Genomic DNA, 115,343 nt, shown 5'->3' with positions numbered 1-115,343 from the left:
CGTCCAGCTCGTAGCCCAGGTAATGGCGCAGCAACAGGATGCGCAGCACCAGCGAGGTGGACTTGCCGGCACCGGCACCGGCGATCACGCAGGTCGACGGCGTGTCGCTGAAGATCATCTTCCACTGCGCCGCGCTTGGCTGGGCATGGGCCGGCAGGCGCTGGGCGACGTCGGCCTTGAAACGCTTTTTGAGCTCGGCGCTCAGCGGCAGGCGCCAGTCGTCGAACAGGGCGTCGTCCAGCCCGGGAACGCCATGGCCGTCGGGGCGAGTGTCGCGGATCACCAGGACCTGGCGCCCGGCCTCGTAGCCGTCGATCCGTCCTTCTTCGTAGCCTTCGCGCAGGCCATCGGCGTGACCGGTGCGCTGACCGCTGGCATGGCCCTGGAACCAGGAATCGCGATGCTGCGCCTGCAAGCGGCTCAGGCTGCGCCCGAGCAGGCGCGCGGTGAGGCGACGCAGCCACGGCAACTGCGCAGGCGCAATCAACTCCAGGGGTAGCTTGGGACGCTCTTCAGACACACCGACTCCAACAGAATAAAAACCAGCGGCCATGTTCGCTCCATCGGGCAAAAATCACCAGCCGATTGCTTGCAGATCAGTGAATTAGGCGATGAAGCGCACAAATCACCGTAGCTCTATATATCGACAAATCTGATGATAATCAGCCGAAATTTACGCTTATTTTCGATCATTATTTGATGGATCATCTGCCCCATCCACTCCCTTTCGAGGACAGCCAACATGCTGCAACTGCGCCCGTTCAAGAGCCTTGGCCATGCCAACCATGGTTGGCTCGACGCCCATCACCACTTCTCGTTCGCCGAATACCACAACCCGGCGCGCATGCACTGGGGCAACCTGCGGGTCTGGAACGACGACCTGATCGCCGCCGGCAGTGGCTTCCCGCCGCACCCGCACCGCGACATGGAAATCATCACCTATGTGCGTGAAGGCGCCATCAGCCACCAGGACAACCTTGGCAACAAGGGCCGTACCGAGGCCGGTGACGTGCAAGTGATGAGTGCCGGTACCGGCATCACCCACAGCGAGTACAACCTGGAGAAGGTCGATACGCGGATTTTCCAGATCTGGATCATCCCTGAGCGCGTTGGCCAGCCGCCGTCCTGGGGTACCCGGCCGTTCCCCAAAGGCGAGCGCGGCGAAGGCTTCGTGACCCTGGCCAGTGGCCGTGAGGGCGATGAGCAGGCCTTGCAGATCCGCGCCGATGCTCGTCTGCTGGCGGCGACCTTGCAGGCTGGGGAGACCGCCGAATACCGCTTCGAGGCGGGGCGCCGTGGCTATCTGGTGCCGGCCAAGGGCCTGGTTGAAGTCAACGGTGTGCGCGCCGAAGCCCGTGACGGCGTGGCGATCGAGGATGAGCAGGTGCTCAGGGTGATGGCGGTGCAGGACAGTGAGATTGTGCTGGTCGATGTAGCCTAGGGCCGCTATGCGGCCCATCGCTGGCAAGACCAGCTCCCACAGGTCAGGTAATATCTCTCAGATATTTGCAACACCTGTGGGAGCTGGCTTGCCAGCGATGCTGTTAGCGGTCAGGCAATCGCCGCATCCACCAGTTCCTGGGCTTCAGCCACCAGGCGCTGCAAATGCGCTTCATCGATGAAGCTCTCGGCGTAGATCTTGTAGATATCCTCGGTACCCGACGGCCGCGCGGCGAACCAGCCGTTGGCAGTCATCACCTTGAGGCCGCCAATGGCCTGGTTGTTGCCCGGTGCATGGCTGAGAATCTGCTCGATCGGCTCGCCGGCCAGCATCGTCGACTTGACCTGCTCGGGCGCCAGCTTGCTCAGCAGGGCCTTTTGCTGCGGGTTGGCCTTGGCCTCGACGCGGGTGGCGAACGGCTCACCCAGCTTGGCGGTGAGCTCGGCGTAGGCCTGGCTCGGGTCGCGGCCGGTACGGGCGGTGATTTCTGCCGCCAGCAGCGCCGGGATCAGGCCGTCCTTGTCGGTGGTCCAGACACTGCCGTCCTTGCGCAGGAACGAGGCACCGGCACTCTCCTCGCCACCAAAGCCGAGGGAGCCATCGAACAGGCCGTCGGCGAAGAACTTGAAGCCCACCGGCACCTCAAACAGGCGACGCCCCAGACGCGCGGTGACGCGGTCAATCAGGCCGCTGCTGACCACAGTCTTGCCCACTGCGGCGTCGTTGCGCCACTGCGGACGGTGCTGGAACAGGTAGTCGATGGCCACCGCCAGGTAGTTGTTCGGGGCCAGCAGGCCGTTCTGGGTAACGATGCCGTGGCGGTCGTGGTCCGGGTCGCAGGCGAAGGCCACGTCGAAGCGCTCGCGCAGGCCGATCAGGCCCTGCATGGCATACGGCGAAGACGGGTCCATGCGGATCTGTCCGTCCCAGTCGACGCACATGAAGCGGAAGGTCGGATCGACCTCGGTGTTGACCACTTCCAGGTTCAGCTTGTAGTGCTCGGCAATCGCCGACCAGTAGCGCACCCCTGCCCCACCCAGCGGGTCGACGCCCAGGCGCAGGTTGGCGCTGCGGATCACGTCGAAATCGATGACGTTTTCCAGATCGGCGACATAGCTGGCGACATAGTCATGACGATGGGTGGTGCTGGCTGCCAGCGCCTGTTCATGGGAGATGCGCTTGACGCCTTCCAGCCCCGCGGCCAGAAGGTCGTTGGCCTTGGCCTCGATCCACTTGGTGATATCGCTGTCGGCCGGGCCGCCATTGGGCGGGTTGTACTTGAAGCCACCGCTTTGCGGCGGGTTGTGCGACGGGGTGATGACGATACCGTCGGCCAGGCCGCTGCTGCGGCCGCGGTTGTAACAGATGATGGCGTGGGACACCGCCGGGGTCGGGGTGTACTCGTCATCCTTGGACAGCATTACCTCGACGCCATTGGCGGCCAGCACCTGCAGGGCGCTGGCCGCTGCCGGGGTCGACAGCGCATGGGTGTCGGCGCCGATGAACAACGGGCCGTCGATACCCTTGGCCTGACGGTACAGGCAGATCGCCTGACTGATCGCCAGCACGTGGTTTTCGTTGAAGCTCAGGTCCAGGGAGCTGCCACGGTGCCCGGAGGTGCCGAACGCAACGCGCTGGGTTGCGACGCTGGCATCGGGCTGGCCGGTGTAATAGGCGGTCAACAGTTGCGGGATATCCACCAGCACGGAGGCTGGGGCCGGTTTGCCCGCCAAAGGACTGAGCTTCATGCAAAACCTCAAGAAAGGATGTTCAGGGTGATAAAAACACGCAGTTTACTGGCACTTTGACCAGCAAGCGACCGTGGCTATCCCCAAGGCCGCGATTATTTCTGCTGCGGCGCCCACCAGGCCGGAAACATGCGCTGTACCCGGGCTTCGGCGAAGCGGTCATCAATCAGCAGCACTGTGCCGCGGTCTTCGGTGCCACGGATCACCCGGCCCGCAGCCTGGATGACCTTCTGCACCCCGGGATACAGGTAGGTGTAGTCGAACCCGGCGCTGAACAGCCGGGCCATGCGCTGCTTGATCTGTTCATTGACCGGGTTGACCTGGGGCAGCCCGAGGGTGGCGACAAAGGCGCCGATCAGGCGCGTACCCGGCAAGTCGACGCCTTCGGCAAAGGCGCCGCCCAGCACAGCGAAACCGACGCCCTGGCCCTCGGGAGCAAAACGTTCGAGAAAGCCCTGGCGCTGCAACTCATCCATGCCCGGTGCCTGGCTCCATTGGCGGATGGCCGGATAACGCGCGGCCAACAGGGTCGAGACCTGCTGCAGGTATTCAAAACTGCTGAAAAACGCCAGGTAATTGCCCGGTGCGCGGCCATACTGCCCGGCAATCAGCTCGACGATCGGCGCCAGCGACGCTTCCCGGTGCTGGTAACGGGTCGAGACGCTGCTAATCACCTGCACCTGCAATTGCTCGGCGGCAAAGGGTGAGGCGACCTCGAGCCAGGCGCAGTCGGGCGGCATGCCGAGCAGGTCGGCGTAGTAGTGGCGCGGACTGAGGGTGGCGGAAAACAGCGTGGCACTGCGCGCCGCCGCCAGTCGCGGGCCGATCAGCGCTGCGGGCACCACATTGCGCAGGCACAGGGTCGACAAGGCGCGTTTGCCCGGGCCCGGGCGCTTGCTGATATCGAACAGAAAGTGTTCGTCGAACAACTCGCTGACGCGGGTGAACTGCAGCGCCTGAAAGAAGAACTGCAACACCGCCGGATCAATACCGCTCGGCGTCTGGTTGAGTTGCTCCTGGATCACCCCGACGCACTGCTGCAAGGCTTTGAGCAAGGCTTCAGGCAGGCCGTCGACCACTCGGTAAGGCGTCAGCTGTTCCTTGTGCAGGGCATTCCATTGACGGTTGAGGCGGTCCAGGGCGTTGCTCAGCCCCGCGGGTTTCAGTTTGCGCAGGGCCAGCAGCTGGCCTTGGTCGAGGCTGGCGCTGTACATCTGTCGGGCCCGTTCGACCAGGTTGTGCGCCTCGTCCACCAACAGCGCCAGGCGCCACTGGTTGACCTGCGCCAGGCCGAACAGCAAGGCGCTCTGGTCGAAGTAGTAGTTGTAGTCGGCCACCAGCACGTCGACCCAACGAGCCATCTCCTGGCCCAGGTAATACGGGCAGACCTGATGGGCCAGGGCCACCTCGCGCAGGGCCGCTTTGTCCAGCACCGCCACGGCGTGCGCCGCCTGGCGCGCCGCTGGCAGGCGGTCGTAAAAGCCCTTGGCCAGCGGACAGGCATCGCCATGACAGGCGGTACCGGGGTATTCACAGGCTTTGTCGCGCGCCACCAGTTCCAGGCTGCGCAGCGCGGGCTGGGTGCCGCTGGCCATCACCTGCTGCAGCGCCTCAAGTCCCAGGGCGCGGCCGGGGGTCTTGGCGGTGAGGAAGAGAATCTTGTCCAGTTGCTGCGGGACCATGGCCTTGAGCAGCGGGAACAAGGTGCCGAGGGTCTTGCCGATGCCGGTGGTGGCCTGGGCCATCAGGCAGCGGCCGGTGCTGACCGACTTGTACACGGTTTCGGCCAGTTCGCGCTGTCCGTGGCGAAACTGCCCGTGGGGGAATGCCAGGGCCTGCAAGCCCTCATTGCGCAAGGCCTGGCGCTGCAACTGCTGCTCGGCCCAGTGCAGGAAGATCGCGCATTGGGCATTGAAAAACTGCTCGAGCTCCTGGGCGCTGCGCTGCTCCTCGACCAGGGTCTGTTCATCGCTGTCGACATTCAGGTAGACCAGCGCCAGGCGCAGCGCCGGCAACTGGCGCTGCTGGCACAGCAACCAGCCGTAAACCCGGGCCTGGGCCCAGTGCAGCTGGCGGTGGTTGTCGGGCTGGCGCGCCAGGTCGCCACGGTAGGTCTTGATTTCTTCGAGACGGTTGAGCTGCGGGTCGTAACCGTCGGCGCGGCCGCGCACCTGCAATGCCGCATACTGGCCTTCGAGACTGACTTCGGCCTCATAGCCCTGGCCGCGCCCGGCCACCACCCGACGGTGCCCGCTGATGCCCTCCTGGGCCGTGGGCGACGGGGTGAAACGCAGGTCGAGATCGCCGACCTTGGCGCTGAATTCGCACAGCGCCCGCACCGCCACACTGTAGCTCATGGTGCCCATTGCACGTGGCAGACTTCCACCGGCAGGCCGTGCCCGGCGCAGAACTCGATCCAGCGCAGCTGGCTGTCCTGCAGGCGGTCGCCCGGGCCCTTGACCTCGATCATGCGGTAGCGCTGCTGCTCGGGCCAGAACTGGATCAGGTCGGGCATGCCCGAACGGTTGGCCTGGATGTCTTCGAGCAGGCGCTCGAAGCAGCTTTTCAGGTGCGCTGCTGGCAGGCAGGCCAGGGCTTGTTCAAGCAGCTCTTCGCTGAGCACCTGCCAATAAACGAAAGGCGACTGCAGCCCCTGCTTGCTGATGAAGTGGCGGCGGATGGTCTGCCGGTAGCTGCCGTCGTCCAGTTGCCCCAGGCACCGGGCGAACAGCGCGCTGCGCCGGCCATGAAACTCGGCGTCATGCAGATCCTGCGGTGCGCTCTGGAACGGGTGGAAAAACGCGCCGGGCAACGGCGCGAATATCGCCTCCCAGCACAACAGGCCGAACAAGCTGTTGAACAGGCTGTTCTCGACATAATGCACCTGCCCGCCGCCCTGCCCCAGGTGCAACTGCACGGCCTGCTCGACACCCAGGGCGGCCAGTTCGGCCGGCAACTGCAGCTCGACCAGGCAGACCTGCGGCTTGGCTCGCCGTGGCTGCGGCGGCCCGCCCAGCTTGCGCTGCAAACGCGGCAACATCCGCGCCAGGGCCTGGACCTCAAGGCCATTGGCCGGTTGCCGGGCAATCTGTGAGGCCAGCTCGAACGCCGCCGACCACTGCTCGCTACGCTCCAGCACCCGCACATGACGGATGCGCGCCTGCGGATGCTGGCTACGCGGGTAGATGCGCAAGGCCAGTTGCCAGTCGGCCAGGCGCTCGCTGTGCTGGCCGAGCTGATACAGCAGCCGTGAGCGTCGGCGCAGCAACCAGGGGTTGTCGCTGTCCAGGCACTCGATGTGTTCGACCACCTGCTCAAGGGCCACGCCCTGCTCCAGCAGCTCGGCGCACTGGTGCAAGGCCAGCGCCACATCGATATCGCTGCGCTTGCGCAAGGCCCGCGAGTCGTCGCTGAAGGCCACTTGTTCGTAGCGCAGCAAACCAAGGTCGGCCAGCACGAACTCCGACCAGTCCTGGTACAGGTTGCCGAAAAACAGCAGGCGCAGGCGGTCGCACAAGGCCTGCAGGCGCAGTTCGATGATCGGTTCGGCGAAGCCCGGCAGCCATTCCTGCAACGGCCGCGGTTGCAGCTCGCGCGACTGCAACTGGGCCAGCAGTTCACCCTTGGCCGCCCGTGGCCGCTCGAGCTGGTCGGCAAAGCCGCTGGCCAGCTCGTCCTTGCGCAACAGCTGGAACAGTTGCTCAAGGCTCAGCGGGCTGTCATCGACCACCCAGCCCTCGGCCAGCAATGGCGCCAGCGCTGCCGGCGTCGAGCCGATTTCGGCGTAGTCGAGCTTGCTTGGGCGAAACAGCAGGCCCTTGCGCATCACCATGCGCACCAGCAAGGCCCGGGCGGCCTGCGGCTGCTGACGGAACCGGCTGATGAAGGCCTGCTCCTGATCGTCGAGCAGGTCGGCATAGCGCAGCTCGATCCAGTCGAGCACTTGCTGGAAGTTGTGCAGGTAATAGAACGGGTCGTCGACGGAATGGGCGATCACAGCAGGCTACGGGCAGAGGGCTGAAACACTGGTTATACATACAGATCGCTTTACTTGGCAAGCCTGCTCGCGACCGCTGATCGTTTAGGAGGCGCTCTGCATGCGCTGCAGTTCGTCGCTGAGCACACTCAGGCCATATTGCAGGTCGCCCTGGGGCCCTGCCGGACAGCCCAGGCGCAGGTGCTGGCGGAAGTCGCCAGACAAGCTGAACAGTTCCCCCGGAGCGATCACTAGGCCTTGTTGCAACAAGCGGTGGAACAATGGCCGGGTATCCACCGGTGCCCGCACCCGCGCCCAGATACAGGCGCCCCCGGCCGGCATCCGGAAATCGAGCTGGCTGCCCAGGTGCAGTTGCATTTGCCGGTACAGGTGGCTCAAACGCTCGTGCAGACGCTGGCGCAGTTGCTCCAGGTGCAGATCGATGCGCCCCTTGTTGAACAAACGTGCCACCGCTTGCTGGCGCAATGGCGGCAGGCGAAAACCGCGCAGCAGGAAGTGCCGGTGCAGGGAGCCCTGCCATTGCCGGGACAGCAGATAGGCATACGGCGCCTCGGCACCGACACTGCGCTCCAGCGATGAAAACACCAGCAACCGCTGCGGGTCGACCAGCTCGCGCAGGTAGCCTGCAGCGGCTGGCCGATAGCACAGCTCGGCATCCAGGTCGTTCTCCAGCAGCCACACCCCATGCTGATCAAGCAGCCGTGCCACGGCCTGCCGATCGGCTTCGGGCATCAGGCTGCCGTGCGGCACGCTCAAGCGTGAAGCCAGCATGGCCAGACGCACCGGCTCGTCGCGCAACAGCCGGGCGAAACGCTCCAGGTCCAGCCCGCCCTCAGGCCCCAGGGGCAGCTCGATGACCCGTATGCGCGCGGCCTGGAACACTCGCAACAACCGCCAGGAACAGGGCGTGGTCACCAGTACCGCGCTGTTGTGCAGCTCCAGGGCCGCCAGGGTGGTTTCCAGCAGCGAGCGCACATCCAGCGCCAGGTAGACGTCCTCGGCACTCCAGTACAACTGCGCCGAACGGGTGTAACGTGCTGCCAGCGCGGTGCGCAGCTCCAGCTCGCCACAGGGCTGCGGCGCACCAGCCAGGCGCGGATACTGACGCAGCAATTGACGCTCGATGCCCAACAGAGCGGATTCAAGCGATTGCAAGGCTTGCGCCTGGCTGCCACTGAGCACCAGCATCCGCGGTGAGTTGCCATGCTGCTGCAGGTCCTGAAGCAAATCACCGCCACTGCGTGGCTGAATGTCCGAATTGGGCACTTTGGCGAAATAGCCCGACTTGGGCACCGGCTGCACCCGTCCCTCGTGCTCTAGCAACGAATAGGCGTACTGCACCGTGGAAATCGACACATCCAGGCGCTGGGCCAGGTCGCGCAACGACGGCAACCTGCTGTAGCTACCCGGTGCCATCTGCTCAATCAATTCGACCAGGTAGCGATACACCGCCCGATAGGCGAACTCGCCATTGTCCGAGGTTTTCATCAGCGCCAGCCAGGCTGCTCGGCCATGAGCCACGACCACGCCGTGGGCGGCAGGCGCAGGTGTCGCAGATCCGCCCCGCGGCCCTGGATTCGCGCCAGCAACGAGCGTGGCCGGGCACAGATTTGCGGCTCTCGCTGGTACAGCATCTGCAGCAGCGGCAGGCTCAGGCCGCTGATATCGACCATCCACTGCACCACAGGCTCGGGGGCCGGCAATTGCTGCAATGCCTTGTGCAGATAGGGCAAGGCCACCAGCATGCCCGGATGACAGCGGCGCAGAAAGATTTCCAGGCGCATGCCGCGGGAGACGAACGGCGCAAACAGCTGGCACACCAGCTGCGCTTCGCTCAGGCCATAGGCCTGCAAGGCAAATTCATCCGCCTGGGTGCGCCGCTGCTGCAACTGCTCGGCATTCTGCCAGCGCCCCAGCACGCGATTTTGCAGGGCCCGTGGCAGCCCCTTGCGCTGCATCTGCTGGCGCGCCTGACGCAGGTGGGCATCAACGCCCTCACGGTAGTCACTGTTTTCGATGAACTGCGCGTGCAGCCCGCGCAAATGTGCCAGCAACAGCGGGTTTGCCGTGCCCGAGCGGTCGCAGGCGAAGTACTGCTCGTCAAAGCGACAACCCAGAAAGCGGTTCAGGCGCTCGTCATGGGGGACCTCGGGGTCGTGTACCAGGTCATCGATGGTGATGAAACGCATCGCCGGCGCGCAGTAATCGCCGATCGGCGTTGAGCTGACGCCTTGCACCTGCCCGTACAACTGCTCAAGGTAGCGCCGGCGCAGTTCGCTCAGCCCGTCGCACAGCGAGGCGGCGCAGCTGTGAATTGGCCGGATGCTGAACAGGTCCTCCTCACGCAGGGCCCTGCGGCTCCAGGCCAGGTAACGCCTGCGCTCAGGCAGCGGCTGGGCACTGATGATCGCATCGACGCCGCCGCGCCAGCCCAGCGCCTGGCGGCACAGATCGGCCAGGCGCAGGTAGCCATGGCTGCCAAAGCCGGCGCGCGGCAATCCGGCCAGCAAGTGACCGAACAACAGCAGCTCGTGACGCTCGGCTTGTTGCTGGTTCGGCGAAGGGCTGTGACGGCTGTCGAAAGGCAGCAACTGCTGGTCATCGAGCATCAGCAGTTCAACGCGCGGATCATCATGCAGGAACAATGCGGAAAACCCGTATTCGAGGTTGCTCAGCGCCGTGGTGCTCATGCCGGGCTGGCGCACCACCGCGACACGCAGCTGAAAAGTGCCCGGCGTACGGGCGGCGATGCTCAGTTGTGCCGCCCGCAAGCAAGCCAGTGCATGGCTGGCGTTCTGGCTACCATCATGGGCGAACATCAACTTGAAACCGTTGATGCGTTCGATACCGCCGGCGGCGACTATCAAGCGCTGTATCAGCAACTGCAAGGACGCCTTTTGGGCTTGTGACAAGTGATCCAGCAAGCGTTGCAGGACTTGCTGATAAATGTATTGCATGGCTTGGTCGTGAATGCTGCTCATAACGCGTACCCGATATTCAGAAACGGCCACCTGAAAGAAAAATATTCCTTTGAAGAACTTTCAATCAGCAAAGTAAGGACAAACAGAGTTAATCCTAAGAAACTTCCTACAACTTCCTACGAAAAACCACTTCAGAAGCTTTTGCTGATCATCGTCCTTCCCTCCTCCAGCCTGGCAGCACGACACCTTTAACCCCTGGCTTACGACCCATCTTGCCTCGCTCCGTGAGACGACAGTTGACGAACTATTATCGGGCGTTGCCCAGCGAATAAAAGATACAGATCAGGGTAAAAAAACCATTCAGGTTCGACCAACATAAAGTCGCCAATCAGACAGGCAGTTCTTGTTTTTCCTATTGCACAAACATAGCGCAAGCATGCCGGACGCATCGGGAAAAGTTACCCCGGAAACATCCTAAACAGGCCTGGGAAATACCCACAAAAAAGCCCGAGTCAATGCTCGGGCTTGGCGGCTGTGGCTTATTTGACCGGGCGTTACGCCGGCAGCGACAGGTCCAGTACCAGCCTGCCGCCGCAAGGGCATTCGTCCATGTAGCGGTGCGCCTCGACCACCTTCTCGAACGGATAGGTCTTGATGATCAGCGGGGTCAGCAGCTTGTCGGCGGTGAACTGGTTGATATCACGCAAGGCACGCTGCAGCGCCACCTGGTCCTGGCTGATACCCAGCTCCGGCTTGCCGGTGAAGTTGCCGATGCAATGGACGAAGAACTGGATGTTCTTCTGGAACGCCGCGCAGGCCGGGAACGGCGTTTGGTTGCCGCCTTGCAGGCCATACAGCACCAGGCTGCCACGCGGCGCCAGGGCATCACCGAGCAGGGCCATTTGCGGGCCGCCGAGGCCGTCGAGGACCATGTCGACACCACGGTTGTCGGTGTACTTGTTGATCTGCATGAGCAGGTCCTGCTCTTCGGTGACGATCACCCGGTCGGCGCCGAGCTTGATCAGGTAGTCGCGCTGATCGGCCTCTTTGGTCGCGGCAATGACCTTCAGGCCCAGGGCTTTACCCAGCTGCACGAAGGCGGGGCCGGCGCAATGGCTGGCATCGGTGATCAGCGCCGTTTGCCCGGCCTTGGCCCGCGCCAGGTCGACGAAGGCGAAATAGGCGATCAGCAGCGGCGTGTAGTGCACGCTGGCCTCGACCGGCGAAAGAATCTCCGGGTAACGGGTCAGGGCGTTGCGCGGCATGACGATGACTTCACCGTAGACCGGGTGCTCATTGGCACTGCTGGCCGGGAAGCTGGCGACCTTGTCACCGACTGCAAGATCGTCGACACCCTCGCCCACGGCCGTGACCACGCCCGCCATCTCGTGTCCGATACCGGCAGGCAGGCGTGCCTGTGACGGTGCCAGGTTCTGCCGCCAGAGCACGTCGTACCAGCTGATGCCGATCGCTTCAACGCGAATCTGCACCTCGCCAGCCGCCGGTTGCGCCTGGGCCTGCTCTTCGATCTTGAGCACCTCGGCCGGGCCGAACTTGTGGAAACGGATCATGCGGGACATCGCAAACCTCGCCAATTGAACCTCTAATGCCCTGAACTCTATCCGGGCTTTGATGGTTAGACCATCAGTGGCCATTAATAGTCAACATGCCTGTCATTGATTGATGGTAATGAAGCCTCCATCAATTTATGCGGTGCAGGGTACCAGCCTTTACCCGTAAGATTCACCCCTGCCCCAACCGCCTTGTGAAGCCGAGCCGATGAACCGTAACGACTTGCGTCGCGTCGACCTGAACCTGCTGATCGTCTTCGAGACCCTGATGCACGAGCGTAGCGTGACCCGTGCGGCGGAGAAACTGTTTCTTGGCCAGCCGGCCATCAGCGCCGCCCTGTCGCGCCTGCGCAACCTGTTCGACGACCCGTTGTTCGTGCGTACCGGGCGCAGCATGGAACCGTCGGCGCGGGCGGTGGAGATCTTCGCCCTGCTCTCGCCAGCGCTGGATTCGATCTCCACCGCGGTCAGCCGCGCTGCCGACTTCGATCCAGCCACCAGCACCGCGGTGTTTCGCATCGGCCTGTCGGACGACGCCGAATTCGCCCTGCTGCCGCAATTGCTCAAGCGCGTGCGCGCCGAAGCCCCGGGCATCGTCCTGGTGGTGCGCCGGGTCAACTACCTGCTGATGCCGGCGCTGCTGGCCTCGGGGGAAATCTCCGTGGGCGTGAGCTGGACCAACGACCTGCCGGCCAACGCCAAGCGCAAGGTGCTGCGGCGCAGCAAACCCAAGGTGCTGCGGGCCGACAGCATGCCGGGGAGCCTGAGCCTGGACGACTTCTGCGCCCGCCCCCACGCGCTGGTATCGTTTGCCGGCGACCTGGGCGGGTTCATGGACGAGATCCTGGAAAAGGTCGGGCGCAAGCGCCATGTGGTCCTGGCCGTACCGCAATTCAACGGCCTGGGCAGCCTGCTGACCGGCACCGACATCATCGCCACCGTGCCCGACTACACCGCCGAAGTCCTGACCGCCGCCGGCGGCCTGCGCGCCGAGGATCCGCCGCTGGAGGTGCAGACCTTCGAGCTGCACATGGCCTGGCGCGGGTCGCAGGATAATGATCCCGGGGAGCGCTGGTTGCGGTCGCGGATTCAGATGTTCTTCGGCGATCCTGAAAGTCTCTAGGCGTCGTCGCGCAGGCTGTCCTTCGAGCGCTCTCCCTTCTTGCACGTTCCGCTGCTTGGGGCGCTCGGACAAAGGCAACCAGCTCCGACACATGAGTCGGGCAACCTAACGGCTAGCGCCAGCGTTCCTGAACGCGATGAGCGTTATTAAGCCTTTGACAACATTTGTCCGATGGATTGCGCAGAGTTCCCTGGAAAGCCAGCGATAGCTCAACAGTAAACCACTTGGATCAATCACCGAAGCTGCGCAAGCAAGGCCTGGCGAAGGCCTGCTGCTCTCTGTTGCATGGGGTGATCTTCCCACCCATCCCCAACGGATTCGTAAAAACGACATTCACAATGGCGTAACCGTCATCACCATGCTGTTTGGTCTGGTGGGCCTTTTTTTTCTTGATCCACCCGGAAAGGTGATGCTAATTTTTTTTCATTGAGCGACCAATGAAAAAAAAGGACCAGGCCATGCCAAAGGTAGGAATGCAGGAAATCCGAAAAAAGCAGCTGGTTGAAGCAACGCTGAGCTTGATCGGTGAACAGGGGCTCGCAGGAACGAGTATGGCTCAGGTCAGTGCCCGCTCCGGGATGTCGAACGGGATAGTGCACCACTACTTTTCTGACAAAAATGCACTACTTGAAGCCACCTTGCGCGAACTGAACAAGCGAATTAACGCCGAGATATTCAATCACTTACGCGAAGCTCGCACGCCCGATGAGCGCGTCCAGGCCTTTGTACTCGGTAACGTCAGTGCGCTGAATCTCACCCGCGAAAACGTCGCAGCCTGGCTGGCGTTCTGGGCTCAGGTGCCACAACACGCCCAATTTCAACGCATTCAAAATATCGTGGCTCGGCGAAGCCACTCGCTTTTGTTCCATGCCCTGGCCAAGACGATGGCCCCTGCTGCGGCTCGATCCAAGGCAAGGATGATCGCGGTTTTTATCGATGGCATCTGGCTACGGGCCGCTGTTGATCCAACCGAGGTAACCCTCAACGAATCTCGGCAGCTTTCATACGAGTTTCTCAACAATTTGCTTGGGTACAATCTGAAGGTGCAGTAATGACTCGCGATGAATACAAAAACAATGATGCGGTTAGCCTTGTTCAATTAATTGGCTCGGGCCAGGTCACCTCCTCAGAACTTGTGGATTTGGCGATCTCTGAAATTGAATCGCAGGATCCAGAACTCGGAGCGTTGGTTTCAGTCGATGCCGAGGGCGCTCGCAAATCGGCACAGCAGCGCAAAGTCGGTGCGTTGGCCGGTCTTCCTGTCTTGATTAAAGACACCAATATCGATGTCTGCGGTTTTCCCACCCAGCATGGGTCGCGTCTGTACAAAGACGCTCCTCCTGCAACAATCGATAGCGAATTTGTTAGACGCTTGCGCCAGGCCGGCGCCGTCATTCTTGGGAAAACGAAAACCCCCGAATTCGCTGGAGATTTCGTAACCGAACCGGAATATTTCGGCCCCTGCCGAAATCCGCGAAATCCACAGTACGCTTCAGGTGGGTCAAGTGGCGGGTCGGCCTGTGCGGTTGCCGCCGGGATGGTGCCGATTGCACATGGCACTGATTGTGGTGGATCGATCCGAGTACCGGCTTCAGTCTGCGGAGTGGTGGGATTGAAGCCCTCTCGTGGCCGCAACCCAGTAGGACCTCATGTCGGAGAATTTGTCGGGGGGTTGGATTGTGAGCATGTGCTCACCCGGACGGTTCGTGACACTGCGCTCATGTTAGACGTGCTGGCGGGCTATGAAGCCGGTGCCCCATATGCTGCCCCCTGCGGCCCAAACTCCTGGCTTGAGAGCCTTCAAGCGAAATCGGCGCCACTCAAGATCGCCTTCACTACCACAAGACCTGATGGATCGGAAATTGATGACTCCATCCACAGTGCTGTCTTGGCAGTGATCGATTTTCTGGGGGCGGATGGTCATCGACTCCAGGACTTCAAATGGCCAGATATCACCGGCGCTGGCGATGCAGCAGCTGTGTTCTGGCAGCTTGAGATTGAAGCGCTCATGACCCAGCGCTCTTTGGATCTCGGGCGACCCTTGGAGAAAAATGACGTTGAATGGGTTACCTACGCCATGTACGAGCAATCGAAGGCGCGCTCGGCACTGGATGTCCACAACGCGAGAGCTGTCCAAAACCGCATGTCCCGAAACATGGCGGGGTTGTTCCGCGACATTGATGTCCTCATCACGCCAACTGTTGCTCTAGCGCCCCCTCTTATCGGTGGTTTCACTGCGGCAAAAGAGCAGGAATTACAAGTTTGGTACGACAATGCGTACGCATTTTCGCCCTTCACCGAGATTTTCAACCTCACGGGACAACCGGCAATCAGCATTCCGGTTGGAGTGATGCGCAATGGCATTCCCATCGGGTTGCAAATCATTGGCCAGTACGGGGATGAGGAAACCATCTTGAGGCTTGCGGCCGAAATCGAAAAAAGCTTTGGATCAACGCTTTAGGGTGCGGTTTGCGAGAAGCCATTTCATAGGAGACCTTTAACGCTATAAATCAGATCTTTCCAAAGGTGATCCGCACAGATTCAGCCGGTAGATAGTCGTCGCTCTATCCGTGTGTAACTCTGCATACAAGTCAACTAGTGGGCGCTGGCAGCACAACGCATAGAATATTACTAATGGAATTCACAGTGTGGCAGTGAAGCTAATGCCTGCAGCCTGAGATGAGATCCACTAATTTACTTTTCTGCCTAACAACTGTACTACACAAAAAAAACAGGTACTGTAATCATGTTAGCCAAAGAAAACGCCCCATCAGCTGGACGACTCAGTTTTGAAGTACGCTCCATCGATCATGTTCCACTCTCGGAGCGACACGGTAAAGCATGGCATCTGTGGCCCATTTGGTTTTGTGGTGGCGCACAGCTGACTACGCTCGCTGTCGGGATCATTGGTATCGGGATGGGGGCAAACCTCATCTGGTCCGCCATCGCCATCGTGCTCGGATGCGCCTTCGGTACACTCTTCATGGCGGGCCATTCCACTCAAGGACCCCAGATGGGATTGCCGCAGCTCATTCAGTCCCGCCCCCAGTTCGGCTATCTGGGCGCTTTGTTAGTGTACTTGGTCGCGATCGTTACATACATTGGATATAACGCATTCAACCAGTTATTGGTGGGACAAACGCTGCATGAGTTAATAGGGGTATCTGAAACAGGTTCGGCAATGGTTTTTTCGTTGCTGGCAATTTTCATGGCTATCGTTGGCTACAACTCTTTCCATAAGATTCAGCGCGGGCTAGCTTTCGTAATGGTCGCGATGATGCTGGCATTGACGATCGGGCTTGTCGTTTTTATGGACGTGCCCGGCGGGCAACTGGCATTAAGTGACTTCAACTTGAATGCGTTCCTTGCCCAATTCTTCGTGGCCGCCGCTTATCAACTGAGCTGGGCAATCTACGTCTCTGATTATTCCCGTTATTTACCAGCGGATGTCAGTGTTCGCGCCTCGTTCTGGTGGACGTATCTCGGCGCGATGATCGGGGGTGTTTGGATGATGCTAATTGGTGCAGCCGCTGCGGCGCTGAGCCCTGGTCAAAACCTTGCAGCTGGCTTAATCATGGTTGGGGACATGGTGTTTTCTGGCTTCGGCAAAACGCTCGTGGTGATTTCCGTGCTCATTTTGATTACCAGTGCGGCTCAGAATTTCTACGGTGCTTCAATCACGCTTTTAAGCATCATCGATACGATCAAAACGCAAACCTCTACGCTGCTTAAAAGAATTCTGGCAATGGTTGTGGTCGGTAGCTCGGCTATGCTGCTGGCCTACGTGGCCGATGAAAATTTCGTTAAGGAGTTTGGCGACTTCCTTGCGGTACTGCTTTATCTCTTCACGCCCTGGACGGCGATTAACCTGGTTGATTTCTACGCTGTTCGGCACGGTAAATATTCGATCAGCGAAATATTCAACCCAAACGGTATTTATGGGCGATGGAACTGGAGAGGGATTGGCTCGTACATCGTTGGTTTCGCAGTGATGCTGCCATTCTCGAATACGGGGTTGTACACCGGTTATTTCGCAGAGCAGTTGGGAGGCGCTGATATCAGTATGCCAATAGGTCTTGCCGTCTCGGCCCTGGTGTATCTGTGGCTTTGTCGCTCACAGAATATCCAGTCTGAGCTTACTCAGGTGCGAGCCTTGGACATCAACCTGAAAAATGGCACTGCTCACTGATAATCGAATGTCCCTCGCAGGCCTTGTGCTTGGCTGACGAACTCGCTTTTGATGCGCTAGAGCGGTTGAGGTCGACTTCAGCCGCTCCTGATGCTTCGACGCCAGGTTGGCTGGAGCAATAGCCAAGCGCATCGGGCCGGCTGTGTTGCCAGGGATAACCGGCTTTTGCGTCAGGTAGGTCGGGTTATAGAGCCCCAAAGGCAAAATCCGAGGGATCGAACCGATCGGTCGTGTCCATCCGAACACTTCGCAGGCCCACTGTTTCCAGGTGTGACGCGTATAGAGACTCAGAAAAGTAGCTAATCAGAAGGGAGCGACGGCGTGCGCCGATTGAGTTCAGACTGCCCGCATGCACTAAATCGACATCAAACACCAAGATGTCGCCAGCGGAGCCCGAAAGCTGCACAGACCGGGACTCGTCACTGAAGTCGAATGGCGGCTGTCCCTGCTCAGGGCGATGGCTGCCGGGGACGATACGTGTCGCGCCGTTCTCGGGACCATAATCGTCGAAATAAGCCAGAGCGCTCACCATGTCGCCCGGCCGTTGGGCCGACAAGTCGCGGTGCAGCTGCTGATGACCGCCACCTGCAAGGGGTTCGCGCCCCTCCACCTGCGAGAGAAAGAACCGTTCTCCGATCAGCTCACCAACCGCCGCCAGCACCTCCGGCAGACGACACACAGCCTGAACCCTCGAATCAGAGTCCAACAGCGAATGGCGCCAGCCCATGCCACGCGGCACTGGCCATTGGCCCGATGGTTTCACCCCCGCATCGAACACGGCACGAAGGTCACCCAGCCACTCGGCCGGGATAGCTCGACGGAGCAGCACATAGCCCTCTCGATGGAGTTGTTCGCGGTCAGTCATAGCGTCCTCAATTCCCTTACCACCCATGCGTCTTGCAGAAGTGCGGCTGTCGCGACATTGTAGCGATCAACGGATCGGAGAATGTTGTGGAGCTGTTCAAGGGCGTCGCCACGCGCTGCGCAAATACTTTATTTCTGGGTCAGGCCATTGATACCCAATTGCAGGCCGAGCATTATGCGCGCCGAATTGCCTACACAAGGACCGTCCCGTGCATTCCTCCGCGCCCACCTACCCAACACCCTCCACGCCCACCGCTGCGCCCTACAATATCTTCAAGCGCGTCGGCATGCTGCTCCTGGCCCTGCTCATCGTCAGCCTGGGTATCATGGTCATCGTGCTCCAGTCCTTTCCCAACATGCCCACCAACCAACAGAACATCAACTCCCTGGGCCTGGCCGGTATAGGCCTGATCGCCCTACTGTACCTGCAACATCGCAAACAAGGCCTGCGCGAAGTGATCATGGGCCAACAGTTCCTGCGCCCGTACCTGTATGGCCTTGGCGCCATCGTGATCATCTACGGCCTTTGCGCCGCATGGATGTACCTGCTCAACGTCCCCCGCGAAAGCTTCTTGGTGCACTTCTTCGACGACCTCGCCCCCGGCCAGATCGCCCTGTTGTGCGCCACCTTGATCCTGTTCCCGCCGGTTGCCGAAGAACTGCTGTTCCGCCACTACCTGATGCGCCTGTTCCCACTCGACCGCGGGCCAGGCTGGCAATGGGCGGCGATCGTGGTCAGCACGCTGCTGTTCACGGCCTCGCATATCCAGTACGACAACTACGTGACGGGGTTTACCCTGCTGACCGCCAGCCTGGTGTTTGGTATCAGCCGCGTACTCAGTGGCGGGTTGATCGTGCCGGTACTACTGCACGCGTCGACCGAGGTTATCGCGTTGATCCTCAACTACATCCAGATTCCTGGTTGAAGCCCAACAACGCAATGAAAAGGCCGCCTTGCTTGGGCAAGGCGGCCTGGGCCGACCTCGCTTGGCAGACTCAAGACCGCGGATCAACCAACCGCAGCCCAGGCGCACTCTCCTCCCGCCTGACCTCATGCCCACAGGCAACAAAATCCTCCTTGCGCAACACCACCAACGCCAGCAGCGACGCAACCCCGGTCGCCACATAGAAATACCAGGGCGCAGTAATGTCCCCGGTCACCTTGATCAGCCAGGTGGAGATCAGCGGCGCGCTGCCGCCAAACACCGCCACCGGGATGTTGTAGGCCACGGCGATGCCGGTGGAGCGGATGCGGGTCGGCAGCAGCTCGCTCATCAGCGCGTAGGTCGAGGATGCGTACAGCCCGAACAGGATCGCCACGGCCATCAACGGCCAGAACAAGGTGGCCGGGGTGGCGCCGGGCGCGGTCTTGAAGAACCAGTACATGGCCAGGGTCGCCAGGGTGCCGATGACCATCAGGAACGGCTTGCGCCCGTAACGATCGGTGAAGGCGCCGCCCAGGGGCATGACCAGCGCCGCCGAGAGGCTGGCGACGAATACGTAGAGCAAGGTGGTGCCGCTGTCGAACTTGAGGGTGTTGGACATGTAGGTCGAGGCGAAGGTCAGCACCAGGTAGAAGATCGAGCTGTGCAGGGTAATGATGAAGAACACCAGGGCGATCGAGCGCTTCCACTGCCAGACCTCACGCAGCGGCGCCTTGGAGGTCTGCCCGGCCTCGACCAGGGCGAGGAACTCCGGGCTGTCTTCAAGCTTCAGGCGGATGTACATCGAGATGAAGCCCAGGGGCCCGGCGATCAGGAACGGAATGCGCCAGCCCCACTCCTGCATCAGCTCGGCGCCCAGGGCCCAGGTCATGCCGTTGGCCACGGCGCCACCCAGCAGCAGGCCGAGCACGGCGGTAACCATCAGCCAGCAGGTAGCAAAGCCCCGACGCCCGGGCCCGGCGTATTCAGAAATGAAGCTGGTGATGGTGCCGATCTCGCCGCCGGCGGAGAAGCCCTGCACACAGCGGATCAGCACCAGGATCACCGGCGCGGCGATGCCGATGCTGGCATAGGTTGGCAGCAGCCCCAGCAGGAAGGTGGAGCCGGCCATCATCACCAGCACGGTGATCAGGGTTTTGCGCCGGCCGATCTTGTCGGCCAGGGGGCCGAAGAACAGGCCGCCCAGGGGCCGGATGAAGAAGCTCAGGGCAAAGGCCGCGAAGCTTGCCAGCAGGCTGCTGGTGGGATCGTCAGAGACGAAAAAGGCCTTGCCGATGTACACGGCCAAAAAGCCGTAGACGCCATAGTCGTACCACTCGATCAAGTGGCCGGAAGTGGCGCCGATGAAGGCCCGGCGCCGCTGGCGCTGGGAGTTGGAAGGTGACACGCCCATAGTGGGGACTCCTGTCGTGGTGCTATCCATGTAATGCAGCGCTTCAGAGGTTGTTCAAGGGCCCGGTGGGATCCTGCAACCACTGACGCAGCCGGGTCTTGAGAATCTTGCCATAGCTGTTCTTCGGCAGCTCGGCGCAAAACAGGTATTTTTTCGGTTTCTTGAACGAGGCCATGCGCGCCAGGAACCAGTGGTTGAGCGCCTGCGCATCGAGGCTGTGGGGCGTGCGCAAGACCACGAAGGCCACCACCGACTCGCCCCACTCAGCGTCAGCCTCCCCCACCACGCACACTTCGAATACCTCGGGGTGCTGCATCAGCACTTCCTCGACTTCGCGCGGGTAGATATTGCTGCCGCCGGAGATGATCACATCCTTGCTGCGATCGGTAAGGGTCAGGTAGCCCCGCTCGTTGAGGAAACCGATGTCGCCGGTAAGCAGCCAGCCGTCCACCAGGGCCTCCCGGGTGGCTTGCGGGTTGTCCCAGTAGCCCTGCATCACCGCCGCCCCGCGCACGGCGATCTGCCCAGGTTCGCCAGGGGTCAGGGGCTGGCCTTGCGCATCCACCACGCGCACCTCGACGCAGGCGTGGGCACGCCCGACCGACGCGGCGATCAGCGGCCAGTCGGGATGCCCACGGTCGGCGATGGCCTCCCGCGACAGCGCGCTGATGGTCATCGGGCATTCGCCCTGGCCGTAGATTTGCACCAGGCGCGGGCCGAAGGTGTCCAGGGCCTGGGTGAGGTCAGCCAGGTACATCGGCGCCCCGCCGTAGACGATGGTCTTGATCCCTTCGCCGCCATAGCCCTGCTGCCGGGCCTGGTCGACCATGCGCTTGACCATGGTCGGCGCGGCAAACAGGCTGACCTGGCCCAGCGCCTGCGCCAGCTCGAACAGCTCCGCCGCCTGGAAGCCCCGCGACGCCGGCACCACGTGGCGGGCGCCACAGCGCACATGGATGAAATTGTACAGGCCGGCACCGTGAGACATCGGCGCGGCATAAACCACCGCGTCTTCAGCGGTCACCGGGTCCACGTCCAGCGGATAGCACAAGGACATGGCGATCAGGTTGCCATGGGACAGCATCACGCCCTTCGAACGCCCGGTGGTACCGGAGGTGTAGAACAACCAGGCCAGGTCGCTGTCTTGCCGCGGATGCGGCTCCAGCAGTTCATCGCCCGGCACCGGGCCTTGATCGGCCGCCCCGGGTGCGGTCAGTTCGCGGCAGCCGACCGGCAGCGACGCGCCGTCGAACACCCGGCCCTCATCGGTATAGACCAGCCGGGCCCCGGCGTTGTCAGCAATCCAGGCGGCTTCCAGTGCGTGCAGCTTGCTGTTGATCGGCACCGCCACCGCCCCGCTCCACCAGATGGCGTACAACAATTCGAGATAAGCGCAGCTGTTCTTCATCAGCAGCGCCACCCGGTCGCCCGGCACGATGCCGTATTCGTCGCGCAGTTGCAGGGCGCGTGCCCGCGCCTGCGCGGCGAACGCCTGGTAGTCGGCGACCTGGCGGCACCCCTCGAACAGCGCCGGCCGCCGCGGCCAGCGCTGGGCCGCATCGCGCAGCCAATGGGCGATGTTCATCCTCAGGCCTTGACCGCTTGCAGGACGCTGGCGTAGTTGGCCACGGCCATGCCGCCCATGTTGAACAGCAAGCCAAATTCGGCACCGGGCACGCCCAGGCCAATGGGTTCACCGACCAGTTGGGCAAAGCCCAGGGCATGCATCGAGACCCCGGTGGCCCCCACCGGATGCCCCTTGGCCTTGAGCCCGCCGGACAGGTTCACCGGCAGGCGCCCGCCCTGGCGCACGATGCCCTCGTCCAGGGCCCGGTGCCCCTCGCCCCTGGGCGCCAGGCCCATGGCTTCGTAGATCAGCAGTTCGGCGATGGTGAAGCAGTCGTGGACCTCGGCAAAACTCAGGTCGCCCAGGGTCACGCCGGCCTCGCGCAGGGCGCCCTGGATGGCCCGTTGCGGTCCCTCGAAGGCCAGCACGTCGCGGCGCGACAAGGGCAGGAAGTCGTTCACCTGGGTCATGGCGCGGATCGCCACCTGGCGCCGCATCGAACGGGCGCGCTGCGGCGAGGCCAGAATGATCGCCGCCGCCCCGTCACTGATCAGCGAGCAGTCGGTCAGGCGCAGTGGCGGTGCGATCAGCGGGTTGCCCTGGGACACGTTGTTGCAGTGCTCGAAGTCCATCACCCGGTGCATCTGCGCCAGGGGGTTGGCCATGGCGTTGGCGTGGTTCTTCACCGCGATCGCGGCCATCGAGGCCAAGGGGCTGTGGTAGCGCTCGGCGTACTGTTGCGCCACCTGGCCGAACAGCTGGGCGAAGCTCAGGCCGGCCTCCTGCATGGCGTTCTGGTAGCCGGCGCCGGCCAGGGCGCGGGTGACTTCGACGGTGCTGTTGCCGGTCATTTTCTCCGCGCCGACCACCAGCACCAGCTCGGCGGCACCGCTGCGGATCGCATTGATCCCGGCCTGGATCGCCGCAGATCCCGAGGCGCAGGCATTCTCGCAGCGCGTGGCAGGCTTGAAGCGCAGTTGCGGGTCGGCCTGGAGCATCAGCGAGGCGGGGAAACCATCGGCCACCAGGCCGGAGTTGAAGTGACCGAGAAACAGCGCGTCGATTTGTGCGGCGTCGATCTCAGCGTCCGCCAGGACCTCGCGGGTAACCTTGACGATCAGGTCCTCGAGGTTCAGGCCGTCCAGGCGACCGAAAGGGCTGTGGGCGGCAGCGACGATGGATACGGAGTCGTGAGTCATGGTGATTTTCTTCTGTCCTTGAAGCGCGTATTCCATACAATGATTCAGCGCCCGAATCACACGCTAGTTGGGGCAACTACTTACGCCAGTAAGTAGTACCCAGGGGGCGCGCCGATAAATCCGAGGCAGGATGCCTGATGACCGTAGATGCCCAGCACTTCCAGGACCTCGAGCGCCTGGCCTTCCAGGTTTCCCCCGCGCCGCAGATGATCACCGGCCATCGGCGGATGCTCGACTGCAACCAGGCGTTCGTCCGCCTGTTCGGCTACGAGCGCGAGCATTTGCAGGGCCACCTGACCCTGCTGCTGTATCCCTCCCAAGCCGACTACCAGAGCATCGGCGAGCGCAGCGAGCACTGGCTGCGCAACGGCCCCGGCGCCTTCTACTCCGACGAGCGCTTCATGCAGCATCGCAACGGCGAGGTGTTCTGGGCCCGGGCCCACGGGTTTTCCCTGACGGTGGAAGACCCGTTCAAACTGATGGTCTGGCATTTCGAGCGCCTGGATCGCCAGCCGGCGCCGACCATCCAGCTGACTCCGCGCGAACGGGAGATTTCGCTGCATATCGTCAATGGCCTGACCTGCAAGGAAGTGGCGCGCAAGCTGGGCATTTCCCACCGCACCGTGGAGGTCCACCGCGCCCGCCTGATGAAGAAGCTTCAGGCCAAGAACAGCGCAGAGCTGGTGTCGAAAATTATCTTCATCAGTTGAGCACCAGTGCAGGTCAGGTAAAATCGCGCTTTTTTTTGACCAAGAGCTTTTTTGCATGGATGCCCGTTTCTCGCTTTCATTAGCCCTGCCGCTCGCCCTCGCCGCCTGCAGCACCCCGCCCAAGCCGCAACCACCGGGCAAGCACCCTGGCCTTGAAGTGTTCGAGAAAGTGATCGACGAACCGGCCGCGCCCGATTCGATCATCCGTCAAGGCGACCAGATCACCTACATGATCGCGCCCTCCGCGAGCAACCCCTGGGTCACCCGCTTTGACGCCTCCTGCAGCCAGCCCAGCGGCAGCATGTTCTATCCCACCAAACGGGGCATGCAGGCGTTTTCTGACAACGACGATTCCAGCAACCTTCCGCAACCACAGTTGCAGGTGCTGCAGCGCAGCGAACAACTCAAAAATGCCTGCGCCTATCGCGCCGTGCCTGACTGGCGAGCGCTGGACACCGCGCCAGTTCAAGACTGGCTGGTGTTGGACCGTAACAGCGCGATTCACGAGGATGGCGTACTCAAGATCTGGACGAGCATTCAACTTGCCAACTATCAAGCAGTCAAAGGGTACGGCCAGATTGCACAACTGCATGAGCGCCTGGCCATCGACTGCAAGCAGCGCACTTTCAAGCCGTTGAGCGACTTCAAGGTGGACGACAATGGCCGGGTGTACAACGGCAAGGTCAATCTGGACACCCCAATGATGCCGCAGGCACAGGCCGACAGCGGACAACAACGCCTGATCGAAGCTGCCTGCCAGCCCGCTGCCACCTGGGCCCGGATGGCGATGCCCCCTGTGCGCACGCCACTGCCGCCGCAGCTCGATACACCCAAGACGGCGCCAGCCGTGCTGGCGGCGATCAATACCCTGCAACTGCCCGAACCGCGCTTGACGCTACAGGCTTTGCACTATCGCTACGACGCCTTGGTGCTCAACGGCATGAAGATCACCGGCGTGCAGCGCAAGGACATCTTCAGCCGTGACCCGCAGAGCGGCCAGTTGCTGCTGCAGCCAGTGGATTCGGTGCTGGGCACCAAGCTGCTGCTGACTTTCCGCGGCCTGATCGAGCTGGCCAACCGCTCGTTCGACCGCAACAACGGCAACCAGGTAGAAGACTCCTTGCACGTCATCGGCTTGAGCTTCACAGGCGACTGGCAACGCCTGCCGGAACACAGCGAAGTGGCCTATGACCTGGTCCAGGCCACCACCACGGGGCCTTTCACCACTACCGTCACCTGCAAGGTCGGCGCCGCGCTGCCAGCCAGTCAGATAAACCCCGCCTTGCAAGGCATGGCCAAGCCGCTGAGCTGCTCCAAGCACAAAACGGCTACTTCTGAATGGACCGAGGGCTACCACTATCTCGAAGACTACGGGGTGTTTGTGCAGGCGGCGCAGAACAGCCCGTTGGGGCGCTGGACATGGCGAGTGGAGTCGGTCCGCTAGGACAGCTGTCGGTCAAAAGCGCCTACCAGTGCCTGTGATAGAGTGCGGACTATTCCATTTAGGGAGTCCTCACTCCCATGCCTGGAGCTTATCCATGACCGCCACGCCTCCCGCGCAAATCACGCCTCAACTTGCAGAGGTCTGCGTTGTTCTTGAGCGCCATCTGGGCGATAACCTCCGGGCGATTCACCTGTACGGCTCGGCATTAGAGGGTGGCTTGAAGCCGCTGAGCGATATCGACCTCATGGCCACCATTGATGTACCGCTATGCGAAACCTCTCGGCGTGCGTTGATGCAAGAGCTTCTGGTGCATTCGGCTTGGCCCGGTAGCAGCGCTGTACTCAGAGCACTGGAGCTTACAGTGGTCGCCCTCAGCGAACTCAGGCCTTGGCGCTACCCCCCGAAGCGCGAAATGCAGTTTGGGGAATGGCTGCGCAACGACATAGAGGCCGGCCGCTTTGAATCGGCCATGGTCGACCCCGACCTCGCTATCCTGATGACCAAGTTACGGCTTCACAGCACGCCCTTGCACGGCCCCGAAGCCGTGTGCCTTTTCGAGGCCGTGCCAGCGGCCGACTTCGTATCGGCATTGACCGACACCATCGCTCAGTGGAAAGCGCAGTCAGACTGGAATGGGGACGAGAAAAACGTCCTATTGGCTTTGGCGCGCATCTGGTTCAGTGCAGCCACCGGCAAAATTGCCACGAAAGATACAGCCGCTGCCTGGGTCAGCGAACGTCTACCGCCTGAACACGCCGCCCTCATGATGATCGCGGCCGACGCTTACCTCAGCGGTCAGGAAGACGGACTGGCAATGCTCCCGGACCGAGTCGAGGCAACTATCCGGTTCTGCAAAAGGGAAATCGAGGGCGAACTTTCGAAGTCTGCCTAGGTTGACCTTGCGCCAAGCGCGAGGCCGCTTCGGGTCGATAGTTGCCAGGCGTATTCAACGGAATGTTCCATTTACTAATTTTCTGCCTCGGGCGCACAGAAGGCCTTACTGTAGTAGCCGGACGGGTCGAAACAGCAAACCTGCTTCTTGCCGGATGCAAGCATATCGCAGGCACTGCCAATTCGTTTTGCGCGCGTCTTCAGTTGCTTGGCTGAAGTAATCCAGTGTATCCAGTCTACTCGTGCGAGGGTCGTCGTATTGTTCCAGGCTATACGAGCCTCAGGAGTGGCTACCAGTGCCTCCTGAAAATCTGCCGGGATGTCAGGCTCGGGTTCACTCTTCACTGGGGTCAGCTCTAGTGTAACGATATCGCCAACGGCCGCACCTGCGGCTTCGAGTAACTCTGTACTTACCTGCAACCAATGGCTCAGCTGACCATCCGGTTCAAGGGTTGCCTGAAAGTGGTGTCCATTGATTGTGCCTTCAACTGTCGTCCTTCCTCGCCTCGGAAGCTGTTCACTCGCGTCTCTTGGCAGTACTACGAACGCCCACGACGTATCATTACCAGGCTTTGCCGGACGAAGAAGCTTTGCTTCGAATCGGGATTTCACATCGATTGTTGTCATTGCAACGTTCTTCGTGAGTCGGTGGGAACGGGCTTGTCCCGCGATAGGGTCATGGCAGCATGACAGACAATTTTCATGGCCAGAATCGCGGGGCAAGCCCGCTCCCACCTGATTGATGAAGAGCGCAGGCATCTCAGCCCGGTCAGGCGACGCCCTTGGCCTGCTGTTCCAGGTGCACCTGCAATGTCGGATCGATTTGCAGTGCGCCGGCCAGTTCATCAAGGTAGGCCCGCTCTGCGTCCTGCTGGTCATCCACCAGCATCACGCTGGCCAGGTACATTTCCGCAGCCATGGCCGGGTCCTGGGCCGACTGAGCCACCTGGGCAGCATCGAGTGGCTTGCTGACTTCCTCATCCAGCCATTGCTGCAGTTGCGGGTCGCTGGTGTGACGTTTGATTTCAGCGTAAATCAAAGTTTCTTCTTGCTTGTCGATGCGACCGTCAGCCTTGGCTGCCGCAATCAGCGCGCGCAAGATTGCATGGCTGTGATCCTCGGCCTCGGGGCCGGACAATTGATCGACAGTACGCAGCGCCTGTTGCGGGGCTGCCGCCTGGCTGCGCTGCCAGCTTTGATAAGCCTGGAACGCCATCATGCCCAACGACGCCAGGGCCGCGTAATTGGTGCCACCAGCGGAGCGCCCCTGGGTGGAGCCACCCGCGCTGCCACCCAACAGGCCGCCCAGTAAACCACCCAGGCCATTACCGCCACCCGTTGCACTGCCGCCGCCAAGCAGACCGCCCAGCAAGCCGCCCAAACCGCCCAGGCCGTCTTGCGCTGACATGCCGCCGCGCCCTTGTTGCGCTTGCGAGCCCTGCCCGGCCCGAAGTAACTGTTCGAGTAAATCACTGGTGTTCATGGCACCGCCCTCGGTCGGTAGTTGTTGCCCAGACAAGCAACGATAGCCCCCTCAAGGCGATCCGCCATGACCGTCTGGCCGACGGGGACCCCGGGGCTTACCGAGCAGGCAGGTTTATGTGAGCATATCCACCCCGCCCTGCCCCATGCCCCACGAGAGGCTGTATGTCGATTTTCAACAAAACAACCCTGACGCTGACCCTGGCCGTCGTCGGCCTGTTGGGCCTGTCGAATCTGCATGCCGCCAGCAAACCCAGCACCCAGCCGAAACCTGAAATAAAGGTCGCGGTGCTCGGCGGCAAGTTCAGCTTCAACCTGCCGGCAGGCTTCATCGCCAGCCCCCTGAGCGCCGATGAACAGAACAGCGAAGGCGCCGGCGCCGTGGGTACCCTGTATGCCAATGCGCAGGAAAAGCGAGTGGTCATGGTGATCGAGAAACCCCTCCCCGAAGCGTCTCGCACTGGCGACAACGACGATGCCTTCCTCGACGGCGCCGTCAGTGGTTTCGTCGACCGCCAGAGCGCCGGGCTGCCGGACTTTCGACAAACCGGCGAATCGCGCCTTAACCGCAACGGCCTGGGTGTGCGACAAATCGACAGTACGGCGACCCTGGGCGGCGGCAAAACGTTGAACAGCACCTTTATCGCAGGCTCCGGCGATCGCATGGCCGTCATCCAGGTCATTTCCCGCAGCGACGAAGCCAGCGGTCATGCTGCGCTGGTAAAGCGAATCGCGGGTGAATCCTCGGTGCCAGTTTCGGAATCTCGCAAAAATCAGGGTAAATAGCATGCAAGCGCCCTAAGGCTTGCAATGCTTAGGCAGCGCTCGGAACCAAGGCCTCTCGGCACGGAGAATCGCCCCAGGTTTCGAAGGGCTCTGGGGTTGAATCCACCGGTTGAATCCACAGCCAAAAGCGGCCTTTGGAATAATGTGCTGAACTCTGCACCACCCAGACTACGAATGCGAGAAATGCTTTGGACCCTATTTCAACGCCTGACCCGGTCGAAACAGCTGGACAACTGATGTCCCGTCAAGAGGCGATGCAAGCTGAGGCGGCATCGTTACTCGGACAGATGCTCTTCGCATTCTCTTCCATGGATATGAATTTAGGGCTCTGTTTAGTGTGGTTGGACAACGGCAACAAATTGGAAATAAGATCGAATTCGATCGAAGGACAGAGTATCCATACGAAACTCGAAACGCTTTCGAAGCGAGTCACAGAGAGGTTACCGGCCGGCTCCGAACATCGTGCGGCCTATGAACGCTGGATTGAGCGTGTGCATGCAGCTCGGCTGCAGCGCAATCAGATGGTCCACGGCCGATGGGGTGTCGAGGCCCACCGTCACAAGATCGTCAATGTCATTGGATTTCCCTCCGGTTCGCAGCAATGCTTTGAATACAGCCTTGCGGAGTTGGCCGCGTTCAACAAAGAGTTGTGTGCATTAGGGCGAGAGCTAGCCAGACTACGAACACACTGGCCCCTCTAAACAGCTCGCCTGAAAGAGGCGGAATCACCGACTTGAGTGTCTAGCGAAAACTGGGATCCGGTACCCGCACGGACGCGTTAGCCGCCGCGTCGACAGGCTTTCTCAACGTCTGCTCTCGGGATACAGCTACTTCCGCTTTGGGTCGATTGCTGCCATTAGCGACTGTCGGCTTCTGACCCGTTGCTGCTTATGTGCCAGGGGTAGGGCTAGCCCACTGGTGGATAAAGTCGCCGACTCTCTGAGCAATGTCACTCTCGACTGTCCGCAGCCGCAGGATGGGAATGCCACTTCTAGCCAAAATATCATTCTTCAAGGCGTCCCGAGCCGCCTGCTCAGGTCGGTCGTGGTACCCGCCATCGACCTCAATCACCCCTAGCGGGGTCTTGCCCACTTTGAAATAGATCACGAAATCGCAACTGGCGCGCCTCATGAAAGCCCGCTGGCGCTCCGTCCATTCGGGGTTACCTGGCGATGCGAGCTGACCCAGCTTGATCTGAGCGTGGTACTTCAATGCCAGGAACGCCGGGGCGGACAGTGCCTCGCGCAGCAGTTGCGCCACGATCTGCTCGGACTTGTAGCGCGAATCCTCGGGCCGCAGGCGGGCATTCAAGCGCGCCAGGGACTGGTCGTACTCGCGGTACAGCAAATCGAATGCCGACACTACCGGCGCGCGTACGATCTGCTCGTCCTGCGTGTAATAGCTGATGTAGCGGATCAGGGCGGCGATGTGGCCATTGTTGTCGGTGAACACCTCATCGCCGGTCACCAGGGTGAAGCGATGTTTGGCCCGCGACACTGCCACATTGATCATGCGTGGATCGTCGACGAAATCCAGACGTCTTCGCGCTTGGTTGTAGCGCTTCTTGTCCAGCACGGTGGAGAAGACGATCTCGTCGCACTCCCGCCCCTGAAACTTGTGCACGGTGTCCTTGACGAAATCCGCCGGTAGGCGCGTGCCGGAGAGGTTGACCTGTGCCCGGAACGGGGCGATGTAACCGCGGCCTTCGCCGTCCATTCCGAAGGGCTGCCCCTCGTCCTCAAGCACCTTGAGCAGGGAGTCCAACTCCCGAAGGTTGGTGTTCTGCCGTGCGTGGTTGCCCTTGGCCGTCACCACCAGACGCAGGGGAGCTTCGCCCTTGTCCTCGGTCATCGGCACCAGTGTGTTGTCGTAGAACTGCTGGTTGCAGAACTGGATGATCCTGGGGTGGCAACGGTAATGCTCTTTCAGCAGGGTCCTGGGCAGCGCGTCCTGGAAAACGGCGATGCACGAATCCAGTAGGCTGTAATGCTCGCAATCGTAGGCCTCGGCAGGCGCCTGAAGTCCCAGTGTCACGGGGATGTGCGGTAACTGGCGGTTGTCTCCAACAACGATCAGGTTCTTTGCGCAGCCCAGTGGCAGGATGCCCGGCACGATGTCCTGCAAAGAGGCTTCGTCGATGATCACGTAGTCGAGGATCGCCCCCGGCGCGATCGAATTGACGATGGAGTGCGTGCCGCTGCCCAGGATAGGGAAGCGCTGCACGAAGGCATCGAAATGCCTGCAGTAAGTTTTGACATCAAAGCTGTCCGACGGCGGTACCTGAAGATGCAGATGCTGCTTCAGATGGTGCATCGACGCTGTTGTCAGTTCTTTCAGCAGAGCCGTGAAATTCGCGCGTGCCAACGATTCACGGCACGCCCGCAGTTCCGCTTCCTTGTCCCGTAGCGACTTGTCGTAGTAATGCATCTGCAGTGCATGGAAAACGGCCATGCGCGCCTCGCCCTCGGCGAATGGCTTGGTGCGAAAGATTCTGAATTTGAACAGTAGCTCGATGCGGTCTTTGAGATGAATGCGCTGCTCGCCGAGGTAAGCCAGATAGGCCATGAGATCCGCAGTCTTGTGCGGTGTCAGCCCGTACTTATCGAGCGAGCCTGTGGCCTGCACATCGCTTTCTGCCTGCCACTGCTGCAGGTAGCGCCGCTCGATGACCAGCTCGTCCAGCTCGATTTGCAGTTGTGCCGCCCTGTTGTGGTCTTGCAGGTGCTGCTTCAAACGGGTCAGCAAGGCCTGGATCTCATCCAGGGAGGGTGCCGGCTCGGGCGCGCTTGATGGCCACGCAGGCAGGTCGGCGAAGAAGGCCTTACGTTTGTCCTGGTTGCCAAGCTTGGCGACCAAGTGGCCCAAGCCATATTTCTCCAGCTTTTCGTAGACGTTTTCCACGGCAGCATTGTTGTTGGACAGCACCGCTACCGTCTGCCCACGTAACAGAATATTGGCGAGGATGTTGAGGATCGTCTGGGTTTTGCCGGTCCCTGGCGGGCCTTCGATCACGCTGATTTGCGCGCTGAACGCCCGCTCCACCGCCTGAAGCTGACTCTCGTTAAGCCCGAACGGATAGATGAGCCCCTGACCCAGCGCCAGCGTGCCGTTGCGCCCCGTACAATAGGCTTGCAAGGCAGTGCCAGCAATGGCGGGCAGTTTTCCGAGCTGGCGCACCACATTGTCGGCAATTTCACGATCAGTCTTCGACTCAGCGTGATCCTGTCGGGCATTCGCCACGGTAGTGAAATAGCGGAAGACCGGCGTGTCCTTCATCGATGTCGGGGCGGTAAAGCCGATGCCGTCCATCTTGTAGACATAGGGCTTTTCGGCGCCCGGGTAGTGCACGACGGCATATCGCTCGCCGTAAATCGTAGCTTTGGCAATGGGCGTGGCGATCGTGCTGCCGGGCTTGTGCAGCAATACATTGGTCAACTCGCGGGTGGGCGAAACTTGGCAGTTACTGAGCGGGCGGATGTATTTTTTCTTGGAGGGGAAGTGACAGGTCAGTTCCAGGGTTTCGTACTTGTCGCTCCAGCGAATCGCCCAGTCGCTGATTTTTGCGGTCTTGTCCTCACCATCCACCTGAACCGAAACCATATTCCTTATCCCTATGCACATGACATCCGGCTTCGCCTCGCGCCGAATGCTACTTTCTCCAAGAGGAGTCATATTGCCATCATTACGTGCAGGGTCGATAGCCGGTTCATGCGTTTAGTCATCTTCCGTGCTTCTCGTCGAGAGCAGCTCATCGCAAACGGCAGCAATCGACTGTGAATTCAACCGGTCGATGCAACACAACTAAATTCTGTGTAAGCAGAAGGAGTGTTGCAGATGAAGCAGAGACCTCGGATCTATTACACCGAAAGCCAGAAAAAACTGATGTGGGATCACTGGCAAAAAGGCGACTCTCTTCAGCACATCGCCCAACTATTTGATCGAAACCACTCATCGATACAGCGCATCTTGGCGGAGACCGGGGGCATCAGACCCGCTGTACGGCGCAGGTCCAGATTGGCCCTGACGTTGGCTGAACGCGAAGATATTTCGCGTGCAGTGGTGGCAGGTAACTCGATCCGTTCCATAGCCGCGCTTCTAGGGCGAGCAGCCTCTACGATCAGTCGTGAGATCAGACGCAACGGTGGCCAAGGCAGCTATCGGGCTAATCGAGCTGATCAGTCTGCCTGGGATCGCGCCCATCGACCCAAGGTCTGCAAGCTTGTTGAGAACCGAGCGGTGGCGCAAATTGTTGCAGACAAGCTTCAACTGCAGTGGTCACCGGAACAAATTGCCGGCTGGCTGAAACGCACCTACCCGGACGATACGAGCTATCAGGTGTCACACGAGACGATCTATCGCACCCTCTTCATACAGGCTCGCGGGGCTCTGAAGAAGGAGTTGCTTGAGCATTTACGGCGAACGCGAGCCATGCGTCGCTCGCGCCATCACACGCAGAAGAAAGAAAATCACGGTCGAATCACAGACGCGGTATCGATCCGCGAACGCCCGGCCGCGGCTCAGGATCGGGCGGTACCAGGTCAATGGGAAGGTGACCTGCTGTGCGGTAGCAGGAACATCCAAATTGCCACTCCTGTGGAGCGTCATACACGTTACGTAATGCTGGTGAAGTTGGCTGGTAAGGATACCGAGACGGTCATCAGCGCCCTGATCGAAAACGCCCGCGAACTTCCCGAGGGACTCTACCAATCGCTGACGTGGGATCGCGGCAAAGAGATGGCTGACCATAAGCGCTTTACGGTGGCTACCGACATCAAGGTCTACTTCTGCGACCCTCATCGCCAATGGCAACGGGGATCGAATGAGAACACCAACGGGTTGTTAAGGCAGTACTTCCCGAAAGGGACCGACCTTGCGGAGCACTCGCAAGCCACGCTCAATGAAGTGGCAAGGCAGCTGAACAGCCGCCCCCGGAAAACACTAAACTACGAAACGCCCACTGAACGATTTAGCCAATCTGTTGCATCGACCGGTTGAATCCACAACCCAGAGCGGTCATTCATGTAGGTCAGCTAACGGCCAAAAGCGGTCAAAAACAATCATCCAACAATGTCGTCCCGGTCAACAGCTTCGGAGTGCTTAGCTACGCTCTAGGGCGTATATGCCATGACCAGCGTTGAAGTCGTAGCGTATCCGTTGAAGAGCGGATGCGTGCGCCGCGATCGCTGTATGGCGCGTTTTTATTCAATCTGTGTCTAACATTCTCCTATTGACCGCCCTACCATCGGCCGCTCCGTCCAGGTGCATACGATGAAAGATATTCCCGGCAACATCGATTTTTCAGGCTTGACGGCCCGTCGGCTAGGGCCAAATGACCGTGAGATCATTTGTGTGCACCGTGAAACGATGTTCCTTGAGGCGGGAGGAGACCCATCGGAGTTGCGGGTGATGACTGAGCACTTCCGGCCCTGGTTGCACCAGCGCCTATTCGATGGCCGCTACTACGGTTTTGCGCTGATGGACACGGGGCAGCCTGTGGCGGCGATAGGTCTGATGAATATCGACTGGCCACCTCATCCGTCCCATCCGGCCTTAGACCAGCGCGGCTATGTGCTGAATGTTTTCGTCGAACCTGCTTACCGGCGCCGGGGCCTGGCTTCAACCCTGATGAAGTTGGCTGAAGCCGAATTTGCGCAACGCGGAATGAGTTTTGCCGTGCTACACGCGACCAAGGCCGGCAAGCCGGTGTATGAAGGACTGGGCTGGGCGAATACATCTGAGATGGCAAAAACCGTTTCGTGATTTGACTGCCTATCTAGGAGCCTGGTCGCCGATTCTAGCTGTTGATGAAAGGCTGCTTTGGGTCGTTAGCTGCCGGTCGTGGGTGACTGCTTTCGACCCAGAGCTGCCGGTGTATGGCATCCAGGTGGGAGCGGGCTTGCCCCGCGATCCGGGCCATGGGCATTGTCTATCACGCGGCCATGACCCTATCGCGGGACAAGCCCGCTCCCACCGTCTAATCGCCGTTCGAGCGGACGATCCCCCTACTCAGCGATAACCCGATACCGCGCCAGATTCAGCGCAACCAGCAACGCCACCATCGCCATCAACGCCCCTGCCAGAAACCCGCCGCTGTAGCCGGCCTGCGCGGTCAACCCCAGCAACAGCGAGGACGACAGCATCTCGCCCAGGTCGCGGGTGCTTTGCACGGCGGTCATGTCGGTGCCGGCCTGGTCGCTTTGCCCGGCAAACGCCATCGATGCGGTCATGATCGCCACCGAGCTAGCGCCGGTGGCAAACGAGCCCAGCCCTACCGCCAGCCAGATCAACCCGACCTGGGTCGCCACTACCCCGCTGGCCTGCAGCAGCCAGACCAGTGCGGCCACCCCGGCCATGGCCACCGCCAGCATGAACGCCGGCCACAAGCCCAGCACGCGGATCAGCCAGGCACCACCGCCGCAACCCAGGACGATGGTCACCACCCCGCCGCTCATGCCCAGTTGGCCGATGGCCTGCAAGGACCAGCCGGCATCGTTGAGGAACAGTTTCGACAAGCCGAACCCGGAGACCGCGGTCATGGCCGAGAGCAGCGCCAGCACCACCAGCGACACGGCCTTGGGCCGTTTGATAAAGCGCAGCAGGCTTGCGTGCGCTACGTCCGGCTGTTTTTCCTTCGCGGGTGCTACGTGCAGCCAGCCTACGCAGCACAGGCTCGCCAATGGCACCAGCGCCAACAGGCCAAAGGCCGTGGTTTGCCCGAAGTGGCCACTGAGCAACAGCGCCCCGGCACCACCGACGAAGAAGCCGAACATGGTGCCGCCGACCTGGATCGCGTTGATCCGCGCCAGCATGTTCTCACTGAAATACTCGGCGGCCATGCCATCGGTGGCGATGTCCTGGGTGGCGCTGGCGAACGAGGCAAGGATCAGCAGGCCCACGGCCCAGCCTGCGGTGTCGACACTCAGGCCAATGCTCGCCAGGGTCACCAGGCACAGCAGCACCAGGATCTGCATCGGCATGATCCAGCTGCGCCGCCGCCCCAGGCGCGGGTTCCAGAGGTTGTCCACTTGCGGTGCCCAGATGAATTTCACCACCCACGGCAGGCCCACCAGCGGCAGGAAGGCCAGGGCATCAAGTGCAGCACCGTCGTGGCGCAACAGCGTGGGCAAGGCATCCATGGCGATGCCGAAGCAAATGCCCTGGGAGAGGTACAACAGGGCGAACGTCAGCACCATGCGCCAATGTTTCAACAGATCCAGCATTTGAGTCTCCAATCAAACAGCGTTGGCGTCGGCAGCCCGTGCCATACGCGTAAAAAGAGTCAGGCGGCGCACCGCCCACAGGGCACTGGCGCCACCGAGCAGCAGCACCAGGTCGATCGGCCAGACGACCAGGTTGGCGTGCACCAGGCTGCCAGCCAGGTGCAAGGCGCCGGCGCTCAGGTAAGCCAGGCCGGCCACGCTCAACAGCAGGCGCAACGGTTGCCGCTGAGGCGGCATGAGCGCCGCCAGCAGCAGGCTGGCGGTCCAGCTGCCCCAGAAGCACCCCGGCAGCACGCTGGGCGGCAACAGCCCCAGATTGGCCAGCGCTCCGGCGCACAGCAGTACAGCGCTGGCAGCCAGCAGCCCGCCGCCGCCACCGACGACCATTCGCAGCAGCACTTGCCAACCCGCGCCTGCCTTGAGCCGCCGGCGCTCCAGCCACAGGTACAGGCCGCTGAGGACCAGCACCGCCGCCGCCAATGCCATGCCGAAATGCACCGCGCGCAACAGCGGCCCCGCGTGGGGCAGCCAGCGATAGTCGGCAAAGTGCAGCGGCTGCACCGCAATGAACGCCTGCAACCAGAACCCACGCCCACTCGCGCTGCTGGTGCCCAGGGGCTGGCCGTCATCGCCGCGGTAGGCATGCCGCTCGAACACGGCGGTACTGGGCAGCCCCTGCTCGATGCCGGCCACTTCCACCCAGGCCCCGGGTTCACCCCAGCGATGCAGCGTGACGCTCTGGGCGGCAAAGCCTGGGTGCGCCGCCGCGTCGTTGTGCAGCAGTTGATCGAGATCGAGCGCCTGGGTCGTGGCGGCCTGCGGCTCGACCTGCGGCGGGGCGCCGAGCAACTGCATGAACGCTTGCTGCGGGGCCCCGGGAAACGCCTGCCCAGCCAGGGCCACCGTGCCGAGGGCGCCGAGGCCGGACAGCGCCCCGGTGACCCCGAACAACAGCAGCCACGGCCCGGCCCAGCGGCCGATCAGGCTGTGCAGGTCATGGGCCAGCACCCGCAGGCCGCGGTCGCGGCGCAAGCGCTTGAGGTCCTGCAAACGCCCGCTGTGCAGCGCGCTGCCCGCCCAGATCATCAGCAACAACACCACGCCCAGCAGGCTGATCAGGATCCGCCCGGGGAACCCGCTAAACAGGCTCTTGTGCAGGTTGAAGAGGATGTCGGCTGCATTTACCGGCGCCAACTCCCGGCCAGTGGCCGGGTCCAGTTCCAGAGTGCACTGGTTGGCTGAAGCGCATAGTTCAACCACCGCACGCTGACCATCGGGCAAGCGGATGTGCAACGCCTCCGGCGCCAGGCCATGCCGGCTCGCCACCTCCAGCCACTGCGTCAGGGGCAGTGTTGGCCCTGGTGCCAAGGCTGCCGGGCCGCGAAACCAGGTGCGCAAGTCTTCATGGGCCATGCTCCAGGCCCCGCTGAGCAGAATCACGAACAGCAGCAGGCCAAACACGCCTCCAGCGCCGGAATGCACGCGCTGCACCAGCGCCCGCGGTGCCCCCATCATGTCCGGGTCCCTTCCCACAACAGCCATGGGGTGAACAGCAACAGCCAGACGCCGGAGCGATAGACCACACGCTGGCGATCTGGCGCCAGTAGCGCCCACAGCAGCACCGTCACGAGAAAGCCCAAGCCGAGAAAAATCCCGGCGTAGAGCCGCTCAAGCCCGCCGCCCCAGGGATAGTGCCGGGCCAGCAGCACCGCCAGTTGCAGGCTGCTCAGCACACTGCCGGCCAGTGCAAGCCAGATGCGCAGTGGCCATGGCCCGAGGCCGGGGGTTGCCATCAGAACGTGCCTCGCAGGGTCATGTTGAGGCTGCGCGGCTCACCGTAGCGGTTGTTCCAGTTGGGGGTGGACAGGCTCTGGTAGTACTTGCGGTCGGCCAGGTTGTTGCCATTGAGCGAGGCCGTCCAGTGCTCGTCGATGCGATAGGCAACCCGCGCGTTGAGCAACGCATAACCGCCCTGCTCCATCGACACGGCGCCCGATTGCGCAGAGAAATCACTTTGCGCCTGCACCCCGGCACCAACACTCCAGCGCCGGTCCTGCCACGGCAGCTCGTACTGGCTCCAGAGTCGCAGCATGTGCCGGGGAGTGAACTCGGCATAGCGGTCGCCCGAAGTGCTGCGGGTGTCTTTGAGGTACTCGGTGGTGGTGTAGGTATAGCCGGCGAACAGGCTCCAGTCCGGGGTGATGTAGCCGGTACTTTCCAGCTCGAAGCCCTGGCTGCGCACCTTGCCGCCGCTGATGTAATAGGTGTTTGGCCCGGCACCTGGGTGTTCGGGGTCAACCTGCGGATTGTTTTCCAGGTCGATGCGAAACGCTGCCAGGGAAACGTTCAGGCGCCCCTCCAGCAACTCGCCCTTGATCCCGGTCTCATAGGTCTTGCCTTCCACCGGCTTGAGCAGTTCACCGCTCCAGGTCTGCCCGGTCTGCGGCTGGAAGACTTCGGCATAGCTGGCGTACCACGACCAGTCCTGGGCGAAGTCCCAGATCAGCCCGCCGTAGGGGGTGATCTCGCGCCCGGGTTTGAAGTGATCGCCCGGCGCGTCCTGGTCCCACCAGCTGGCCCGGGCGCCGACCACCAGGGTCAGCGGATCGAGCAGCTTGAAACGGGTCAGCGCGTAGACGCCCTTGGACGTGGTCGTGGTCGAGCCCGGCGAGGTATAGGCGCCGATACCCGGCTTGGGCACGCTGTGCGGGTCCCAGCGATAGACGTTCACCGGCACGTTCAGCGGCGTGGTGAAGTTCGCCATGCGCTGTTCGGTTTCACCCTGGCTGTAGTTGCTGCCCAGCAGCAACTCATGGCTGCGGCCGAACAACGTAAACGGCCCGTTGAGCGATGCATCAACGCTCTTCTGGGTACTCTCGAACTTGTATGCGGCGCCCATCAGATGCCCGCCGTCGCCGGTAAGCGGATCGATTGCACCAAAGGCCCCGGCATAGCGCAGGCTGGAATCTGCGTCCTGGTACTCGGCAGCGATTTTGGCTTTCCAGTCGTGGTCCAGTTGCTGTTCCAGCGAGCCGAACACCCGGCGCGTGGTCCACTTGAAGCGATCCCAGTCGACATCCAGGTAAGTGGAGCGCGGCAGGTTCAGGCTCGACCCATCCTTGGCCATCGGCACGCCGGCCATGTTGGTCACCGAATCGATGGTCTGGTACTGCGCGCCCAGGGTCAGCAGGGTGTCCGGGCTCAGGTCGAATTCGCTGATGCCGTAGAGCAGCTGGGTGTCCTGCTTGCCGATATCGTAGAAGTAGTCACGGTCCTCGTAGGCCGCAACCATCCGCCCACGCACATTGCCGGAGTCGGTCAACGGCCCGCCGACGTCGATCTCACCGCGGTAACGGTCCCAGCTACCGCCACTCAAGGTAGTGCTGGCGGCAAAGTCCTTTTGCGGGCGCTTGCGCACCAGGTTGACGGTGGCTGCCGGGTTGCCACTGCCATGCAGCAGGCCGTTGGAGCCGCGCAGGATCTCGACCCGTTCATACACCGCCATGTCCTGCGGTGAACTGGCGGTGTCGCCGAGCAAGGCCGGCACCCCATCGAGCTCGAAGGAGTTGATCTTGAAGCCGCGCACGTAATAGGCGGTGGTCAGCAACTGGAACGGCTGCACAGTGACCCCGGTGGCCTGCTGCATCACTTCATCGAGGCTGAACAGGTTCTGTTGCTCGATACGCTCGTGGTCGATCACGCTCACCGATTGCGGGGTCTCGCGCAACTTGAGCGGCATCTTGCCAATGGTGGTGACACCGGGTGCGGTCACGCTACTTGCGCTGTCCTTGCCGGTGATCTCGATGTTGCCCAGCTGCAGCGTCCCGCTGCCACTCTCTGCAGCAATGGCCAGCGCCAGGGGATTCAAGCCCAGCACCAGCACCATCCCCAGATGCGCCCGGCGATGCTGGCCACCCCGTCCTGCCTTTGCGACTCCCAGATATAACATTGCCCCGCCCCATTTCGATAATAATTCTCATTAGTATCCTTCAAACGAGTGGGTGAACTTTTCGATTTAGTGACTTTTTCAATTGATGCCCGGCACCAATGCCCTTAGCCGTCGACACGCTGCTGCTCGATGAACTGCGCATACCACGGGTGGGTGGCGAGCAACTGTTCGTGGCTGCCGCAGCCGCTCAAGCGTCCGGCCTCAAGCACCAGGATCTGATCGGCGTCACGCACCAGCGCCGGGTTGTGCGACACCAGCACCAGTGTGCGCCGGCCACGCAACGCCCGCAGGCTGCGATTGACCCGCGCCTCGCTGCGCGCATCGAGACTGGCGGTGGGTTCGTCGAGCAACACGATCGGCGCTTCGGACAGCAGCGCCCGCGCCAGGCCCACTCGCTGGCGCTGACCACCCGACAGCAAGGCACCGCCCGGGCCGACTTCGCTGTGCCAGCCATCCGCCAGGCTGGCGAGCACCTCATCCAGCGCAGCCGCTTCGGCGGCCTGCTGCAGTTGCGCCGGTGTCGCCTGTGGCCGCGCCATGCTGACATTCCACAGCAGGCTGCCGGCGAACAGGCCGCTGTCCTGGAACACCTGGGTCAGCTGCGCGGCGAGGGTCTGCTCGCTCAACTGGCGGATGTCCACCTGGCCCAGGCGCACTTCGCCGGCCTGGGCATCCATCCCGCGGCCAAGCAAGGCCAGCAGCGTGCTTTTACCGGCCCCCGAAGGCCCGACAATAGCCGTGAAAGTGCCGGGCGCGCAGTGCAGGTCGAGGTCCTTGAGCAGGTGCTCGCCGTGTTCGCCGTAGCTGTTCAAACCCTGGCCCTGAAGGCTGGCATCCCGTGGTTGCAGGCCGGGTTGCGGGCTGAACAGTATTGGTTCGCCCAGCACCCCCAGCACCTGCGCCAAGGCCTGCCAGGCCATGCGCAAGGCCTGGTCCAGTTGCGCCAGCTGCGACAGCGGCTCGACAAAGCGCACCAGCAAGACCAGCACTGCCACCAGCAGCGCCCCCGGCAAGTGCCCGGCAGCCACCGCCAGCACCCCGCCGGCGAGCACCGCCGAAAACACCAGTTGCACTGCGCTGGCAAAGCCCAGGCTGGCGGGCAGTGCCCGGCGATTGAGCGAACGGGTCGCCTGATGTTGTTGCTGCAGGGCCTCGCGCAGGGCTACCTGGCCCTGACTGGCATCAGCACTGCTGCGCATCAGCGGCTGCTGCTCGGCGAAGGCTTGCAGCAGTTGCCCGGCGTGACGATCCACCGCCTGGCGCTGTTGCTCCAGCTCCAGGCTGCGCCGCCCGGCCCAGCGCAGCAGGCCGAACAACGGCAGGTAGGCCAGCGCCAGCAGCAGCGCCAGCCGAGGCGCGATGGCGAACAGGCCGAAGACCACCACCGTCGGCGTGACCAACGCGGTTATCAACGGTGCCAACAGGTGCGCCGGGATGCTCATGCTATTGAACACCGGCCCGCGAACCAGGTCCTCAAGATGACGTTGCCGGCCCAGCGGCAGCCGTGGCAAATGCGCCAGCAGACGCGACACCAGCCCCGCCGCCAGCCCCGCCCCGGCCAGGTAACCACGACGCTGGGCGATGTAGCTGACCAGGGCGTGCAGCAGCGTCAGGCCGAGCAATAGCCACACAGGCTGCAGCGCATCAGGAGCCGCAGGGTCGAACCAGGCCAGCATCAGCGGCACCAGTGCCAGCCCGGCCAGGCCATCGAGCACGGCGGCCAGCACCATCCAGATCAAGGCCCCGCGCAGGGTTTGCCAGGTGCGCAGTGGCAGTTGGCGCAGGGACGAAAAAACGCTCATGACACAGGCTCCATTTGATCGGCGCTCGACATTTGTTCACGCCACAACTGACGGTAAAGGCCGTCCGTGGCCAGCAACTGCTGGTGACAGCCGCGCTGCACAATCCGGCCTTCGTTCAGCACCAGGATCTGCTCGGCATGGCAGATGCTCTGCAACCGGTGGGCAACGATCAGCCGGGTACGCCCGGCCGCCCCCTCATGCAAGGCAGTGCGCAAGGCCCGCTCGGTTTGCGGATCGGTCGCCGAGGTCGGCTCGTCCAAGAGCATGATCGGCGCGCTCGAGAGCAGCGCGCGGGCGATGGCCAGGCGTTGCAGCTCGCCGCCAGAGAGCCTTACGTCGTCACCAGCGATGCTCGCGTAGCCCTTGGGCAAGGCCATGATCCGGCTGTCCAGGCACGCCGCCCGCGCGGCCTGGCGAATCTGCGCCAGGCTCGAGTCGGGCTGGTACAGGGCGATGTTCTGCGCCAGGGACAAACGCAGCGCGCCGGCGTGCTGGAACACCAGGGCCAGATGACGTTGCAGTTGCTGGCTGGCGACCTGGCGAACATCCACCCCGCCCACCAGCACCTGCCCGCTGTCGACGTCCATGAACCGTGCAATCAACCCGGCCAGGGTGCTTTTGCCCGCGCCCGACGGCCCCACCAGCGCCGTGGTGGTGCCCGGTTCCAGGCGCAGGTTGATCGCCGCCAGCACCGGGACCGAGCCATGGGCGAAGTACACCTCACGCATTTCCACGCTGGCGTCCCTGGGCACTTGCGGCGCGTCGGGTTCGGCCAACGGCGGCGTACTCAACACCGCCTGCAGGCGCTGCGCGCTGACCCGCGCACTGTTGAGGGCATCGAGGCCGTGCCCCATCGCCAACACTGGTGCGGCCATGGCCCGTACCAGCAACAGGAAGGCGCACAACTGCGCCGCGCCCACCTCGGCCAGTCCCGCCAGCAAAGCCCCGAGCACCACCCAGGCCAGCAGCCAGGGTGCGCCGAGCAGCACCTGGATCAGCGCAGCGAGATGACCGGCGCGGCTCACCCAGTGGCTGAAGCGTTGGTCGAATTGGTGCACCGCCTGTTGCAGGCTGCGGTGGATGCCCGCACCCGGAAACTGGCGCACCAGTCCCAGGTTCGCGGCAAACTGACTGTAAGCGCTGAACAACTGCTGGATCGCAGCATTACGCCGTTCGACATCTTCGCGGTAATGGGCCGAGCCCAGCCGCCAGTAACCCAGCACTCCCAACCCCAGTGGTAGCAGGCACCAGAGCGCCAAACCGCTGCCGCTCCACAGCAGGTAGCTCAGGGTGGCCAGAGGAATCAGCAGCAGGTTGACCAGATCGGTCGGGGCATGGCCGACCAGTTGGTGCAGCGCCCGCACATCCTGTTCGGCATAACGGGTGACGCCGTCGGCCCCCAGCCGCGCGAACCAGCCCAGGGGCAAGCGTTGCAGATGCTCGGCCAGGCGCACCCGCAAGCGGTTGCACAGGTCGGCATCCACGCTGTGGGTGAGGTGCAGTGCCAGGGTCTGGCCACACAGCCACAGGGCCGAGCCGAACACCGCCAGCAGCACCCAGCCCATCACCCCAGGCGCCAACGGCGGCGCCTGGTGCAGGCCGTCGGCCAGATGCGCCAGGGCTATCAACGGCACCAGCGAACTGATCCCGGCGATGGCCTGCACCGCCACCGCTAGCCACAAGCGCGCGCGAAAAGGCTGCAACAATGCCCGCAATTCGGGCCCCAGAAAGTTCATCGGCAACCCTCCAGGGCCTGCGCCAGGCTTGCCGCCGGCAGCGCCTGGGGTGGCGTTTCGGGAAAGCCGATGGCCGCTGTCACCTGCTGCCAGAGCCCGACCACTTCCAGGCTGCGCTGTTGCCGACGCACCAGGCCGACGCCGTCGAGCAACGGTTGCAGGGCACTGGCCGCCGCCTGTGGCCAGACCTGGCGATAGACCTGCCCCCAATCGGTGGCGGCGTCCTGCAGCACTTCGACACACGGCAAGGCGACGCCAGTCAGATCGAACAACCCGTGCACATCCTCGCTCGGCGCACGCACCGCCGGCATCCACAGCAGCGGCCCATGGGGCGAGGCCAGCAGCAGGGTGCCGCTGTCGGTGGCGAGGCTGATGCGCTGGAGCATCTGCATGCGCCCGTCATCGGCCGCCGCCAGTTCGTTGAGCACGCGTAACGACACCGGTACCTCAGCCATGATCAGGCTGATATCGCGCCACGGCGACAGCGCCGGCGCCAGATTGTCCAGCGACCACGGCCCCACCGACTCCAGTAGCGCCGCCAGCAAATCCAGGGTCGCGTAGCTGACCTGCACCGCGCAGTTGGCCTCGATGTGGCGAATCCCCTGCTGGCGATGCAACTGCTGGCCGAGCTCGATAAAGCGCGCCACCCACGGCAATTGCGGATAGAAACTGTTGAGCAGGCAACGCCGCTGCAAGCGCGCCGCAGTACGCAACAGCTCGTGCAACTCCTGGGGCAACAGCGGGTGTTCGATCAGCACATCCATGCCACGCACCATCAACGCTTGCGCCAGGGCCGGGCCCTGCTCGCCGCGTGCCGCGCCGCCCACCGCCACGCAGGCCAGGCGGGTATCGTCGGGCACCTGTTCGAGGGCGTCGAAACACGGCACCTGCAGGTGCCGGGCCAGGGCCTGTGAGCGACGACTGCCCTGCCCCAGCACGCCCACCAGTTCGAGGTTGTCGGCGGCAGCGACACCGGCGGCATAGAACTGGCCGAAGCGCGAGCCCACCACCAGGGTTTTGACGGGGTTGTTCATGGACGGTGTTCCTCCAGCAAGTGACGACTGAGCCCGGCGCTCAGGCAATCGAAGTGATTGCCGCGCAGGGTCTGCACGGTGAGCGGCGCCAGCGATGCCGCCTGCCACCAGGCCTGCAGGCTGGCCTGGTGATTGGCGATCAAGGGGTTGCTGACGCTCGGCACGAACAGGCGCACGGCGCCGACATAAGGCGCGCTGTCGCTGTAGTGACTGGCCCGCACCGAATGGGCGAACACCCGGTACAGCTGCTCATCGGCGATGCCACGGGCGGCGGCCAGCACCCGGGACTTGAGCTGCGCTGCGTCGAAATGTGGCAAGACTCCACTCAGGCTGCCCGCGGCCAGGTGCTGCGGCGAATCCTTCAGCCCCTGGGCCAGTGCGGCGTGCAGTTGTTCGGCAGACGGCAAGCCCAGCGCCTGCGCATCCAGGCCAAGGGTGGCGGCGAAGCTGTAGAGAATCAGCAGCTCATCGTCCACCCGATAGGGAATGCGGTAGCTGGAGACAATGTCCACCTGGCGCACCTCGGCCCCCAGTTGCAGCAATGCCTTGGCCAGTTCCAGGGTCACCAGCCCGCCGGAGCAGTAGCCCAGCAGGTCGAAGCTGCGCCGGCCGCTGTCCCACAAGGCCTGGGCATAGCGTTTGCCGAGGGTCGCATTCACGTGTTGCGCAGGCAGGCGCAGGTAGCCCTCGCTGTCGTGCACCGCGAGCCCCAGCAGCGGGCCGCTGCCCGCCAGTTCCGCGATCAACCCGCGATAAGGCAGCAACGTGCCGAGGCCCTCATGCACCAGCACCCGGGCAACGCCCTCGCCAGCGGCCAGTTCGCTCAGGGCATCCAGCCGCACGCGCCCGGTCAACGGCGCTCGGGTCGTATCCAGGGCGGGCGTTGCCGGTTGTTCCGGGGCCGGCGCCTCAGTGCACGATTCGCTGCGCAGGCGCTGCGCCAGGCCGGCCGGGGTCGGCTGGCTGAGGGCCCAGCGCAGCAGGCGGTCGAAGGGGTGCGCACGGGCCAGGGGTTCCTGTTCGCGCACGCCGGCGATCAATTGGGCGATCAGCAGCGAGTCACCACCGGCGGCGAAGAAATCCTGCTCGGCCGACAGGTCGCTGCAGTCGAGCACTCGCTGCCAGTGACCGATCAGGCGCTGCACCAGCTCATCACCCACCTCGGCCCGTACCTGGCGCACCGGTTCCAATTGGCGCTGCTGCGCCTGCGTGGTCAGGGCGCGGCGGTCGATCTTGCCGTTGGCGGTCACCGGCAGGCGGTCCAGCACTCGCACCTGGGCCGGCACCATGTAACGCGGCACCCGCTCGGCAATAAACGTCAGCAAGGTCTGGGCAGGCAACAGTGGCCGGTCGGTTTTCATCCGCGCCACCAACAGGTCATAGCCCAGCACCGCCAGCACACTGGCCGGTGAAGCCAGGGCCTGGGCATGGTCCCCTGCTTCACCGTTGAGCCAATCCAGCCACTGTTGCCGGTGCACGAACAACTGCCCGTTGGCCACGCGCAAGTCCTCGGGCGTCTCCATCATCAGGCTTTGGCTGATACTGATTTCCCGGTGCTCGCGGGTCAGCTCCTGGATCACCAGCCAGGCATCGGCTTGCAACAACTGGCGCAGGCCGGCCAGCAGGCGTGGGGTATCGAGGGCATTGTTCAAGGCCCCGGAACTGAGCACAAGGTCCACCGAGCCTGCATGCAGGCCCTGCTCGCAGGCGGGCTTGTTCATGTCAAAGTGCATGAAGCGCACCCATGGGTACTCGGCAAAGCGTTCCCGTGCTGCATTGAGGAAGTAGCTGGAAACATCGGAGAACAGGTAGTCGATCTGCACACCGGCTGCCACCAACGGTGCCAGCGCCGGAATGACCGAGGCACTGGCCGCGCCAGTGCCAGCACCGACTTCAAGAATGCGCCAGCTACGCTGCCCTTCACGGGCAACAATCGCGCTCACCGCCTCGGCCATGGCCTGGTGCAGCACCTGTGCATGCAGGCCGCGGCTGTACATGGCTTCGGCAATATGTGCCGAGCCTTGCGGGAACATCAGGCTCGCCGGGCTCAGCCGGCCGTCCAGTTGCTCGGCCAGGCGCATTGCGCTGCCACGCAGGTAATCCACCAGTTCCACCGGCCAAAGCCCCGCCGGCGCCCGTTCAGCGAAGTGCGCCCAGGCTGCTGCTTGATCGACCTCGCCCGGGTCCACGGCGCAGCGCCAGCCCGTGCCCTGGCGTTGCAGAAAGCCGCTGTCGGTCAACAGGGTCAGCCAATGGCGCAACAGGCGTTGCTGGCCTGGCTCCAGTTTCAGGGCCTGACACAGCGGGGCAAACTCTACGTCCTGCGCCAACGCCAGCAAACCACTGCCGGCCAGCCAGTGCAGCAGCGATGCATCTGCCGCCCGGTCCAGCGCCGCCAGGGCGGCCTGAATTTCCTCACGGGGGCCGAAATCGGCCTGCTCCAGGGTGTCGCGCGCCTTGGCCACAACCCGGGCCAGTTCCTCGCCCACCCGCTGGGTATCGCTGGCCGAAGCCTGCAAGGTGACAAAGCTGCACAACGAACGCTCGTGGCGCTCGCCCAGCAGTACCGTGGTGCTGGCTGCAATCTGTGGATGGGCCAGCCAGCCGGCGTCGATTTCCGCCAGTTCGATGCGATGGCCACGGATCTTCACCTGATCGTCCTGGCGTCCGAGAAACTCGATCAGGCCGTCCTCATCCAGGTAACGTCCCAGGTCCCCGGTACGATACAGGCGCCGTCCGCTGGCATGGATGATGAAGCGTTCGGCGGTACGCTGCGGGTCTTCGGCGTAGCCGAGGGCCAGGCCAAGGCCACCGATATGAATCTCGCCGCGTACCCCCGGCGGGCATTGCCTGCCGAGGCTGTCGAGCACTTCCAGGGTCTGGCCGTTGAGGGCGCGGCCATAAGGGATGCTCGGCAAGGCCGTGTCGGCGGGACGGATGGGATGCTCTACCGACCAGATGGCCGCCTCGGTCGCGCCACCCAGGCTGAACAGCTGGCTGTCGGGCCAGCGCTGCCACCAGCGGGTCGGCAAGGTGGTGGGGATCCAGTCGCCGGACCACATCACGCAACGCGGCCCGGGAATCACAGCCGGCTCGGTCTCCAGGTAATCGATCAGCATCTGGCCCTGGGCCGGCACCGAGTTCCACAAGGTCACGCCGTGCTCACGCATCAGTTGCGCCCAGTGGGAGGGATCGGCGCCGCGTTCGGGGTCTGGCAGCACCACCTGCGCGCCGACCGCCGTAGCCCCGAAGAAGTCATACACCGACAGGTCGAAACTCAGCTCCGCCAGCCCCAGCACCCGGTCCTGGGCGTTGACGCCGTAGCGCTGGTTGATGTCGTCGAGGGTGTTGACCACCGCGCCATGGCTGAGCATCACGCCCTTGGGCGTACCGGTGGAGCCGGAGGTGTAGATGATGTAGGCCAGGTCACCGGCTTGCACCGCCAGCGGTTCGCGCGGCGGCCAGTGGCTGGCGGCGGCGAGGCTGTCGATGGCGATACGCGGCAGCTCAAGGCCCGCCGGCAAGGCCTCGGCCTCCAGGCTGATGACGGCGGCAATCCCGGCGTCACGCAAAATGGCTTCGCGGCGCAGGGCCGGTTGCCGGATATCAATGGGCACATAGGCGGCGCCCATCTGGTTGATACCCAGCACCGCCATCAGTTGCCAGGCGCTCTTGGGCAGCATCACCGCCACCCGCGCGCCGGGCGCTACCTCAAGCGCCTCCAGCGCCGCGCGTACGGCGTCGGCGTGCTGGGCAACCTGACGGTAGCTGTAATGCCCGGCGCGGTCGCTGATCACCGGCGCGTCCGGGGTGCGCAGCGCCTGGCGGGCAAAGCCGCTGGCGATGTTGCGGTCCAGGGCCTTGTGCGCCGAGAGCCGCGGCGGCCGTTGTTGGGTCAACACGATGTCGCCGCGCACTTGCCACAGCTGCGCATCTGCGGACAGGCGCTGCAGCAGGTCGACATAAGCGTCGAACATCTGCGCGGCCATGCCTTGCGGCAGCACGCCGACGCGCACGTCCCAGCCGATCTGCAAACCACCGTACTGGTCGCTGACCTGGCAATCGATCCACACCTGGGGCGTCTGGCTGATCATGTAGCTCGGCGGCTGCAACAAGCGTCCGCAATCCCCCAGCAGGCGCTCGACGCTGCCAATGCCGCTGGTGAACACCACCGGCATCAGGTCGGCGCCACGCCCCTGGACCCGTGCCAGCTCGCGCAATACCTCGACCCCGGTAAAGCGGCTGTGATCCAGGTCATCGAACAACTGCGCGCCGATACGCCGCGCCCGCTGGACAAAGTTCGCGCCGCTGGCGCCGTGCACCGCCAGCAGGCTCAGGGCGGTGAAGTCGCCCAGCACCTGGCCCAGTTGCGGGTGCAGGTCCGGCCGGTTGAGTACGGTGAGGTTCAGGCAGAAATCGGCGCTCTGGCTCCAGCGCCCGATTACCTCGGCGAACGCCGCCAGGGTGACGCCCGCAGCGCTTAAGCCCTGGGCGCTGGCCAGGGCACAGAGGGCGTTCCACTGGGCCGCGCTCAATGCGCCATGGTGGTGCTCGAAGCGGCGCGAGGCGATCCCGGCGTCATCGCTCAGGGGCAGGTCCGGACGCCCGGGTAGACTATCGAGGCGCGCCAGCCACCAGGCCTTGTCCCGTTGCCAGGCGGCGCTTTCACGCACCTCATGTTCATGCTGCAGGTAGTCGCGATAGGTCGCCTCCAGCACCGGCCAATGCCGCGTCGGCTCCAGGTAGCGCTGGGTCAGTTCCACCAGCAACAGTTGCAGGCTGGCGTAATCGAGCAAGGTGAAATCCACCGAACAATGCAGGATCGCCCGTTCCGCGCCCAGGCTCACTTCCGGCAACAGGATCGGCCATTGGTCGAGGGCATGGCAGGCATGATCCAGGCGCTCGCGCACCTGCTGCAGATGCGCTTCGAACGCCAGCGGCGAGGCCTGGCGCAGGTCATGCAGCGGCAAGCGTTGCCAGGGCACCTGGGCCTGCACGCACTGGCGGCTGTTGTCGTGCACCACCGCGCGCAACATCGGGTGGCGCTGTACCAGGGCGTTCCAGGCCTGGTTCAGTTGCTCGATGTCGACATTGGCCGGCCAGGGGTACTCGACGTACAGGTGGCAGGCGTTGCCGCCATAGTCGAACGCCGGGTTGCGCCCCAGCACATAGGCGCCCTGCACCGCGCTCAGGGCAAAAGGTTGCAGCGCCTGCCCGGGTTGCGAGCGCCACTGCGCGCGTGGCGACAGATGGACCATCAGTGCTTCACGCTGGGCGCGGATGCGCTCGGCCAGGGCCGGGTCCAGCGCCCCTTGCGGCGCGCGAAAACGCAACTGGCCTTCAGTGGCCCAGAGTTCGATCTGGCGTTCACGGCAGATGTGCAACAGGTCATCCAGGCTCATAGCACGCCCTCCTCAATGGCAGCACTGCTCGCCAGCAGCGCGGCCATGCCCGCCAATGTCGGCTGCAGGTAGAAATCACTCATGCGCAGGCTGACGCCCATCTGCTCGCGCACGCTGGCCAACAGACGGGTAGCCAGCAGGCTGTCGCCACCCAGGCTGAAAAAGCTGCCTTGGGCATTGCGCACCGGGCGTCCCAGCACCGCCTCCCAGCACACGGCCAAAGGTTGCAATGTCGGGCTCAGCTCGCCCTCTTCGCTGCTGGCCGGCTGGCGGCGTTGCAATGCCTGAGTCATGCAGGCCTGCAGGCGGCTGCGGTCGATCTTGGCGTTGGCATTGAGCGCCAGACGCGGCAGGCACCAGAGGTGTTCGGGGCGCATCGCTTGCGGCAAGCGCTGTTGCAGCCAGTGCTGCAGGCTGTCGCCGGTCAAGGCGTCGGCCGCGGCCGTGGCGCTGACCAGCAGCATCGCCGGGTTCTGCCACAGGCAGTGCAGGTCGGCAAAGCCGCTGTGCCCGAGCATGCGCGCGATCTGCGCGGGGTCGGCCAACACCGGTGTGCGGCTGTCGAGCAGTGCCGCGCTGACCAGGCGTAGCGGCGAATCGCGCAACAGCTCGGCCAGCAGCAGGCGGCCGCCTGGCTTGAGCAACGCCTGGGCCAGGTTCAGGCAGTCGGCGGGCTGGGCATAGCCGTGCAAGGCGGCGAAGCTGATCACCAGGTCGTATTGGCAGCAATGCTCAACGGGCAACAGGCTGTCCAGCAGCAGTTGGCTGGCAGCACCCTGGCGCTTGCCGGCGGTGGCAGCCAGCAGGCCGGGGCTGGTTTCGAACAGGGTCACTTGCAGGTCGCAGTGGCTCAGGTGATCGAGCCATTGCTCGAGCAACTGCCCGCCGCGCACATCCAGCACCGCGACCCTCAGCGGCCCGGCCTGGGCACTGCACTGCTGCTGCACAGCCTGGCTCATGGCATCCAGCAACTGGCGCCCGGCCGGCAGGTTGAGGGCCATGGCCTGGGGGGCCAACAACGGATCGAACAGCACCTGCGTGGCGCCGCCTTCGCTGCACAACAGCGACTGCAGCGCGCCGACCATGGCCTGCAGGTCGGCCTCCCGCCAGCCCAGTTGTGCCAATGCATCACCGAGGCTCAGCGACTCGGCGGGTTGCCCGCGCAACCACTGGCGCCAGGTGTCCAGCAGTGGCAGCGCCGGCAACGCTTGCCCGTGCAGCAGACGTTGCAGCAGTTCAGCGGTAACCCGGGCTTCAGCTTGCGGCGTGTCGTCCAGTAATGACCGGCCTTGCCATGCATCCGCGGCGACCTTGACCGGCGCTGCGTTCAGCACCAGCACCGCGCCGAGGCTGGCCACCGTCCCCGGCAATACCGCCGCGCAGGCGCTGTCGATCAGCGGATGGGCGCTCAGCGCTGCCTCGATTTCGCCCAGTTCGATACGTTGCCCGCGAACCTTCACCTGCTGGTCGATACGGCCGAGAAACTCGATAGTACCGTCGCCCCAGAAGCGCCCGCGATCCCCGGTGTGGTACCAGCGCCCGCGCTCGTCGCTGCGAAAACGTTGTGCGGTCAGTTGCGGATCGTTGCGGTAGCCTCGCGCCAGGCTGCCACCGCCAATCAGCAATTGCCCCACCACCTGGTCGGGCACATCCCGACCGCTGTCATCGACCACCCGATAGGCCTGGCCGGCCAGGGGCTTGCCATAGGGGATCGAGGTCCAGTGGCCCGGCACTTCGTCGATGCTGTGCAGGTTCGACCAGATCCCGGCCTCGGTAGCGCCGCCCAGGCCATACACCCGGCACTGCGCTGTGGCCTGTCGGCGCAAGCGTGCGGCGAGGTCCAGGGCAATCCAGTCGCCCGACAGCAACACCGCCCGCAGGCTCTGGTAGTGACAGTCGCCCGCGGCAATGCCCAGGGCCATTTCCAGCAGCGCCGGCGCCGAGTTCCACAGGCTCACCCGGTGCTCGCCGATCAATTGCGCCCAGCGCGCCGCGTCGCGGGTTTCCTCGGGTTGCAGCAGCACCAGGCGGGCGCCCTGCCCCAGCACGCCGAACAGGTCGAACACCGACAGGTCGAAATCCAGCGCCGACACCGCCAGCAAGCAGTCATCGCGGTCGATTCCGAGCTCGGCCTGCAACGCGTCGATGGTATTCATTGCCGCGCCATGACTCACCTCGACCCCCTTGGGCACGCCGGTGGAGCCGGAGGTGTAGATCACATAGGCGCTGGCCTGCGGCGCCTGCACGCATGGCGCAGCCAGGGGCGCGGACTGCTCCAGGCGCGCCAGGTCCAGCCAGCGCAACGACGGGCTATCAGGCGTAAGCGTCGGCGGCGCCTCGGCAATCACCAGGCTGATGCCCGCTGCCGACTCGATCAGGCTACGGCGCGCCGGCGGTTGCGCGGTGTCGACGGGGACGTAGCAGCCACCGGCCGCCAGCACGCCGAACACCGCGACGATCTGCCCGAGCCCGCGCGGCAGGCAGACTTCCACCGCCTCGCCCTGGCGCATGCCGGCTTCCAGCAAGCCGGCGGCCACCCGTAGCGAACGCGTGGCCAGTTCACCGTAGGTGCAGCGTTGGGCGCCGCAGATCAGCGCCAGATCTTCCGGCCGCTGCCCGCTGTGGCGGAAGAAATCTTCCAGCAAGCCACGCCCCGGGGCGAGCGCCGGGACGCTGTTCTGGCGCGCGCGCCGGGCCTGTTGCGCCAGCGGCAGGAGTACCGGTTGCGGCAGGCTCCAGTCGCTGTCGGCAAGGCGCTGCAGCAGCTCGATGTAGGCCTGGAACATCGCCTCGAGCACGCCGTCGGCGAACAGTTCACTGATGCTGTCCCAGGCCAGCAACAGGCCGTCTTCGACCCGGTACAGCTGGTGGTCGAGCCACACCTGCGGGGTTTGCGAGAGCATATCGTGCAGGTCGCCAAACACTTCGCGAAAGCTCGCCGGGACAAACCCCGACTCGCTCAGGTTGCTGGAAAACACCACCGGCGCCGAACGCGGATGGCCCTGGCGCCGGCCTTCGCGCAGCACTTCCAGTGCGGGAAACGCCGAGCGGTCGATGGTGCCATGGAGGCTGCGCTGGAACTGCCGCACCGCTTCGGCGAAGGGCAATTGCGGTGCGTCCTGACACTCCACCAGCAGCAAAGTGGTGAAGTCGGCTATTACCTGATCGATGCCGGGCTGATCATCGTGACGGTCGAACAACGGCACGTTGAGCAGGAAGTTCGACTGCCCGCTCCAGCGCGCCAACACCGCATTGAAGGCGGTGGCGAACACGCAGGACAAGGTCAGGCCGTGGCCGGTAGCCTGGCGCTGCAAGCGCTCGGCTTCCGCGCCGCTGAGGACAAACGCCTGGCGGCTGAAGCGCGGTTCGCGGATCGACTCGGGCGCGCAGGCCAGCGGCAGCGCCGGGCCATCGGGCAACTGCGCCAGGCGTTGGCACCAGTACTCGCGGTCACGGGCATAAGCTTCGGCGCGGCGTAGCTGACGGCGCTTCAGATAGTCGGCAAAGTGCAGGGTCGGCGGCGCCGGCAACAACGCTGGCGCCAGGTAGGCCTGGCCCAGGTCCGCCATCAACAGGCGCAGGCTTTCCACGTCGACCGCCAGCAGGTCGACACTCAGCCAGACCCGGTCACGGCCGTCGGGCATCTGCACCAGGCCCACCAGCATCACTTGCCCAGCCTCCACCGCCAGGCATTGGTGCGAGCGCCAGCGGCGCAGTTCGGCCCAGGCTAGCTGCGCCGCTTGTGGTGAATGTTGGCGCCAGTCCTGATGGTCAAACACTGGCTGTGTCGGCGACGCCAGGATGCGTTGGCGGCCCTCGTTGAAACTGGCCCGCAGCATCGGGTGCCGGGCCTGCACCAGGCTCACAGCGGCTTCAAGGCGTCGCGGTTCGATGCCCTGGCAGTCGAACTCGAGCCAAGCGTGACAACTGATATTGCCCAGCACTTCAGCGGCGCCACGGCCCAGCCAGTAGGCCTGTTGCACGGCACTGAGTTCGAAGCTCTCCTCGCCTGCTGATGCAGGTGCAACGGCAGGCGCCAGCGTAGGTTGCAAGGTTTGCCCGCGCAACAGCGCCAGCCAGGCAGCCACGCTCGGCTCGGCACTCAACCGGGCAAAATCGACCTGTAGCCCGTGGCTGCGCAGGCGCTCTTGCAGATACATCAGGCGAATCGAATCCAGCCCGCAGCCGAGCAGGTTTTCCTCGTCGCCCAGGCTGTCGATTTCATCCACGGTGGCACCCAGCAACTGGGCGAGGTGTTCGATCAGCCAGGGGCGCAGCGGGTTGGCCGGGGGGGTGTCTGCTGTTGTCAGCTCGCTCATGAAAAGCTTCCTGTGACCCTTGAAAATAAAGTCTGCGCGGCTCACAAAGATGCAAGCCATTATCAAATGAGACTTTATCGCAAGCAGGTTTTCAGGAAGCGCTCAAGGCTTTAGATGCACAGGCCTTTTCATTCGATTCAGAGTCAGCGAGCCGTCAGCGGATCTCGCTGGGCGATACGCCGTAGCGTTTGCGAAAGGCGATGGAAAAATGCGCCGGGCTGTAACCCACGCCATAGGCGACGGTCGAGACGTTGCTCTCTTCATCGCTGAGCATGCGGTGCGCTTCACTCAGGCGATGTTCGTGCAGGTAGCCAAACACGCTGGTGCCAAACACCTTGCGAAACCCTGCGGTGAGTTTGCGTGGGCTCATGCCGACATGGGCGGCCAGGGCATTCAGGCTTGGCGGCTCCAGCAGCGAGCGCACCAGCCGATCGCGCGCCGCGTGCACGCGCTCGACATCCGATGAGGTGATGCGCAGCTTCTGTTCCGGCTGCGCGCGTTCGTCCAGCAGGAACTGCGCACTCAGGGCGGTCAATTCCAGGGCCTTGCCGCCCAGGTACAGCGAGCGGCTGGGGCCCTGCATCGGACAGGTGGCAATCTGCGTCGCCAGCGCCTGCATCGCCCGGGGCGCCGGGCGCACCATCATGTAGGGATCGCCCCCCCTGGCGGCCAGCAGCTTGCGCGGGGCCATGCCCAGGTGCCGGTCGAGAGACTCCAGGTCCAGCTGCACGATGGTGTAGCGCAGCGGCGTCGAGGTGCCGTAGATCTGCGAAGAGGTGAACTCGCCGTCATTGACGATGGTGCACAGGCTCGGGCCGCGGATCGATTGCTCGGCGTGCCCGGGGATCCGGCAGGACAACTCGCCACTCTGCACCAGGATCAGCTTGAGACCACGCTCCAGCGGGTCTTCGACCCAGGCCTCGCTCTCCGACCACAGGGTGCCGGTGACCAGGGTCATGTGCGGTTCCAGGTAGACCGTTCCGGGTTGGTTGCCCTTGGGGGCGGCCTGCTTCTCTGGGTGAGTTGGGGCGATGATCGTAATAGTCATTGGGTTTTCCCTTTTCCTGAGGCCATTACGTGGGGCCTGACCTGAAGTAACGGGAGGCTTGTAAGCCTTGAGCCTCCCTGTTTGAAGCCACTGCGCATTTCATCTAATGAAAAAGTCGCGGTACCGAAAGCCTTGGCGTTGAGATGCCCTCGGCAAAAGACAATGATAATAGATCTCATTTAGCCATTTGTAGCCAATTATTTCTGCAAATAGGAGATTCCATGTCATTGAGTACCTCCATCCCTGTGCCAGATGCCTCCGACGACGCCCCCGACTGGCCGGCCGCATTTGCCGAACGCTACCGCCAGGCCGGCTACTGGCAAGAGCAGACGTTCGCCCAGGCCCTCGACGCTGCCGCTGCCCGCAACCCTGCAGCAATCGCAATTACCGACGGCCCCTTGCACCTGAGTTATGCCAGCCTCGCGGACCGCTGCCGGCGCCTGGCCGGTGGCTTGCGTGCCCTTGGCCTGCAGGCCGGTGACAATGTGGTCGTGCACCTGCCCAACGGCAGCGCCTTTGTCGAAGTGTGTTTTGCCCTGTTTCGCCTGGGCGCGCGGCCGATCCTCGCCCTGCCCGCCCACCGCCAGCATGAGATCGGCGGCTTCTGCAGCTTTGCCCAGGCCACGGCCTACATCGGCTGCGATCAGCTGGAAGGCTTCGACTGTCGGCAGATGGCGCGCCAGCTGCGCGCCGCCAACCCCTGCCTGCAACACGTGGTGATCGAGGGTGTCGCCGAGGAATTCACCGCCCTAGACGAGCTGTACCGCAGCGAAGCACTGGAGCACGACGCCGGTCAGGCCGAGGCAGTGGCCTGCTTCCAGCTGTCGGGCGGCACCACCGGCACCCCCAAGCTGATTCCGCGCCGGCACGCTGAATACCTCTACAACGTGCGCGCCAGCAGCGCCGTCTGCGGCCTGGACCAGCACACCGTGTACCTTGCCGCACTGCCCATGGCGCACAACTTCACCCTGTGCTGCCCCGGCGTGATCGGTACCTTGCTGGCGGGTGGCCGGGTGGTGTGCAGCCGGCGCCCCGACCCGGACACCTGCTTCGCCCTGATCAGCGCAGAGCGGGTGACCGTCACCGCGTTGGTGCCACCGCTGGCAATGCTCTGGCTCGACGCCCAGGCCCAGCGCCAGGCCGATCTGTCGAGCCTGCGTGTGCTCCAGGTCGGCGGGGCGAAGCTGCTGAGCACCGCGGCGGCGCGGGTCACGCCGATACTCGGCTGCACCTTGCAACAAGTGCTGGGCATGGCTGAGGGGCTGCTCTGCTACACGCGCCTGGATGACCGCCAGGAGCTGATCCTGCACACCCAGGGCCGGCCGCTGAGCGCCGATGACGAAGTGCGCATCGTCGACGAACAGGGGCAAGCGGTGCCCGACGGTGAAGTCGGCGAACTGCAAGTGCGTGGGCCTTACACCATTCGCGGCTATTACCGCCTGCCGGCACACAATGCCAAGGCCTTCACCGACGACGGTTTCTATTGCAGCGGCGACCGGGTGCGGCGTACCGCCGAGGGTTACCTGGTGGTCGAGGGGCGGGACAAGGACCAGATCAACCGCGGCGGCGAGAAAGTCGCCGCCGAAGAAGTGGAAAACCTGCTGATCAATCATCCCCAGGTGCATGACGCGGCCCTGGTGGCGATGCCCGATGCGCTGTTGGGCGAATCCACCTGTGCCTTCATCGTCGCCCGCAATCCGGCGCCGTCGACGTTTGCTCTCAAGCAGCATCTGCGCAGCCAGGGCCTGGCCGCATTCAAGGTGCCGGACCGCATCGAGTTTGTGCCGCAGTTCCCGCAGACCGGGGTCGGCAAGGTCAGCCGCAAGGACCTGCGCGAAAGCCTGCGCCTGGCCTGGCTCGACGCCAACCGCGGGAGCAGCGCCTCGTGATCGCTGACCTGCTGACCCAGACCGAGCGCTGGGTGCGCCCCTATCGATTGTCGCCGATGCCGCGCTGGCGCCTGGTGTGCTTCGCCCATGCCGGCGGCAGTGCGAGTTTTTTCCGCGACTGGGCCTGCACCCTGCCCGCCGATATCGACCTGTTGGCGATCCAGTACCCGGGGCGCGAAGACCGCTTCAGCGAACCCTGCCTGACTGACATGCACAGCCTCGCCGAGGCCGCCAGCCAAGCGTTGCGCGGTTACGCCGATCGCCCCCTGGCCCTGTTCGGCCATAGCCTCGGTGCCGTGGTGGCGTATGAGGTGGCGACGCGCTTGGAGCAACAGGCAATCGCCGTCGGCCACCTGTTCGTTTCCGCCCACCCGGCTCCGCAGCGCCAGCGTGGCGGGCAGTTGCACAGCGGGCCGGACCAAGCGCTGCTGGACGATGTACAGCGCCTGTCCAGCCGGCCCAATCCGCTGCTGGAAGACCCGGCCCTGCGCGAGATGTTCATGCCCAGCCTGCGCAATGACTACCGCATTGTCGAAACCTACGGCTGCGCTGCGCCGCAACCGCTGAGCAGCCGGATCGCGGTGTTCTACCCCGAGCAGGATCCGGAGATCGACCTCGACGAAGCCTTGGCCTGGCAAGCCGCGAGCCTCCAGCCACTGCACCTGCAGCGCTGGCAAGGCGAACACTTCTACCTGATCGAGCAGCGCCAGGCGTTGCTCGATGCCCTGGCGGCCACGCTGCTTGGCCGTCGCCCGCTCACATCGCCCGCCCTTGAGGAATCCCTCTGATGAAATCCCCTGACGCTTGCGAAGGCCTCCCGGACATCCGGATCGCCATCGATTCACTGGACCACCAGATCATCGAACTCATGCGCCAACGCATGGCTTACGTCAAAGCCGCTGCCCGGTTCAAGCCGACCGAAAGCAGCATCGCCGCACCCGAGCGCGTCGCCCAGATGCTCCCGCAACGGCGCCAGTGGGCCGAAGAAGCCGGTCTGGATGCGCATTTTGTCGAAACCCTGTTCGCCCAGATCATCCACTGGTACATCGCCCAGCAAGTACGGCACTGGCGCACCATGAGAGTCCCGGCATGAGGGCCTTTACCCGGCTGGAAGAACACACCGCGGGGCTGACCCAGGTGTTCGAACAGGCTCGCCAGCGCGCCGCCGTGCAAGGCGCGCCGGTGCTGGCCAGCTACGCCCTGGCGATCGTCGAGCTGGACCTGCTGGAGCTGTTTTGCCGCGTCGACCAGCCCGACGCCGAGAGCCTGTTCTGGCGCGCGGCCGATGGCGGCAAGAGCCTGTTCGGCTGGGGCGTGGCGGCAGAACTGAGCGGCGCTGGCGGGCAGCGCTTCGCCATGGTGGAGCAGCAATGGCAGCAATGGCTGCACAGCGCGGTGATCCATGGCCCACAGCCTCCAGCGCTCTGCGGCGGCTTTCGATTCGATCATCAGGTCGAGGCCAGCAGCGCCTGGCAAGGTTTCGGCGATGCATCGATGCTGTTGATGACCTTGCTGCTGATACGCGACGGCGATCAATGCTGGCTGGTGTGCCAGCAGCGGATCGGCCCCTCGGACAATGCCGACAGCCGCTGCGAGCATGTGCTCAATGAATGGAACGGCCTGATGGATCGCTATCTGTCGCCGCCGGTCACCTTGGCGCCGCCGCAGCATACCCGTGACCAGTGCCTGCCGCGGGCATGCTGGGAAAGCAAAATCGCCCATGCCCTGGACGTACTGCGCGACAGCCCGATGAAAAAGGTGGTGCTGGCGCGTGAAGTAATCAGCGAGTACTCCCATGCCATCAGCCCTGGCCGAACCCTGGTACGCCTGGCCAGCAACGATCCCTCGGCGTACCTGTTCGCCTTTCGCCGGCAGCAGAGCTGCTTCCTCGGTGCTTCGCCGGAGCGCCTGGTAAAACTACACGACGGCCGCCTGCAAACCCAGGCATTGGCCGGTACCATCCGCCGCGACCCGGACCCGCAGCAAGACGCCCAGCTGGCGCAAGCGCTGATGGACTGCGAGAAGAACCGCCACGAGCATGCGCTGGTGGTGCAGATCATCCAGAGTGGCCTGGCCCCGTGGGCAAGCCAGTTACAGGTACCGTCGACGCCCGCTATACAGCGCCTGAGCCGGGTCCAGCACCTGAGCACGCTGATTGAAGGCCGCCTGCGCCCGCAAGCAGGCCTGCTGCAAGTGGTCGCGACGCTGCACCCGACACCCGCCGTCGGCGGCCACGAACGTCGCCAGGCCATGGAGCATATTCGCCGCTTCGAGGGTTTCGACCGTGGCTGGTACGCCGCGCCGCTGGGCTGGCTGGATGCCCGGGGCAACGGCGAATTCATCGTCGGCCTGCGCTCGGCACTGGTGAATGGCAAGCACGCCCGTTTGTTCGCCGGTTGCGGCATCGTGCACTGCTCGGAGCCTGCCAGCGAATACGAGGAAACCTGCATCAAGCTGGCCGGCATGCAGTTGGCCTTGCAGGCGTGAGCGTGGCAACAATCCCTGCCAGGCCAAAATAGCCGACAGGGATTGTTGCCCACTGCCTATAATTGGGTGGACCGGGGGCCAACCCGGGTACAGCCCTCTTCGGCGATCCGGACAGCCTTTGATATGAACAGCACCGCCATAACCACCTGCCTGCTCGCCCTCTGCCTGGCGCTGACAGCCGGTTGTTCGAGCAAACCCAAAGCACGTTACCTGGCGGCCAACGCCGGTTCCAACTGCCACGCCAAAGCCGTCCCCACTGCCGGCGAAGGCGGCCTGGCCTGGGGCGCGACCCTGCAGATCGCCCGGCAAAAATCCATGAACAACTGCATCCGCTATGCCGGGCGTTCCGGCGGCCTGCCCAACACCTGCAAAGTGGTGCTGGCCGAGTGCAAGCGCTAGCCATTCTGCAATCCATTCGCTATATAAATTTATATATAGCGTTGTCAATTTCCGCGTCTGGCTCTAGTATCTGCGGCGTTCTGCCGGTGCGCGTGTTCGCTTGATCGATTCGACCTGATAGCCCCTGGGGAGGGTGCTGTCGGCCGTTTTGCGTCACGCGCTATATAATAAAATATATAACGATACCAACAAAGGAGCGTCATGACGCCGTTCGCCCCCCGTACCCTGCTGCTCGCCCTGGCCGCGATCAGTGCCGAGGCCGCCGTGGCCGAGCAGAAAAAAACCTTCAGCCTGGGTGAAATCCAGATTTCCGCACCGCAGGATGATGCCCTGGCAACCGGCAGCAGCGTCGTCGAGCTGGATGACATGCGCCTGCACGACCGCGAGACCGTCGACCGCGCCCTGGCCCTGGCCCCCGGGGTGAATCTCGCCTACATGGGCGCGCGTGCCGAACAGGTGGTGTACGTGCGTGGCTTCGACCGTCTGCAGGTGCCGGTCTATATCGATGGCATTCCCACCTACGTACCCTACGACGGCAATATCGACCTGGGACGCTTCACCACCTACGACCTGTCGCGCATTGAAGTGGCCAAGGGCTTCGCCTCGTTGCTGTACGGCCCCAACACCCTGGGCGGGGCGATCAACCTGATCACCCGACGGCCCACCGAGGCCTTCGAAGGTGAAGTGGGCGGCGGCCTGGAGCTGACCGACCACGGCAACGTCAACGCTTATCGCAGCTATGCCAACCTCGGCTCCAACCAGGGCAATTGGTGGATGCAGGGCGGCGTGTCCTATGTCGACTATGACTACACGATGCTGCCGGACGACTTCGAGCCGACCAACAACCAGCAAGGCGAGGGTCGCCGGGAAAACAGCAACAAGCGTGACGGCAAGTTCAGCTTCAAGCTCGGCTTTACCCCCAACGACACCGACGAGTACGTACTCGGCTATGTCCAGCAGCAAGGCCGCAAGGGCCAGCCGCCCTACGCCGGCGACCTGCCCGCCACCGGCCAGCGCAAGCGCTGGTGGCAATGGCCGCAATGGGACAAGACCAGCCTGTTCCTGGCCACCAATACCCGCTTCGGCGAGCACGGCCTGAAGACCCGGGTGTACCGCGATACCTTCAAGAACTCGCTGGAAAGCTTCGTCTACAACAATGGCATCCCCGGCGCGATGCAGCCTGGTTTCCCGAGCAAGTACGATGATGAGTCCACGGGTTTCTCGGTCGAAGGCGACCTGGCCCTGAGCGAGGGCAACCGCCTGGGCATCGCCTACCACTTCAAGGAAGACGTGCACCGCTCGCGCGATGGCAGCGACCCGCAAACCCACTTTCGCGATCAGACCCAGTCCATCGCCATGGAAGACACCCTGCGCCTGAACGAGATTTTCAGCGTGGTCGGCGGCGTGTCGTACAACTACCGCAAGAGCCTTGAGGCCGAGAACTTCGGCACCAGCGCCGCCTCGCCGAGGGTCAAGACCCTGTATGACGAGCCCACCGGCAGCGATGATGCGCTCAACAGCCAGTTGGGCCTGTTCATGAACACCGGGCCGCTGCTGAACATCGATCACAACGGCCAGGTGCGCCTGACGGTGGCACGCAAGAGCCGCTTTGCGACCATCAAGGACCGCTACTCGACCCGCTTTGGCACGGTGATCCCCAGCCCCGACCTGAAATCCGAACGTGCCACCCACTACGAGCTGGGGTACAGCGGCGCGGTCAACCAGCAATGGACCCTGGACACGGCGCTGTTCGTCAGCAATATCGAAGACTCCATCCAGCAGGTCACCGTCGCCCCGGTAGCCGGTTGCGCGGCGCCGTGCGGCCAGTACCAGAACATCGCCAAGGCACGTAACCAGGGCGTTGAACTGGGCCTGCGCGGTGACCTGGGCAACTGGGAATTCAACACCAGCTACACCTACCTGGACCGGAAAAACCGCAGCAACCCCGAGCTGCACCCGATCGACACACCGCGCCACAACCTGTTTGCCTCGGCCAGCTTGAACCTTGATGCCTGGCGCCACACCGCCGGCGTCGAAGCCGCGTCGCGGCGCTACAACATGTCCGATGGCAGCCAGATGAGCGGCGGCTACGCGGTATACAACCTCAAGAGCGGCTACCGCTTCAGCAACGACGTACGCATCGAAGCGGGCATCCGCAACCTGTTCGATCGCCTTTATGCATACAGCGAGGGGTACCCGGAAAGTGGCCGCAGCTACTTCGTACAGTTCAATGTGCCGCTCTAAGGCCTGGCTGCTGGCCCTGCTGCTGGGCGCGGCCAGCGTCCAGGCGGCAGCGCCGCAGCCGGTGGTGGTGTTGACCAGCTACCCCGAGGAGATGATGACGCGCTTCGAAGAAGCCTTCGAGCGCGCCAACCCCGGCTATCGCCTGCAGATCCTCTGGCGCCAGGGCTTCGATGCCCTGCCCTATTTGCGTCAGGCCGATCAGGGCGGGGTCGATGTCTACTGGGCGCCGTCACCGGGCAACTTCAAGCGTTTGGCCCGGGACGCCGGCTGGCAGCCGCTGGGTGTCGACCTGGACGGTTTGCCGCCGCGCATTGGCGCCATCGCCCTGCGCGATCGCGCGGCTCGCTATCAGGCCACCGAGCTTGCCGGTTACGGCTTTGCCATCAATCCGGTCGAACTGGCCAAGCTGAACATGCCCGCCCCGCGAGACTGGCCGGACCTGCTCGATGCCCGCCTGCGCGGGCGCATCGCCCTGCCCGCCCCGCCGCGGGTCGGCTTTGCCCCGGTACTGCTGGATATCGTCCTGCAGGCCTACGGCTGGGACAAAGGCTGGGCCCTGTGGAGCGAGCTTGCCGGGCAATCGCGGCTGGTCAGCCGTGGCGGCACCCTGGTCAGTGACGAGGTGGCCAGCGGGCGCTCGGCGGTGGGCGTATCGATCGACTTCTTCGTTGCCTCGGCGGTGAGCAATGGCGAAGCGGTCGAGTTCATCTATCCCGCCCATGGCGGGCTCAACCCGGCGCATATTGCCATCCCCCGCCAGGCCAGGCAGGTCGAGGGCGCGCGGGCCTTTGTGCGCTTCGTGCTGTCACCTGCAGGGCAACGCCTGCTGGCCGATCCGGACATCCGCAAACTGCCGGTGCGCCCCAGCGTTTATGCCGATCTGCCAGCGGGCTATCACGACCCCTTTGCCGCCGCCCGCCAGGGTGCCTATGCCTACACCGACGACAGTTCGCGCGAGCGCCTGGCGCTGATCACCTCATTGTTCGAGCAATGGCTTGGCCAACCCCATGAGCGCCTCGGCGCGTTGTGGGCGCGGGTGCATGCCGGTGAAGCACAGGGCCGGGACCTGACCGCCGTGCGCGAGTTCCTCAGCGTGCCGCCCATCGACGAGGAGCAAGCCATGTCGGCGCCGTTGCTGGCGCTGTTTGCTCAACGTCAGGACCAGGGCATGCAACGTCAGCCGGCCAGCGACCAGGACGCCCTGGGCCGCGAGGAGATCGCCTGGCAGTTCCATAGTGCCAGGCAACAGGCGCAAGCCGAGCGCCTGCTTGCGGCCATGGGCCTGTGAAGCGCTATGGCCTTTGGCTGTTGCTCGGCATGCTGGTGAGCCTGCCCGCCAGCGCCGAGCACGCCGCCGTCAACCGTGAAGCCTTCGCCCAGCCCTTGCCAGGGCTGGGTGACGACCTGCAACGGGAGCGCTTCTTCCACGGCCGCAGTCTGTTCCGCCAGGCCTGGGTGGTCGCGCCCTCGCGGGACGAAGCGGTCGATGGCCTGGGGCCGCTGTACAACCGCATCAGTTGCATTGCCTGCCACCCGAAAAATGGCCGTGGCCAGGCCCCGGCCAGCGACCACGAGCCCCTGCGCACGCTACTGGTGCGGCTGTCGCGGCCCGGACGTGATGCCCATGGCGGGCCACTGCCGCATCCGGCCTATGGTGATCAGCTCAACGAATCGGCCATTCCCGGCGTGGCCGGTGAAGGCCGGGCGCATGTCCGCTGGCAAGAGCAGTTTGTGACCCTGACGGATGGTGAGCGCATCGGCCTGCGTTCGCCACGGCTGAGCTTCAGCGAGCTGAACTATGGTCCATTGGATAACGTGCACACCTCGATGCGGGTTGGCTCACCGGTGTTCGGCCTGGGCCTGCTCGAAGCCATCGAGGCCAGCACCCTGCAAGCGCTGGCCGACGCGCCTAAACCTGATGGCGTGAAAGGCCGCGTCAACCAGGTGTGGAGCGTCGAGCGCCAGCGCCTTGAGGCCGGGCGCTTCGGCCTCAAATCGAACCAGCCGGACCTGCGTCAGCAGATTGCCAGCGCCCTGCACGGCGACCTGGGGATTACTTCGCCGCTGTACCCTGAACAGAACTGCACGTCGATGCAACAGGACTGTCGCCAGGCGGTCAGTGGCGGTGCGCCGGAGCTCGATGCCCTGCAACTGGGTGACCTGCACTTCTACCTGGCGCATCTGGCGCCACCGCCGCGGCGAGGCCTGGACAATCCCGAGGTGCAGCGTGGCGAGCGGCTGTTCAATGAAGCGGGATGCGCCCAGTGCCATCGCCCGCGCCTGACCATGGGCCAGCATCCGCTGTACCCGCTGTTGTCAGCGCGGCAGATCGAACCTTACAGCGACCTGTTGCTGCATGACATGGGGCCGGGCCTGGCCGATGGGCGCGACGACTACCTGGCCAGCGGCAGCGAGTGGCGTACCGCGCCGCTGTGGGGGCTGGGGCTGATCGAGCGGATCAACCCCGGCGCCGGGTACCTGCATGACGGCCGGGCGCGTACGCTTGAGGAGGCGGTGTTGTGGCATGGGGGTGAAGGGGCCGTGGCGCGGGAGCGATTTGCAGGCTATTCGATGCAAGATCGCCAGATGTTACTGGAGTTCTTACGTTCACTTTAGATTGATGCAGGGCCCTACAGGCCCTCTCATCGTCTGGTAAAAATTACGCCAGCCTCCGCCCCGACACAGGTGTTCATAACGTTGGGCATCAAAACACTGATGGAAAGAAAGTTTCTCAGGCTCATCGGTTCAGGCTCAATGAACCGACACTGCACAGCGGCTTTACGCTGCACTCGCTTTGCGACGACGCCACAATTACCGTTCTTGAACGCCGTGCGGTTGTTAACCAGTGAAGGCGATTTTTGGTAGCTACTGATTATTTCCTTCATCTTTCTACGGGCGTTAAACAGCTCGGAAAGCACGTCAAGCATACCGATCAGCGTTACGCAGCCACAGACGTATACAATAAAATTTACGTACGACACACACTGCCACTCAACACACTGCTCCGCAGCAACGGTATTGACTAGTTCATATATAGCCATCGCCACAATCAGAGATGTCAGTGCAGTAGCAATTGACAACACAGCAGATCGCGTGCCGCGCATATGCTGTCGTAACTGCCTGACCAAGGCGTCATCCATTCCGTGCTTGCTGGCCAGGAACCAGCTTTTCAATACCACCTCGAACCCAGGGGCGCCCCCTTGAATGTCACTGACCGCCTTTTGGACTTTCCCCAGCACAAACGACCGGTGTTTTTTAAAGTCGCAACTCAGGTGAAAACTCATGACGCGCTTGACTGGCTTGCCAGCCTGAAGCTCTGTCGCATCGACACCCAGCGACACCCCGCCGCCCAAGGGAAGGGCAAACCCCTGCCCGCGCATGAAAATGACCATCAATAACACAATAACCGTCGAGCACAACAAAACTGCTGGGTGCGCGGACAGGTTTTTATGAAACTCGCTGCCCTCTCCGGAACAGACAATAACAGTCGCATTTAAAAAACTAAAAATCGACAGCAGTATGATGACAAAGAAAACGTCTCGCCGATTGACCCAATAAAGCGCTTGGAAGCTATTCTCGGTGAGCGGGACCTTGTTCGCTTTGACCCGATGAGTCACCCACAAAAAACCAATGATTGCGGCGATACACATAAAACCGGCGTACTGCAGCACAATTGCAACATAGCCCAGCTCAAGAACGCCACGAATACCATTCAACAACAAATCCATCACCATACCCTTCCAAGCCCCATACACTCCTCACCCCATCAGCAGCGGTATATATTGCTATATATTACCAAACTAAACACTAGCAGGTACTTGCGTGCCATTGTGATAGCCATTCAGGTATAGGGATAAGCTCAGGGTCAAGGTAACACGCCAGGTATTTGTGGTTCTCCATCAACCGACCAGGATCTTGATAGTCTCGTGCCGTCTCCAGCAAGGCCTCCCAAGCCGCTGCGGCAATCTTCTCCAAGCGGGGGCAATGCTGCGTCGTGTAGGTGGCCATTTTCTCGGTGGTCATTACATAACCTGCCAGCGTGTGCAGATAATCAGCAACGTTTTCGGTAAAGTCGGCCCGAGCTGTTACGCCGGATGGCACAGCATTGATCAGTTCAAGCAAGCGCTGGAAGCCCGCCTGACTGTAGAGTGGCGAATCTACCGAAAACATCCGCCAATACAGCGAACCCTGTTGACGGCTTGATAGATCTTTCGCTTGTTGTATGCCTCTGGCTGGGGTAAACGCCTCAAGGGTACTGTCAATGGCCACCGAGGCTAATGAGTGTGCCAGTTTATCGATGAACTTAAGGTGGCGTTGACCCGTCCTTTTTTCCAGCGGATGTCGATAGAGCATCTCCTGCATCCACTCGAACAGCTCGATCTTGCTACGGCACAACTCAAGCGCACGTTCGAGCAACTGCTCTTCGCGTTGCAAAAAGTCCCGAGGCACCGATGCCGACAGGAAGGGCATTCTGCTCAACAACGTATGATTCCACAGGCGCTTGAAGGCGTCGAAGCTCTGGCAACTCTCCTGGATGGCCGGATCACTCATGCGCCAAGCAGTTTCAAGTAACGAAAGCTGCTTATGAGCAGCATCGGTAAACGACCGGCGCAACCCTTCACTGCCCTGATCGATCATTTTCCGTGAAGCATCCTCGTAGTCAGTCAGCACCCGGTCCAGAAACTCACGGCCCACATCACCAGGACGCTTGAAGGCAATGTCAACGCACTGTCTAATAAATGCAGACACCTGCTTGGCGTCTTCTTGCTTGTTCCAGGACCGAAGAAATTCCTGGTATTCCTTTTCAGTGAAAACGGGCTCGCTGATCAGCAGCTTTGCCTGTTTTGCAATCAACTTTGCGGGCACGCGCTCACACAGCAAAAGGAATTCTTGAACCTTGTGCTGTAATGCCTCGAAACCCACCTCGCCTGCCTTGATGGATTCAGCTACAAAGCTGTCTGTTTTTGCTTTCAGACCAATTTCTGAGGATTGCAAAGCCCTTGTGAGCGCACGCTCGGTTGCCGGCGCTTCATGGCGCAAGATGGTCTGCAAAACAATGACTTCCCAGCGAAGCTCGTGGCTAACATGCCTTCCGGCCACCTCCTTGTACAAACAGAGTTCCCGGACAATCGCTTTAGCCAACCGCGGATTACCCGGCATACAGTCGACGACCCTGGCAAAGGCCGGCCTGGGTATGAACGCCAAATTCTGCTCATACAATGACCAGGCCAGGCTGGCTGCCTGCTCGGCCTCGGGTTCCGGCAAGTGGAAGCGAATATCAATGATCTTTTCCAGAAACCGCTGGGCATCAGGGCCGAAGGCTTGCGAATGGTCCTTGAGCGCTTTGCTGACAACTTCCAGGTCAAATGCCAGGACGAAGACGAACCTTGGCCAGTCCAGCAACTCTTTCAGGCTCATCAGTACGCTGGGGATCAATTTGGGGTCAATGCGGTCGAGGTCGTCGATAAATACCAGCACCTGAACCGAATGCAGCTCAGCCTGCAAAGCACGCAAATCTTCGGCACCTGCTTTTAGCCGTTTTGGTAGCCAGGCGAGCAACCTGTGCATGCCCCCTGCTGCGGTAGTCGCCAGTGGCGCGCCAGGCAGAAGCTTCAGCCCCTCGTCGACAACGACCTTCACCACATCGGCCATGCTGCCCAGCTTCGCCGCGGCGTCCTTGGCCCATCGGGCCAGCCTGGGTACTTTGATCTGCTGTTTGCCCAATTGGCCGAGCAATGCCCGGTAAAAACTTTCTATCCCACCTTGCTCGGTTGCGCTCCAGGCTGAAAACCGCACAACCACCCAATGTCGATCTGCCTGACAACGCCGGTGATTCTCTTCCTCGGCCTGGCGCTCGATGAAATTCAGCACACTGGTCTTGCCACTGCCCCACCTGCCGCACAGGGCAATTCGCGTAGACCATGCGGGTGTTGCACTGGCGGCGCGCAAAACCGATCGGGCGATGCTCCAACGATCGAGCAGATCGTCGTCGCGTTGTTGCGCAGCTCTGTCGTGACCTTCGACTGCAACTTGTACTTCACGCGCTAGCATTCTTACTCCGGCGGTATCCCTGCATGGCCTCTGGCCATCAATCCAGCAGCATACCCTCGAAACGCTGCCCTCACATCCCTCATATCATTCCCGATGATAATAACCTTCGCCCCATTCGATTCGTTGTTAATAGTTACAAATCGCAGAATCCGCCCACTATCAATAAATTGGCGGACTCCCCATGGAACAGTCACTCAAACCTTTGCGTTACCCCCTTGCTCTATTGGCTGTATTGGTGATGAGTGCCTGCGGTCGCACCCCGGAGGCCGTGCAGGCGCCGGCGGCGACCAAGGTCAGCGTGGCCAAGGTACTGGAACAACCGATCAACGAATGGGACGAGTTCACCGGCCGCCTGGAGGCACCGGAAACCGTCGAGGTGCGCCCGCGCGTCTCCGGGCAGATCGACCAGGTGGCCTTCACCGAAGGCGCCCAGGTGAAAAAAGGCGATCTGCTGTTCCAGATCGACCCACGTCCGTTCCAGGCTGAGGTCCGCCGCCTCGAAGCCCAGCTGCAACAAGCCCGCGCCACCGCCATCCGCAGCGAAAACGAAGCCCAGCGCGGCGAGCGCCTGCGCAGCAGCAACGCGATTTCCGCCGAGCTGGCCGAATCGCGCACCAGCGCCGCCGCCGAAGCGCGTGCCGGTGTCGCCGCGATCCAGGCCCAACTCGATCTGGCACGCCTGAACCTGAGCTTCACCCGCGTGACCGCACCGATCAGCGGCCGGGTCAGCCGCGCCCAGTTCACCGCCGGCAACATCGTCACCGCCGATGTGACGCCGCTGACCAGCGTGGTCTCCACCGACAAGGTCTACGCCTACTTCGACGCCGACGAGCGCGTGTACCTCAAGTACACCCAGCTGGCGCGCGACGGCCAGCGCGGCCAGAGCACCCCGGTGTACCTGGGCCTGTCCAACGAAAGCGGCAACCCGCACCTGGGCCAGATGAACTTCGTCGACAACCAGGTCAACCCCAAGACCGGCACCATCCGTGGCCGCGCAGTGTTCGACAACACCGACGGCCAGTTCACCCCGGGCCTGTATGCACGCCTGAAACTGGTCGGCAGCGCCACCTACTCGGCGGTGCTGATCAACGACGAAGCGGTGGGCACCGACCTTGGCAAGAAGTTCGTGCTGGTCATGGACAAGGACAACAAGGCCGCGTATCGCGCCGTTGAACTGGGGCCGAAACTCGAAGGCCTGCGCATCGTGCGCAATGGCCTGAGCAAGGATGACCGCATCGTCGTCAAGGGCCTGCAACGGGTGCGCCCGGGCTCGCCGGTCGACCCGCAGGACACGCCGATGGCCAGTGAAGCGACCATCGCCGCCCTCGCCCAACAACGCCAGGTGCTCGAGGCCAGTGTCCAGGGCAAAGCCGTGGCCACCCCCAGCGTAAAACTCGCCAGTGCCTCGGCACCGCGCGGTTAAGGGATCAGTCCGATGAATTTTTCCAAGTTTTTTATTACCCGGCCGATCTTCGCCGCGGTGCTGTCGCTGTTGATCCTGATCGCCGGCAGCATCTCGCTGTTCCAGCTGCCGATCAGCGAATACCCGGAAGTGGTACCGCCCACCGTGGTGGTGCGCGCCAACTTCCCCGGTGCCAACCCGAAAGTGATCGGCGAAACCGTCGCCGCACCGCTTGAGCAAGCGATTACCGGGGTGGAGAACATGCTTTACATGTCCTCCCAGTCCACCGCGGATGGCAAGCTGACCCTGACCATCACCTTTGCCCTGGGCACCGACCTGGACAACGCTCAGGTGCAGGTGCAGAACCGTGTGACCCGGACCCAGCCCAAGCTGCCCGAGGAAGTGACGCGGATCGGCATCACCGTCGACAAGGCTTCGCCCGACCTGACCATGGTCGTGCACCTGACCTCGCCGGACAACCGCTACGACATGCTCTACCTGTCCAACTACGCCATCCTTAACATCAAGGACGAACTGGCCCGCCTGGGCGGCGTCGGTGACGTGCAGCTGTTCGGTATGGGCGACTATTCGCTGCGGGTCTGGCTTGATCCAAACAAGACCGCATCGCGCAACCTGACGGCCAGCGACGTGGTTGCGGCCATTCGCGAGCAGAACCGTCAGGTGGCTGCCGGTCAACTCGGTGCCCCACCCGCACCGGGGACCACCAGCTTCCAGTTGTCGGTGAACACCCAGGGCCGCCTGGTCAGTGAAGAAGAGTTCGAGAACATCATCATCCGCTCAGGCGCCGATGGCGAAATCACTCGCCTGAAGGACATTGCCCGGGTCGAGCTCGGCTCCAGCCAGTACGCCCTGCGCTCGCTGCTCAACAACCAGCCGGCCGTGGCCATCCCGATCTTCCAGCGCCCAGGTTCCAACGCCATCGAGATCTCCGATGAGGTCCGTGGGAAAATGGCCGAGCTGAAGAAGGACTTCCCCGAAGGCATGGACTACAGCATCGTCTATGACCCGACGGTGTTCGTCCGCGGTTCGATCGAAGCCGTGGTACATACCCTGTTCGAAGCACTGATCCTGGTGGTACTGGTCGTTATCCTGTTCCTGCAGACCTGGCGCGCCTCGATCATTCCGCTGGTGGCCGTACCAGTGTCGCTGATCGGCACCTTTGCGGTGATGCACCTGTTCGGCTTCTCGCTCAACGCCCTGTCGCTGTTCGGCCTGGTACTGGCCATCGGGATCGTGGTGGACGACGCCATCGTCGTGGTGGAGAACGTCGAGCGTAATATCGGCCTGGGCCTCAAGCCGCTGGAAGCCACGCAAAAGGCCATGGGCGAAGTGACCGGGCCGATCATCGCCACGGCGCTGGTACTGTGCGCGGTGTTCGTGCCAGCCGCGTTCATTTCCGGCCTTACCGGGCAGTTCTACAAGCAGTTCGCCCTGACCATTGCCATCTCGACGGTGATCTCGGCGTTCAACTCCCTGACCCTGTCGCCGGCCCTGGCCGCGGTACTGCTCAAGGAGCACCACGCCCCGAAAGACCGCTTCTCGAAAGTGCTTGAGCGCCTGCTCGGTGGCTGGCTGTTCGGCCCGTTCAACCGCTTCTTCGACCGGGCCAGCCATGGCTACGTCGGCGCGGTCGGCCGGGTCATCCGCAGCAGCGGCATCGCCCTGTTCGTCTACGGTGGCCTGATCATCATGACCTGGCTGGGCTTTTCTTCGACGCCGACCGGTTTCGTGCCGGCGCAAGACAAGCAGTACCTGGTCGCCTTCGCGCAACTGCCGGATGCCGCCAGCCTCGACCGCACGGAAGCGGTGATCAAGAAGATGAGCGAGATCGCCCTCAAGCAACCTGGCGTGGCCGACTCGGTGGCCTTCCCGGGCCTGTCGATCAACGGCTTCACCAACAGCCCGAACAGCGGCATCGTGTTTACCCCGCTCAAGCCGTTCAATGAGCGTAAAGACCCGAGCCAGTCGGCCGCGGCGATTGCCGCCGCGCTGAACGCGCAGTTCGCCGGTATCGAAGACGCTTACATCGCCATCTTCCCACCGCCGCCGGTACAAGGGCTGGGCACCATCGGTGGTTTCCGCCTGCAGATCGAAGACCGTGGCAACCTGGGTTATGAAGCGCTGTACAAGGAAACCCAGAACATCATCGCCAAGAGCCACAACGTGCCGGAACTGGCCGGGCTGTTCACCAGTTACCAGGTCAACGTGCCGCAGGTCGATGCCGCCATCGACCGCGAGAAAGCCAAGACCCACGGTGTCGCCATCAGCGATATCTTCGACACCCTGCAGATCTACCTGGGTTCGTTGTACGCCAACGACTTCAACCGCTTTGGCCGCACCTACCAGGTCAACGTCCAGGCCGAGCAGCAGTTCCGTCTCGAAGCCGAGCAGATCGGCCAGTTGAAGGTGCGCAACAACCAGGGCGAGATGATCCCGCTGGCGACCTTCATCAAGGTCAGCGATACCTCGGGGCCGGACCGGGTCATGCACTACAACGGTTTCATCACCGCCGAGATCAATGGCGCCGCCGCCCCGGGCTACAGCTCCGGGCAAGCGGAAAAGGCCATCGAGAAGCTGCTCAAGGATGAACTGCCCAACGGCATGACCTTCGAATGGACCGAGCTGACCTACCAGCAGATCCTTTCCGGCAACACCGCGCTGTTCGTCTTCCCGCTCTGCGTACTGCTGGCCTTCCTGGTGCTGGCCGCCCAGTACGAAAGCTGGAGCCTGCCGCTGGCGGTGATCCTGATCGTACCGATGACCCTGCTGTCGGCGATTACCGGGGTGATTCTGTCCGGTGGCGACAACAACATCTTTACCCAGATCGGCTTGATCGTACTGGTGGGGCTGGCGTGCAAGAACGCCATCCTGATCGTCGAGTTTGCCAAGGATAAACAGGCCGAAGGCCTCGACCCGCTGGCTGCGGTACTGGAAGCCTGCCGCCTGCGTCTGCGACCGATCCTGATGACGTCGATCGCCTTCATCATGGGGGTGGTGCCGCTGGTGTTCTCTTCCGGTGCCGGTGCTGAAATGCGTCATGCCATGGGTGTAGCGGTGTTCTCCGGGATGATCGGGGTGACCTTCTTCGGTCTGCTGCTGACGCCGGTGTTCTTTGTCCTGATCCGCCGTTACGTGGAACGCAGCGAGGCCCGCAAAGCGGCGCGTGCGCTGAAGCTGGAGAGTCATGCATGAACCGCAATCTGAAACTCTTTATGCCGAGCCTGTTGGTCCTGGCCCTGGCCGCCTGTGCGGTAGGCCCGGACTACCAGGCGCCGGACACCGCGGCGGCGCAGTTGAGCGCGGCCAATGAACCGAGCGCCAAGGCATCGTTCGACCGCAGCCGCTTCGAAAGCATCTGGTGGAAGCAGTTCGACGACCCGGTACTCAACAAGCTGGTCAGCCAGTCGCTGGACGGCAACCGTGAATTGCGCGTGGCCTTCGCCCGCCTGAAAGCGGCGCGGGCGATCCGTGACGATGTCAGCAACGACGCCCTGCCAACCGTGACCAGCCGTGCCAGCGCCGACCTGGGCAAGGGCCAGGTCCCTGGCCAGACCGAGGACCGGGTCAACAGCGAACGCTATGACTTGGGCCTGGACATGGCCTGGGAACTGGACCTGTTCGGCCGCATCCAGCGCCAACTGGAAGCCAGCGATGCCGAGCAGGACGCCGCGCAGGCCGACCTGCAGCAGCTGCAGGTCAGCCTGATCGCCGAACTGGTCGATGCCTATGGCCAGCTGCGCGGTGCACAGTTGCGCGAGAAGATCGCCCTGGCCAACCTCAAGACCCAGCAGGATTCGCGTGGCATCACCGTAACCCTGCGTGACGCCGGGGTCGGCAACGACCTTGACGTGGTGCGTGCCGATGCCCGCCTGGCGGCGGTCGAGGCCAGCGTGCCGCAACTGCAGGCCGAACAGGTGCGGGCGCGTAATCGCATCGCCACCCTGCTTGGCCAGCGCCCGGACGCCTTGGCCATCGACCTCTCGCCCGCGCAGTTGCCGGCCATCGCCAAGGCCTTGCCGGTGGGTGACCCCGGCGAGCTGCTCAAGCGCCGCCCGGATATCCGCAGCGCCGAGCGCCAGTTGGCAGCCGCCACGGCCAACATCGGCGTGGCCACGGCCGACCTGTTCCCACGGGTCAGCCTCAGCGGCTTCCTTGGCTTTACCGCCGGGCGCGGCTCGCAACTGGGCTCCTCGGCCGCCAAGGCCTGGGCCCTGGGCCCGAGCATCACCTGGGCGGCCTTCGACCTGGGCAGCGTGCGCGCCCGCCTGCGCGGTGCCAATGCCGATGCCGAGGGTGCGCTGGCCAACTATGAACAGCAGGTGCTGCTGGCCCTGGAAGAGTCGGAAAACGCCTTCAGCGACTACAGCAAACGCCAGGAACGCCTGCTGGCCCTGCTGCGCCAGAGCGAAGCCAGCCGCAAGGCGGCGGACCTGGCCTCGATTCGCTACCGCGAAGGCACGGTCGATTACCTGGTGCTGCTCGACGCCGAACGCGAGCGCCTGAGCGCCGAAGATGCCCAGGCCCAGGGTGAAGTCGACCTGTACCGCGGCATTGTCGCCATCTACAAGGCCCTCGGTGGCGGCTGGCAGGCTGAGAGCGTGGCCGCGGCGAACTGATTCAACGGCTCCTTTGGTTGGTTTCTGACCGGCCCTTTGCCCCGCTTGCGGGGCTTTTTTATGGCCGATCGCGGGGCAAGCCCGCTCCTACAGGTTTGGCATCGCTGCGATATCTGTAGCCCCCCCCTTTTACATTTGACGCCACCGGCCCTCGTGACCCAAGCTCAACCCTTTGCAGCCGCGACACGCTTCGGATTCACCATGTCGAAACAGCGCCAGTACACACTCATCAGCCTGACCTTGCTCATCATCCTCGGCCTGGGTGGCTATTTCTGGCGTGACGACAGCCCTGCTCCCAGCCCGGCCCTCAAGCACAGCTACACCAAGGCTCTGACCATGGCCCATGACGGCCAGCCTGGGGCCGCACGGGTGCTCTACCAGCAATTGGGCCGCGCTGACCTGTCGTCCATCCGCCGCGCCAGCCTGTACGCCGAACTGCCCAATTACCCCTCGCCCCTGGCCCTGAAACTGGCCAACCGCGACCTGCAGCATGAAGACCCGCTGGTGCGCCGTGCCGCCGTCGCCAGCATCCAGGCGATGCTGCCCGGTACCCAGCGCAGCCTGGTGCTCGGCCCGTTGCTCGATGACGAAGAGCAAAGCGTACGCTTTGCCGTGGTCGATGCCCTGCTCGGGCTGAGCGCGGACGATATCGGCCTGTATTACGGACCGCTGCAGGAAGTGCTGGAGCAGTACCAGCAGCTCCTGGCCAAGCGCAGCGACGATGCCAGCGCCCAGTTGCACCTGGCCCAGCTGTACCTGCACGAGAACAGCTATCAGGAGGCCGGGCAAGCACTGGAACGCACCCTGCAACTGGCCCCGGACAATCTCGAAGCGCTGGCCGCCCAGGTCCAGCTGCTGGAGCGCCAGGACCAGACCGACGCCTCACGCCAGGTGTTGGCTAAAGCGCTGCAGAAGCGCCCCGACTCTGCCTTCCTGCAACACGAACTGGGGCGCTGGCTGCTGCGCCACGGCCAGGACGAATACGCCCTGCTGGCCTTCGCCCGGGCCCTGGAACTGGAACCGGACAACCACGACTACCGCTACACCCTGGCCACCAGCCTGCACCAGCTGGAGCAGGTCGATGCCGCGCAAAAGCAGCTGGAAACCATCCTTGCCCGGCAACCGGCCAACCGCAAGGCGCGGGTGCTGCTGATCGAGTACTGGAAAGAAACCGGCCAGTTGCAGAATGTGCAAGTGCTGCTGGCCCAGCTGGAGCAGCAGAACCCGGACGATCCACTGGTGCAGCAAGGCCTTTGAACGCTCCCGACAACCGTCCGCCAACCCGGTTGAACCCCCACGCAACGGCTGTGGTCCAGAGATAGTGCGAGGACAGCAGGCACCGGCGGTGCTTGCCTGAGCGTTATCAAAGGAGACCACCCGTGGGCAACGCGTTAGCCAATGCCGAACGAGCGCTGATTCTGGCGCCGGCCCAGCTCAGCCAGCTGGCCCAGCGCCTGCTCGACAAGGCCGGCATTCAGGCGCTGCAAGCCGCCACCATGGAAGACCTCGGGCTTGCCCTGGAACAGGGCGTAGGCCTGGCGATCATCGCCGACACCTGCCTGGACGGTAGCACCCGCTCGCCCTTGCATCTCTACCTTGGCAAGCAGCCGTTGTGGTCGGACCTGCCCGTGCTGCTGCTGACGGGGCCGCCGATACAAGGTCAAAGCCCGCCGCAAAGCCGACACGCTGCCCTTGGCAACCTGTTCCTGCTGCAATGTCCGTTCGAACCCGACACTCTTCTCGCCCTGACCCACGCCTCGTTGCGCGCGCGGCGCCGACAGTACCAGGCACGTAACCAGAGCCAGGAACTGGAGCGTCAGACGCACCGGGTCGAAGCGCAGCTGCGCCAGTTACGCGAGGAAGAACATTACCTGCGCCAGTCGCAGAAAATGGAAGCCATCGGCCAACTGGCCGGCGGTGTGGCCCACGACTTCAACAACTTGCTGACCGGCATCGGCGGCAGCCTGGAAATGATCGGCAAACGCTTGCAGCAAGGCCGCACCGACACCCTGCCGGCCCTGCTCAGCCTCAGCCAGGAAGCGGTCAAGCGCGCAGCCAGCATGACCCACCGCCTGCTGGCGTTCTCCAGTCGGCAGTCACTGGATGCGCACCCGGTGCAGGTCGCTGCACTGTTGACGGCAGAGCAACTGAAGTCGGTGCTCGGTCCACAGATCAAGCTGCAAGTACGCATCGAGCCCGAGTTATGGGCTGTGGAAGCAGACCCGGTGCAACTGCAGGAAGCACTCGGCAACCTGCTGAGCAATGCCCATGATGCCATGCCCAATGGCGGACGCCTTACCGTCAGCGCCAGTAACCAGCGCCTCGACGGTACCCTGTTTGGTGGTCACTCCCTGGCCGCCGGCGACTATGTGCTGATCAGTCTGCATGACAATGGCTGTGGCATGCCGCAGAGCACCCTGGACCGCGCCTTCGACCCGTTCTTCACCACCAAGCCGATCGGCCAGGGCACGGGCCTGGGGTTGTCGATGGTGTACGGCTTCAGCAAGCAGTCCCAGGGCCACGTGGCCTTGCACAGCCGCATCGGCCACGGCACGCGCGTCGATGTTTACCTGCCACGGCATGCAGCACAACGACTCGAGTCTGAGGTCGAAGTACCGCAGCCTTCCGCCGCTACCGCCAGTCAGAACGTGTTGATTGTCGAAGATGACCCCACCGTTCGCCTGCTGGTGCACCAGGCGCTGGATGAGCAGGGTTACCAGTGCACGGTGGCCGAAGATGCCAATATCGCCCTGGCGATCCTGCAGGCCGGGGAGCCGGTCGACCTGTTGGTCAGCGACGTCGGGTTGCCGGGCATGAACGGCCGCCAGTTGGCAGAGATCGGTCGTCAGTTGCGGCCCCAGCTCAAGGTGCTGTTCATCACCGGCTACGCCGAAACCGCAGTGGCCCGCGGCGGCTTCCTCGACGCTGGCATGCAGATGATCTGCAAGCCTTTCGAATTCGCCCAGTTGACCGACAAGGTCGCGCAGATTCTCGGCAAGGGCAGCCGACCATGAGCCAGATGCAGCCCGACGGCCCCCTCGCCGCGGCACCGGCGGTGCACACGTTGCGGGTGCTGACGGTCAATGCCCACAAGGGTTTCAGCCCGCTGAACCGCCATTACGTATTGCCTGAGCTGCGTGAAGCGGTGCGCAGCGAGGACGCCGATCTGGTGTTCCTCCAGGAAGTGCTCGGCAGCCATCGCCACCACGGCCTGCGCCACCGCAACTGGTCGGATGTGCCGCAATACGAGTTTCTCGCCGACAGCCTCTGGCCGGTGTTCGCCTATGGCCGCAACGCCGTGTATCCGGAAGGCGAACACGGCAATGCGCTGCTGTCCAAGTACCCGATCCTGCGCCATGACAATCTTGACGTCAGCGTCCATGGCAGCGAACAACGTGGCTTGCTGCATGCAGTGCTGGCCTTGCCGGCGGACACCGAACTGCATACGGTCTGCGTGCACCTGGGCCTGGACGAACGTCAGCGCCGGCGGCAATTGCACCTGCTGTGCGAGTTGCTGCACAGCCTGCCCGGCGATGCCCCGGTGATCGTTGCCGGCGACTTCAACGACTGGCGCCAGCGCGCCGACGGGGTGCTGGCCGAGTGCGGGTTACATGAAGTGTTCAGCCAGGCTCATGGCCGCCCGGCGCGCAGTTTTCCGGCGCGCTGGCCGCTGCTGTGCCTGGACCGCATCTACCTGCGCAACGCCCGGGCGCATGCCCCCAAGGTCATGGCCCGCAAACCCTGGACCCACCTTTCCGATCACCTGCCATTGGCAGTGGAGGTGCACCTGTGAACAGCCAGTGGCGACCCGACAACCAGGTTCAACTGCTGATCAATGGCGAGGAATACTTCGACAGCGCCTTTGCCGCCATCGAGCAGGCGCGGGTGGAAATCCTCCTGGAGACCTTCATCATCTATGAGGACAAGGTCGGCAAGCAGTTGCAGCAACTGTTGATCGCTGCCGCCAAGCGCGGAGTGAAAGTCGAAATGCTGGTCGATGGCTACGGCACCGCCGACCTGAGCCTTGATTACCTGCGCGAACTCAGCGAGGCCGGTGTCCATTTGCAAGCCTTCGACCCCAGCCCGAAACGCCTGGGCATGCGCACCAACCTGTTTCGCCGCCTGCACCGCAAGATCCTGGTGGTCGATGGCGAGGTCGGCTTTGTCGGCGGTATCAATTACTGCGCCGATCACCTGGCCGATTTCGGGCCGATGGCCAAACAGGACTACGCCGTGCAGGTGCGCGGGCCGATCGTCGCCGACCTGCAGCGCGCCACCCTTCGCTTGCTGGAACAACAGAGCGTGCTCAGGCCGGGCACCCGGCGCTGGTGGCAACGCCGGGTACCGATCAATCCGGACAGCGAACAGGCCAGCATGACCCTGTGCATTCGCGACAACCAGGACCACCCCAATGACATCGAGCAACACTACCTCAGGGCACTGAGTGCGGCCCGTGAACGTATCACCATCGCCAACGCCTACTTCTTTCCCGGTTACCGGCTACTGCGGGCGATTCGCAATGCCGCCCGTCGGGGCGTCAGGGTCACCCTGGTATTGCAGGGCATGCCCGACATGCCCTGGGTACGGCTGTGCTCACGCTTGCTCTACAACTACCTGATCAGGGACGGCGTGCGCATTTTCGAGTATTGCGAACGGCCGCTGCACGGCAAAGTGGCGCTGGTTGACCGGCACTGGTCGACAGTCGGTTCAAGCAACCTCGACCCCTTGAGCCTGGCCCTGAACCTTGAAGCCAACCTGATCATCCGCGATGAGACCTTCAACACCCGCCTGCACGAACACCTGCAGGAGCTTACCACCCACCGCTGCAAAGCAGTCAGCCTGCAGCGGGCACTGCGCGGCTACTGGTGGCGGGCGCCGCTGATCTTCCTGACCTTTCATTTCATCCGTCATTTCCCGGCCCTGATGGGCTGGCTGCCGGCCCATGTACCGCGCCTGAAACCGCTGTACGAAGGTAGCGAAGCAACAGGCAAGCCGACATGAACCCGCACAGGAAACTCTGGCGTCGCGCCCGCCAGCTGCTGACCCTGGGTTTTTTCATCCTGGTGCCGGTGCTGCTGTTTACCGTGCTGAAAAACCTCGACTGGCAGGAGGTACGGCAAGCGCTGGCCGCCTATCGCTGGAGCACCCTGGGCATGGCCGGCGGGGTGGCGTGGTGCAGCTTTGCCCTGTTCAGCAGCTTCGACCTGCTCGGGCGCCACTACACCGGGCACCACTTGCCGGCGCGTCAGGTGCTGCCGCTGGCGTTCGTGTGCTATGCCTTCAACCTCAACCTGAGCGCCTGGGTCGGTGGCATTGCACTGCGCTACCGGTTGTATACCCGCCTTGGCCTGAAGGTCTCGACCATTACCCGGATCCTCAGCCTGGGGCTATTGACCAACTGGGTGGGCTATTTCGCAGTGGCGGGCAGCTTGTTTGTCTGTGGTCTGCCGAGGTTGCCGGCCGGCATGGAGATCGGCAACACCGGCTTGCGCCTGATCGGTGCCGTGTTGCTGCTGGTGGCCATCGCCTACCTGCTGGCCTGCGCCTTCGCCACACGCCGCACCTGGCGCTTTCGCAAGCACCCGATCACCCTGCCGGGCATCCGCCTGGCTGCGCTGCAAGTGCTGATGGGCGCCTGCAACTGGTCGTTGATGGCGCTGGTGGTGTTCACCCTGTTGCCCAAAGGGGCGGACTACCCGACCGTGCTGGCAGTGCTGATGATCAGCAGCATCGCCGGGGTCATTACCCATATCCCGGCCGGGCTGGGCGTACTGGAAACGGTGTTCCTGACCCTGCTGCAGGGGACTTACGGCAAAGGCACGCTGCTTGCCGCGTTGATTGGCTACCGGGCGATCTACTTTCTGCTGCCGCTGCTGATCGCCACGCTGGTGTATCTGTTGCTCGAACGCCTGGCCAGTCAGCGCAGCGCCGGGGAAAGGTCGAGGAGCACCGGCTGAACCGCTTCAAGCATCTCGTGCACCTGATGCACAAGGTCTTCCAGGGCAAAGGGCTTGGTCATCAGCGCGACACCGGGCTCAAGCACTTGCTCTTCGGTCACCTGCTGTTCTGCGAAACCGGTAATCAACAGCACCTTTTGCTGCGGCTGGATCGTGTGCACGGCGTTGGCCAGCTGTCGGCCGCTGAGGCCACCCGGCAGGCCGATATCGGTGATCAGCAGGTCGACCGTGCCCAACTGGCGAAACTGCTGCAACGCCGCCTTGGCATCGCCCGCCTCGAACACTTCGAAGCCCTCTTCTTCAAGGGCCTCCTTGATCAGCAAGCGCAAGGTACTCTCGTCGTCGACCAGCAGGATGCGTTCACCCTTGGCGCGCGCGTAAGCCTTGCGGGAAGGCTCGCCAGGCGCAGGCTCCGGCAGTTCATCCAGGTAACGTGGCAGGAGTATCTTCACCCGGGTACCCTGCCCGGGACTGGAATCGATCCATACCCGCCCGCCCGACTGACGGACGAACCCGTAGACCATCGACAAACCCAGCCCGGTGCCCTGCCCCACCGGCTTGGTGGTGAAAAACGGGTCGAAAGCCCGCGCGACGATGTCGGCGTTCATGCCATGGCCGTTGTCCTGTACCTGCAGTGAAAAGTAGTCCCCGGGGGCCAGGCCGTCTTCACCTTCGAAGGCCAGTTCATGCCGTTCGTTACCGGTAGTGATGCGCAGGCAACCGCCTGCGCTCATGGCGTCGCGGGCATTGATGCACAGGTTGATCAGGGCGTTTTCCAGCTGATTGGCGTCGATCAGCACCCACCAGGGGGCAGGTTCGACCTGGACCTGCAAATCGATATGAGTACCGACGGTCTGCTGTATCAGCTGCTCGATGTCCAGTACCAGTTGATTGATACAGGCAGGCTTGGGATCGAGCGCCTGGCGCCGGGAAAAAGCCAGCAGTCGATGGGTCAGTGTCGCCGCGCGCTTGGCCGCGCCGCGGGCGGCATCGAGGTAGACGTGCAGGTTTTCCAGGTGCCCTTGGGCAATGCGCCGTTCAAGCAGTTCAAGGCTGCCGCATATGCCGGTCAGCAGGTTGTTGAAGTCATGGGCCATACCGCCGGAAAGCTGCCCGATGGCCTCCATCTTCTGGCTTTGGCGCAGCAGCTCTTCAGCGTGGCGCAATGTTTCTTCGCGTTCGCGCTCCTGGGTGATGTCGTTGCCAACGGCGGTAAAGCCAAGCTCCGAAGGCACCGCGGCCCAGTTTAACCAACGATAATGCCCGTCCTTGTGACGCAAGCGGCTGACCGTATTTTCAGTGCTTTGACCGGCCCGCAGGCGTTCGACCACCGACACGACCTCCTGGTGATCGTCGGCGTGTACCAAGGACATGACCGAGGTTTGCAGCACCTCGTCTTCGTGCCAGCCCAGGACCTGGGTCCAGGCCGGATTGACGGCGCTGATGCGCAAGTCCGGCAAGACAACCAGCATGATATCGCTGGACAACTGCCAGAACCGGTTGCGGTCAGCCGTGCGCTCCTGCACCTGGCGCTCGAAGGTGTTGGTCAGGTGGCGCCACTGCAGCTCGGCTTCGACGCTGGCGGTGGTCTCGATCACCGTGTCGAGGAAACCGGCCACCGCCCCGCGCTCATCACGGATGGGGCTGTAGCAGAACGTGAAGTAAGTCTGTTCCATCGAGCCGTTGCGATTGATCATCAGCGGGAAGTTCTCGATGAAGATCGCCTCGCCCGACAGCGTGCGAAACACCAGGGCACCGATGCTGTCCCACGCCTCGCTCCAGACCTCGTCAAAACCGCGCCCCAGCGCTTCAGGCTTGGCCCCGAGGATCGGCTTGAAGGCATCGTTGTAGATAGTCACCAACTGCGGCCCCCAGACCAGGCATCCGGGGAATTTCGATGCCAGCAGCATGTCCACGGCAATGCGCAATGACGCGGGCCACAGGTGCAAAGGCCCGAGGGCCGTACTGGCCCAGTCATGGTTGCGAACCTTTACACTCATTGATCCTGACATGGGCGAGCTCGGCTAACGGTTGGGGGTCTGAACAATCGGACCTAGACGCCGATATCTTCGTTCCAGAGCTCGGGATGCTCCTGGATAAAATCGCTCATCATCTTGACGCAGTTATCATTGTGCAGCACCTGCACGTCGACACCACGGGCCTTGAGCAGGTCTTCCTCGCCCATGAAGGTCTGGTTTTCGCCAACAATGACGCGCTTGATGCCGTACAGCAGGATCGCCCCGCTGCACATCGGGCACGGCGACAAGGTGGTGTACAGGGTGGCCTCGGCATAGAGGCTGGCGGGCTGGCGCCCGGCGTTTTCCAGGGCGTCCATTTCGCCGTGCAGGATCGCGCTGCCCTGTTGCACGCGGCGGTTATGGCCGCGTCCGATGATTTGGTTGTCGTGCACCAGCACAGAACCGATCGGTATGCCGCCCTCATTACGGCCCTGTTGGGCCTCTTCGATGGCTGCCTGCATGAACGCATCCACGGTTTGGGTCATAGTGCTCATCCGTTGGTCGACTCCCTGTAGCGTTGCGGACTATCTTCGCAGGCTAGCATATCGCCAGCCGGGAATGGCATCCATGCCAGCCGCTACTATGCTGAACAGGTTTCTCCTCTGTGGCCCGGGCAGTCCGGGTCCGTTCCAGTACAGGGAGCGTTGCGATGAGCAAGAAAATACTGGTGGTGCTGACCAATACGGCCAAATACCCGACACTGAAGCGCGCCACGGGTCTGTGGCTGGGTGAAGCGGTGCATTTTGTCGATAAAGTCGAAAAGGCTGGCTACAAGGTCGACTACCTGAGCCCCGGCGGCGGCTACGTACCCATCGACCCGCACAGCCTGCAAATGGCCGCAGATATCGATTGGGAGTGGTACCAGAACAAGGCGTTCATGAACCGCCTGGGCAAGACCCTCAGCCCCGGAGAGGTCAAGGCCCAGGATTACAGCGTCATCTACTATACCGGCGGTCACGGTGTCATCTGGGACTTTCCCGACAACACCGAACTGCAGGACCTGGCCCGGCGCATCTTCGAGGCCGGTGGCGTGGTGGCATCGGTGTGTCATGGCGCGGTCGGCCTGCTCAACATCAAGCTCAGTGACAACACCTTGCTGGTCAAGGACCGCGAAGTCACCGGCTTTTCCGACACTGAAGAGAAACTGGCTGAACTGGACAAGGTCGTACCTTATCTGACCGAAACCGAGCTCAAAGCCCGTGGCGGGCTGTATCTCAAGGCTGAGGAGCCGTGGCTGCCCTTCGCCATTGCCGACCAGAAAGAGGGACGCTTGATCACCGGTCAGAACCCCGCCTCCGCTGGCGTGGTGGCTGACCTGGTAGTGGCCGCGCTGAAAAAGCGTTGAGGCGCTTACCCGGATTGCCGATTGGTACTTCATCTACGGTAAACGTGGCCTACAGCCGCCGCTGATTGCACTCTTTATGCTGGCGAGTATCACCCGACCAGGAAGATCGGGTTCTCGTTCAGCATAGAGGTGCAATCATGGCTCCATCCCGTCTTGCCGGCCGCAGTTTGCTCGAGTTTCTGATAACCCTGCTGATCGGCCTGGCGCCTGTGGCCTGTGGCCTTCTGGTGCTGGCACTGCAGGTTGAGCGCAAGCAGGAAGAAACCGCCAAAGTGTCTGCTGTTGAGGCCGTTTATGCCATTGACCGGGTAATCGATACCCTGCACGGCGCCAGCGGAGCAGTGCTGGGGCTGGCTGGGCGAACGTGCGAGGAGGTCCTGCCTGCCCTGCGTCAGGAAGCCTTCAAGCAACCCAACGTGCGCTCGCTGGTGCTGGTCAGAGAGAACCGAGGCTACTGTAGCTCCCTGCTCGGTAACGTTGACAGGCAGATCGACCCCGGTGAATACCTCAACCAGCGCCTGCGCCTGGATCTGCGCAACGTCGTCACGCCAGACGTTCCCGTATTGCATTACCGCATACAGGAATACCCTTTTGGCGTCATCGCCCTCAACGATGCCCGCAGTTTGCAAGCCGAATTGCTGGGCTTCAAAAACTCCATCGTGCTGGCCCTGCAGTTCGGCTCCGACTACCTCTGGGCAACCGGCAGTGGCATCGAATCACAAATACCCAACCATGCCGAGGACTCGCAGCGCCTGGTCTCCGAGAAATATGGCTACACAGTGCACGCTGGCTACCCGCATGGCCATACCTGGCGAATGATCCGCCAGGCCTCGGCTTCAACCGCGCCGTCATTGCTGCTGGTTGGCATCATTACGGCGGCGGTGGCGTACTGGGGCTTGTTCCGTAGACGCCGCACACCTGCGCCTCCTACCGTTTGAACGCCTGCATAAAAAAGCCCTTCACGGAATCCCGGGGCTATGAGCCTTGGGTTGGGATGTTGAGGCTACGGCTGCGGGCTTATCCATTCGCTGTGGCGCCGCTGCCGGCCCCTTCCGCCCTTACGGCGGGTCCCTTTTGTCTTGGCAAAAGGAACCAAAACCGCTCGCTCCAGCATACGGCCCTACGCTGCGCTCCGGGTTCCTTCGCTACGGTGCCTTCCAGGGGCATCGCGGCCTACGACTTGCTTCGCCAAGTCTACGTCTCGCGACTTCGGCCTGGGCCGAAGGGTGCTACGCACCAGCCCCCTCCAGACACCTACGCTCAGCCTCCTGAAGTCGCGAAATTACGGGCGGCGCCTGCACTGACGTATCTGCGAAAGCAGATTATGGCGGCGCCAAGCTGACGCTGAAGCGAGGACCGACTGCTTCATCTTGATGTTGATCTTGATCTTGATGTTCATGCACGTACTTCCAGGCGCCGCGAAAGGCGACTTCAGGAGGCCGAGCGAAGGTGCCGTAGCGAGGGGACCCGAAGCGCAGCGTAGGGCCGTATGCAGGAGCAAGCGGTTTTGCCTACCTTTTCCCAAGAGAAAAGTAGGCCGCCGTAAGGGCGGAAGGGGCCAGCAGCAGCGCCACAGCGAATGGATAAGCCCGCAGCCTCAACATCCCAACCCAACCGAAGAATCATAGCCTCCGGGATTCCGTGGAGAACCTAAAAAAAAGGCCATTGAGCATACGCCCAATGGCCTTTTCAGTAGCGATGCAGATCAGTCAGTGCTCAGAACACCGCGACGCACCTGGTCTCGCTCGATCGACTCGAACAGGGCCTTGAAGTTGCCTTCACCGAAGCCATCGTCACCCTTGCGCTGGATGAACTCGAAGAACACCGGGCCCATCAGGGTTTCCGAGAAGATCTGCAGCAGCAGGCGCTTGTCACCGGACTCGGAGGAGCCGTCAAGCAGGATGCCACGGGCCTGCAGCTCGCCGACCGGCTCGCCGTGACCCGGCAGACGGCCTTCGAGCATCTCGTAGTAGGTCTCCGGCGGCGCGGTCATGAAACGCATGCCGAGTTTTTTCAGGGCGTCCCAGCTCTCGAGCAGGTTGTCGCTGAGGAAGGCCACGTGCTGGATGCCCTCGCCATTGAACTGCATGAGGAACTCTTCGATCTGCCCGGCACCCTTGGACGATTCCTCGTTCAGCGGGATACGGATCATGCCGTCAGGTGCGGTCATGGCCTTGGAGGTCAGGCCGGTGTACTCACCCTTGATGTCGAAGTAACGGATCTCGCGGAAGTTGAACAGTTTCTCGTAGAAACCGGCCCAGTAGGCCATGCGCCCGCGGTAAACGTTGTGGGTCAGGTGATCGATGATCTTGAGGCCGGCACCGACTGGATGACGATCGACGCCCTCAATGAAGTTGAAGTCGATGTCATAGATCGAGCTGCCTTCTTCAAAACGGTCGATCAGGTACAGCGGCGCACCACCGATACCTTTGATCGCCGGCAGACGCAGCTCCATCGGACCGGTTTCGATTTCCACCGGCTGGGCCCCCAGTTCGAGGGCGCGGGCGTAGGCTTCGTGGGCGTTACGCACACGGAAGGCCATGCCGCATACCGAAGGGCCATGCTCGGCGGCAAAGTACGAAGCGACGCTTTTCGGTTCGTTGTTCAGGATCAGGTTGATACCGCCCTGGCGGTACAGGTGCACGTCCTTGGAACGGTGGGTAGCCACCTTGGTGAAACCCATGATCTGGAAGATCGGTTCCAGGGCGCCCGGGGTCGGCGATGCGAACTCGATGAATTCAAAGCCCATCAGGCCCATCGGGTTTTCAAAGATATCAGCCATGCTCGTTTCCTCATCATCAAAGCGGGTAAATAACGGTTGTTAATTGCTATCGATGTCGAGCAGGCGTGGTGGCGCGCAAGAGATGCCCCTCACACTTCTGGCGAGGTAGTCACCATAGATCAGCTTGAACCCATGACACTTCATATGGACCCATTCTCGGCGGGTTGATTCCCCGAAGGTGGAGAACCTTATTATTGTATGCGTAACGGGATTCTACAGTGCGTAAACCGATTTGTCCGCACTTAAGTTGACGCCCGACGGCCGACGAACGGCTATCCTAGGCGGACAGCCGTTTTCCTTCGCCGCCAGTACAGGTTAGCCGCCATGCCTTTCACGGTAAAACGCCCCGGACGCTGGACCTTGCGTGCCCTGCTGCCCTGGGCCGTCGGCGCGGTACCGGTGCTGTGCGGCCTGGTGATCATGTTCTGGCAAGCCGAGCGCGAGCTTGAGGCTCGCAGCAGCGCCACCGCACAGCAGGTGGTGGCCCAGGTCGAGCTGATCCTGGACAACATCTCCGGCGCGGCGCAGTCGCTGCTGCCGCTGGCCGGGCTGCCGTGCATGGAAGAAAAACTGGCCCTGCGCGACCAGGTCACCCGCCGCTCCTTCGTGCGTTCCACCAACCTGGTTTATCGCAACGAACTGTATTGCAGCTCGCTGTTCGGCCCGTACAGCGAACCGGTCAATGCCAGCGACTACGTCGACGGCAAACTCTGGCTGATGAACGGCAACTCGGTGACCCCGGGCCATCCGTTGCTGGTGTATCGGGTCAGCGAAGGCGAGCGCGGCGCCATCAGTACCGTCGATGGCGACCACCTGCTCACCGCCCTGCGCCTGATCGGCCCGCACACCCGGTTGTTGCTGCAGGTGGGCCGTTACTGGATGGGCAAGGACGGCGTGGTGCATGAAGGTATCGCCCCCGCCGCCGCGGTGGCGCCGGTGCGGCTCACCTCCAGCCACTACCCTTTCTCGATCCACAGCGGTTATGAAGCGGGCAAGGTCGGCCAGGTGATGCGCGATGAATACCCTGCCCTGTTCGGCTTGCTGGTGTTTCTCGGGGTGATTGCCGGCGCCGTGTGCCGCTGGATGCTGCGTCGCGCCAGTTCGCCACGGGCCGAGTTGCAGCGGGCCATGGAAGCCAACGAATTTTTGCCGTACTTCCAGCCGGTGGTACGCAAGGGCGACTATCGCTGGGCCGGCGCCGAAGTGCTGATGCGCTGGCAGCACCCACGCGAAGGCCTGGTACGCCCCGACCTGTTCATCCCCTACGCCGAGCACAGCGGCCAGATCGTGCCGATGACGCGCATCCTCATGCGCCGCACCGCCGAGCTGCTGGCACCCCATGCCGCGCTGATGGAGGATGGCTTTCATGTCGGCATCAACATCACCGCCGATCATTGCCAGGACCTGGCCCTGTACGACGACTGCCGGGACTTTCTCGCCGCCTTCCCGCCCGGGCGCGTGCTGCTGACCCTGGAACTGACCGAACGCAAGCTGATCGCCCCCAGCGAAGTCACCCAGGACCTGTTCGCCAAGCTGCACGAACTGGGGGTAATGATTGCCATCGACGACTTCGGCACCGGCCAGTCCAGCCTCAGCTACCTGCGCCAGTTCAAGGTCGACTACCTGAAGATCGACCAGAGCTTCGTCGCCCTGATCGGGGTCGATGCCCTGTCATTGCATATTCTCGACAGCATCATCGAACTGTCGGCCAAGCTTGAACTGGGCATCGTCGCAGAAGGCGTCGAAAACGAAACCCAGCGCGATTACCTGGCGCACCACAATGTCGATTTCCAGCAGGGTTACCTGTTCGCCCGGCCCATGCCGATCGAGGGTTTTGTCGCCGCCCTGGCGGCCCAGGCCGAACCCGCGTCGCAGGTGGCGGAGGTTGCCGGTTAGGCCTGCGGCCTGAGATCATCGCGGGTTACCCGCTCTGTTTTCTTCTGCAACCGAGGCATTTGTGTCAAAAGGCATCATTACATCGGTCACGGCGTCGTTCCTGTTTGCCGTGATGTACTACTACACCTCGCTGCTCACCCCGCTCGACGGCGAGGAGGTGTTCGGCTGGCGCATGCTCCTGACCCTGCCGTGCGTCACCCTGTTCATGCTGTTTACCCGCGACTGGCCGCTGGTCACCGGCTTGCTCGCACGGGTGCGGCGCACACCGCTGCTGTTGCTCGGCCTGCTGGGGACTTCGTCGCTGATGGGCGTGCAGCTCTGGCTGTTCCTCTGGGCGCCGTTGCACGGGCGCAGCCTGGAAGTATCGCTGGGCTATTTCCTCTTGCCGCTGACCATGGTTCTGACCGGCCGCCTGATCTATGGAGAACGCCTGTCGCGACTGCAGAAAGTGGCGGTGGCCTGTGCGATCACCGGCGTCGGTCATGAGCTTTACCAACATGGCAGTTTTGCCTGGGAAACCCTGTTGGTGGCCGGTGGCTATCCGTTGTACTTCGTGCTGCGGCGCAAATGTGGCACTGACCATCTTGGCGGGCTGTGGGCCGACATGTGCCTGCTGCTGCCAGCGGCGCTGTACTTTGTCATCCAGGGCCCGCTGTCGGCCCAGGACCTGGCCGAACATCCGGGGTTGTACGGCCTGATTCCACTGCTTGGGGTGATCAGCGCACTGGCGCTGATCTGTTATGTACTGGCCAGCCGCCTGCTGGCCTTCAGCCTGTTCGGCCTGCTCAGCTATGTCGAACCGGTGCTGCTGGTGGCCGTGGCCCTGCTCCTGGGCGAGACCATCGGCCCCGACCAGTGGCTGACTTACCTGCCGATCTGGCTGGCGGTGCTGGTGCTGATCGCTGAAGGCGTCAGGCACCTGCTGCGTCAACGGCGGCGCTCGGTGTAAGGCGCACCTGGCGCACCCGTCTTTCCTCCACCGCGACCACAGTCATCTTCCAGTTGTCCCACACCAGGCTGTCGCCGACCATCGGCAAGCGGTCAAGCAGGCTCATGACCAGGCCGGCGAGGGTCTGGTAGTCCTCCGTGGGCTTGGCGGCAAAACCGGTGCGCGCCTGGATCTGGCTGAGGTTCAGGGCGCCGCTGACGACAAAGCCCTGCTCGTCTTCGACGATCCCCGGCCCCTCCACTTCACTGGCATCGGGCAATTCACCGGCGATGGACTCGAGGATATCGGTCATGGTCAGCACCCCGGTGAAATCACCGAACTCGTTGACCACGAAGGCAATGTGCGTCGACTGGCCGCGCATCTGTTCCAGGGCGTTGAGGATGCTGAAACTCTCCAGCAGGTTCAGCGGCGCCCGGGCGAGGCTCTCCAGGTCCGGCTGATTACCGGCCAACAACTCCTTGAGCAGTTCCTTCTTGTGCACGAAGCCCAAGGGTTCTTCGATGCGGCCGTCACGAATCAGCGGCAGGCGCGAGTAGGACGAATGCATCAGCGCGGTACGAATTGCTTCAGCCGGCTGCGCCAGGTCGATGGTATCGACCTTGGCACGTACCGTCATCACGGTCTTGACCGGCCGCTCGGCCAGGTTCAGTACGCCGCTGATCATCACCCGCTCGCGGCGGTCGAACAGCACCTGCTCTTCGCCACCCTCGACCAGATCGGCAATCTCCTCGCCGACGTCGTCGGCCTCGACCCGGCGCCCGCCCAGCAGGCGCATTACCGCGTGGGCGGTGCGTTCGCGCAGCGGACGGTGTTGCTGCAGGCTCCGCTTGCGGCGGGCACGGGCCAGCTGGTTGAACAGCTCGATGAGGATCGAGAAACCGATGGCGGCATACAGGTAGCCTTTCGGAATATGGAAGCCCAGGCCCTCGGCGGTGAGGCTGAAGCCGATCATCATCAAGAAACCCAGGCACAGCATGATCACCGTCGGGTGATTGTTGACGAAACGGGTCAACGGCTTGCTGGCAACGATCATGATGCCGATGGAGAAGATCACGGCGATCATCATGATCGACAATTCTTCGACCATACCCACGGCGGTGATGACCGCGTCCAGGGAGAACACCGCATCAAGCACCACGATCTGCGCGACGATCGGCCAGAACGCGGCGTGACGCACGCTGCCGGTGTTTTGCGCAACGTGGCCTTCCAGGCGCTCGTGCAGTTCCATGGTCGCCTTGAACAACAGGAACACACCACCGAACAGCATGATCAGGTCGCGTCCGGAGAAGCTCTTGTCGAACACCTCGAACAGCGGCGCAGTGAGGGTCACCATCCACGAGATACTGGCCAGCAGGCCCAGGCGCATGATCAGCGCCAGCGACAGGCCGATCACCCGCGCACGGTCGCGCTGATGGGGCGGCAGTTTATCGGCGAGGATGGCGATGAACACCAGGTTATCGATACCCAGTACCAGTTCCAGCACAATCAGCGTGGCAAGGCCCAGCCAGGCCGTGGGGTCGGCTAGCCATTCCATGGGCGATCACTCATGTGCGAGAACGGACGGAAAACGTCACAAAGACGGGAGAATGGCCGGGACGGCCGGGTACTGGGAGGCTCCGAGAACGAAGTCATATCAACCTGAAATCAATTGGGGATGTGATCCTACAATTGCAGCAGGCTTTTCTCACAGCATGAAACTATTTCAAATTCTGTAAATCGCAGGGCAAGCCCGCTCCTGCCGGTGAGCGGTGAGCGTATTGCCTGTGTTGGGTAATTTTCTTCAATACCCGAGGGTTTGCCGAGCCGTAGGCTGTGCCGGTCTCCCCTGTTCTGGATGAACTTCCCATGAGCCTGATGCTATCAATGGCCGCCTTTGCGCTGGCCGCTTCTATCTCACCCGGCCCGGTCAATATCGTCGCCCTGGGCGCCGGTGCCCGCCACGGCCTGCGCGCCAGCCTGCGGCATGTCACCGGAGCAACAGTGGGTTTTACCCTGCTGCTGTTGCTGATTGGCCTCGGTCTGCACCAACTGCTGCGCTACTGGCCGGCCCTGACCCAGGTACTGCACTGGGCAGGCGTGCTGTTTTTGCTGTACATGGCCTGGAAACTGGCCTGGGACAATGGCCAACTGGGTTCGGCCAGCCACGAGGCCGCACCTTCGATGCTTGCCGGCGCCACCCTGCAGTGGCTCAACCCGAAAGCCTGGCTGGCCTGCGTGGCCGGGATTGGCGCCTATGTCGGCGATGGGGAAACCCGGCTGTTATGGCAATTCAGCGCTGTCTATTTCGTCATCTGCTACCTGTCGATCGCCACCTGGGCCTGGGCTGGCAGCGTGATCAGTCAATACCTCAACAATCCGCAGCGCATGCGCCTGTTCAACCGCAGCCTGGCAATGCTGCTGGTGGCCAGCGCCCTGTACCTGCTACTGGGCTGAACGGTAATGCCCCGGCGTCGCCGCCAGGTGGCGTTTGAAGGCGCGCTGCAAATGCGCCTGATCGGCAAAACCGGCCTCCATGGCGACCTCGGCGATCTGCCGGCCGCGCCGCAACTGAGCGCGGGCGTATTGCACGCGCTGGTCGAGCAGGTAACCATGGGGCGTCAGGCCAAACTGCTGCTTGAACGCCCGGATGAGGTAGGACGTAGACAGCCCGGCAGCCTGGCTGATGTCCTCCAGGCGCAATGGCTCGGTGCAATGGCCGCGAATGAATGCCGCAGCCGCCAGCAGCCGCTGATCAGCCTTGGTCGCCGGTTGTTCACCAGCCCCCAGGCGCTGGCTCAATCCGCGGAAAAACACCCGTAAGGCTGCCTCTTTGCCAGCGGCCGGTTGCTGCTCATCCAGCAGCAGATGGAACAACTGCCGCAGATCGTCGAACAGCGCCGCCGACGTGCTGCTGATCGCCGTTGGCGCTGAGAACCCGAGGGCCTGCAACCAGGACCAGTCGACATACAGCATCAGGTAGGACCAGGGCTCACCGTCGATGGGATTGCAGGTATGCACCACCCCTGGGTTCATCAGCACCACGGTACCGGCGGCCACGTTCTGATGGCTGTCGCCACTGAGGTAGGTACTGCGCCCCGCCGTGATTGCGCCAATCGAAAAACTCTCGTGCGAATGCGCCGCGTAGCAGACCTTGCGGCCATCGGCGACGCTGCGCGCCTCGATGAAAGGCAGCGCCGGGTCACGCCAGAATCGGGAGTTTGCGCGCATTGGCATCAGCCCTCGGCGTCGTGCACCACCACCAGCAACTGGGCCTGTACTTCACCCAGCGAGCGCAGGCGGTGTGGGGTCTGAGCGTTGAAATACAGCGCATCCCCACGTTCGAGGATCACCCGCTCGTTCATGAAGTCGACCTCTACCTGCCCCTCATGGACGAACAGGAACTCCTCGCCCAGGTGCTCCTTGAACGAAGCATCGCTGAACTCGGGCGGCGGGCTGATGATGAAGGGCAACAGGCTGCGGCTGCCGATCTGCTTGGTCAGCACCGTATAACCTGGCCCCGGCCCCGCTACCGCCTGACGTTCGTGGTTGCGCACTAGGCTGTAGCGGGCCTGGCCTGGCTGGTCTTCGGCAAACAGCTCCTCGACATTGACGTTCAAGGCACGCGCCAGCTTCAACGCAGCCGCTATCGACGGGGTGTTCAGCCCGCGCTCGACCTTGGACAGGTAACTCTTGGTCATGCCCGACATCTCAGCCAGCGTATCCAGGGTAATACCCAGTTTTTTTCTCAACAATTTCAATCGGATAGACATGTGACGCGATTTTCCCAATGCCATGGGCAAGTTTTTTCTTGCTAATGACACTTTGTGTCATATAGCCTTGATTGTGTCATGAGATTGACCACCCCGTCACCTTCCAAGCAACCGGGGTGGGCCAGCCGTGACAATCCATCACGCCACCGAGGATAGCCCCATGACCAAGACAATGGCACTCCCCAAGGACCAACTGATCCAGAAGGCCCTTAAGCAGATGCAAGGCTCGCTTGCCGATAATACGTGGACTGTGCGCGAAAAGCTGGCATTGACCTGCCGGATTCTGTTCGACAACGGCCACGACTCCGGCCTTGCCGGGCAAATCAGCGCCCGCGGTCCGCAACCGGGCACCTTCTACACCCAGCAACTGGGCCTGGGATTCGACGAAATCACTGCCAGCAACCTGTTGCTGGTCAACGAAGACCTGGAAGTGCTCGAAGGACACGGCATGCCCAACCCGGCCAACCGCTTCCACAGCTGGGTGTACCGCGCGCGGCCGGATGTGAACTGCATCATCCACACCCACCCGACCCACGTCGCCGCCCTGTCGATGCTCGAAGTGCCGCTTGAGGTGTCGCACATGGACCTCTGCCCGCTGTACGACGATTGCGCGTTTCTCGAAGCCTGGCCCGGCGTGCCGGTGGGCAACGAAGAAGGCGAGATCATCAGTGCAGCCCTGGGCGACAAGCGCGCCATCCTGCTCTCGCACCACGGCCAGTTGTCGACCGGCGCCAGCATCGAGGAAGCCTGCGTGATTGCCCAGTTGATCGAGCGCGCCGCCAAACTGCAACTGCTGGCCATGGCCGCCGGCAGCATCAAGCCGATTGCCCCTGAGCTGGGCCGTGAAGCCCATGACTGGATCTCCCGGCCCAAACGCCACAGCGCTGCCTTTAACTACTATGCGCGCCAGTGCCTGCGGGTGCATGGCGACTGCCTGAACTGATCCGAGCTTTTTTACTTACCTTGCGGAGTAGATTTCATGTCCAAGACTTTTCACGGCATCATCGGCTACACCATCACCCCGTTCAGTGCCGACGGCGAGCAGCTTGACCTCGACGCCCTCGGCCGCTCGATCGACCGCCTGATCGACGGCGGCGTGCATGCCATCGCCCCCCTCGGCAGCACCGGCGAAGGCGCCTACCTGAGCGACCTGGAATGGCAACAGGTGGCCGCGTTCAGCCTGCGCCACATTGCCGGGCGGGTACCGACCATCGTCAGCGTCTCCGACCTGACCACCGCCGGCGCCATTCGCCGTGCGCGCTTTGCCCAGGAACACGGCGCCGATGCGGTGATGGTGCTGCCGGCGGCCTACTGGAAGCTCACCGAAGCGGAGATTTTCGAGCACTACCGAGCGATTGGCGCCAGCATCAAGCTGCCGATCATGCTCTACAACAACCCGGCCACCAGCGGTACCGACATGTCGGTGGAGCTGATCCTGCGCATCGTGCGCGAGGTCGAGAACGTCACCATGGTCAAGGAGAGCACCGGCGACATCCAGCGCATGCACAAGCTGCAGTTGCTCGGCGAGGGCAAGGTACCGTTCTACAACGGTTGCAACCCGTTGGCCCTGGAGGCATTCGTGGCCGGCGCCAGCGGCTGGTGCACCGCCGCACCGAACCTGATCCCCACGCTGAACCAGCAGCTGTACCAGGCCGTGCAGGCCAACGACCTGAACGCGGCCAAGGCGGTGTTCTACCGTCAACTGCCACTGTTGGAGTTCATCCTCAAGGGTGGCCTGCCGGCAACCATCAAGGCCGGGCTGGGCATGACCGGCTTGCCGGTGGGTGAACCGCGGCGGCCGGTATTCGCCCTCGACACTGCAGGCCAGGCGCGCTTGCAGCAGTTGCTCAAGCAAATGCCGTAGCGGCGCTGCAGCAACCCGGCACTGAGGCAGTGTCGGGTCCCCCCCCCATAGTCGCCAGCCAGTTCGGGAGAAGTCTGACGCCGCGTAATGAAAACCCATCTGGGTACACTGTCCCGTCGTTTCTATCATCGGCTGCTCCCCTTCCATGACAGGACAGTCATCATGAGCACCCGCAGTTTTTCAGGCTACACATTGGGCATACTCGCCTCGGCCGTGCTGATTGCCAGCAGCGCCCTCGCCGCTCCGCTGACCCGCGACAACGGCGCCCCGGTAGGCGACAACCAGAACTCGCAAACTGCCGGCGGCACTGGCCCCGCCCTGCTGCAGGATGTGCAGTTGATCCAGAAGCTTCAGCGCTTCGACCGCGAGCGCATACCTGAGCGTGTCGTTCATGCCCGCGGTACCGGTGCCCATGGCGAGTTCATCGCCTCCAGCGACATTTCCGAGCTGACCCGGGCCAAGGTGTTCACCCTGGGGGAGCGAACCCCGGTGTTCGTGCGCTTCTCTTCGGTGGTGCACGGCCTGCATTCACCAGAAACCCTGCGCGACCCGCGCGGCTTTGCCACCCGTTTTTACACCGCCGATGGCAACTGGGACCTGGTCGGCAACAACTTCCCGACCTTCTTCATCCGCGATGCGATCAAGTTCCCCGACATGGTCCACGCCTTCAAGCCCGACCCGCGCACCAACCTGGGCAACGACGCCCGGCGCTTCGACCTGCTCTCGCATATGCCCGAAGCCACCCGCACCCTGACCCTGCTCTACTCCAACGAAGGCACGCCACTGAGCTACCGGCACATGGACGGCAACAGTGTTCACGCCTACAAGTTCGTCAACAGGGATGGCGAAACCACCTACGTGAAGTTCCGCTGGAAAACCTTGCAAGGTCAGAAGAACCTCAACCCCGGCGAAGTGGCCAAGCTGCAGGGCCATGACTTCAGCCACATGACCACCGACCTGGTCAATTCCATCAACCGCGGCGACCATCCGAAGTGGGACCTGTATATCCAGACCCTCAAGCCCGAGCAGCTGGCAGGTTTTGACTTCGATCCGCTGGACCCTACCAAGATCTGGCCAGGGGTTCCTGAGCGCAAAGTCGGGCAGATGGTGCTCAAGCGCAATGTCGGCAACTACTTCCAGGAAACCGAACAGGTGGCGCTGGCGCCTTCGAACCTGATTCCGGGCATCGAGCCCTCGGAAGACCGCCTGCTACAGGGCCGGCTGTTCTCCTATGCCGACACCCAGATGTACCGGGTTGGCGCCAACGCCGCCGGCTTGCCGATCAACCAGCCCAGGGTCAAGGTCAACAACGGCAACCAGGATGGCGCCCTGAACGCGTCGCGCACGGTCGGCGGGGTCAATTACGAGCCCAGCCGCCTGATGCCGCGCCCGTCGACCGAGTCAGCGCGCTACAGCCCGTTGCCCTTGAGCGGCAATACCCAGCAACAGGGCATCGAGCGTCAGCAGAACTTCAGGCAGGCTGGCGAGCTGTTCCGTTCTTACGACAGCAAAAACCGCCGCGACCTGATCAACAGCTTCGGCCAGTCGCTGGCCAGCAGCGATGACGAAAGCAAGCACACCATCCTCTCGTACCTGTACAAGGCCGACCCGGAGTATGGCAAGGGGGTGGCCAAGGTTGCCGGTGGCGACCTGGTCAGGGTCAAGCAACTGGCGGCGCAGCTGCAGGACTGAGCATGCGCTGGCGGTAACTGCCGGGGCTCTCGCCGGTCCACTTCTTGAACGCTCGGTGAAACGCACTGGGCTCCTGGAAACCGGTGTGCTCGGCGACTTCGGCAATACTCAGGTGCGTCTGGCGCAGGCATTCGAACGCCATGGCCCGGCGCACCTCGTCCTTGATCTGCTGGTACGAGCGGCCCTCACGCTCCAGTTGGCGGCGAAAGCTGCTGGGGCTCAGGCCCTGGCGTTCGGCCATGGCCAGCAGGGTCGGCCACTGGCCATACTGGCGGGCGCGCAGGTAGCGATACACCTGGGCCACCTGACCATTCTGGTTGCGGTAGCGAATCACCAGCCATTGCGGGGCGCTGCGCAGGAAGGTCTTAAGCGCCGCCAGGTCCTGGACCACCGGCAAGCGCAGGTAATCGGCAGCAAACTCGATCTCGGTACGGCCACTGCCCAGTTGCACGTTGGCGCCCCACAGCAATGGGTCATCCTCCTGGGCCGGGCGCGTGTCGGCCAGCGCCGTACGGTCGATCACGATGCGTCGCCCGGCCAGCCAGCACAGCAGGCTGATCACCAGGGCGAGGAAGGTTTCTTCGGCGTACACCCGGGTCAGCGGATCTTCGATGCCGGTGCGCAGGCTGATCACCGCGCGCCCGCCCTTGATCGTCAACTGCCCGCGAATATCGCGCAGGAACAGCGCAAAGTTGTTCAGGCACTGGCGCAGGGCCTTTTCCAGGGTCGGCTCCTGGATCAGCCCCCGGCAGATGAGGGCAAAGCTGCCCTGGGGCATGCCATGGCTGTCGAGGTTGAAGAACTCGTCGTTCAATGCTTCGATCAGCAGCAACCACAGTCGCGCAAACGCCGGCGCCGGTACGCGCGCAACGGACGATTCCAAGACCGCCTGATCGATACCGGCCTCGGCCAGCAACGCGGCCGCCCGCTCAGGCTGGGCGCGCAAAGCATGGAGCATGGTACGAACGAAATAAACGGCGACTGTATCGTTTTCCCGCATGGCGGTTTCCGCAAGGGTGTGGCAAAAAATACCAGTGTCACTGGACAGTTATGGCATAGGCCCGCGCGCAGGCTTTGCCTAGACTCAAAGCCAACCTGAAGGTGGCTGTGGGCAGCATTCTGGCAGACGCCGGCCCTGCCCCGCCACGCTTTCGCACACTGGAGTCGCTCATGAATACCCCGGACATCTATGTAGTCAGCGCCGTACGCTCGGCCATCGGCAGCTTCGGCGGCGCCCTCAAGGACCTGCCCCTGGCGGACCTGGCCAGCAGCGTGACCCGCGCCGCCATCGAACGCGCAGGCGTGGCGCCTGAGCAGATCGGCCATGTGGTCATGGGCAACGTAATCCCTACCGAGGCGCGCGACGCCTACCTGGCGCGGGTCGCGGCAATGAATGCAGGAATCCCCAAGGAGACCCCGGCATTCAACGTCAACCGCCTGTGCGGCTCGGGCCTGCAGGCCATCGTTTCGGCGGCGCAAAGCCTGCTGCTGGGCGACGCTGAAGCAGTCGTCGCCGCGGGCGCCGAATCCATGAGCCGCGGCCCTTACCTGCTGCCGCAAGCCCGCTGGGGCGCGCGCATGGGTGATCTGCAGGGTATCGACTACATGCTCGGCATCCTCCACGACCCCTTCGCCGGCTTCCATATGGGCATCACTGCCGAGAACGTTGCCGAACGCAATGGCATCACCCGGCAGATGCAGGACGAACTGGCCCTGACCAGCCAGCGCCGCGCTGCCCGCGCCATCGCCGAGGGCCGCTTCGCCAGCCAGATCGTGCCGATCGAGATTCCCAGCCGCAAAGGCCCGGTACGCTTCGAAGTCGATGAGCACGTGCGTGGCGAGGTGACTGCCGAGCAGTTGGCCGGCATGAAGGCTGTATTCAAGAAAGACGGCACGGTCACCGCCGGCAACGCCAGCGGCCTGAACGACGGCGCCGGTGCCCTGGTGCTGGCCACCGGTGACTTCGTCAAACGCCATAACCTGCAGCCCTTGGCCCGCCTGGTGGCCTACGCGCACGCTGGCGTCGAGCCGGAGCTGATGGGCCTGGGCCCGGTACCGGCGACCCGCAAGGTACTCGACAAGGCCGGCCTGAGCGTTGCCGACCTCGACGTGATCGAGTCCAACGAAGCCTTCGCCGCGCAAGCCTGCGCCGTCGCCGGTGAACTGGGCTTCGACCCGGAAAAGGTCAACCCCAACGGTTCGGGCATTTCCCTCGGCCACCCGGTCGGCGCCACCGGGGCGATCATCGCCACCAAGGCCATTCATGAACTGCAGCGCATCCAGGGCCGTTACGCCCTGGCAACCATGTGCATCGGCGGTGGCCAGGGTATCGCCATCGTCTTCGAACGCGTCTGAGCAAGGAGTACAAGGTGAGTATTGAGAATATTGCGGTGATCGGCGCTGGCACCATGGGCAACGGCATTGCCCAGGTGTGTGCGGTGGCCGGTTACCAGGTGACCCTGATCGATGTCTCCGACGCCGCCCTCGAGCGTGGTGTAGCCACCCTGCGCAAGAACCTCGAGCGTCAGGTCAGCAAGCAGACCCTGGCCGCTGAAGATGCCGAGGCCGCCGTGGCGCGCATCCGCACCAGCACCGACTACGCGCAACTGCAACAGGCCGAGCTGGTGATCGAGGCTGCCACCGAGAACCTCGACCTGAAGCTGCGCATCCTCAAGCAGATCGCCGCCAGCGTCAGCGACCAGTGCGTGATTGCCACCAACACTTCGTCGCTGTCGATCACCCAGTTGGGCGCGGCGGTCAGCCAGCCTGAGCGCTTCATTGGCGTGCACTTCTTCAACCCGGTGCCGATGATGGCCCTGGTCGAGATCATCCGCGGCCTGCAAACCAATGATGCCACCTACGCCAAGGCCCTGGCCCTGACCGAAAAGGTCGGCAAGACGCCGATCAGCGCCGGCAACCGCCCGGGCTTTGTGGTCAACCGCATTCTGGTGCCGATGATCAACGAAGCGATCTTCGTGCTCCAGGAAGGCCTGGCCAGCGCCGAAGACATCGACACCGGCATGCGCCTGGGCTGCAACCAGCCGATCGGCCCGCTGGCCCTGGCCGACCTGATCGGCCTGGACACCCTGCTGGCGATCATCGAGGCCTTCCACGAAGGCTACAACGACAGCAAATATCGCCCTGCTCCGCTGCTCAAGGAAATGGTTGCCGCCGGCTACCTGGGGCGCAAGAGCGGTCGCGGTTTCTTCACCTACTAGGGAGCCCTGCCATGGACGCCGCTTTGCGCTGTGCGAACTTTGAAGAGCGGCGTGACAAGGCCCTGGAACTGTTCGCCGAGAAGGGTTTCGGCCAGGTCAGCATGCGTGAACTGGCCGCCCACCTGGGGCTGACGGCAGGCTCCTTGTACCACCACTTTCCGAGCAAGCAGCACTTGCTGTTCGATCTGATCGAGGAGTTGTTCGAGGAGCTGCTTGCGACCCTTAACCCGGGGCGGCGCAGCCAGCAGCAGACCCTGGGCGAAGTGATTGCCGCCCACTGGAGCTTGCATGCTGAGCGGCCGTTGCAGTTTCGACTGGCCGAGCGTGACCTGTGTTGTTTGAGTATCGAGCAACAGGCGCGCATCGGCCAACTGCGTCACCAGTATGAAGGCGCCCTGCTGCGTCTGCTGGTGCCCAAGGCAACCCTGCGCGGCAAGGCATTGCAAGCCACCGCCCATGTCATCGCCAACCTGCTCAACAGCCTGCCCGGCTGGCTGCAAACCTCACAACTGCCCCAGGCCCAGGGCCTGGCGCTAATGGAAAGCATGCTCCTGGGCGGGATCGAGCGAACCCTGCGCGGTGAAAGCCTGAACTCGATGGCCTGAGTCACCAGGCGCCGTAGGGGATGCCATGGGCGTCGATGTAGGTTTGGGACTCGGGTTCCAGTGGTGGGTAGCCGCTGCTGGAGCGGCCTAGATCCGGGCCCAACGGCACAATTCGGCCGACCGTCCGGGTGACCTTGATGCGGTCCAGGCAAACACCCCGTAGCCAGGTTTGGGCGATGCCGCCGGGGGCCAGGCCGATGGTGACATACGTACGGTGATTAACAATGACTCGATCATCCAATCGACAGTAGGCGCGTACAGGTTCCAACATGCTCTGGCGCGTTGCCTCGGGAATCTCAATGACGACTTCGTAGGTCTGTGCTTCGGCTAATGATTGCCAGCGCACGTAGATCAATTTGGGCAAATCACTGCCCGATACGTATTTTCCCGACCCAACTCCCGTACGGGTTGACCAGCCATCCTCAGGCTTGAATGTAAAATCCATCCTGGCGTTCCCGCCCATGACTCGTCTAAACCCTCGATCCTTGATATCCAGTACATCGGCAGTTTCAATCCATACAGCCATATGGGTAGGCGCCACAAAACCCAAATACCACGCATCATAAGGCAGCCCAGCGCCACCTTGACCTGCACAACCTGCCAGCAGCAGAGCGGTGTGCAGCAGCATGACTCGCCAGACACTACTCATTGGGGAATACGCTGCGTTGACCGTTTTCATTCGGCCTATGAATAAACACCACTTCTGCACTGTTGCGCACTAAATAACCCATGGGATTCCAGTGACTGGACAGATGAATGTAGCGCGTGCGCAACAATGTCTCTTCATCAGGATCAAGCCCATGACTGGCTCGGTCGCCTAACGCATAAGCGGTCAATTTCGCTGCAATGCCTTGAAGCTCATCGGGCAAGCCCTGTTGATCACGAAGCTCGTGGAACGGCACACCATTTCGCATACCAAGTTCACGCATAATACGGAAATAGACTTGCGACAAGTCGGCAAATACATCGCGTTCACAACGTATAAAAGCAAACACGCGCTTTTGCGGGTGTGCGTCTCGATTTGGAACAAAGGGTAGGTCCATTGACCAGGTAACTATATTGATTTGCAATTGCAGTCGCTCCCACTTTGAGCGATTTCGCAAGTAATCTTCCTGGGCTCTTAGATAGGACTGGCTCCGTTCGTTGGCCACGCTGCGTAGTTCGACACTGCTACGCGGCCTAGACAGCAAGACTTTTTCTTGCATGTGTGGCAGGTAACCTCCACCTACATCAGAGTGCGCGCCAGGCACCTCGATATCGTTGTCGGTTCGGGTCAGCGGGAAATTTTTGCGCCACTCATCCCGTGCCACCAGGTGCACGACCTTATGGGCAACACCAGCCTTGAGGCCCATTTCCACCCCAGAGTAGTTAGCGTTCGCCGGACTGAAATTACCGCGAAATACCGCCACTATCGCCGCAACAGAATCAAACAGACCAATAAACTGAATGTTCAAATGATGTTTGGAATTCCAGTCGAAGTCATCAGAAAGCATGACGTGCACCGGCCAGCGTGCAGCCAGACCACTGCGCTTGCCCCTGTGCAGATCGTTAGCAAAGTGCCTTGCTGCGGCGGCGCCCCGGCTGAAACCAAATAGGTCAAATTGCAACTCGTATACTTTTGCCTGAGGATTCTCGTCAAACCAGATGTTGACCTGATTCAAAACCTCATCATGTGCCTGTTCTGCCCGAGCAATCACCCCCGTCCCGTAACGACCGGTTGCCTGAGACAAGGCTGAATCCTTGCCCCCGCTCGTAGTACCTATCCCTTGGATATAGACTTTGAGCACAGCCAGACGCCTGCCTTGGTGTTTATCACTGCGTACCCGATCCTGATACAACTCATACAACCGCGCCACATTGGTCATATCATTGCCATAGCTGTTATCCGGCACATTCCCCTGCCCGTCATAGCCATACCTGGCGCAATGGCGACGCACTTCTTCGGCCTCTTCTTCCAGTTCTACATCCCGGGCAAAGCACTGGGCGACGGTGGCGCTGTTGGCCAGGTTGTTGCCCGTGCCATCAAAGAACACGCCGATGCGCAGGGTGACGCCATCGTCTACCTCGACTTCTTCCTCCTCTTCTTCGAGGGCAATTGCCGGCGGCAGCGATCGCCCGGTGGTGGTCAAGCCCATGCGCGCCCGCTGTTGGCTGGCGATCAGCGTGTGGCTGCCATAGGGGCAGGCGCAGCGCACCAGGTGACCTTCGCCGGCCACCGGTTGGCCGCTTACCTTGTAGGCCGGGTTGCCCTGGGCAATTTCGCCGGTACGCTGGCAGCGAGGGCAATAGACCGGGTCGCCCATGCGTGCGATGGGCCGACCGCCAAGCGGATGCTTTGCGCAGCCGCCGCGTACTTCACCACCGGTGCTGGTGGCGTCTCCTTTGCGAACGATAAAGCGCATGCGCCGATTCCCTGTGGCGACTCACAAGGATGTTATCGGACGCTTTTTGCACGGAGGGGAACATCAGCCACCCATGCTCGATGGCGTGGGAAGTGTCAGCAGGCTCCTAGCGCAATTGCTCCTGAATCTGGTCACGCAGGCTGTCCAGATCAAAGGGCTTGGCCAGGATCGGCGCCTTGAAGGCGATCGGGCTGCCTGATTCGCGGATTTCCGCCGGATAGCCGCTGATGAAAATCACCTTAAGGTCCGGGCGCATCTTGACCGCAGGTTCGGCGATCTGCACCCCGGAGATCCCTCCCGGCAAACGAAAATCGGTGACAATCAGGTCCAGGTGCGGCTTGCTTGCCAGAATCTTGAAGGCTTGCTCACCGTTCTCCGCCACCAGCACGTGGTAACCCTCACCCTTGAGGTAGTCCTCGAGAATCATGCGAATCACCGGTTCGTCTTCGACCACCAGTACTACGTCTTGCGCATCTTCACTCATGCCAATGCCTTGTTCTATAAATCGTTTGGTTACATCGCAGTATGACCCCGGCCTCATGCAGAGGTTGCCTGCTACCGGTCATTTTCTCGCAGTGACTGCGGCAACGGCAGACGCACGGTAAAAGTCGCGCCCTCGCCTTCGACGCTGTGCACGCTGATGCCGCCGCCATGGGCCAGGACGATCTGCTCGGAGATGTACAGGCCAAGGCCAAGGCCTGCACTGCTCTGGCTGGAAGCGACCCGTTCGAACTGCTGGAAGATCCGTTGCTGGTTGTGCTCGCTGATGCCGATGCCGTGGTCACGCACCTCGACACAGGCCATGCCGCCTTGCTCGAAGGTGCGCACCTGCACCGGGCTTTTCGCCCCGTAGCGCAGGGCATTGGTCAGCAGGTTGGCGACCACCTGTTCGATCCGAAACTCGTCCCAGACACCTGCCAGCGGCACGCCCGCCTCGAACTCGATGCGTGACTCGGCAGCCGCCGCCTGGGCTTCGAAGTTCTCGATCAAGCCGCCCACCAGTTGCCCCAGGTCGAACTGACTGGGGCGGATCGACAGCTTGCCGGTGCGGATCCGCGACACGTCGAGCATGTCCTCGATCAGGCGGATCAGGCTGTTGATCTGCCGCTCGTCGCGCTCGACCATGGCGCGCATCTTGTCCAGGGTAAAGGCATCGGCGTTGTCCTTGGCCAGGTGCAGCTTGCGCAGCTGGGTTTCCAGGATCAGGCCGTTCAGGGGCGTACGCACCTCATGGGAGACGATCGACATGAAGTCATCGCGCATGCGCACCGCGTGTTCCAGTTCGCGGCGGGTCACCTGCAACTGCGCCAGCAGCAGTTCCTGTTCTTCGCGGCTGCGTTCGAGAGCTTCCAGTTGCTGGCCGAGGGCCTTGCGCTGGCGAAACAGGTCGACGAACACCGCCACCTTGCTTTTCACCGCCAGGCTGTCCAGCGGCTTGTGCAGGAAGTCCACCGCGCCGCTTTCGTAGCCCTTGAAGGCGTAGTTCATCTCGCGCCCGGCGGCGCTGACAAAGACAATCGGGATATTCTTGGTCTTTTCGGTGCCGCGCATCAGCTCGGCCAGTTCGAAGCCGTTCATGCCGGGCATCTGCACGTCGAGGATAGCCAGGGCGAACTCGTGCTCGAGCAACAGTGCCAGGGCCTGGTCGGCGGACTGAGCCTGGTGCACCTCGCGGTCTTCGCCCTTGATCAACGCGTCCAGGGCCAGCAGGTTCTCCGGCAGGTCGTCGACGATCAGCAGTTTTGCATGGATGTGGCTTAGCATTCAGGGGTTTCCAGGCTGGCGAGCAATTGCCCGATGCCATTCAAAGGGAGTATGTAATCGGGCTGGTGCAGAGCCAGTGCCGCGCGCGGCATGGTCGACACTTGCGCCTCATGGGGGTCCTGGATAATGGTCCGGCCACCTTGGCGCTTGATCGATGCAAGGCCACGAGCACCGTCTTCATTGGCGCCGGTCAGTAGTACACCGAGCAAGCCCGGGCCATAGGCATCAGCCGCCGACTCGAACAGAACGTCGATCGAGGGCCGGGAAAAATGCACGCGCTCCTCCTGGCTCAGGGACAGGCTATGGTCGCGCTCCACTGACAGGTGGTAGCCGGGGCCCGCCACATAAATGGAGCCGGGCGCGATGTCTTCCTTGTCACGGGCTTCACGCACCGGACGCTTGAGCCTGCGGGCAAAGACCTCGGCCAGGTGGCTGTGGCGATCATCCGGCAGATGCAGCACGCACACCAGCGGAATGCGAAACGCCGGCGGCAAGGCCTGGAACACCGCAAGCAAGGCGCTGACGCCCCCCGCCGAGGCACCAAGGGCAATCGCCTGGACCCCCTTCATGATTTACGGTAGATCCGTTCGGGCTTGACCAGCGCCTCGAACTGGTCGGCATAGGCCGAGAAATCCAGGGTTTCCTTGCTGCCCAGGACCAGAAAACCGCGATGGCACAGCGACTCGTGGAACAGGCCGAAGGCACGGTCCTGCAGGGCCTTGTTGAAATAGATCAGCACATTGCGGCAGGAGATCAACTGGGTTTCGGAGAATACGCTGTCGGTGGCCAGGCTGTGGTCGGCGAAGGTCACGTTGTCGCGCAGGCTGCTGTCGACGATGGCATTGCCATAGGCCGAGGTGTAGTAGTCGCTGAGCTCGCCGCGGCCCCCGGCCTTGCGGTAGTTCTCGGCATACAGGCGCATGTTCTGCATGCTGTAGATGCCCTGCTTGGCCTTCTCCAGGGAGCTGGGATTGATGTCGGTGGCGTAGATGATGGTGCGTTCCAGCAAGCCTTCTTCGCGCAGCAGGATGGCCATCGAATAGACCTCTTCGCCGGTACTGCAACCGGCGATCCAGATCTTGATCGAAGGCCAGGTGCGCAGCAGCGGCACCACTTCCTGGCGCACCGCGAGAAAGTGCTCGGGGTCGCGGAACATCTCGCTGACCGGGATGGTCAGGAACTGCAGCAACTGCATGAACATGCCTGGATCGTGCAACACCCGCTCCTGCAGGGCCGACACCGTCTTGCAGTCGAACTGGCGCAGTGCGTGCTGGATCCGGCGCTTGATCGAGGCGCCGGAGTAATCGCGAAAGTCATAGCTGTACTTGAGGTAGATCGCCTCGATCAGCAGCCGGATTTCAATGTCGGTGTTGCGTTCGATACTCAAATTCGCTCCAGTTGCGGCAGCCAGACACGGATCAGCGAGAACAGACGGTCAAGGTCGATGGGCTTGGCGAGATAGTCGTTGGCCCCGGCTTGCAGGCAACGCTCCTGGTCATCCTTCATCGCCTTGGCGGTGACGGCGATGATCGGCAGCTTGCGCCAGCGCGGGTCCTTGCGGATCAAACGGGTGGCCTCATAGCCGTCCATCTCCGGCATCATCACGTCCATCAGCACCAGGTCGATGTCCTCGTGCTGTTCCAGGCGCTCGATGGCTTCGCGGCCATTGCGCCCGATCTCGACGATCGCGCCCTTGTGTTCCAGGGCGCTGGTCAGGGCAAAGATGTTACGCACGTCGTCATCCACCAGCAGCAACTTGCGCCCCTCGAAGACCTTGTCGCGGCTGCGCGCGGTCTTGAGCATGCGCTGCCTTTCATGGGACAGCTTGGATTCGACTTTGTGCAGAAAAAGCGTGACTTCATCGAGCAGGCGCTCGGGTGAGCGCGCGCCCTTGATGATGATCGAGCGCGAGTACTTGAGCAGGTCGGCTTCTTCTTCGCGGGTCAGGTTGCGCCCGGTGTAGACGATCACCGGCGGGAACGCGCGGATGTCGTCGTCGGACATGCGCTTGAGCAGCTCGTTGCCAAGCATGTCCGGCAGTTTGAGGTCAATGATCATGCAGTCATAGATGTTCTCGCGCAGCAGGTCCAAGGCCTGCTGGGCCATGCCTACGGCGGTGATCTCGATGTCTTCGTCGCCGATCAGGCGGGCGATGCTTTCGCGCTGCAGGTCGTCATCCTCGACCAGCAGGATGTGCTTGAGCTTCTGGGTCAGCTTGGCCTCCAGGCGGGCGAACACCTGCTTGAGTTCCTCGCGGGTCGCCGGCTTGACCGCATAGCCGATGGCGCCCATGTGCAACGCCGCCTCGACCCGGTCCTCGACCGAGATCACATGCACCGGAATGTGCCGGGTGCTGGCCTGCTCCTTGAGCCGTTGCAGCACGGTCAGGCCGGAATGGTCCGGCAGGCGCATGTCCAGCAGCACCGCATCGGGAATGAAGCTTGCCGCCAGTTCGAAGCCTTCGTCGGCGGCCTGCGCGACGAGGCAGCTGTAGCCCAGCTCATGGGCCAGGTCGTAGAGGATGCGGGCGAAATTCGGCTCGTCCTCGATCACCAGGATGCAGCGGTTGCTGAAAGGTGCCTTGTCGCGGTCGTCGGCGAAGCTTGGCGTCTGGCGTGGCGCCGGTGCTGGCACCACTTCCGGCACGGGTGCTGCGACCACCAGCGCCGGCTGATGAACGATCGCCGCCGGGCGTTGCTCGACAATCGGCTCGTAGCGCTCCGGCAGGATCAGGCTGAACACGCTGCCCTTGCCCAGGCTGCTGTCGACGCTGATCTGGCCACCGAGCAACTGCGCCAGGTCGCGCGAGATCGACAAGCCCAGGCCAGTACCGCCATAACGACGGTTGGTGGTGCCATCGGCCTGATGGAAGGCCTCGAAGATGCTCTGCTGCTGGTCGGCAGCAATGCCGATGCCGCTGTCGCGCACCGAGAAGACGATACCGCTGCCCGCCTGCCAGCCAACGCTCAGGCTGACTTCGCCGCGCTCGGTGAACTTGACCGCATTGGACAGCAGGTTCTTGAGGATCTGTTCCAGGCGTTGGCGATCGGTATACAGGGTTGGCGGCACCTGCGCCTCGACCGAGACCTTGAAGCTCAGGTGCTTTTCGTCGGCCAGTGGTTCGAACAGGTTACGCAGGCCTTCGGCAAGACGCGCCACGTGGGTGGTTTCCGGGCGCACCTCGAGTTTGCCGGCCTCGACCTTGGCGATGTCGAGAATATCGTTGATCAGGTTGAGCAGGTCATTGCCCGCCGAATAGATCGACTCGGCAAACTTGACCTGCTCGCCGGTGAGGTTTTCTTCGGCGTTCTCGGCCAGCAGCTTGGCCAGGATCAGCGAACTGTTGAGCGGCGTGCGCAGCTCGTGGGACATGTTGGCAAGGAACTCGGACTTGTACTTGCTCGAGCGTTGCAAGTCTTCGGCGCGCTCCTGCAGCTCGACCTGGGCCTGGTTCAACTCGCTGTTCTTGCGGTCCAGGGCATCGCGCTGTTCGGCCAGGGCTTCGGTGCGCTCGGCCAGTTGCTCGTTGGTCTGCTCGAGTTCGGCCTGTTGGGTTTCCAGGTTGGCCTGGGACTCCTTGAGCACCCGCGACTGTTCTTCAAGCTCTTCGTTGGCGGTTTTCAGCTCTTCCTGCTGCACCTGCAACTCTTCGTTGAGCTGCTGGGTTTCGGCCAATACCTCCTGCAGGCGCTGACGGTAGCGGGCGCTTTCGATCGACGTCCCCATGTTGGCGGCCACCAGTTCCAGGAACTCGATATCGCGCTCATCCAGGGTGCGCAGGAACCCCAGCTCGACCACGCCGTTGATCTGCCCATCGTTGCTGGTCGGCATCACCAGCACGCTGCGAGGCAAGCCCTCGCCCAAGCCGCTGCTGACCTTGAAATAGTCGCCCGGCAGATCGTCCAGGCGCAGCAGGCGCTCCTGCATGACGGCCTGGGCCAGAATACCTTCCTGGCTGCCGACCACCTGGTCCCGCGCGGCCTGCTCGGCCGACAGCCCATAGGTGGCGACCCGGCGCAAGCCGCCGTGTTCGTCGCGGGCGTACAGGGCGCCCACGGCGCTGCCCAGGTAGCCGGCAAAAAAGCGCAGGATATTGTTGCCGAGCATCGGCAGGGTCAACTGCCCCAGCACCTGGCCGGCCAGTTCGGTCTGCCCGGTGCGCAGCCAGGCCTGGCGCTCCAGGCGCTGGTTGGCACGTTGCTGGGACTCAAGGCCGCTGGCATAGCTGCTGGACAACGCCAGCAGGTCGCGGCGGCCCAGGTAGGCCAGCAGGCCGCTGAGCAGGATGACAAACACCAGGTAGACGGAAATCGACACCACGGTGGTGGTATTCACCGTTTCGTTGCGCGCGACCCGTAGCTGGTGCTCCATGGCAATGAAGGCGTCGAACTCCTTGCGGATCTCGTCGGTCAGGCGCTTGCCCCTTCCCGAGCCAATGGCCTCGCGAAAGTTGCCGTTGTCGCGGCGCAGGCTGATCATGGTGCTGGCAAAGGTGTTCCACTCTTCCTGCAGACCGAGCAGGCGCTCCAGGCGGTCAACCTGCTGCGGGTTGTCCGCCACCATCTGCTCCAGGCCCTTGATACCGGCGACCACCTGCGGCTTGGCCACCTCGTAGGGATCGAGAAAGCGTTCTTCGCCGGTGAGCAGGAAGCCGCGCATGCCGGTTTCCATGTCGATCGACAGCTTGACCGTCTCGTTGGCGTTGTTGATCACCCGATCGGTGTGCTCGACCCACTGGATGGCCGCCAGCAGGTAGCTGATGATGGTGACGAACACCACCGCACTGAGCAGTCCGACCCCCAGGGGCAGGCCGATGTTGCGGGTCAGCAGCTTGCGAAAGCTGCGCTGATCGATTGAGGCTGGTTGAATCATCTCAAGACGCCCGAGCAAAGGTAGCAAACGAAGGAGTGTGGCGGATTTTTCGAGTAATCGTTCTATTTTCCGTGGGAACGGCCATTCTGCCAGCCTTCCCTACTCCGAGTCTAAACGCCTTTGGCCATTCTGGCAGGGCATTTAGCCAGCATTTGAGAGGTACCTTGCGCAAACGTTCCCTGCTTTTTCAATGACCGCTATGCTGTTCATTCGGGGGGCTTTTTTCAGCACAGAGGGAACTTCGGAGCGCACCCGGCTTACAGATAATGAACAGACTTTTGTACAGGAATCCCCCCATGTCCCAGACACCCCAGCCCCTGCTCGTCGTCGAAGATGACGCTATCGTGCGCATGCTGATGGTCGAGGTGCTTGAAGAGCTGGGCTATCAGGTGCTGCAGGCTGCCGATGCAGAAGCGGCGCTGAAGGTTTTGAAAGACACGCAACAATCCCTGGCCTTGCTGCTGACCGACGTCGGCCTGCCGGACATGAACGGCAAGGACCTGGCAGTAAAAGCCCGGGAGCTGCGTCCGGCGCTGCCGGTGCTGTTTGCCAGTGGCTATGGCGACAACCTCGATGTACCGGCCGACCTGCACCAGATCGCCAAGCCGTTCAGCATCGACCAGTTGCGTGACAAGGTGCAGGGTATTCTCACTCCAATTACCGAGGGTGGGAGCGGGCTTGCCCCGCGATAGCATTCTGTCAGTCACATCGCATCGCGGGTCAAGCCCGCTCCCACGGAATCTGCTTTAATACGCGCTTTTGCCAAGGTCCCCGATACCCATGTCCGCCCCTGCCCTCAACGTCCTGGTCATTGGCTACGTCTGGCCCGAGCCGCGCTCTTCGGCCGCCGGTTCGCACATGATGCAGATCCTTGAAAGCTTCGTGCAGCGCGGTTGGCGCATCACCTTCAGCAGCCCTGCAGCCATTGGCGAGCACACGGCCGACCTGGCAAGCCTGGGTATCGCCGAGCAGGCCATCACCCTCAACGACAGCAGCTTCGACCGCTTTGTCGGCGAACTGGCCCCGGACGTCGTGCTGTTCGACCGTTTCATGATGGAAGAGCAGTTCGGCTGGCGCGTGGAAAAACACTGCCCCAACGCCCTGCGCGTGCTGGAAACCTCCGACCTGCAAAGCCTGCGCGATGCTCGCCAGCAACTGCTGCGCCGGCGCCTGATCGAGGGCCTGGACCCGAATGATTTTCGCGCGCTGTTCAACACCTCCGGCCCCGACCTCTATCGACAGATGGCCAGCGCCGACCTGACCCTGCGCGAACTCGCCGCCATCTACCGCAGCGACCTGAGCCTGATGATCTCCGACGTCGAGATCGACCTGCTGCTCAACGGCTTCGGCGTGCCCGAGCACCTGCTGCACTGGTGCCCGCTGATGCTCGACGCGCCCAGCGAGCCGTTCAAACCGTTCGCCGAGCGCGCGCACTTCCTCAGCATCGGCAACTTCCGCCATGCGCCGAACTGGGACGCGGTGCTGTGGATGAAGAACAGCCTGTGGCCGATGATCCGTCGGCGCCTGCCGCAGGCGCAGTTGCACATCTACGGCGCCTACACCCCGCCCAAGGCCACGGCGCTGCACAAACCGGCCGAGGGCTTTCACATCATGAACTGGGCCGAAGACGCCCTGGAAGTGATGAGCAATGCGCGCATCTGCCTGGCCCCCCTGCGCTTTGGCGCCGGGATCAAGGGCAAGCTCACCGACGCCATGCAATGCGGCACGCCCAGCGTGACCACGCCGATCGGCGCCGAAGCCATGCACGGCGCCCTGCCCTGGCCCGGTGCGATCGCCGAGACCGCCGAAGGCCTGGCCGAAGCCGCGGCGACGCTATACAGCGACGAAGCGCGCTGGAACCAGGCGCAGCAGGACGCGCGCCGGCTGTTGAGCGCTCGCTACGACCGTCGCCAGCACGCCAACGCCCTGGTCGAACGCATCGAATACGCCCTGGCCGACCTCGACCAGCACCGCCTGTTCAACTTCACCGGCGCCATGCTCCGCCACCACCAGCACAAAAGCACCCAGTACATGGCCCAGTGGATCGAGGCCAAGAATCGCCTGGCTACAGCGGCCGACGCAGCAGATAAGTGTCCATGATCCAGCCCTTGCGCGCCCGTGCCTGTTCACGGGCGGCGAGGATCTGCGCCTTGACCTCGAGCAGCGGCCCGGCAATCAGGATCTGGTCTGCCGTGCCCAGGTAAGCGCCCCAATAGATGTGCAACTGCGGATCATCCAGCGCCGCGAAGGCGCACTGGCCATCGAGCATGACCACCAGATTGTCGATGCGCGGCTGTTCGGCCAGACGCCGCCCGGGCAGCACGGTCAGGGGCTCGCCAATACGGTTCAAGGCAATGCGGTGGCCGGCGGCCAGGGCCTGCACGCTGCTGATGCCGGGGATCACTTCAAGCGCCAGTGACACGCCTCGGGCCTGCACCAGATCGAGAATACGCAGGGTACTGTCGTACAGGGTCGGCTCCCCCCACAGCAGGAAAGCGCCACATTCACCGTCCGCCAGTTCGTTTTCGATCAGGCTGGCGTACAGCGCCGCACGCTGCTGGTGCCAGTCCTGCACTGCACCGACATAGTCGCTGGCCGCGCCATCGCGCAGCGGGTCATCGACCTGCACCAGGCGATACCCGGGTTGATCGATGTAACGTTCGAGAATGTTCTTGCGCAGTTGCAGCAACTCATCCTTGACCGCGCCCTTGTCGAGCACGAAGAACACCTGGGCACGGTTCAGCCCGTCGATGGCTTCAAGGGTGATCTGGCGCGGATTGCCCGGCCCGATACCAATCAACAGCAGTTGTTTCATTGCAAGTCGCTTCCATGGCCCGGCCAGCCCCTATAGTCGGCTGGCCGAAGCACAATGGCAACGTACTGTTGTTTAGAAGATCGAGAAGTTGTAGCTGACGATCACCCGGGTTTCGTCCATGTCGCGGGCATACTTCTCGTAGTTGCTGCGGTAGGTGGAGTTACGCAGGCGCACGCTGACATCCTTGAAGGTGCCGCCCTGGATCTGGTACTTGAGCTCGCTGTCGCGTTCCCACTCCTTGCCCTCGGCCAGGCTGCCCGGGACCTTGATATGGTCACCGTTGATGTAGCGGGTAAAGAAACTCAAGCCCGGTACACCCATGGCCTTGAAGTCGTAGTCGTAGCGCAGTTGCCAGGAGCGCTCCTGGGCTGCAGCGAAGTCGTTGACCTGGGCGTAGTTGACCAGGTACGGGTTGCTGCCATCCAGGTACGGCATGGCGTTCTCGCCATACATGCGCTGCCAGCCGGCGCTGACCTTGTGCCCACCCAGGCTATAACCGAGCATGCCGCTCAAGGCGCGGTGATCGATATCGCCCGCGCGCGCACGGCCGATGTCGTCGCTCTTGATCAGGCGCAGGTCGGCCGACAGGCTGCCGACGCTCAACGGCTGGCTGGCCACCAGGCCCAGGAAGTGCTGGCGGTAGATGTTCTCAAGTTTGGCCACCTGGTACTGCGCACTCAGGCGGTCATTGAACTTGTAGTCGACCCCAGCCATGTCGAAATGGTCGGCAGTGGTATTGCAGGCGTAGCGTTTGTTCTTGCAATGAACGCGGATGTCCTGACGGTCGGTTGAATCCCGCGCGGTGTACTTGTCCAGGCGGGCAACGGTGAACTTCAGGCCCTTGATTTCTTCGGAGGTCAGCAGCGTGCCCTGAAACATCGTCGGCAACAAACGCCCGTCGTTGTACTTGAGCAGCGGCATTTCCGGCATCATCGAGCCGACCTTGAGCACCGTCTGCGAATAACGCATCTTGCCGGCCACGCCCATCTTCGCGTACTGGTCTACCGAACCGCGCGGGTCATGTCCGCTGGACGGCAACAGACCACTGTTGCTGTCGGCCGGGCTGGAGTCGAGTTTGAAGCCGAGCATGCCCAGTGCATCAACACCAAATCCTACAGTGCCTTCGGTGTAGCCGGACTGCACATTGAGAATAAAGCCCTGGGCCCACTCTTCGCGTTTCGAGGCTCCCTGACTGGAACTGGTATGACCATCACGGAAGTCACGGTTGAAGTAGACGTTGCGTGCTTCGACTTTGGCGCTGCTGTCTTCAAGAAAACCAGCGGCTTGAGTCGATACAGCAGCAAACATCGCGAGCAGGCCGATAAGGCTGCGCCCGGGCGCGAGAGGGTATGGGGCAAACATGAGAAGCGAAATCCGAAAGAAAGGCAAAAAACAACCGGCGCCGGTCCCGGCGCCGACAGTGCTCCCAGCGCCGATGGCAGTCGACGGTGACCGCCTATCATCTCGCAACCGCTCTAGACCGGCCCATTGGACCATGGTCTAAGGCGCCAGGCACAGTGTCGACTAGTTCTTTGGCCACGGTGTGGGGTTAATTAAGAAAGTTCCATAAGCGGTAATATAAAAGTTTAATGTTTACCCGCCTCGTACAGACTACTACACTCTTTATTAGTGCGATGTTGTACCCAACCCGGTGGCGGCTGCGTTATACAGAATGTTGCTGATCTTCACGCATGCCGGGCCACTGCAGACTTAAAGGAGTGATGACAGTGTCCAGACTTGCAGAGTTCCGCGCTGCCGAAAAGGCCCTTCAGGAACAAATGGCGCAATTGGAGGCGCTTAAAAAGGATGCCGGCCTGAAGCGCGAAATCGAGTTCGAAAAGAAACTTGTCGACCTGATGAAACACTACGACAAGGGCCTGCGCGATATTATCGCCATCCTCGATCCAAAAGCGTCCCACAAAGGCCCGGTCAGCGCGCCGAAACAGCGCCGCGCGCGGGTCGTAAAGGTCTATGAAAACCCGCACACCGGCGAGCTGATCGAGACCAAGGGCGGCAACCACCGGGGCCTGAAAGCCTGGAAGGAACAGTACGGCGCCAAGACAGTCGACAGCTGGTTGCGTAAGTGAAAAACACCTTCACACTTTTTTCACATCGACTGGCTCAGGATGAAGGCTGCTAACGGACTAGCGCCCCATACGCCCGCTTCGGCGGGCTTCTAATTCTTGCGCCCCGCCCTGTAAAGGCGGGGCGCAAATCGTTTGCGCAATCGCTTCAGTTCCGTATCATGACGCCCTGACTGTTTTGCTGGCAGCACTGTTGCCAGCCTCAAATGCGGAGAGCCCATGAGCCTGAACCATCTCGACACCCTCCCTGGTGTCACCGCGCAACCGGATGCCGCGACCCACAACTTCGTTTTCAACCACACCATGCTGCGGGTCAAGGACGTTGCCAAGTCCCTGGACTTCTACACCCGTGTGCTGGGCTTCAGCCTGGTAGAAAAACGCGACTTCCCGGAAGCCGAGTTCAGCCTGTACTTCCTTGCCCTGGTCGACAAGGCGCAAATCCCGGCTGACGCCGCCAAGCGCACCGAGTGGATGAAGTCGATCCCTGGCATCCTCGAACTGACCCACAACCACGGTACCGAGAACGACGCCGACTTTGCCTACCACAACGGCAACACCGACCCGCGTGGTTTCGGTCATATCTGCATCTCGGTGCCGGATATCCGTGCAGCCTGCGAGCGTTTCGAGCAACTGGGCGTCACCTTCCAGAAACGCCTGAGCGACGGCCGCATGAAGCACCTGGCGTTCATCAAGGACCCGGATGATTACTGGGTCGAGATCATTCAGCCGACCGCGTTCTGATCAAGGCCTTTCGATACTGTACTGGCCTCATCGCTGGCAAGCCAGCTCCCACAATGGATCTGTGTACGCCGGACTTGTGGGAGCTGGCCTTGCCGGCGATCGAGCGCGCAGCGGTCGCAATCCAGACACCTCATCGCGGGTCTAGCCCGCTCCTGCATTGGATCTGTACCAACTGACCCCGCCCCCGCGTCGCCAGGCAGTAATACAACGGGCACGTCACCAACAGCCCCACCAGCCACGACAAGTCCGCACCCTCCACCAGATTGGCATACGGCCCGACATACAGCGACGTATTGGCAAACGGCAGTTGCACCAGGATCCCACAGGCATAAGCGATGATCGCATGGGCATTGAAGCGCCCGTAGACGCCGCCATCGGCACGAAAGATCGAGGCAATGTCGTAGCTACCGCGCTTGATCAGGTAGAAGTCGATCAGGTTGATCGACGCCCAGGGCACCAGTACCAGCAACAGCGCCAGGATCAGGCCGATGAAATGACCAATGAAGTCCGCCGAGGCGCTCAACGCCACCAGGCAGCAGCCCAACAGAATCACACTGGCCAGCACCACACGCACCTTGATGCTCGGGGTCCAGCGGCTGGCAAAGGTCTGGATCGAGGTGACAATCGATAACACCGCGCCATACAGGTTAAGGGCGTTGTGGCTGATGATGTTGAGCAGGAACAGCACCATCAGGAACGGC

Annotated in this window: 87 protein-coding genes (2 of these 87 cut by a window edge); 44 read left to right on the top strand and 43 right to left on the bottom strand. The window is 62.7% G+C overall.

Annotated elements, in window-relative coordinates:
- Window positions 1–553: the beginning of a UvrD-helicase domain-containing protein gene (locus tag JV241A_RS11095; RefSeq protein WP_134062482.1), read on the bottom strand. Its footprint begins 1,958 nt before the window's first position; the window shows 553 of its 2,511 coding nt (coding positions 1–553); the start codon lies at window positions 551–553; its stop codon lies beyond the left edge, outside the window.
- Between the two features lie 189 nt (window positions 554–742).
- Here JV241A_RS11095 and JV241A_RS11090 point away from each other — a divergent pair, with 189 nt between their 5' ends.
- Window positions 743–1,441, top strand: a complete 699-nt coding sequence (locus JV241A_RS11090; protein WP_115086468.1) for a pirin family protein — start codon at window positions 743–745, stop codon at window positions 1,439–1,441.
- Between the two features lie 110 nt (window positions 1,442–1,551).
- Here JV241A_RS11090 and pgm read toward each other — a convergent pair whose 3' ends face one another.
- The 6 genes from pgm to JV241A_RS11060 all read right to left on the bottom strand — a co-directional run bounded on the left by pgm (window position 1,552) and on the right by JV241A_RS11060 (window position 11,687).
- Window positions 1,552–3,189 carry a phosphoglucomutase (alpha-D-glucose-1,6-bisphosphate-dependent) gene (gene pgm / locus JV241A_RS11085; protein WP_134062480.1) on the bottom strand — a complete coding sequence of 546 codons (1,638 nt, stop codon included), beginning with the start codon at window positions 3,187–3,189 and terminating at the stop codon, window positions 1,552–1,554.
- Window positions 3,190–3,284: 95 nt separating this feature from the next.
- On the bottom strand, window positions 3,285–5,546 hold the full coding sequence (locus tag JV241A_RS11080) for an ATP-dependent DNA helicase (RefSeq protein ID WP_134062478.1): 2,262 nt from the start codon (window positions 5,544–5,546) through the stop codon (window positions 3,285–3,287).
- The gene (locus tag JV241A_RS11075; RefSeq protein WP_134062476.1) at window positions 5,543–7,186 is read right to left on the bottom strand and encodes a VRR-NUC domain-containing protein; all 1,644 of its coding nucleotides are present in this window, start codon (window positions 7,184–7,186) and stop codon (window positions 5,543–5,545) included. Before JV241A_RS11075 ends, JV241A_RS11080 begins: the two co-directional genes overlap by 4 nt.
- An 84-nt stretch (window positions 7,187–7,270) precedes the next feature.
- Window positions 7,271–8,674: a PLP-dependent aminotransferase family protein gene (locus JV241A_RS11070; RefSeq protein ID WP_115086465.1), complete on the bottom strand. Its 1,404-nt coding sequence runs from the start codon at window positions 8,672–8,674 to the stop codon at window positions 7,271–7,273.
- Complete coding sequence (locus JV241A_RS11065) at window positions 8,674–10,143, bottom strand: hypothetical protein (protein WP_134062474.1); 1,470 nt, start codon at window positions 10,141–10,143, stop codon at window positions 8,674–8,676. Before JV241A_RS11065 ends, JV241A_RS11070 begins: the two co-directional genes overlap by 1 nt.
- Window positions 10,144–10,661: 518 nt before the next feature.
- On the bottom strand, window positions 10,662–11,687 hold the full coding sequence (locus JV241A_RS11060; RefSeq protein WP_115086462.1) for a zinc-dependent alcohol dehydrogenase family protein: 1,026 nt from the start codon (window positions 11,685–11,687) through the stop codon (window positions 10,662–10,664).
- A 199-nt stretch (window positions 11,688–11,886) separates the two neighbouring features.
- On the opposite strand from JV241A_RS11060, the gene JV241A_RS11055 reads away from it, so the two are divergent.
- The 4 genes from JV241A_RS11055 (at window position 11,887) to JV241A_RS11040 (ending at window position 16,990) form a co-directional block, all read left to right on the top strand.
- Window positions 11,887–12,801, top strand: a complete 915-nt coding sequence (locus tag JV241A_RS11055; RefSeq protein ID WP_115086461.1) for a LysR family transcriptional regulator — start codon at window positions 11,887–11,889, stop codon at window positions 12,799–12,801.
- A 437-nt stretch (window positions 12,802–13,238) separates the two neighbouring features.
- Window positions 13,239–13,853, top strand: coding sequence for a transcriptional regulator BetI (gene betI / locus JV241A_RS11050; protein WP_233673457.1), 615 nt, complete (start codon window positions 13,239–13,241; stop codon window positions 13,851–13,853).
- Entirely contained in the window at window positions 13,853–15,262 is a 1,410-nt protein-coding gene (locus JV241A_RS11045; RefSeq protein ID WP_134062472.1) for an amidase, read from the top strand. Before betI ends, JV241A_RS11045 begins: the two co-directional genes overlap by 1 nt.
- A gap of 285 nt (window positions 15,263–15,547) precedes the next feature.
- Complete coding sequence (locus JV241A_RS11040; RefSeq protein WP_134062470.1) at window positions 15,548–16,990, top strand: cytosine permease; 1,443 nt, start codon at window positions 15,548–15,550, stop codon at window positions 16,988–16,990.
- A 184-nt stretch (window positions 16,991–17,174) separates the two neighbouring features.
- Here the strand turns inward: JV241A_RS11040 and JV241A_RS11035 are convergent, their stop codons facing one another.
- Complete coding sequence (locus tag JV241A_RS11035) at window positions 17,175–17,855, bottom strand: phytanoyl-CoA dioxygenase family protein (protein ID WP_134062468.1); 681 nt, start codon at window positions 17,853–17,855, stop codon at window positions 17,175–17,177.
- Between the two features lie 208 nt (window positions 17,856–18,063).
- Between JV241A_RS11035 and JV241A_RS11030 the strand changes: the two genes are divergently transcribed.
- On the top strand, window positions 18,064–18,780 hold the full coding sequence (locus tag JV241A_RS11030) for a type II CAAX endopeptidase family protein (RefSeq protein WP_134062466.1): 717 nt from the start codon (window positions 18,064–18,066) through the stop codon (window positions 18,778–18,780).
- A gap of 70 nt (window positions 18,781–18,850) precedes the next feature.
- Here the strand turns inward: JV241A_RS11030 and JV241A_RS11025 are convergent, their stop codons facing one another.
- From JV241A_RS11025 to JV241A_RS11015, 3 genes are read right to left on the bottom strand one after another with little or no spacing between them, the layout of a single operon-like run.
- Window positions 18,851–20,191: an MFS transporter gene (locus JV241A_RS11025; RefSeq protein WP_134062464.1), complete on the bottom strand. Its 1,341-nt coding sequence runs from the start codon at window positions 20,189–20,191 to the stop codon at window positions 18,851–18,853.
- 43 nt (window positions 20,192–20,234) lie between these two features.
- Window positions 20,235–21,776, bottom strand: a complete 1,542-nt coding sequence (locus tag JV241A_RS11020) for an AMP-binding protein (protein WP_115086456.1) — start codon at window positions 21,774–21,776, stop codon at window positions 20,235–20,237.
- A gap of 2 nt (window positions 21,777–21,778) precedes the next feature.
- Entirely contained in the window at window positions 21,779–22,957 is a 1,179-nt protein-coding gene (locus JV241A_RS11015; protein ID WP_115086455.1) for an acetyl-CoA acetyltransferase, read from the bottom strand.
- Window positions 22,958–23,094: 137 nt separating this feature from the next.
- Between JV241A_RS11015 and JV241A_RS11010 the strand changes: the two genes are divergently transcribed.
- From JV241A_RS11010 to JV241A_RS11000, 3 genes are all read left to right on the top strand, one after another.
- Window positions 23,095–23,667: a LuxR C-terminal-related transcriptional regulator gene (locus JV241A_RS11010; RefSeq protein WP_010223563.1), complete on the top strand. Its 573-nt coding sequence runs from the start codon at window positions 23,095–23,097 to the stop codon at window positions 23,665–23,667.
- Window positions 23,668–23,722: 55 nt separating this feature from the next.
- Window positions 23,723–25,111 (top strand): hypothetical protein, encoded by a 1,389-nt coding sequence (locus JV241A_RS11005; protein WP_134062462.1) that lies wholly within the window; start codon window positions 23,723–23,725, stop codon window positions 25,109–25,111.
- A 94-nt stretch (window positions 25,112–25,205) separates the two neighbouring features.
- Window positions 25,206–26,003 carry an aminoglycoside adenylyltransferase family protein gene (locus JV241A_RS11000; protein WP_134062460.1) on the top strand — a complete coding sequence of 266 codons (798 nt, stop codon included), beginning with the start codon at window positions 25,206–25,208 and terminating at the stop codon, window positions 26,001–26,003.
- 74 nt (window positions 26,004–26,077) lie between these two features.
- Here JV241A_RS11000 and JV241A_RS10995 read toward each other — a convergent pair whose 3' ends face one another.
- Complete coding sequence (locus JV241A_RS10995; protein ID WP_134062458.1) at window positions 26,078–26,629, bottom strand: YdeI/OmpD-associated family protein; 552 nt, start codon at window positions 26,627–26,629, stop codon at window positions 26,078–26,080.
- Between the two features lie 142 nt (window positions 26,630–26,771).
- Window positions 26,772–27,485: a tellurite resistance TerB family protein gene (locus JV241A_RS10990; RefSeq protein WP_115086452.1), complete on the bottom strand. Its 714-nt coding sequence runs from the start codon at window positions 27,483–27,485 to the stop codon at window positions 26,772–26,774.
- A gap of 164 nt (window positions 27,486–27,649) precedes the next feature.
- On the opposite strand from JV241A_RS10990, the gene JV241A_RS10985 reads away from it, so the two are divergent.
- Together JV241A_RS10985 and JV241A_RS10980 are read left to right on the top strand one after the other, a co-directional pair.
- The gene (locus JV241A_RS10985; RefSeq protein WP_134062456.1) at window positions 27,650–28,270 is read left to right on the top strand and encodes a hypothetical protein; all 621 of its coding nucleotides are present in this window, start codon (window positions 27,650–27,652) and stop codon (window positions 28,268–28,270) included.
- Between the two features lie 236 nt (window positions 28,271–28,506).
- Window positions 28,507–28,971, top strand: a complete 465-nt coding sequence (locus JV241A_RS10980; protein WP_134062454.1) for a hypothetical protein — start codon at window positions 28,507–28,509, stop codon at window positions 28,969–28,971.
- A gap of 187 nt (window positions 28,972–29,158) precedes the next feature.
- Here JV241A_RS10980 and JV241A_RS10975 read toward each other — a convergent pair whose 3' ends face one another.
- Window positions 29,159–31,870: an AAA domain-containing protein gene (locus JV241A_RS10975; RefSeq protein ID WP_134062452.1), complete on the bottom strand. Its 2,712-nt coding sequence runs from the start codon at window positions 31,868–31,870 to the stop codon at window positions 29,159–29,161.
- A 234-nt stretch (window positions 31,871–32,104) separates the two neighbouring features.
- On the opposite strand from JV241A_RS10975, the gene JV241A_RS10970 reads away from it, so the two are divergent.
- Complete coding sequence (locus JV241A_RS10970) at window positions 32,105–33,265, top strand: IS30 family transposase (protein WP_134062450.1); 1,161 nt, start codon at window positions 32,105–32,107, stop codon at window positions 33,263–33,265.
- Window positions 33,266–33,538: 273 nt separating this feature from the next.
- On the top strand, window positions 33,539–34,030 hold the full coding sequence (locus JV241A_RS10965) for a GNAT family N-acetyltransferase (protein WP_010225377.1): 492 nt from the start codon (window positions 33,539–33,541) through the stop codon (window positions 34,028–34,030).
- Between the two features lie 242 nt (window positions 34,031–34,272).
- Here JV241A_RS10965 and JV241A_RS10960 read toward each other — a convergent pair whose 3' ends face one another.
- The 10 genes from JV241A_RS10960 to JV241A_RS10915 form a co-directional block, all read right to left on the bottom strand.
- Complete coding sequence (locus tag JV241A_RS10960) at window positions 34,273–35,490, bottom strand: RhtX/FptX family siderophore transporter (protein WP_134062448.1); 1,218 nt, start codon at window positions 35,488–35,490, stop codon at window positions 34,273–34,275.
- A 12-nt stretch (window positions 35,491–35,502) separates the two neighbouring features.
- Window positions 35,503–37,005, bottom strand: coding sequence for a PepSY-associated TM helix domain-containing protein (locus JV241A_RS10955; protein ID WP_166675680.1), 1,503 nt, complete (start codon window positions 37,003–37,005; stop codon window positions 35,503–35,505).
- On the bottom strand, window positions 37,002–37,283 hold the full coding sequence (locus JV241A_RS10950; protein WP_134062444.1) for a hypothetical protein: 282 nt from the start codon (window positions 37,281–37,283) through the stop codon (window positions 37,002–37,004). Before JV241A_RS10950 ends, JV241A_RS10955 begins: the two co-directional genes overlap by 4 nt.
- A complete protein-coding gene (locus tag JV241A_RS10945) occupies window positions 37,283–39,439 on the bottom strand; it encodes a TonB-dependent siderophore receptor (protein ID WP_205125910.1) in 2,157 nt (718 codons plus the stop codon). Before JV241A_RS10945 ends, JV241A_RS10950 begins: the two co-directional genes overlap by 1 nt.
- Window positions 39,440–39,543: 104 nt before the next feature.
- Window positions 39,544–41,241: an ABC transporter ATP-binding protein gene (locus JV241A_RS10940; protein WP_134062442.1), complete on the bottom strand. Its 1,698-nt coding sequence runs from the start codon at window positions 41,239–41,241 to the stop codon at window positions 39,544–39,546.
- Window positions 41,238–42,977, bottom strand: coding sequence for an ABC transporter ATP-binding protein (locus JV241A_RS10935; protein ID WP_134062440.1), 1,740 nt, complete (start codon window positions 42,975–42,977; stop codon window positions 41,238–41,240). Before JV241A_RS10935 ends, JV241A_RS10940 begins: the two co-directional genes overlap by 4 nt.
- On the bottom strand, window positions 42,974–44,011 hold the full coding sequence (locus JV241A_RS10930) for a Gfo/Idh/MocA family oxidoreductase (RefSeq protein ID WP_134062438.1): 1,038 nt from the start codon (window positions 44,009–44,011) through the stop codon (window positions 42,974–42,976). The genes JV241A_RS10935 and JV241A_RS10930 overlap by 4 nt, the downstream gene beginning before the upstream one ends.
- Window positions 44,008–49,413 carry a non-ribosomal peptide synthetase gene (locus tag JV241A_RS10925; protein ID WP_134062436.1) on the bottom strand — a complete coding sequence of 1,802 codons (5,406 nt, stop codon included), beginning with the start codon at window positions 49,411–49,413 and terminating at the stop codon, window positions 44,008–44,010. The genes JV241A_RS10930 and JV241A_RS10925 overlap by 4 nt, the downstream gene beginning before the upstream one ends.
- The gene (locus JV241A_RS10920) at window positions 49,410–53,732 is read right to left on the bottom strand and encodes a non-ribosomal peptide synthetase (protein ID WP_134062434.1); all 4,323 of its coding nucleotides are present in this window, start codon (window positions 53,730–53,732) and stop codon (window positions 49,410–49,412) included. The genes JV241A_RS10925 and JV241A_RS10920 overlap by 4 nt, the downstream gene beginning before the upstream one ends.
- A 154-nt stretch (window positions 53,733–53,886) precedes the next feature.
- Window positions 53,887–54,780 (bottom strand): AraC family transcriptional regulator, encoded by an 894-nt coding sequence (locus JV241A_RS10915; RefSeq protein ID WP_115086438.1) that lies wholly within the window; start codon window positions 54,778–54,780, stop codon window positions 53,887–53,889.
- A gap of 227 nt (window positions 54,781–55,007) precedes the next feature.
- Between JV241A_RS10915 and JV241A_RS10910 the strand changes: the two genes are divergently transcribed.
- The 8 genes from JV241A_RS10910 to JV241A_RS10875 all read left to right on the top strand — a co-directional run bounded on the left by JV241A_RS10910 (window position 55,008) and on the right by JV241A_RS10875 (window position 64,415).
- On the top strand, window positions 55,008–56,669 hold the full coding sequence (locus tag JV241A_RS10910; RefSeq protein ID WP_275670883.1) for a (2,3-dihydroxybenzoyl)adenylate synthase: 1,662 nt from the start codon (window positions 55,008–55,010) through the stop codon (window positions 56,667–56,669).
- A complete protein-coding gene (locus JV241A_RS10905) occupies window positions 56,666–57,457 on the top strand; it encodes an alpha/beta fold hydrolase (RefSeq protein ID WP_275670882.1) in 792 nt (263 codons plus the stop codon). Before JV241A_RS10910 ends, JV241A_RS10905 begins: the two co-directional genes overlap by 4 nt.
- Window positions 57,457–57,762: an isochorismate lyase gene (locus JV241A_RS10900; RefSeq protein ID WP_115086436.1), complete on the top strand. Its 306-nt coding sequence runs from the start codon at window positions 57,457–57,459 to the stop codon at window positions 57,760–57,762. Before JV241A_RS10905 ends, JV241A_RS10900 begins: the two co-directional genes overlap by 1 nt.
- The gene (locus JV241A_RS10895) at window positions 57,759–59,156 is read left to right on the top strand and encodes an isochorismate synthase (RefSeq protein ID WP_115086435.1); all 1,398 of its coding nucleotides are present in this window, start codon (window positions 57,759–57,761) and stop codon (window positions 59,154–59,156) included. Before JV241A_RS10900 ends, JV241A_RS10895 begins: the two co-directional genes overlap by 4 nt.
- 123 nt (window positions 59,157–59,279) lie before the next feature.
- Complete coding sequence (locus tag JV241A_RS10890) at window positions 59,280–59,555, top strand: hypothetical protein (protein WP_115086434.1); 276 nt, start codon at window positions 59,280–59,282, stop codon at window positions 59,553–59,555.
- A 201-nt stretch (window positions 59,556–59,756) separates the two neighbouring features.
- On the top strand, window positions 59,757–61,799 hold the full coding sequence (locus JV241A_RS10885) for a TonB-dependent receptor (RefSeq protein ID WP_134062430.1): 2,043 nt from the start codon (window positions 59,757–59,759) through the stop codon (window positions 61,797–61,799).
- Window positions 61,786–63,087, top strand: coding sequence for an extracellular solute-binding protein (locus tag JV241A_RS10880; RefSeq protein ID WP_134062428.1), 1,302 nt, complete (start codon window positions 61,786–61,788; stop codon window positions 63,085–63,087). Before JV241A_RS10885 ends, JV241A_RS10880 begins: the two co-directional genes overlap by 14 nt.
- Window positions 63,084–64,415 (top strand): di-heme oxidoredictase family protein, encoded by a 1,332-nt coding sequence (locus tag JV241A_RS10875; RefSeq protein ID WP_240047854.1) that lies wholly within the window; start codon window positions 63,084–63,086, stop codon window positions 64,413–64,415. Before JV241A_RS10880 ends, JV241A_RS10875 begins: the two co-directional genes overlap by 4 nt.
- 26 nt (window positions 64,416–64,441) lie before the next feature.
- Here the strand turns inward: JV241A_RS10875 and JV241A_RS10870 are convergent, their stop codons facing one another.
- Both JV241A_RS10870 and JV241A_RS10865 read right to left on the bottom strand, forming a co-directional pair.
- Window positions 64,442–65,527: a hypothetical protein gene (locus tag JV241A_RS10870; RefSeq protein ID WP_134062426.1), complete on the bottom strand. Its 1,086-nt coding sequence runs from the start codon at window positions 65,525–65,527 to the stop codon at window positions 64,442–64,444.
- Between the two features lie 79 nt (window positions 65,528–65,606).
- Window positions 65,607–67,850, bottom strand: coding sequence for a P-loop NTPase fold protein (locus JV241A_RS10865; RefSeq protein ID WP_134062424.1), 2,244 nt, complete (start codon window positions 67,848–67,850; stop codon window positions 65,607–65,609).
- 181 nt (window positions 67,851–68,031) lie between these two features.
- Between JV241A_RS10865 and mexE the strand changes: the two genes are divergently transcribed.
- The 8 genes from mexE to JV241A_RS10825 all read left to right on the top strand — a co-directional run bounded on the left by mexE (window position 68,032) and on the right by JV241A_RS10825 (window position 79,846).
- Window positions 68,032–69,273 carry a multidrug efflux RND transporter periplasmic adaptor subunit MexE gene (gene mexE, locus JV241A_RS10860; protein WP_115086431.1) on the top strand — a complete coding sequence of 414 codons (1,242 nt, stop codon included), beginning with the start codon at window positions 68,032–68,034 and terminating at the stop codon, window positions 69,271–69,273.
- A gap of 12 nt (window positions 69,274–69,285) precedes the next feature.
- Complete coding sequence (locus JV241A_RS10855) at window positions 69,286–72,465, top strand: efflux RND transporter permease subunit (RefSeq protein WP_115086430.1); 3,180 nt, start codon at window positions 69,286–69,288, stop codon at window positions 72,463–72,465.
- Window positions 72,462–73,889, top strand: coding sequence for an efflux transporter outer membrane subunit (locus JV241A_RS10850; RefSeq protein ID WP_115086429.1), 1,428 nt, complete (start codon window positions 72,462–72,464; stop codon window positions 73,887–73,889). Before JV241A_RS10855 ends, JV241A_RS10850 begins: the two co-directional genes overlap by 4 nt.
- 201 nt (window positions 73,890–74,090) lie before the next feature.
- Complete coding sequence (locus JV241A_RS10845) at window positions 74,091–75,146, top strand: tetratricopeptide repeat protein (protein ID WP_134062422.1); 1,056 nt, start codon at window positions 74,091–74,093, stop codon at window positions 75,144–75,146.
- Between the two features lie 122 nt (window positions 75,147–75,268).
- Window positions 75,269–76,903, top strand: a complete 1,635-nt coding sequence (locus tag JV241A_RS10840; protein ID WP_134062420.1) for an ATP-binding protein — start codon at window positions 75,269–75,271, stop codon at window positions 76,901–76,903.
- Window positions 76,904–76,908: 5 nt separating this feature from the next.
- Entirely contained in the window at window positions 76,909–77,682 is a 774-nt protein-coding gene (locus JV241A_RS10835; RefSeq protein ID WP_115087097.1) for an endonuclease/exonuclease/phosphatase family protein, read from the top strand.
- Window positions 77,679–78,890, top strand: coding sequence for a cardiolipin synthase ClsB (clsB, locus tag JV241A_RS10830; RefSeq protein WP_134062418.1), 1,212 nt, complete (start codon window positions 77,679–77,681; stop codon window positions 78,888–78,890). The genes JV241A_RS10835 and clsB overlap by 4 nt, the downstream gene beginning before the upstream one ends.
- Window positions 78,887–79,846: a lysylphosphatidylglycerol synthase domain-containing protein gene (locus tag JV241A_RS10825; protein ID WP_134062416.1), complete on the top strand. Its 960-nt coding sequence runs from the start codon at window positions 78,887–78,889 to the stop codon at window positions 79,844–79,846. The genes clsB and JV241A_RS10825 overlap by 4 nt, the downstream gene beginning before the upstream one ends.
- Here the strand turns inward: JV241A_RS10825 and JV241A_RS10820 are convergent.
- Both JV241A_RS10820 and JV241A_RS10815 read right to left on the bottom strand, forming a co-directional pair.
- A complete protein-coding gene (locus JV241A_RS10820) occupies window positions 79,807–81,846 on the bottom strand; it encodes a PAS domain-containing sensor histidine kinase (RefSeq protein WP_134062414.1) in 2,040 nt (679 codons plus the stop codon). The genes JV241A_RS10825 and JV241A_RS10820 overlap by 40 nt on opposite strands.
- Window positions 81,847–81,899: 53 nt before the next feature.
- A complete protein-coding gene (locus tag JV241A_RS10815) occupies window positions 81,900–82,337 on the bottom strand; it encodes a nucleoside deaminase (protein WP_134062508.1) in 438 nt (145 codons plus the stop codon).
- A 176-nt stretch (window positions 82,338–82,513) separates the two neighbouring features.
- On the opposite strand from JV241A_RS10815, the gene JV241A_RS10810 reads away from it, so the two are divergent.
- The gene (locus JV241A_RS10810; protein WP_115086423.1) at window positions 82,514–83,209 is read left to right on the top strand and encodes a type 1 glutamine amidotransferase domain-containing protein; all 696 of its coding nucleotides are present in this window, start codon (window positions 82,514–82,516) and stop codon (window positions 83,207–83,209) included.
- A gap of 137 nt (window positions 83,210–83,346) precedes the next feature.
- On the top strand, window positions 83,347–84,147 hold the full coding sequence (locus tag JV241A_RS10805) for a CSS-motif domain-containing protein (protein ID WP_134062412.1): 801 nt from the start codon (window positions 83,347–83,349) through the stop codon (window positions 84,145–84,147).
- A 767-nt stretch (window positions 84,148–84,914) separates the two neighbouring features.
- Here JV241A_RS10805 and hppD read toward each other — a convergent pair.
- Window positions 84,915–85,991 (bottom strand): 4-hydroxyphenylpyruvate dioxygenase, encoded by a 1,077-nt coding sequence (gene hppD / locus JV241A_RS10800; RefSeq protein ID WP_115086421.1) that lies wholly within the window; start codon window positions 85,989–85,991, stop codon window positions 84,915–84,917.
- A 324-nt stretch (window positions 85,992–86,315) separates the two neighbouring features.
- On the opposite strand from hppD, the gene JV241A_RS10795 reads away from it, so the two are divergent.
- On the top strand, window positions 86,316–87,887 hold the full coding sequence (locus JV241A_RS10795; protein ID WP_134062410.1) for an EAL domain-containing protein: 1,572 nt from the start codon (window positions 86,316–86,318) through the stop codon (window positions 87,885–87,887).
- Between the two features lie 61 nt (window positions 87,888–87,948).
- On the top strand, window positions 87,949–88,836 hold the full coding sequence (rarD, locus tag JV241A_RS10790; RefSeq protein WP_115086419.1) for an EamA family transporter RarD: 888 nt from the start codon (window positions 87,949–87,951) through the stop codon (window positions 88,834–88,836).
- Here the strand turns inward: rarD and JV241A_RS10785 are convergent.
- Window positions 88,799–90,370, bottom strand: a complete 1,572-nt coding sequence (locus tag JV241A_RS10785; protein ID WP_115086418.1) for a TerC family protein — start codon at window positions 90,368–90,370, stop codon at window positions 88,799–88,801. The genes rarD and JV241A_RS10785 overlap by 38 nt on opposite strands.
- A 311-nt stretch (window positions 90,371–90,681) precedes the next feature.
- Here JV241A_RS10785 and JV241A_RS10780 point away from each other — a divergent pair, with 311 nt between their 5' ends.
- The gene (locus JV241A_RS10780; RefSeq protein ID WP_134062408.1) at window positions 90,682–91,269 is read left to right on the top strand and encodes a LysE family translocator; all 588 of its coding nucleotides are present in this window, start codon (window positions 90,682–90,684) and stop codon (window positions 91,267–91,269) included.
- Here JV241A_RS10780 and JV241A_RS10775 read toward each other — a convergent pair.
- Window positions 91,258–92,043: an AraC family transcriptional regulator gene (locus JV241A_RS10775; RefSeq protein WP_134062406.1), complete on the bottom strand. Its 786-nt coding sequence runs from the start codon at window positions 92,041–92,043 to the stop codon at window positions 91,258–91,260. The genes JV241A_RS10780 and JV241A_RS10775 overlap by 12 nt on opposite strands.
- Before the next feature lie 5 nt (window positions 92,044–92,048).
- Window positions 92,049–92,585: an XRE family transcriptional regulator gene (locus JV241A_RS10770; protein WP_134062404.1), complete on the bottom strand. Its 537-nt coding sequence runs from the start codon at window positions 92,583–92,585 to the stop codon at window positions 92,049–92,051.
- 160 nt (window positions 92,586–92,745) lie between these two features.
- Here JV241A_RS10770 and JV241A_RS10765 point away from each other — a divergent pair, with 160 nt between their 5' ends.
- The 3 genes from JV241A_RS10765 (at window position 92,746) to JV241A_RS10755 (ending at window position 96,141) form a co-directional block, all read left to right on the top strand.
- The gene (locus JV241A_RS10765; protein ID WP_134062402.1) at window positions 92,746–93,528 is read left to right on the top strand and encodes an aldolase; all 783 of its coding nucleotides are present in this window, start codon (window positions 92,746–92,748) and stop codon (window positions 93,526–93,528) included.
- 36 nt (window positions 93,529–93,564) lie between these two features.
- Window positions 93,565–94,449, top strand: coding sequence for a dihydrodipicolinate synthase family protein (locus JV241A_RS10760; RefSeq protein ID WP_115086413.1), 885 nt, complete (start codon window positions 93,565–93,567; stop codon window positions 94,447–94,449).
- Between the two features lie 162 nt (window positions 94,450–94,611).
- Window positions 94,612–96,141 carry a catalase gene (locus JV241A_RS10755; protein ID WP_134062400.1) on the top strand — a complete coding sequence of 510 codons (1,530 nt, stop codon included), beginning with the start codon at window positions 94,612–94,614 and terminating at the stop codon, window positions 96,139–96,141.
- Here the strand turns inward: JV241A_RS10755 and JV241A_RS10750 are convergent.
- A complete protein-coding gene (locus JV241A_RS10750; protein WP_134062398.1) occupies window positions 96,110–97,141 on the bottom strand; it encodes an AraC family transcriptional regulator in 1,032 nt (343 codons plus the stop codon). The genes JV241A_RS10755 and JV241A_RS10750 overlap by 32 nt on opposite strands.
- A 170-nt stretch (window positions 97,142–97,311) precedes the next feature.
- Between JV241A_RS10750 and JV241A_RS10745 the strand changes: the two genes are divergently transcribed.
- Genes JV241A_RS10745 through JV241A_RS10735 form a run of 3 tightly spaced genes read left to right on the top strand, consistent with a single transcriptional unit; the run spans window position 97,312 to window position 99,964 of the window.
- A complete protein-coding gene (locus JV241A_RS10745; protein WP_045198067.1) occupies window positions 97,312–98,496 on the top strand; it encodes an acetyl-CoA C-acyltransferase family protein in 1,185 nt (394 codons plus the stop codon).
- 14 nt (window positions 98,497–98,510) lie between these two features.
- Complete coding sequence (locus JV241A_RS10740; RefSeq protein ID WP_115086410.1) at window positions 98,511–99,359, top strand: 3-hydroxybutyryl-CoA dehydrogenase; 849 nt, start codon at window positions 98,511–98,513, stop codon at window positions 99,357–99,359.
- 11 nt (window positions 99,360–99,370) lie between these two features.
- Complete coding sequence (locus JV241A_RS10735) at window positions 99,371–99,964, top strand: TetR/AcrR family transcriptional regulator (RefSeq protein WP_115086409.1); 594 nt, start codon at window positions 99,371–99,373, stop codon at window positions 99,962–99,964.
- Between the two features lies 1 nt (window position 99,965).
- Here JV241A_RS10735 and JV241A_RS10730 read toward each other — a convergent pair whose 3' ends face one another.
- From JV241A_RS10730 to JV241A_RS10700, 7 genes are all read right to left on the bottom strand, one after another.
- Window positions 99,966–100,592, bottom strand: coding sequence for a DUF2931 family protein (locus JV241A_RS10730; protein ID WP_240047853.1), 627 nt, complete (start codon window positions 100,590–100,592; stop codon window positions 99,966–99,968).
- A 13-nt stretch (window positions 100,593–100,605) separates the two neighbouring features.
- The gene (locus JV241A_RS10725) at window positions 100,606–102,366 is read right to left on the bottom strand and encodes a PAAR domain-containing protein (RefSeq protein ID WP_134062394.1); all 1,761 of its coding nucleotides are present in this window, start codon (window positions 102,364–102,366) and stop codon (window positions 100,606–100,608) included.
- Between the two features lie 106 nt (window positions 102,367–102,472).
- A complete protein-coding gene (locus JV241A_RS10720) occupies window positions 102,473–102,850 on the bottom strand; it encodes a response regulator (RefSeq protein ID WP_115086406.1) in 378 nt (125 codons plus the stop codon).
- A gap of 71 nt (window positions 102,851–102,921) precedes the next feature.
- A complete protein-coding gene (locus JV241A_RS10715; protein ID WP_134062392.1) occupies window positions 102,922–104,130 on the bottom strand; it encodes a hybrid sensor histidine kinase/response regulator in 1,209 nt (402 codons plus the stop codon).
- Window positions 104,124–104,699, bottom strand: a complete 576-nt coding sequence (locus JV241A_RS10710) for a chemotaxis protein CheB (RefSeq protein WP_134062390.1) — start codon at window positions 104,697–104,699, stop codon at window positions 104,124–104,126. Before JV241A_RS10710 ends, JV241A_RS10715 begins: the two co-directional genes overlap by 7 nt.
- A complete protein-coding gene (locus JV241A_RS10705) occupies window positions 104,696–105,517 on the bottom strand; it encodes a protein-glutamate O-methyltransferase CheR (RefSeq protein WP_115086403.1) in 822 nt (273 codons plus the stop codon). Before JV241A_RS10705 ends, JV241A_RS10710 begins: the two co-directional genes overlap by 4 nt.
- A complete protein-coding gene (locus tag JV241A_RS10700) occupies window positions 105,514–109,002 on the bottom strand; it encodes a response regulator (RefSeq protein WP_115086402.1) in 3,489 nt (1,162 codons plus the stop codon). Before JV241A_RS10700 ends, JV241A_RS10705 begins: the two co-directional genes overlap by 4 nt.
- 296 nt (window positions 109,003–109,298) lie before the next feature.
- On the opposite strand from JV241A_RS10700, the gene JV241A_RS10695 reads away from it, so the two are divergent.
- Window positions 109,299–109,694, top strand: a complete 396-nt coding sequence (locus JV241A_RS10695; RefSeq protein WP_134062388.1) for a response regulator — start codon at window positions 109,299–109,301, stop codon at window positions 109,692–109,694.
- A gap of 88 nt (window positions 109,695–109,782) precedes the next feature.
- Window positions 109,783–111,102, top strand: coding sequence for a glycosyltransferase (locus tag JV241A_RS10690; protein WP_115086400.1), 1,320 nt, complete (start codon window positions 109,783–109,785; stop codon window positions 111,100–111,102).
- On the opposite strand, the gene cobF is transcribed toward JV241A_RS10690, so the two are convergent.
- Window positions 111,068–111,817: a precorrin-6A synthase (deacetylating) gene (gene cobF / locus JV241A_RS10685; protein ID WP_115086399.1), complete on the bottom strand. Its 750-nt coding sequence runs from the start codon at window positions 111,815–111,817 to the stop codon at window positions 111,068–111,070. The genes JV241A_RS10690 and cobF overlap by 35 nt on opposite strands.
- Before the next feature lie 72 nt (window positions 111,818–111,889).
- Entirely contained in the window at window positions 111,890–113,179 is a 1,290-nt protein-coding gene (locus JV241A_RS10680) for an OprD family porin (RefSeq protein WP_134062386.1), read from the bottom strand.
- A gap of 365 nt (window positions 113,180–113,544) precedes the next feature.
- Here JV241A_RS10680 and JV241A_RS10675 point away from each other — a divergent pair, with 365 nt between their 5' ends.
- Both JV241A_RS10675 and gloA read left to right on the top strand, forming a co-directional pair.
- Window positions 113,545–113,904: a histone-like nucleoid-structuring protein, MvaT/MvaU family gene (locus JV241A_RS10675; protein WP_115086397.1), complete on the top strand. Its 360-nt coding sequence runs from the start codon at window positions 113,545–113,547 to the stop codon at window positions 113,902–113,904.
- A gap of 216 nt (window positions 113,905–114,120) precedes the next feature.
- The gene (gene gloA / locus JV241A_RS10670) at window positions 114,121–114,642 is read left to right on the top strand and encodes a lactoylglutathione lyase (protein WP_115086396.1); all 522 of its coding nucleotides are present in this window, start codon (window positions 114,121–114,123) and stop codon (window positions 114,640–114,642) included.
- 130 nt (window positions 114,643–114,772) lie between these two features.
- Here gloA and JV241A_RS10665 read toward each other — a convergent pair whose 3' ends face one another.
- Window positions 114,773–115,343: the final stretch of a cytosine permease gene (locus JV241A_RS10665; protein ID WP_134062384.1), read on the bottom strand. The gene runs 842 nt beyond the window's last position; 571 of the gene's 1,413 nt are visible here — the last part of the coding sequence; its start codon lies beyond the right edge, outside the window — the gene reads right to left on this strand; it ends in the stop codon at window positions 114,773–114,775.

The organism is Pseudomonas sp. JV241A, assembly GCF_900275665.1.
Taxonomy (GTDB): Bacteria; Pseudomonadota; Gammaproteobacteria; order Pseudomonadales; family Pseudomonadaceae; genus Aquipseudomonas; species Aquipseudomonas wadenswilerensis.
Note: the sequence above shows the minus strand (reverse complement) of the source record. Positions and strands in the feature narration are given on the sequence as shown.

Excerpts from the sequence above, each read along its gene's own strand:
- JV241A_RS11090 (WP_115086468.1), top strand. The coding sequence starts at position 743 with ATGCTGCAACTGCGCCCGTTCAAGAGCCTTGGCCATGCCAACCATGGT.
- pgm (WP_134062480.1), bottom strand. The coding sequence starts at position 3,189 with ATGAAGCTCAGTCCTTTGGCGGGCAAACCGGCCCCAGCCTCCGTGCTG.
- JV241A_RS11080 (WP_134062478.1), bottom strand. The coding sequence starts at position 5,546 with ATGAGCTACAGTGTGGCGGTGCGGGCGCTGTGCGAATTCAGCGCCAAG.
- JV241A_RS11070 (WP_115086465.1), bottom strand. The coding sequence starts at position 8,674 with ATGAAAACCTCGGACAATGGCGAGTTCGCCTATCGGGCGGTGTATCGC.
- JV241A_RS11065 (WP_134062474.1), bottom strand. The coding sequence starts at position 10,143 with ATGCAATACATTTATCAGCAAGTCCTGCAACGCTTGCTGGATCACTTG.
- JV241A_RS11060 (WP_115086462.1), bottom strand. The coding sequence starts at position 11,687 with ATGTCCCGCATGATCCGTTTCCACAAGTTCGGCCCGGCCGAGGTGCTC.
- JV241A_RS11055 (WP_115086461.1), top strand. The coding sequence starts at position 11,887 with ATGAACCGTAACGACTTGCGTCGCGTCGACCTGAACCTGCTGATCGTC.
- betI (WP_233673457.1), top strand. The coding sequence starts at position 13,239 with ATGAAAAAAAAGGACCAGGCCATGCCAAAGGTAGGAATGCAGGAAATC.
- JV241A_RS11045 (WP_134062472.1), top strand. The coding sequence starts at position 13,853 with ATGACTCGCGATGAATACAAAAACAATGATGCGGTTAGCCTTGTTCAA.
- JV241A_RS11040 (WP_134062470.1), top strand. The coding sequence starts at position 15,548 with ATGTTAGCCAAAGAAAACGCCCCATCAGCTGGACGACTCAGTTTTGAA.
- JV241A_RS11035 (WP_134062468.1), bottom strand. The coding sequence starts at position 17,855 with ATGACTGACCGCGAACAACTCCATCGAGAGGGCTATGTGCTGCTCCGT.
- JV241A_RS11025 (WP_134062464.1), bottom strand. The coding sequence starts at position 20,191 with ATGGGCGTGTCACCTTCCAACTCCCAGCGCCAGCGGCGCCGGGCCTTC.
- JV241A_RS11020 (WP_115086456.1), bottom strand. The coding sequence starts at position 21,776 with ATGAACATCGCCCATTGGCTGCGCGATGCGGCCCAGCGCTGGCCGCGG.
- JV241A_RS11015 (WP_115086455.1), bottom strand. The coding sequence starts at position 22,957 with ATGACTCACGACTCCGTATCCATCGTCGCTGCCGCCCACAGCCCTTTC.
- JV241A_RS11010 (WP_010223563.1), top strand. The coding sequence starts at position 23,095 with ATGACCGTAGATGCCCAGCACTTCCAGGACCTCGAGCGCCTGGCCTTC.
- JV241A_RS11005 (WP_134062462.1), top strand. The coding sequence starts at position 23,723 with ATGGATGCCCGTTTCTCGCTTTCATTAGCCCTGCCGCTCGCCCTCGCC.
- JV241A_RS11000 (WP_134062460.1), top strand. The coding sequence starts at position 25,206 with ATGACCGCCACGCCTCCCGCGCAAATCACGCCTCAACTTGCAGAGGTC.
- JV241A_RS10995 (WP_134062458.1), bottom strand. The coding sequence starts at position 26,629 with ATGACAACAATCGATGTGAAATCCCGATTCGAAGCAAAGCTTCTTCGT.
- JV241A_RS10990 (WP_115086452.1), bottom strand. The coding sequence starts at position 27,485 with ATGAACACCAGTGATTTACTCGAACAGTTACTTCGGGCCGGGCAGGGC.
- JV241A_RS10985 (WP_134062456.1), top strand. The coding sequence starts at position 27,650 with ATGTCGATTTTCAACAAAACAACCCTGACGCTGACCCTGGCCGTCGTC.
- JV241A_RS10980 (WP_134062454.1), top strand. The coding sequence starts at position 28,507 with ATGTCCCGTCAAGAGGCGATGCAAGCTGAGGCGGCATCGTTACTCGGA.
- JV241A_RS10975 (WP_134062452.1), bottom strand. The coding sequence starts at position 31,870 with ATGGTTTCGGTTCAGGTGGATGGTGAGGACAAGACCGCAAAAATCAGC.
- JV241A_RS10970 (WP_134062450.1), top strand. The coding sequence starts at position 32,105 with ATGAAGCAGAGACCTCGGATCTATTACACCGAAAGCCAGAAAAAACTG.
- JV241A_RS10965 (WP_010225377.1), top strand. The coding sequence starts at position 33,539 with ATGAAAGATATTCCCGGCAACATCGATTTTTCAGGCTTGACGGCCCGT.
- JV241A_RS10960 (WP_134062448.1), bottom strand. The coding sequence starts at position 35,490 with ATGCTGGATCTGTTGAAACATTGGCGCATGGTGCTGACGTTCGCCCTG.
- JV241A_RS10955 (WP_166675680.1), bottom strand. The coding sequence starts at position 37,005 with ATGATGGGGGCACCGCGGGCGCTGGTGCAGCGCGTGCATTCCGGCGCT.
- JV241A_RS10950 (WP_134062444.1), bottom strand. The coding sequence starts at position 37,283 with ATGGCAACCCCCGGCCTCGGGCCATGGCCACTGCGCATCTGGCTTGCA.
- JV241A_RS10945 (WP_205125910.1), bottom strand. The coding sequence starts at position 39,439 with ATGTTATATCTGGGAGTCGCAAAGGCAGGACGGGGTGGCCAGCATCGC.
- JV241A_RS10940 (WP_134062442.1), bottom strand. The coding sequence starts at position 41,241 with ATGAGCGTTTTTTCGTCCCTGCGCCAACTGCCACTGCGCACCTGGCAA.
- JV241A_RS10935 (WP_134062440.1), bottom strand. The coding sequence starts at position 42,977 with ATGAACTTTCTGGGGCCCGAATTGCGGGCATTGTTGCAGCCTTTTCGC.
- JV241A_RS10930 (WP_134062438.1), bottom strand. The coding sequence starts at position 44,011 with ATGAACAACCCCGTCAAAACCCTGGTGGTGGGCTCGCGCTTCGGCCAG.
- JV241A_RS10925 (WP_134062436.1), bottom strand. The coding sequence starts at position 49,413 with ATGAGCCTGGATGACCTGTTGCACATCTGCCGTGAACGCCAGATCGAA.
- JV241A_RS10920 (WP_134062434.1), bottom strand. The coding sequence starts at position 53,732 with ATGAGCGAGCTGACAACAGCAGACACCCCCCCGGCCAACCCGCTGCGC.
- JV241A_RS10915 (WP_115086438.1), bottom strand. The coding sequence starts at position 54,780 with ATGACTATTACGATCATCGCCCCAACTCACCCAGAGAAGCAGGCCGCC.
- JV241A_RS10900 (WP_115086436.1), top strand. The coding sequence starts at position 57,457 with ATGAAATCCCCTGACGCTTGCGAAGGCCTCCCGGACATCCGGATCGCC.
- JV241A_RS10895 (WP_115086435.1), top strand. The coding sequence starts at position 57,759 with ATGAGGGCCTTTACCCGGCTGGAAGAACACACCGCGGGGCTGACCCAG.
- JV241A_RS10890 (WP_115086434.1), top strand. The coding sequence starts at position 59,280 with ATGAACAGCACCGCCATAACCACCTGCCTGCTCGCCCTCTGCCTGGCG.
- JV241A_RS10885 (WP_134062430.1), top strand. The coding sequence starts at position 59,757 with ATGACGCCGTTCGCCCCCCGTACCCTGCTGCTCGCCCTGGCCGCGATC.
- JV241A_RS10880 (WP_134062428.1), top strand. The coding sequence starts at position 61,786 with ATGTGCCGCTCTAAGGCCTGGCTGCTGGCCCTGCTGCTGGGCGCGGCC.
- JV241A_RS10870 (WP_134062426.1), bottom strand. The coding sequence starts at position 65,527 with ATGGATTTGTTGTTGAATGGTATTCGTGGCGTTCTTGAGCTGGGCTAT.
- JV241A_RS10865 (WP_134062424.1), bottom strand. The coding sequence starts at position 67,850 with ATGCTAGCGCGTGAAGTACAAGTTGCAGTCGAAGGTCACGACAGAGCT.
- mexE (WP_115086431.1), top strand. The coding sequence starts at position 68,032 with ATGGAACAGTCACTCAAACCTTTGCGTTACCCCCTTGCTCTATTGGCT.
- JV241A_RS10855 (WP_115086430.1), top strand. The coding sequence starts at position 69,286 with ATGAATTTTTCCAAGTTTTTTATTACCCGGCCGATCTTCGCCGCGGTG.
- JV241A_RS10850 (WP_115086429.1), top strand. The coding sequence starts at position 72,462 with ATGAACCGCAATCTGAAACTCTTTATGCCGAGCCTGTTGGTCCTGGCC.
- JV241A_RS10845 (WP_134062422.1), top strand. The coding sequence starts at position 74,091 with ATGTCGAAACAGCGCCAGTACACACTCATCAGCCTGACCTTGCTCATC.
- JV241A_RS10835 (WP_115087097.1), top strand. The coding sequence starts at position 76,909 with ATGCAGCCCGACGGCCCCCTCGCCGCGGCACCGGCGGTGCACACGTTG.
- JV241A_RS10825 (WP_134062416.1), top strand. The coding sequence starts at position 78,887 with ATGAACCCGCACAGGAAACTCTGGCGTCGCGCCCGCCAGCTGCTGACC.
- JV241A_RS10820 (WP_134062414.1), bottom strand. The coding sequence starts at position 81,846 with ATGAGTGTAAAGGTTCGCAACCATGACTGGGCCAGTACGGCCCTCGGG.
- JV241A_RS10810 (WP_115086423.1), top strand. The coding sequence starts at position 82,514 with ATGAGCAAGAAAATACTGGTGGTGCTGACCAATACGGCCAAATACCCG.
- JV241A_RS10805 (WP_134062412.1), top strand. The coding sequence starts at position 83,347 with ATGGCTCCATCCCGTCTTGCCGGCCGCAGTTTGCTCGAGTTTCTGATA.
- hppD (WP_115086421.1), bottom strand. The coding sequence starts at position 85,991 with ATGGCTGATATCTTTGAAAACCCGATGGGCCTGATGGGCTTTGAATTC.
- JV241A_RS10795 (WP_134062410.1), top strand. The coding sequence starts at position 86,316 with ATGCCTTTCACGGTAAAACGCCCCGGACGCTGGACCTTGCGTGCCCTG.
- JV241A_RS10785 (WP_115086418.1), bottom strand. The coding sequence starts at position 90,370 with ATGGAATGGCTAGCCGACCCCACGGCCTGGCTGGGCCTTGCCACGCTG.
- JV241A_RS10780 (WP_134062408.1), top strand. The coding sequence starts at position 90,682 with ATGAGCCTGATGCTATCAATGGCCGCCTTTGCGCTGGCCGCTTCTATC.
- JV241A_RS10775 (WP_134062406.1), bottom strand. The coding sequence starts at position 92,043 with ATGCGCGCAAACTCCCGATTCTGGCGTGACCCGGCGCTGCCTTTCATC.
- JV241A_RS10770 (WP_134062404.1), bottom strand. The coding sequence starts at position 92,585 with ATGTCTATCCGATTGAAATTGTTGAGAAAAAAACTGGGTATTACCCTG.
- JV241A_RS10765 (WP_134062402.1), top strand. The coding sequence starts at position 92,746 with ATGACCAAGACAATGGCACTCCCCAAGGACCAACTGATCCAGAAGGCC.
- JV241A_RS10760 (WP_115086413.1), top strand. The coding sequence starts at position 93,565 with ATGTCCAAGACTTTTCACGGCATCATCGGCTACACCATCACCCCGTTC.
- JV241A_RS10755 (WP_134062400.1), top strand. The coding sequence starts at position 94,612 with ATGAGCACCCGCAGTTTTTCAGGCTACACATTGGGCATACTCGCCTCG.
- JV241A_RS10750 (WP_134062398.1), bottom strand. The coding sequence starts at position 97,141 with ATGCGGGAAAACGATACAGTCGCCGTTTATTTCGTTCGTACCATGCTC.
- JV241A_RS10745 (WP_045198067.1), top strand. The coding sequence starts at position 97,312 with ATGAATACCCCGGACATCTATGTAGTCAGCGCCGTACGCTCGGCCATC.
- JV241A_RS10735 (WP_115086409.1), top strand. The coding sequence starts at position 99,371 with ATGGACGCCGCTTTGCGCTGTGCGAACTTTGAAGAGCGGCGTGACAAG.
- JV241A_RS10730 (WP_240047853.1), bottom strand. The coding sequence starts at position 100,592 with ATGCTGCTGCACACCGCTCTGCTGCTGGCAGGTTGTGCAGGTCAAGGT.
- JV241A_RS10725 (WP_134062394.1), bottom strand. The coding sequence starts at position 102,366 with ATGCGCTTTATCGTTCGCAAAGGAGACGCCACCAGCACCGGTGGTGAA.
- JV241A_RS10720 (WP_115086406.1), bottom strand. The coding sequence starts at position 102,850 with ATGAGTGAAGATGCGCAAGACGTAGTACTGGTGGTCGAAGACGAACCG.
- JV241A_RS10715 (WP_134062392.1), bottom strand. The coding sequence starts at position 104,130 with ATGCTAAGCCACATCCATGCAAAACTGCTGATCGTCGACGACCTGCCG.
- JV241A_RS10710 (WP_134062390.1), bottom strand. The coding sequence starts at position 104,699 with ATGAAGGGGGTCCAGGCGATTGCCCTTGGTGCCTCGGCGGGGGGCGTC.
- JV241A_RS10700 (WP_115086402.1), bottom strand. The coding sequence starts at position 109,002 with ATGATTCAACCAGCCTCAATCGATCAGCGCAGCTTTCGCAAGCTGCTG.
- JV241A_RS10695 (WP_134062388.1), top strand. The coding sequence starts at position 109,299 with ATGTCCCAGACACCCCAGCCCCTGCTCGTCGTCGAAGATGACGCTATC.
- JV241A_RS10690 (WP_115086400.1), top strand. The coding sequence starts at position 109,783 with ATGTCCGCCCCTGCCCTCAACGTCCTGGTCATTGGCTACGTCTGGCCC.
- cobF (WP_115086399.1), bottom strand. The coding sequence starts at position 111,817 with ATGAAACAACTGCTGTTGATTGGTATCGGGCCGGGCAATCCGCGCCAG.
- JV241A_RS10680 (WP_134062386.1), bottom strand. The coding sequence starts at position 113,179 with ATGTTTGCCCCATACCCTCTCGCGCCCGGGCGCAGCCTTATCGGCCTG.
- gloA (WP_115086396.1), top strand. The coding sequence starts at position 114,121 with ATGAGCCTGAACCATCTCGACACCCTCCCTGGTGTCACCGCGCAACCG.